The sequence below is a fragment of the Streptomyces sp. NPDC041068 genome (genome assembly GCF_040647455.1).
Taxonomy (GTDB): Bacteria; Actinomycetota; Actinomycetes; order Streptomycetales; family Streptomycetaceae; genus Streptomyces.
Genome location: NZ_JBEZCG010000006.1, coordinates 283,372 through 395,931, shown reverse-complemented (window position 1 = coordinate 395,931; position 112,560 = coordinate 283,372). Strand labels below are relative to the sequence as shown.

At 71.0% G+C, this 112,560-nt stretch carries 102 protein-coding genes (2 of these 102 cut by a window edge); 68 read left to right on the top strand and 34 right to left on the bottom strand.

Features of this window, described 5'->3' with window-relative positions:
• Positions 1-108 carry the 3' portion of an HAD family hydrolase gene (locus tag AB0B50_RS16585; RefSeq protein WP_362331326.1) on the top strand. 1,023 nt of this gene lie to the left of the window's left edge, so 108 of the gene's 1,131 nt are visible here — the last part of the coding sequence; its start codon lies beyond the left edge, outside the window; it ends in the stop codon at positions 106-108.
• Between the two features lie 25 nt (positions 109-133).
• On the opposite strand, the gene AB0B50_RS16580 is transcribed toward AB0B50_RS16585, so the two are convergent.
• From AB0B50_RS16580 to AB0B50_RS16570, 3 genes are all read right to left on the bottom strand, one after another.
• Entirely contained in the window at positions 134-1,495 is a 1,362-nt protein-coding gene (locus AB0B50_RS16580) for a DUF2252 domain-containing protein (protein WP_362331323.1), read from the bottom strand.
• Positions 1,496-1,621: 126 nt separating this feature from the next.
• The gene (locus AB0B50_RS16575; RefSeq protein ID WP_362331320.1) at positions 1,622-2,614 is read right to left on the bottom strand and encodes an alpha/beta fold hydrolase; all 993 of its coding nucleotides are present in this window, start codon (positions 2,612-2,614) and stop codon (positions 1,622-1,624) included.
• A 128-nt stretch (positions 2,615-2,742) separates the two neighbouring features.
• The gene (locus tag AB0B50_RS16570; RefSeq protein WP_362331317.1) at positions 2,743-3,051 is read right to left on the bottom strand and encodes a hypothetical protein; all 309 of its coding nucleotides are present in this window, start codon (positions 3,049-3,051) and stop codon (positions 2,743-2,745) included.
• A 166-nt stretch (positions 3,052-3,217) separates the two neighbouring features.
• Between AB0B50_RS16570 and AB0B50_RS16565 the strand changes: the two genes are divergently transcribed.
• The 5 genes from AB0B50_RS16565 (at position 3,218) to AB0B50_RS16545 (ending at position 7,437) form a co-directional block, all read left to right on the top strand.
• On the top strand, positions 3,218-3,586 hold the full coding sequence (locus tag AB0B50_RS16565; protein ID WP_362331314.1) for an ArsC/Spx/MgsR family protein: 369 nt from the start codon (positions 3,218-3,220) through the stop codon (positions 3,584-3,586).
• A gap of 155 nt (positions 3,587-3,741) precedes the next feature.
• Positions 3,742-4,212, top strand: coding sequence for a hypothetical protein (locus AB0B50_RS16560; RefSeq protein WP_362331311.1), 471 nt, complete (start codon positions 3,742-3,744; stop codon positions 4,210-4,212).
• Between the two features lie 170 nt (positions 4,213-4,382).
• Complete coding sequence (gene glnII, locus AB0B50_RS16555) at positions 4,383-5,411, top strand: glutamine synthetase (RefSeq protein WP_362331308.1); 1,029 nt, start codon at positions 4,383-4,385, stop codon at positions 5,409-5,411.
• Positions 5,412-5,780: 369 nt separating this feature from the next.
• Entirely contained in the window at positions 5,781-6,362 is a 582-nt protein-coding gene (locus AB0B50_RS16550; protein ID WP_362331305.1) for a winged helix-turn-helix domain-containing protein, read from the top strand.
• 85 nt (positions 6,363-6,447) lie between these two features.
• The gene (locus AB0B50_RS16545; RefSeq protein WP_362331302.1) at positions 6,448-7,437 is read left to right on the top strand and encodes an NAD-dependent epimerase/dehydratase family protein; all 990 of its coding nucleotides are present in this window, start codon (positions 6,448-6,450) and stop codon (positions 7,435-7,437) included.
• Between the two features lie 276 nt (positions 7,438-7,713).
• Here the strand turns inward: AB0B50_RS16545 and AB0B50_RS16540 are convergent, their stop codons facing one another.
• Complete coding sequence (locus AB0B50_RS16540; protein WP_362331299.1) at positions 7,714-9,909, bottom strand: MMPL family transporter; 2,196 nt, start codon at positions 9,907-9,909, stop codon at positions 7,714-7,716.
• 255 nt (positions 9,910-10,164) lie between these two features.
• On the opposite strand from AB0B50_RS16540, the gene AB0B50_RS16535 reads away from it, so the two are divergent.
• Genes AB0B50_RS16535 through AB0B50_RS16525 form a run of 3 tightly spaced genes read left to right on the top strand, consistent with a single transcriptional unit; the run spans position 10,165 to position 13,580 of the window.
• A complete protein-coding gene (locus AB0B50_RS16535; protein ID WP_362331296.1) occupies positions 10,165-11,442 on the top strand; it encodes a sensor domain-containing protein in 1,278 nt (425 codons plus the stop codon).
• Entirely contained in the window at positions 11,427-12,086 is a 660-nt protein-coding gene (locus AB0B50_RS16530; RefSeq protein ID WP_362331293.1) for a response regulator transcription factor, read from the top strand. Before AB0B50_RS16535 ends, AB0B50_RS16530 begins: the two co-directional genes overlap by 16 nt.
• Positions 12,087-12,134: 48 nt before the next feature.
• Positions 12,135-13,580, top strand: coding sequence for a DUF1996 domain-containing protein (locus AB0B50_RS16525; protein ID WP_362331290.1), 1,446 nt, complete (start codon positions 12,135-12,137; stop codon positions 13,578-13,580).
• 75 nt (positions 13,581-13,655) lie between these two features.
• Here AB0B50_RS16525 and AB0B50_RS16520 read toward each other — a convergent pair whose 3' ends face one another.
• Positions 13,656-14,039 carry a hypothetical protein gene (locus tag AB0B50_RS16520; RefSeq protein ID WP_362331287.1) on the bottom strand — a complete coding sequence of 128 codons (384 nt, stop codon included), beginning with the start codon at positions 14,037-14,039 and terminating at the stop codon, positions 13,656-13,658.
• Between the two features lie 152 nt (positions 14,040-14,191).
• On the opposite strand from AB0B50_RS16520, the gene AB0B50_RS16515 reads away from it, so the two are divergent.
• The 5 genes from AB0B50_RS16515 to AB0B50_RS16495 all read left to right on the top strand — a co-directional run bounded on the left by AB0B50_RS16515 (position 14,192) and on the right by AB0B50_RS16495 (position 22,565).
• Entirely contained in the window at positions 14,192-17,323 is a 3,132-nt protein-coding gene (locus AB0B50_RS16515; RefSeq protein WP_362331284.1) for an alpha-N-acetylglucosaminidase, read from the top strand.
• A gap of 457 nt (positions 17,324-17,780) precedes the next feature.
• Complete coding sequence (locus AB0B50_RS16510; protein WP_362331281.1) at positions 17,781-19,685, top strand: hypothetical protein; 1,905 nt, start codon at positions 17,781-17,783, stop codon at positions 19,683-19,685.
• A 115-nt stretch (positions 19,686-19,800) separates the two neighbouring features.
• Positions 19,801-20,715 carry a metal-dependent hydrolase gene (locus AB0B50_RS16505; RefSeq protein ID WP_362331278.1) on the top strand — a complete coding sequence of 305 codons (915 nt, stop codon included), beginning with the start codon at positions 19,801-19,803 and terminating at the stop codon, positions 20,713-20,715.
• Between the two features lies 1 nt (position 20,716).
• Positions 20,717-21,787, top strand: coding sequence for a PDR/VanB family oxidoreductase (locus AB0B50_RS16500; RefSeq protein WP_362331275.1), 1,071 nt, complete (start codon positions 20,717-20,719; stop codon positions 21,785-21,787).
• A gap of 49 nt (positions 21,788-21,836) precedes the next feature.
• Positions 21,837-22,565 carry a TetR/AcrR family transcriptional regulator gene (locus AB0B50_RS16495; RefSeq protein WP_362331272.1) on the top strand — a complete coding sequence of 243 codons (729 nt, stop codon included), beginning with the start codon at positions 21,837-21,839 and terminating at the stop codon, positions 22,563-22,565.
• On the opposite strand, the gene AB0B50_RS16490 is transcribed toward AB0B50_RS16495, so the two are convergent.
• On the bottom strand, positions 22,556-22,915 hold the full coding sequence (locus AB0B50_RS16490) for an isomerase (RefSeq protein WP_362331269.1): 360 nt from the start codon (positions 22,913-22,915) through the stop codon (positions 22,556-22,558). The two genes, AB0B50_RS16495 and AB0B50_RS16490, sit on opposite strands and share 10 nt — an antisense overlap.
• A 51-nt stretch (positions 22,916-22,966) precedes the next feature.
• Between AB0B50_RS16490 and AB0B50_RS16485 the strand changes: the two genes are divergently transcribed.
• A complete protein-coding gene (locus tag AB0B50_RS16485; protein WP_362331266.1) occupies positions 22,967-23,482 on the top strand; it encodes a GNAT family N-acetyltransferase in 516 nt (171 codons plus the stop codon).
• Positions 23,483-23,525: 43 nt separating this feature from the next.
• Here AB0B50_RS16485 and AB0B50_RS16480 read toward each other — a convergent pair whose 3' ends face one another.
• Together AB0B50_RS16480 and pulA are read right to left on the bottom strand one after the other, a co-directional pair.
• The gene (locus AB0B50_RS16480) at positions 23,526-25,157 is read right to left on the bottom strand and encodes a fused response regulator/phosphatase (protein WP_362331263.1); all 1,632 of its coding nucleotides are present in this window, start codon (positions 25,155-25,157) and stop codon (positions 23,526-23,528) included.
• A 63-nt stretch (positions 25,158-25,220) separates the two neighbouring features.
• Positions 25,221-27,923, bottom strand: a complete 2,703-nt coding sequence (gene pulA, locus AB0B50_RS16475; RefSeq protein ID WP_362331260.1) for a pullulanase-type alpha-1,6-glucosidase — start codon at positions 27,921-27,923, stop codon at positions 25,221-25,223.
• Positions 27,924-28,121: 198 nt separating this feature from the next.
• On the opposite strand from pulA, the gene AB0B50_RS16470 reads away from it, so the two are divergent.
• The 7 genes from AB0B50_RS16470 to AB0B50_RS16440 all read left to right on the top strand — a co-directional run bounded on the left by AB0B50_RS16470 (position 28,122) and on the right by AB0B50_RS16440 (position 36,591).
• Complete coding sequence (locus AB0B50_RS16470) at positions 28,122-29,561, top strand: alpha-amylase family protein (protein ID WP_362331257.1); 1,440 nt, start codon at positions 28,122-28,124, stop codon at positions 29,559-29,561.
• Between the two features lie 152 nt (positions 29,562-29,713).
• Positions 29,714-31,006, top strand: coding sequence for an extracellular solute-binding protein (locus AB0B50_RS16465; RefSeq protein ID WP_362331254.1), 1,293 nt, complete (start codon positions 29,714-29,716; stop codon positions 31,004-31,006).
• A 62-nt stretch (positions 31,007-31,068) separates the two neighbouring features.
• Positions 31,069-31,947 carry a sugar ABC transporter permease gene (locus AB0B50_RS16460; RefSeq protein WP_362331673.1) on the top strand — a complete coding sequence of 293 codons (879 nt, stop codon included), beginning with the start codon at positions 31,069-31,071 and terminating at the stop codon, positions 31,945-31,947.
• A gap of 14 nt (positions 31,948-31,961) precedes the next feature.
• Positions 31,962-32,870 (top strand): carbohydrate ABC transporter permease, encoded by a 909-nt coding sequence (locus AB0B50_RS16455; RefSeq protein WP_362331251.1) that lies wholly within the window; start codon positions 31,962-31,964, stop codon positions 32,868-32,870.
• A 44-nt stretch (positions 32,871-32,914) separates the two neighbouring features.
• Positions 32,915-34,555, top strand: a complete 1,641-nt coding sequence (locus tag AB0B50_RS16450; RefSeq protein ID WP_362331249.1) for a glycoside hydrolase family 13 protein — start codon at positions 32,915-32,917, stop codon at positions 34,553-34,555.
• Positions 34,556-34,580: 25 nt separating this feature from the next.
• Positions 34,581-35,606 carry a LacI family DNA-binding transcriptional regulator gene (locus tag AB0B50_RS16445; RefSeq protein WP_362331246.1) on the top strand — a complete coding sequence of 342 codons (1,026 nt, stop codon included), beginning with the start codon at positions 34,581-34,583 and terminating at the stop codon, positions 35,604-35,606.
• A gap of 106 nt (positions 35,607-35,712) precedes the next feature.
• Positions 35,713-36,591 carry a phosphatase PAP2 family protein gene (locus tag AB0B50_RS16440; RefSeq protein WP_362331243.1) on the top strand — a complete coding sequence of 293 codons (879 nt, stop codon included), beginning with the start codon at positions 35,713-35,715 and terminating at the stop codon, positions 36,589-36,591.
• 80 nt (positions 36,592-36,671) lie between these two features.
• Here AB0B50_RS16440 and AB0B50_RS16435 read toward each other — a convergent pair whose 3' ends face one another.
• Positions 36,672-39,668: a bifunctional [glutamine synthetase] adenylyltransferase/[glutamine synthetase]-adenylyl-L-tyrosine phosphorylase gene (locus tag AB0B50_RS16435; RefSeq protein WP_362331670.1), complete on the bottom strand. Its 2,997-nt coding sequence runs from the start codon at positions 39,666-39,668 to the stop codon at positions 36,672-36,674.
• A 121-nt stretch (positions 39,669-39,789) separates the two neighbouring features.
• Between AB0B50_RS16435 and AB0B50_RS16430 the strand changes: the two genes are divergently transcribed.
• Together AB0B50_RS16430 and AB0B50_RS16425 are read left to right on the top strand one after the other, a co-directional pair.
• Positions 39,790-40,305 carry a pyridoxamine 5'-phosphate oxidase family protein gene (locus AB0B50_RS16430; protein WP_362331240.1) on the top strand — a complete coding sequence of 172 codons (516 nt, stop codon included), beginning with the start codon at positions 39,790-39,792 and terminating at the stop codon, positions 40,303-40,305.
• 32 nt (positions 40,306-40,337) lie between these two features.
• Positions 40,338-40,772, top strand: a complete 435-nt coding sequence (locus AB0B50_RS16425) for a VOC family protein (protein ID WP_362331237.1) — start codon at positions 40,338-40,340, stop codon at positions 40,770-40,772.
• Between the two features lie 139 nt (positions 40,773-40,911).
• Here AB0B50_RS16425 and AB0B50_RS16420 read toward each other — a convergent pair whose 3' ends face one another.
• Positions 40,912-42,273, bottom strand: coding sequence for a glutamine synthetase family protein (locus AB0B50_RS16420; protein WP_362331234.1), 1,362 nt, complete (start codon positions 42,271-42,273; stop codon positions 40,912-40,914).
• Positions 42,274-42,579: 306 nt separating this feature from the next.
• On the opposite strand from AB0B50_RS16420, the gene AB0B50_RS16415 reads away from it, so the two are divergent.
• A complete protein-coding gene (locus AB0B50_RS16415; RefSeq protein ID WP_362331231.1) occupies positions 42,580-43,836 on the top strand; it encodes a globin domain-containing protein in 1,257 nt (418 codons plus the stop codon).
• A 34-nt stretch (positions 43,837-43,870) separates the two neighbouring features.
• On the opposite strand, the gene AB0B50_RS16410 is transcribed toward AB0B50_RS16415, so the two are convergent.
• Positions 43,871-44,314 (bottom strand): Rrf2 family transcriptional regulator, encoded by a 444-nt coding sequence (locus AB0B50_RS16410; protein WP_362331228.1) that lies wholly within the window; start codon positions 44,312-44,314, stop codon positions 43,871-43,873.
• A gap of 173 nt (positions 44,315-44,487) precedes the next feature.
• Here AB0B50_RS16410 and AB0B50_RS16405 point away from each other — a divergent pair, with 173 nt between their 5' ends.
• Complete coding sequence (locus AB0B50_RS16405; protein WP_362331225.1) at positions 44,488-45,147, top strand: DUF3105 domain-containing protein; 660 nt, start codon at positions 44,488-44,490, stop codon at positions 45,145-45,147.
• 13 nt (positions 45,148-45,160) lie between these two features.
• Positions 45,161-45,793 (top strand): DUF305 domain-containing protein, encoded by a 633-nt coding sequence (locus AB0B50_RS16400; RefSeq protein ID WP_362331222.1) that lies wholly within the window; start codon positions 45,161-45,163, stop codon positions 45,791-45,793.
• Positions 45,794-46,211: 418 nt separating this feature from the next.
• On the opposite strand, the gene AB0B50_RS16395 is transcribed toward AB0B50_RS16400, so the two are convergent.
• Positions 46,212-47,183: a hydroxyacid dehydrogenase gene (locus tag AB0B50_RS16395; RefSeq protein WP_362331667.1), complete on the bottom strand. Its 972-nt coding sequence runs from the start codon at positions 47,181-47,183 to the stop codon at positions 46,212-46,214.
• 371 nt (positions 47,184-47,554) lie between these two features.
• On the opposite strand from AB0B50_RS16395, the gene AB0B50_RS16390 reads away from it, so the two are divergent.
• The 4 genes from AB0B50_RS16390 (at position 47,555) to AB0B50_RS16375 (ending at position 52,184) form a co-directional block, all read left to right on the top strand.
• Positions 47,555-48,409 carry an ABC transporter permease subunit gene (locus tag AB0B50_RS16390; RefSeq protein WP_362331664.1) on the top strand — a complete coding sequence of 285 codons (855 nt, stop codon included), beginning with the start codon at positions 47,555-47,557 and terminating at the stop codon, positions 48,407-48,409.
• A 29-nt stretch (positions 48,410-48,438) separates the two neighbouring features.
• Positions 48,439-49,302, top strand: a complete 864-nt coding sequence (locus AB0B50_RS16385; protein WP_362331661.1) for a carbohydrate ABC transporter permease — start codon at positions 48,439-48,441, stop codon at positions 49,300-49,302.
• 62 nt (positions 49,303-49,364) lie between these two features.
• Entirely contained in the window at positions 49,365-51,002 is a 1,638-nt protein-coding gene (locus AB0B50_RS16380; RefSeq protein ID WP_362331219.1) for an extracellular solute-binding protein, read from the top strand.
• Between the two features lie 114 nt (positions 51,003-51,116).
• On the top strand, positions 51,117-52,184 hold the full coding sequence (locus AB0B50_RS16375; RefSeq protein ID WP_362331216.1) for a LacI family DNA-binding transcriptional regulator: 1,068 nt from the start codon (positions 51,117-51,119) through the stop codon (positions 52,182-52,184).
• 306 nt (positions 52,185-52,490) lie between these two features.
• On the opposite strand, the gene AB0B50_RS16370 is transcribed toward AB0B50_RS16375, so the two are convergent.
• From AB0B50_RS16370 to AB0B50_RS16360, 3 genes are read right to left on the bottom strand one after another with little or no spacing between them, the layout of a single operon-like run.
• Positions 52,491-53,330, bottom strand: a complete 840-nt coding sequence (locus AB0B50_RS16370; RefSeq protein ID WP_362331213.1) for an alpha/beta hydrolase — start codon at positions 53,328-53,330, stop codon at positions 52,491-52,493.
• Positions 53,331-53,337: 7 nt separating this feature from the next.
• Positions 53,338-54,108: a DUF998 domain-containing protein gene (locus AB0B50_RS16365; RefSeq protein WP_362331210.1), complete on the bottom strand. Its 771-nt coding sequence runs from the start codon at positions 54,106-54,108 to the stop codon at positions 53,338-53,340.
• 13 nt (positions 54,109-54,121) lie between these two features.
• Positions 54,122-55,588, bottom strand: a complete 1,467-nt coding sequence (locus AB0B50_RS16360; RefSeq protein ID WP_362331208.1) for an APC family permease — start codon at positions 55,586-55,588, stop codon at positions 54,122-54,124.
• A gap of 70 nt (positions 55,589-55,658) precedes the next feature.
• On the opposite strand from AB0B50_RS16360, the gene AB0B50_RS16355 reads away from it, so the two are divergent.
• The 3 genes from AB0B50_RS16355 to AB0B50_RS16345 all read left to right on the top strand — a co-directional run bounded on the left by AB0B50_RS16355 (position 55,659) and on the right by AB0B50_RS16345 (position 59,768).
• Positions 55,659-56,093, top strand: a complete 435-nt coding sequence (locus AB0B50_RS16355; RefSeq protein ID WP_362331205.1) for a hypothetical protein — start codon at positions 55,659-55,661, stop codon at positions 56,091-56,093.
• A 141-nt stretch (positions 56,094-56,234) separates the two neighbouring features.
• Positions 56,235-57,914: a multicopper oxidase family protein gene (locus tag AB0B50_RS16350; RefSeq protein WP_362331202.1), complete on the top strand. Its 1,680-nt coding sequence runs from the start codon at positions 56,235-56,237 to the stop codon at positions 57,912-57,914.
• Between the two features lie 93 nt (positions 57,915-58,007).
• Positions 58,008-59,768: an NAD+ synthase gene (locus AB0B50_RS16345; protein ID WP_362331199.1), complete on the top strand. Its 1,761-nt coding sequence runs from the start codon at positions 58,008-58,010 to the stop codon at positions 59,766-59,768.
• A 62-nt stretch (positions 59,769-59,830) separates the two neighbouring features.
• Here the strand turns inward: AB0B50_RS16345 and AB0B50_RS16340 are convergent, their stop codons facing one another.
• Complete coding sequence (locus tag AB0B50_RS16340) at positions 59,831-61,063, bottom strand: MFS transporter (RefSeq protein WP_362331196.1); 1,233 nt, start codon at positions 61,061-61,063, stop codon at positions 59,831-59,833.
• Between AB0B50_RS16340 and AB0B50_RS16335 the strand changes: the two genes are divergently transcribed.
• The 7 genes from AB0B50_RS16335 to AB0B50_RS16305 all read left to right on the top strand — a co-directional run bounded on the left by AB0B50_RS16335 (position 61,062) and on the right by AB0B50_RS16305 (position 68,474).
• Positions 61,062-62,621 (top strand): recombinase family protein, encoded by a 1,560-nt coding sequence (locus AB0B50_RS16335; RefSeq protein WP_362331193.1) that lies wholly within the window; start codon positions 61,062-61,064, stop codon positions 62,619-62,621. The two genes, AB0B50_RS16340 and AB0B50_RS16335, sit on opposite strands and share 2 nt — an antisense overlap.
• A gap of 394 nt (positions 62,622-63,015) precedes the next feature.
• Positions 63,016-63,336 (top strand): hypothetical protein, encoded by a 321-nt coding sequence (locus AB0B50_RS16330; RefSeq protein ID WP_362331190.1) that lies wholly within the window; start codon positions 63,016-63,018, stop codon positions 63,334-63,336.
• 69 nt (positions 63,337-63,405) lie between these two features.
• The gene (locus AB0B50_RS16325) at positions 63,406-63,600 is read left to right on the top strand and encodes a hypothetical protein (protein WP_362331187.1); all 195 of its coding nucleotides are present in this window, start codon (positions 63,406-63,408) and stop codon (positions 63,598-63,600) included.
• Positions 63,597-64,514: a hypothetical protein gene (locus AB0B50_RS16320; RefSeq protein WP_362331184.1), complete on the top strand. Its 918-nt coding sequence runs from the start codon at positions 63,597-63,599 to the stop codon at positions 64,512-64,514. Before AB0B50_RS16325 ends, AB0B50_RS16320 begins: the two co-directional genes overlap by 4 nt.
• On the top strand, positions 64,511-64,684 hold the full coding sequence (locus AB0B50_RS16315) for a hydrophobic protein (protein WP_362331181.1): 174 nt from the start codon (positions 64,511-64,513) through the stop codon (positions 64,682-64,684). Before AB0B50_RS16320 ends, AB0B50_RS16315 begins: the two co-directional genes overlap by 4 nt.
• A complete protein-coding gene (locus AB0B50_RS16310) occupies positions 64,681-66,351 on the top strand; it encodes a hypothetical protein (protein WP_362331179.1) in 1,671 nt (556 codons plus the stop codon). The genes AB0B50_RS16315 and AB0B50_RS16310 overlap by 4 nt, the downstream gene beginning before the upstream one ends.
• Positions 66,348-68,474, top strand: a complete 2,127-nt coding sequence (locus AB0B50_RS16305; protein ID WP_362331176.1) for a hypothetical protein — start codon at positions 66,348-66,350, stop codon at positions 68,472-68,474. The genes AB0B50_RS16310 and AB0B50_RS16305 overlap by 4 nt, the downstream gene beginning before the upstream one ends.
• A gap of 146 nt (positions 68,475-68,620) precedes the next feature.
• Here AB0B50_RS16305 and AB0B50_RS16300 read toward each other — a convergent pair whose 3' ends face one another.
• The 3 genes from AB0B50_RS16300 to AB0B50_RS16290 all read right to left on the bottom strand — a co-directional run bounded on the left by AB0B50_RS16300 (position 68,621) and on the right by AB0B50_RS16290 (position 71,265).
• On the bottom strand, positions 68,621-69,202 hold the full coding sequence (locus AB0B50_RS16300) for an XRE family transcriptional regulator (protein ID WP_362331174.1): 582 nt from the start codon (positions 69,200-69,202) through the stop codon (positions 68,621-68,623).
• Between the two features lie 876 nt (positions 69,203-70,078).
• A complete protein-coding gene (locus tag AB0B50_RS16295; protein WP_362331171.1) occupies positions 70,079-70,420 on the bottom strand; it encodes a hypothetical protein in 342 nt (113 codons plus the stop codon).
• Entirely contained in the window at positions 70,417-71,265 is an 849-nt protein-coding gene (locus tag AB0B50_RS16290) for a helix-turn-helix domain-containing protein (protein ID WP_362331168.1), read from the bottom strand. The genes AB0B50_RS16295 and AB0B50_RS16290 overlap by 4 nt, the downstream gene beginning before the upstream one ends.
• A 266-nt stretch (positions 71,266-71,531) precedes the next feature.
• On the opposite strand from AB0B50_RS16290, the gene AB0B50_RS16285 reads away from it, so the two are divergent.
• From AB0B50_RS16285 to AB0B50_RS16260, 6 genes are all read left to right on the top strand, one after another.
• Positions 71,532-71,714, top strand: coding sequence for a hypothetical protein (locus AB0B50_RS16285; RefSeq protein ID WP_362331165.1), 183 nt, complete (start codon positions 71,532-71,534; stop codon positions 71,712-71,714).
• 117 nt (positions 71,715-71,831) lie between these two features.
• The gene (locus AB0B50_RS16280; protein ID WP_362331163.1) at positions 71,832-71,981 is read left to right on the top strand and encodes a hypothetical protein; all 150 of its coding nucleotides are present in this window, start codon (positions 71,832-71,834) and stop codon (positions 71,979-71,981) included.
• A complete protein-coding gene (locus AB0B50_RS16275) occupies positions 71,974-74,100 on the top strand; it encodes a bifunctional DNA primase/polymerase (protein ID WP_362331160.1) in 2,127 nt (708 codons plus the stop codon). The genes AB0B50_RS16280 and AB0B50_RS16275 overlap by 8 nt, the downstream gene beginning before the upstream one ends.
• Positions 74,101-74,299: 199 nt before the next feature.
• Positions 74,300-74,464: a hypothetical protein gene (locus AB0B50_RS16270; RefSeq protein ID WP_362331157.1), complete on the top strand. Its 165-nt coding sequence runs from the start codon at positions 74,300-74,302 to the stop codon at positions 74,462-74,464.
• A 26-nt stretch (positions 74,465-74,490) separates the two neighbouring features.
• On the top strand, positions 74,491-75,270 hold the full coding sequence (locus AB0B50_RS16265; protein WP_362331154.1) for a hypothetical protein: 780 nt from the start codon (positions 74,491-74,493) through the stop codon (positions 75,268-75,270).
• On the top strand, positions 75,224-75,481 hold the full coding sequence (locus AB0B50_RS16260; RefSeq protein WP_362331151.1) for a hypothetical protein: 258 nt from the start codon (positions 75,224-75,226) through the stop codon (positions 75,479-75,481). The genes AB0B50_RS16265 and AB0B50_RS16260 overlap by 47 nt, the downstream gene beginning before the upstream one ends.
• 373 nt (positions 75,482-75,854) lie before the next feature.
• Here the strand turns inward: AB0B50_RS16260 and AB0B50_RS16255 are convergent, their stop codons facing one another.
• From AB0B50_RS16255 to AB0B50_RS16245, 3 genes are all read right to left on the bottom strand, one after another.
• Entirely contained in the window at positions 75,855-76,883 is a 1,029-nt protein-coding gene (locus AB0B50_RS16255) for an endonuclease/exonuclease/phosphatase family protein (protein WP_362331148.1), read from the bottom strand.
• A gap of 240 nt (positions 76,884-77,123) precedes the next feature.
• Positions 77,124-77,744, bottom strand: a complete 621-nt coding sequence (locus tag AB0B50_RS16250; RefSeq protein WP_362331658.1) for a TetR/AcrR family transcriptional regulator — start codon at positions 77,742-77,744, stop codon at positions 77,124-77,126.
• A gap of 87 nt (positions 77,745-77,831) precedes the next feature.
• Positions 77,832-79,430: an MFS transporter gene (locus tag AB0B50_RS16245; RefSeq protein ID WP_362331145.1), complete on the bottom strand. Its 1,599-nt coding sequence runs from the start codon at positions 79,428-79,430 to the stop codon at positions 77,832-77,834.
• 212 nt (positions 79,431-79,642) lie between these two features.
• On the opposite strand from AB0B50_RS16245, the gene panB reads away from it, so the two are divergent.
• The 3 genes from panB to AB0B50_RS16230 all read left to right on the top strand — a co-directional run bounded on the left by panB (position 79,643) and on the right by AB0B50_RS16230 (position 82,607).
• Entirely contained in the window at positions 79,643-80,524 is an 882-nt protein-coding gene (gene panB, locus AB0B50_RS16240; RefSeq protein ID WP_362331142.1) for a 3-methyl-2-oxobutanoate hydroxymethyltransferase, read from the top strand.
• Positions 80,525-80,754: 230 nt separating this feature from the next.
• Positions 80,755-81,783, top strand: a complete 1,029-nt coding sequence (locus AB0B50_RS16235; protein ID WP_362331139.1) for an ATP-binding cassette domain-containing protein — start codon at positions 80,755-80,757, stop codon at positions 81,781-81,783.
• A complete protein-coding gene (locus AB0B50_RS16230) occupies positions 81,780-82,607 on the top strand; it encodes an ABC transporter permease (RefSeq protein WP_362331136.1) in 828 nt (275 codons plus the stop codon). The genes AB0B50_RS16235 and AB0B50_RS16230 overlap by 4 nt, the downstream gene beginning before the upstream one ends.
• A gap of 44 nt (positions 82,608-82,651) precedes the next feature.
• Here the strand turns inward: AB0B50_RS16230 and AB0B50_RS16225 are convergent, their stop codons facing one another.
• Both AB0B50_RS16225 and AB0B50_RS16220 read right to left on the bottom strand, forming a co-directional pair.
• A complete protein-coding gene (locus tag AB0B50_RS16225) occupies positions 82,652-85,963 on the bottom strand; it encodes a BTAD domain-containing putative transcriptional regulator (protein ID WP_362331134.1) in 3,312 nt (1,103 codons plus the stop codon).
• 165 nt (positions 85,964-86,128) lie between these two features.
• Positions 86,129-86,611, bottom strand: a complete 483-nt coding sequence (locus tag AB0B50_RS16220) for a DUF6578 domain-containing protein (RefSeq protein WP_362331131.1) — start codon at positions 86,609-86,611, stop codon at positions 86,129-86,131.
• A 101-nt stretch (positions 86,612-86,712) separates the two neighbouring features.
• Here AB0B50_RS16220 and AB0B50_RS16215 point away from each other — a divergent pair, with 101 nt between their 5' ends.
• Positions 86,713-87,516, top strand: a complete 804-nt coding sequence (locus AB0B50_RS16215) for a site-2 protease family protein (protein ID WP_362331129.1) — start codon at positions 86,713-86,715, stop codon at positions 87,514-87,516.
• Positions 87,517-87,529: 13 nt separating this feature from the next.
• On the opposite strand, the gene AB0B50_RS16210 is transcribed toward AB0B50_RS16215, so the two are convergent.
• From AB0B50_RS16210 to AB0B50_RS16200, 3 genes are all read right to left on the bottom strand, one after another.
• The gene (locus tag AB0B50_RS16210) at positions 87,530-87,724 is read right to left on the bottom strand and encodes a hypothetical protein (protein ID WP_362331126.1); all 195 of its coding nucleotides are present in this window, start codon (positions 87,722-87,724) and stop codon (positions 87,530-87,532) included.
• A gap of 78 nt (positions 87,725-87,802) precedes the next feature.
• Positions 87,803-88,531 (bottom strand): NADPH-dependent F420 reductase, encoded by a 729-nt coding sequence (gene npdG / locus AB0B50_RS16205; RefSeq protein WP_362331123.1) that lies wholly within the window; start codon positions 88,529-88,531, stop codon positions 87,803-87,805.
• Positions 88,532-88,540: 9 nt separating this feature from the next.
• Complete coding sequence (locus tag AB0B50_RS16200; protein WP_362331121.1) at positions 88,541-89,641, bottom strand: sialidase family protein; 1,101 nt, start codon at positions 89,639-89,641, stop codon at positions 88,541-88,543.
• Positions 89,642-89,720: 79 nt separating this feature from the next.
• Here AB0B50_RS16200 and AB0B50_RS16195 point away from each other — a divergent pair, with 79 nt between their 5' ends.
• Together AB0B50_RS16195 and AB0B50_RS16190 are read left to right on the top strand one after the other, a co-directional pair.
• Complete coding sequence (locus tag AB0B50_RS16195; RefSeq protein ID WP_362331118.1) at positions 89,721-90,323, top strand: hypothetical protein; 603 nt, start codon at positions 89,721-89,723, stop codon at positions 90,321-90,323.
• Between the two features lie 90 nt (positions 90,324-90,413).
• Entirely contained in the window at positions 90,414-91,718 is a 1,305-nt protein-coding gene (locus AB0B50_RS16190; RefSeq protein ID WP_362331115.1) for an MFS transporter, read from the top strand.
• A gap of 129 nt (positions 91,719-91,847) precedes the next feature.
• Here AB0B50_RS16190 and AB0B50_RS16185 read toward each other — a convergent pair whose 3' ends face one another.
• Positions 91,848-92,081 carry a hypothetical protein gene (locus AB0B50_RS16185; RefSeq protein WP_362331112.1) on the bottom strand — a complete coding sequence of 78 codons (234 nt, stop codon included), beginning with the start codon at positions 92,079-92,081 and terminating at the stop codon, positions 91,848-91,850.
• A 67-nt stretch (positions 92,082-92,148) separates the two neighbouring features.
• Here AB0B50_RS16185 and map point away from each other — a divergent pair, with 67 nt between their 5' ends.
• Both map and AB0B50_RS16175 read left to right on the top strand, forming a co-directional pair.
• On the top strand, positions 92,149-93,006 hold the full coding sequence (map, locus tag AB0B50_RS16180; protein WP_362331109.1) for a type I methionyl aminopeptidase: 858 nt from the start codon (positions 92,149-92,151) through the stop codon (positions 93,004-93,006).
• 171 nt (positions 93,007-93,177) lie between these two features.
• On the top strand, positions 93,178-93,846 hold the full coding sequence (locus AB0B50_RS16175) for a biliverdin-producing heme oxygenase (protein WP_362331106.1): 669 nt from the start codon (positions 93,178-93,180) through the stop codon (positions 93,844-93,846).
• A 42-nt stretch (positions 93,847-93,888) separates the two neighbouring features.
• Here AB0B50_RS16175 and AB0B50_RS16170 read toward each other — a convergent pair whose 3' ends face one another.
• From AB0B50_RS16170 to AB0B50_RS16160, 3 genes are all read right to left on the bottom strand, one after another.
• Positions 93,889-94,563 carry a PhzF family phenazine biosynthesis protein gene (locus AB0B50_RS16170; RefSeq protein ID WP_362331655.1) on the bottom strand — a complete coding sequence of 225 codons (675 nt, stop codon included), beginning with the start codon at positions 94,561-94,563 and terminating at the stop codon, positions 93,889-93,891.
• Positions 94,564-94,617: 54 nt separating this feature from the next.
• Positions 94,618-96,156: an HtaA domain-containing protein gene (locus AB0B50_RS16165; protein WP_362331103.1), complete on the bottom strand. Its 1,539-nt coding sequence runs from the start codon at positions 96,154-96,156 to the stop codon at positions 94,618-94,620.
• A 106-nt stretch (positions 96,157-96,262) separates the two neighbouring features.
• Positions 96,263-97,738 carry an HtaA domain-containing protein gene (locus AB0B50_RS16160; protein WP_362331100.1) on the bottom strand — a complete coding sequence of 492 codons (1,476 nt, stop codon included), beginning with the start codon at positions 97,736-97,738 and terminating at the stop codon, positions 96,263-96,265.
• 158 nt (positions 97,739-97,896) lie between these two features.
• Between AB0B50_RS16160 and AB0B50_RS16155 the strand changes: the two genes are divergently transcribed.
• The 9 genes from AB0B50_RS16155 (at position 97,897) to AB0B50_RS16115 (ending at position 106,229) form a co-directional block, all read left to right on the top strand.
• The gene (locus tag AB0B50_RS16155) at positions 97,897-98,913 is read left to right on the top strand and encodes an ABC transporter substrate-binding protein (RefSeq protein ID WP_362331098.1); all 1,017 of its coding nucleotides are present in this window, start codon (positions 97,897-97,899) and stop codon (positions 98,911-98,913) included.
• Between the two features lie 83 nt (positions 98,914-98,996).
• Complete coding sequence (locus AB0B50_RS16150; RefSeq protein WP_362331652.1) at positions 98,997-100,010, top strand: iron ABC transporter permease; 1,014 nt, start codon at positions 98,997-98,999, stop codon at positions 100,008-100,010.
• Positions 100,007-100,873 carry a heme ABC transporter ATP-binding protein gene (locus AB0B50_RS16145; protein WP_362331095.1) on the top strand — a complete coding sequence of 289 codons (867 nt, stop codon included), beginning with the start codon at positions 100,007-100,009 and terminating at the stop codon, positions 100,871-100,873. The genes AB0B50_RS16150 and AB0B50_RS16145 overlap by 4 nt, the downstream gene beginning before the upstream one ends.
• 189 nt (positions 100,874-101,062) lie before the next feature.
• Positions 101,063-102,247: an iron uptake system protein EfeO gene (efeO, locus tag AB0B50_RS16140; RefSeq protein ID WP_362331092.1), complete on the top strand. Its 1,185-nt coding sequence runs from the start codon at positions 101,063-101,065 to the stop codon at positions 102,245-102,247.
• 9 nt (positions 102,248-102,256) lie between these two features.
• The gene (gene efeB, locus AB0B50_RS16135; RefSeq protein ID WP_362331089.1) at positions 102,257-103,504 is read left to right on the top strand and encodes an iron uptake transporter deferrochelatase/peroxidase subunit; all 1,248 of its coding nucleotides are present in this window, start codon (positions 102,257-102,259) and stop codon (positions 103,502-103,504) included.
• A 4-nt stretch (positions 103,505-103,508) separates the two neighbouring features.
• On the top strand, positions 103,509-104,363 hold the full coding sequence (gene efeU, locus AB0B50_RS16130; RefSeq protein WP_362331086.1) for an iron uptake transporter permease EfeU: 855 nt from the start codon (positions 103,509-103,511) through the stop codon (positions 104,361-104,363).
• A 74-nt stretch (positions 104,364-104,437) separates the two neighbouring features.
• Positions 104,438-104,773: a hypothetical protein gene (locus tag AB0B50_RS16125; protein ID WP_362331083.1), complete on the top strand. Its 336-nt coding sequence runs from the start codon at positions 104,438-104,440 to the stop codon at positions 104,771-104,773.
• 59 nt (positions 104,774-104,832) lie between these two features.
• Entirely contained in the window at positions 104,833-105,171 is a 339-nt protein-coding gene (locus tag AB0B50_RS16120) for a hypothetical protein (protein ID WP_362331081.1), read from the top strand.
• A 71-nt stretch (positions 105,172-105,242) separates the two neighbouring features.
• Positions 105,243-106,229 (top strand): hypothetical protein, encoded by a 987-nt coding sequence (locus AB0B50_RS16115; protein ID WP_362331078.1) that lies wholly within the window; start codon positions 105,243-105,245, stop codon positions 106,227-106,229.
• A gap of 24 nt (positions 106,230-106,253) precedes the next feature.
• Here the strand turns inward: AB0B50_RS16115 and AB0B50_RS16110 are convergent, their stop codons facing one another.
• The gene (locus AB0B50_RS16110; protein ID WP_362331075.1) at positions 106,254-106,979 is read right to left on the bottom strand and encodes a bifunctional DNA primase/polymerase; all 726 of its coding nucleotides are present in this window, start codon (positions 106,977-106,979) and stop codon (positions 106,254-106,256) included.
• A gap of 169 nt (positions 106,980-107,148) precedes the next feature.
• Here AB0B50_RS16110 and AB0B50_RS16105 point away from each other — a divergent pair, with 169 nt between their 5' ends.
• The gene (locus AB0B50_RS16105) at positions 107,149-108,117 is read left to right on the top strand and encodes a glycerophosphodiester phosphodiesterase family protein (RefSeq protein WP_362331072.1); all 969 of its coding nucleotides are present in this window, start codon (positions 107,149-107,151) and stop codon (positions 108,115-108,117) included.
• Here the strand turns inward: AB0B50_RS16105 and AB0B50_RS16100 are convergent.
• Positions 108,092-108,736 (bottom strand): TetR/AcrR family transcriptional regulator, encoded by a 645-nt coding sequence (locus tag AB0B50_RS16100; RefSeq protein ID WP_362331069.1) that lies wholly within the window; start codon positions 108,734-108,736, stop codon positions 108,092-108,094. The two genes, AB0B50_RS16105 and AB0B50_RS16100, sit on opposite strands and share 26 nt — an antisense overlap.
• A 40-nt stretch (positions 108,737-108,776) precedes the next feature.
• On the opposite strand from AB0B50_RS16100, the gene AB0B50_RS16095 reads away from it, so the two are divergent.
• Both AB0B50_RS16095 and ddaH read left to right on the top strand, forming a co-directional pair.
• Positions 108,777-109,049, top strand: coding sequence for a DUF6243 family protein (locus tag AB0B50_RS16095; protein ID WP_362331067.1), 273 nt, complete (start codon positions 108,777-108,779; stop codon positions 109,047-109,049).
• A 147-nt stretch (positions 109,050-109,196) separates the two neighbouring features.
• A complete protein-coding gene (gene ddaH, locus AB0B50_RS16090; RefSeq protein WP_362331649.1) occupies positions 109,197-110,021 on the top strand; it encodes a dimethylargininase in 825 nt (274 codons plus the stop codon).
• A gap of 10 nt (positions 110,022-110,031) precedes the next feature.
• On the opposite strand, the gene AB0B50_RS16085 is transcribed toward ddaH, so the two are convergent.
• Positions 110,032-112,032, bottom strand: a complete 2,001-nt coding sequence (locus tag AB0B50_RS16085) for a glycoside hydrolase (protein ID WP_362331064.1) — start codon at positions 112,030-112,032, stop codon at positions 110,032-110,034.
• Positions 112,033-112,235: 203 nt separating this feature from the next.
• On the opposite strand from AB0B50_RS16085, the gene AB0B50_RS16080 reads away from it, so the two are divergent.
• Positions 112,236-112,560: the 5' portion of a hypothetical protein gene (locus AB0B50_RS16080; RefSeq protein WP_362331061.1), read on the top strand. The gene runs 176 nt beyond the window's last position; the window shows 325 of its 501 coding nt (coding positions 1-325); the start codon lies at positions 112,236-112,238; the stop codon falls past the right edge of the window.

Genomic DNA, 112,560 nt, shown 5'->3' with positions numbered 1-112,560 from the left:
CAGCTCGACGGGATGAAGAAGAAGAACGCGCAGCGGCAGCGCGAGCTCGGCCAGAAGGTGACCGCCGACAAGCGCTGGCTGACGGTCACCCCGGACCAGATCGGCTAGCGGTTCGCCGAAGGCCCGGGGTCCCTCAGACCCCGGGCGCCGCCCCGATCACCCCGGAGCCGATCGCCGCGGTGAGCGCCGCGTGGTCGCGGGTGTTCTGGGCGGCGTAGCGCAGTGCGAAGTCGGCGACGGCGCGGTCGAAGGTGTCCGAGCCGCCGAGGTAGGCGGCGATCGCGATGCGGTCGCCGGAGCGTGCGTGGGCGCGGGCCAGGGCGGTGCCGCACAGGCCCGCGTAGGCGCGCAGGTCGGCGGCCGACATGGCGGCGAGGTCCGCGGAGCCCTTCATGTCGCGCAGCTGGCGCCAGTAGAAGGCGCGGCCCTGGGGCCCGGTCATCCAGCCGAGGAAGATGTCGCTCGCCGCCTGGAGCAGCCGCTGCCCCGCCACCACGCGGTGCCCCGGGTGGACGTACGGACCCGTCGGCAGATGGTCCTCGACGACGGACCGCACCGCCTCCTTGATCTGCAGGAAGAGCGGGTCGCCCGCGTCGCGCCCGGCGAGCAGCACGATGAAGCAGCGGGTGCCGACGCTGCCGACGCCGACGACCTTGCGGGCCGCGTCGACGAAGCGGTAGCGGTCCAGGAGGAGGCGCCGCTCCTCGGCGAGCGTGGAGCGGTAGTCCCCGAAGATCTTGCGCAGGGCGGCCATGTCGGGGGCGCCGACCGGTTCGAGGAGCGGCGGGTCGTGGACGATACGGCGCTCGCCGTCCACGACCTCGGTGAGCTTGCCGAGCGCCTGGAGGCTGGTGCGCTTGCGTGCGCGGTCGAGTCGGGCCGCCACGCGGTCGCGGGAGGCGCCGGGGCGTACGAGCGGGAGCAGGTCGTGGGCGTCGATGCGCTCGTACCAGACGGCGAGCTCACCGAGGCCCGCCAGACGCCGGATGCCCGTGCGGTACGCGGCCACGGCGTCCCGCGCCGCGTCGTGGGCGCCGCTCTCGGCCGTGCCGTTCTCGCGGGCGGCGACGGCGACGCTGGCGGCGAGGCGTTTGACGTCCCACTCGAAGGGGCCCGGGTAGGTCTCGTCGAAGTCGTTGAGGTCGAAGAGCAGGGCGCGTTCGGGCGAGGCGAACAGGCCGAAGTTCATGAGGTGGGCGTCGCCGCAGAGCTGCACGGTGAGGCCGCTGTGGCGCTGGGCGGCGAGGTCGCCCGCCATGACGGCGGCCGCGCCGCGCAGGAAGGCGAAGGGGGACGCGGCCATGCGGCCGTAGCGGATGGGGAGCAGTTCCTGGACGCGGTCGGCGCCCTGGCGCTCCAGGACGGCCACCGGGTCGGGGCGGTCGGCGGAGGGTATCCAGGCACCGTGGGAGGAGCGCGAAGCGCGTTTGCGGGCCGCCTTTCCCACCCGCGCGCGTGCTTCGGGGGTCGTCGCGCGTGCCTCCGGGGTCGTCATGCTCGCTCCCCTCTCACGCTCGCGGCGGACGACCGGTCGCCCCGCGGTCGCCGCTCCTGCCCTCAGCAGCAGCCAATGCGGCCGGGGGCCCGTACGCATGCCGGGTACGGCGAACGGGTGACCGGATCAGTGCCCGGGCCGGGCACCGTCCGCTCTCCCTCCGGGCTGCTCCTGGTCGGCCGCCCATGCCGCCACCTGCTTGGCGAGCGCGGCGCCCGCGCGGGTCCACGCGAAGTGGTCGAGCCGGGCGCCCGCCTCCTGCGCGGTGTAGCGACGGCGGGTGAGGCGCGCCCGGGGAACCTTGGAGAGCAGGTGGTCGAGGGCGGACGCGGGGGCGTAGGTGTCGCCCTCGACGCAGACCGCGAGCACGGGCAGGTCCAGGGCGGCGAGCGCGGCTTCGTAGTCGAGCGCGGAGCCCTTCGCCGCGTACCGGCCGGTGCGGCCCTGGTGCGCCCAGTCGCGCATGACGCCCTTGGGCTGGTTGCCGCCGAAGCCGAGGCGGGTGCCGGGCCAGCGGCCGAGCACGGTCGCCGTCGCCGCGACGAGGAGCTCTCCGGCGAGCAGGAAGGGGGCGCGCAGTCGGCCGTACGCGCGGTACCAGACCGAGCCCGAGGCGACGAGCGCCACGCCGTCGACGCCGGGGCCTACCCCCAAGGAGGCGTGCACCAGGCCGAGTTGGCCGCCCATGCTGTGGCCGAGGAGGTACAGGGGCATCTCGGTGCCGAGCGCGGCGCGGATCGCCGCGACGACCGCGGGCAGGTCCTCCTCGACGATGGCGCGGTAGCCGTGGTCGACCGCTGTGGGGTCGGTGACGTGCGGGGTCGCCTCGCCCTGGCCGCGCAGGTCGGCGGTGAGCACCGTCAGGCCCTCGTCGTGCAGGGCGTGCGCAAAGCGGCGGTAGAAGCGGGCGGGCGCGCCCATCGCGGGCAGGATCAGGACCGCGGGGGCCGGTGGCGGGCCCGGCGCGGGACCCGAGCCGGACGGAAGGAAGCGTTCCGGCTCGGGGGCGCGCAGGGCCCGCACCGGGAGCCGGGCGCCGTCAGGGAGTTCGGCGGTCGTCAGGAGCGGCAGTTCGCCCACGGGGGCCGGCCGGGCGCCGACGGGTTCCTGCTGGGTCATGGCCACAGCATGTCTCATCGCACAAGTGCGCGCACAGGCCCGGGGCCCAAATCCCCCGGCCCCCCACGGACTTCGCGCCGGAACACGGAACCCCTGGGGCCAACCCGCCCCAGGGGCCCCGCACTTGCTCACCGGCTGTAGCGCATCAGGGCACGCACCATGTGGCAGGTGATGTCGGACGGGGGATGGATCCCCACCTCCTCCGCCATGCGCCGTATCGTGCTGTTCTTCGCCTGGCCCGGCAGATAGACGCCCGAGTCGAGCAGGGCGATGGCCAGGCGCATGGCCTTGAGGCGGCGGTTGTGGTTGACGTACCACTCGCGCGGGCGTCCGGCGGGGAGCGCCTTCTTCTCCAGCGGGGCGTACGGCAGATCGATCAGAACGGGCTTCGGCACGGTCTTGGACACACGCTTCGATGTGAGTGCGGCAGCGGGCAAGGCATCCTCCTGTCGCGGTCAGGACCCCCCGTCGGGCGCCCTCGAACACTACTGTGATTCTACTGCGGAGCACTGACAATCGCCGCTGGCCAGAAGGGCTTTGAGGCATTCGAACAGAGCGGCACCGAGCGGCCTGGGGCGGGTGTTTCGCGGGTAGCGTGTGCGCATGGAGATCTGGATCAACCCCGCCTGCTCGAAGTGCCGCGGCGCCCTCACCCTGCTCGACGCGGAGGGCGCCGACTACACCGTGCGCCGCTACCTGGAGGACGTGCCCACCGAGGACGAGATCGGCGCCGTCCTCGACCGCCTCGGCCTCGAACCCTGGGACATCACGAGGACCTCGGAGCAGGCCGCCAAGGACCTGAACCTCAAGGACCGCGAGGCCTGGCCGCGCGACGCCTCGGGCCGCGCCCGCTGGATCAAGGCGCTCGCCGACCACCCGAAGCTGATCCAGCGCCCCATCATCACGGCGGACGACGGCACGGCGGTGGTGGCCCGCACGGAGGAGGCGGTGCGGGACGCGCTGTCGCGCTGAGCCGCGCCGCGCCTGGCCGGGCCGCGTCCGCATCCGCGAATGACCGCCGACCGATGCACGACATCCGGCAAACCGTTACACATGCCCCCATAGCGTTGATGGCTCCACAGGCCGCCGACCGGACGAAGGATCCGGCACACGGAAGGGAGCGCGCCGTGCGGAGCTGGATGTTCGGGGGCGTATACGGAACGGTCCTCGCGAGCGCGATGCTCGCGGCACTGCAGTCGGAGGGCACCCCCTACACGCCCTACTACGACGCGGCCTGGGTCATGGTGACCGCGGGCACGGCCGCGCTCGCGCACGGATACGCGCACCACATGTCCACGCACCGGCCCGGCTCGGGCGCCCACCGCTGGCGGCAACTGGCCTGGGCGCTCGTCGACGAGTGGCCGGTGATCATCGCCTGCTGGCCCACCGTGATCCTGCTGATCCTGGCCGGCGCCCTCGGCTGGCCCGAGACTCCGGTCACCTACGCGGGGCTGATGCTGAACGCCGCGCTCCTCTTCGGCTGGGGCACCTTCGCCGCGCTGCGGGTCGGCTACCGGCACCGGTCCGCCGTCCTGATCGGCGGCGCGGACGCGACGATCGGCCTCGCCATCGCGGCCGCCAACGCGGTCATCAAATGACGCCCACCGGGGCCCGCCGGGTGATGTGAGCCACACTCGCCCCAGGTAACACGGGGTTCACATAAGAGCAACGGTCGGGAAATCGCCGGTTGCCAGGCTGCCGCACATCACCACGGCACCGCAGCACCCGCACGTTCTGCGCCGTACCGAGCTTTAAGGATGAGGCCCCCGTGACCTTCAAGGCTGAGTACATCTGGATCGACGGCACCGAGCCGACCGCCAAGCTCCGTTCGAAGACGAAGATACTGGCGGACACCGCGAAGGGCGCCGAGCTCCCGCTCTGGGGCTTCGACGGATCCAGCACGAACCAGGCCAAGGGCCACGCCTCGGACCGCGTGCTCAAGCCGGTCTTCTCCTGCCCCGACCCGATCCGCGGCGGCGACGACATCCTCGTCCTGTGCGAGGTCCTGAACACGGACATGACGCCGCACGAGTCCAACACCCGCGCCGAACTGGCCGAGGTCGAGGCCCGCTTCGGCGCGCAGGAGCCGATCTTCGGCATCGAGCAGGAGTACACCTTCTTCGAGGGCGACCGCCCGCTCGGCTTCCCCGTCGGCGGCTTCCCCGCCGCGCAGGGCGGCTACTACTGCGGCGTCGGCTCGGACGAGATCTTCGGCCGTGACGTCGTCGAGGCCCACCTGGAGAACTGCCTCAAGGCCGGTCTCGGCATCTCCGGCATCAACGCCGAGGTCATGCCGGGCCAGTGGGAGTTCCAGGTCGGCCCGCTCGCCCCGCTGGAGGTCTCCGACCAGCTGTGGGTGGCCCGCTGGCTGCTCTACCGCACCGCCGAGGACTTCAACATCTCCGCGACCCTCGACCCGAAGCCGGTCAAGGGCGACTGGAACGGCGCCGGTGCGCACACCAACTTCTCCACCAAGGCGATGCGCGAGGGCTACGACGCGATCATCACCGCGTGCGAGTCGCTCGGCGAGGGCTCCAAGCCGATGGACCACGTCAAGAACTACGGCGCGGGCATCGACGACCGCCTCACCGGCCTGCACGAGACCGCCCCGTGGAACGAGTACAGCTACGGCGTCTCCGACCGCGGCGCCTCGGTCCGCATCCCGTGGCAGGTCGAGGTGGACCGCAAGGGCTACATCGAGGACCGCCGCCCGAACGCGAACGTCGACCCGTACGTCGTGACGCGGCTGCTCGTCGACACCTGCTGCGCCGCGCTGGAGAAGGCCGGTCAGGTCTGATCCCGCTGTCCGCACGCCTGTTGAGGGGGCGCCCGCCGGTTCCGGCGGGCGCCCCCTCAGGCCTTGGTGCAGGGAACATTTCACGCCAAGATCCGTCAGGGGGCCGTATCGGTGGGCGAGAGGGAACTGCCAGTAACCCACCCATCTGATTCAATGGGGGGCATGGGAAGCCACCGGAACGCAGCGACAGGTCGTCATGACCTCGAGCCCTTCTGGCCTTCCCGTCAGCACCACGACTTCGACCGGGTGTGTTGCCGCGCGATGAACGCGCGGGCCCTCTAAAGCCGTTCACCCGGCCTTCGCCTGACGCGCACGACGTACGTCTCGTTCTCGACGACTCCTTCTTCGCGCGAAAGAGCTGACCTCACCATGGCGAACTCCCGTACCTTCACTGCCGCCGCTTCCGCCACCGCCGCCGCGTCCGGCGCCTCCGTCCCCGCCGCCCGGGGACGCCTTCGGGCCGTCGCGCCCGACGAGGTGGTGCAGATCTCCGACTTCCTGCCGCCGGGCGCCACCTGGCTGCCCGCGCCGCAGCACACCCTGCCGACCCTGCCGGGGCAGCCGCCGATGGTCGGCTACCTCGTCCTCGTGCCGGCCGGGCAGGAACCCGTCGCAGCGGAGCCCGTCCTGCCGCCGGAGCGGCCTGCGCCCGACACGGGGCCCGTCCGCATCGACACCGTGCAGCGGGCCGCCGAGGTCGACGGGCGGACCCTCGACCTCACGTACCTGGAGTTCGAGCTGCTCGCGCACCTCGTCGCGCACCCCCACCGGGTGCACACCCGCGACCAGTTGGTGACCACGGTGTGGGGGTACGGACACGTGGGCGACGGCCGCACCGTCGACGTCCACATCGCGCGGCTGCGGCGCAAGCTCGGCGCGGAGCACCGCAGGACGATCCAGACGGTGCGCCGGGTCGGCTACAAGTACGCGCCGCCGACGCCCGCGCGCTGAGCCCGCTCCGCCGCTCCGCCCCGTTCTCTCTGCCTCCGGCAGAACACGGTTCCCTTCGCACCCGTCCGGCGTGCAGAGTCCTTCCATGAGACTTCTGATGCTGGGTGGTACGGAGTTCGTGGGGCGCGCCGTCACCGAGGCGGCGCTCGCCCGGGGCTGGGAGGTGACCGTCTTCCACCGCGGCCGCCACGAGCCGCCCGCCGGGGTGCGGTCCCTGCACGGCGACCGCACCGCCGAGGGCGGCCTCGCGGCGCTCGCCGAGGGTGAATGGGACGTGGTGGTCGACACCTGGTCGGCGGCGCCCCGGGTGGTGCGGGACGCCGCCCGGCTGCTCGCGGGGCGGGCCGGGCGGTACGTCTACGTCTCCAGCGGCTCCGTGTACCGCTATCCCGGCGTGGCCGGGTCCGACGAGAACTTCCCCGTGGTGGACGGCGATCCGGACGCCGACGCGGTCGCGTACGCGGAGGACAAGCGGGGCGGTGAGCTCGCCGCGGTCGCCGAGTTCGGGGCCGAGCGGACGCTGCTTGCGCGGGCGGGGCTGATCCTGGGTCCTTACGAGAACATCGGGCGGCTGCCGTGGTGGCTGAATCGGGTGGCGCGGGGCGGGGCCGTGCTGGCACCCGGGCCCCGGGAGGCGGGCATCCAGTACATCGACGTACGGGATCTCGCGGAGTGGATCGTCGACGCGGCCGCCGCGGGGCTGCACGGGGCGTACAACCTGGTTTCGCCGGTCGCGCACGCGACGATGGGTGAGCTCCTCGATGCGTGCGTCGCGGTGGCGGGCGCATCCGACGTCGAGCTGCGGTGGACCTCGCCGGAGGCGATCGCCGAGGCGGGGATCGAGCCGTGGATGGAGCTGCCGGTGTGGCTGCCGCCGGGTGAGCTGTACGACACGATGCATGTCACGTCCGTGGACAAGGCGGTGGCTTTCGGGCTCCGGGCCCGGCCCGTCGCCGAGACGGTGCGCGATACGTGGGAGTGGCTGCGGGGGCTCGGCGGGGTCGCTCCGCAGCGGGCGGATCGACCTGCGGTCGGGCTTGATCCGGAGAAGGAAGCGAAGGTTCTGGGGCTGTAGCTGTGCGTATCCCCCGGTGCGTGTGCTCCGCACCGGGGGATACGACGTTTCAGCGGGCGCCTTGTCAACGGTTGCCCGGCAGTGAGGCGTTGTGCCCGCCCTTCCCCAAGCTCTCGGCTCCGCTCGAGCAGGGGAGACCCCACTCGCCGTGCGGAACGCCTGCCCACAACGGGGCGCGGCGAACAGGTGGAGGCGGGGGCGGGGGTGCCGCCGTGTGGGACGGCTGCCCACAACGCGGGCGGCGAAAGGGCGAGGGGCGCCGTGCGGAGCGGCTGCCTACAACCGGGACGGCGTGGCGGCGGAGGCGGGCGACACCGGCGGGGTGTCCGTGACACCCGTCTCGCCGTGCGAGACCTGCGGGAGCCACGAGAGCCACCCCGGCGTGTGCCAGTTCCTGTCGCCCAGGAGTGTCATCACCGACGGGAGCAGGATCATGCGGACCACCGTCGCGTCCAGGAGGACCGCCACTCCCAGGCCCACGCCCATCTGCTGCATGTCCTGCATGGACAGTGTGCCGAAGACCGCGAAGACCGCCACCATGATCACCGCCGCGCCCGTGACCGCGCCCGCCGTGCTCGTCACGCCCTCGCGGATCGCCGCGCGGTTGTCCGCACCGCGGTCGCGGGCCTCGCGGATGCGGGAGACCACAAACACGTGGTAGTCCATCGACAGGCCGAAGAGGACGACGAGGACGAACAGCGGCATCCAGTTCTCGATCGCGCCGACCTTCTCCGAGCCGATCAGCTCCGCACCCCAGCCGTGCTGGAAGACCGCGGTCATGACGCCGTAGGCCGCGCCCACCGACAGCAGGTTCAGCGCGATCGACGTCACCGCGATCACCACCGAGCGGAAGCTGAACAGCATCAGGAGGAAGGTCACCGCCGCGATGAAGGCGAAGACCGGCACGATGCCCCTGCCGAGCTGGTCGCTGAAGTCCTCGGAGGAGGCCAGGTCACCGCCCACGTACGCCTCGGCGTCGACGCCGTCGAAGGCCGCGGGGACGGTCACGTCGCGCAGGTCGTGCAGCGCCTTCTTCGCCTCGGCGTCGGTGCCGGTGCCCGGCAGCGGAACCGCGATCTCGGCGACGCCCGCCGCCTTGTGGACGGTGAGGTCGGCGCCCTCGCCCGCCTTGTCCGTCACCGAGGCGAGAGCCTTCCGCACCGGCTGCGCCCCGATGTCGTCGGCCTTGACGACCACCCGGGCCGGGGCGGGCCCGCCGGGGAACTCCTCGGTGATCTTCTTGTACGAGATGGAGAGCGCCGCGTCGGAGCCGAACTGCTTCTCCAGACCGAGCTGTTCGGTCTTCATGCCGAGCGCGGGCGCGGCGAGGGCGAGCAGCAGGGCGGCCGCGCCGACGGCGAAGAACTTCGGGTGGTTCAGGACGGGCCGCAGGACGCGTCCCGCGATGCCTCCACTGGCGTGCGCGCCCTTCTTGGCACGGCGGTTGAGGAAGAGGAAGGGGATGCGGCCCGCGTCGATCCGGTCGCCGAGCCAGGCGAGCAGCGCGGGCAGGACCGTGACCGAGCCGAGCATCGCCACGCACACCACCAGGATCGTGGCGACGGCGAAGCCCTTGAAGAGGAGCAGGCCGGAGAGGAACATGCCGGCCATCGCGACCATCACCGTCAGGCCGGAGACCAGGACCGCGCGTCCACTGGTGGCCGCGGCGATCCGCAGGGCCGTCTCCGCGTCCCGCCCGGCAGCCCGCTCGTCCCGCTCGCGGCGCAGATAGAACAGGCAGTAATCGACGCCGACCGCGAGGCCCATCAGGAACATCACGGAGTACGTCGTCTCGAAGAGGTGCAGCTGGTGGCTGGCGAGGGAGAGCAGCCCGAACGCCGCCACGCACGCGGTGAGCGCGAGCCCCACGGGAAGCAGCGCCGCGACCACGGCCCCGAAGGCGATCAGAAGGATGCCGAGCGCCAGCGGCACCGCGGTGAACTCGGCCTTCTTCAGGTCGTCGGCGAGCAGGTCGGACAGGTGTTTCTCGGAGCTCGCGTCGCCGAACTGGTGGACGGAGATGCCGTGCGCGGCCCCGTCCTCCTTCGCCTTCGCCACGGCGTCGAGGACCGGCCCGACGCGGTCGGCGGCGTCGTCCGACGGGCCCTTGATCTCGAAGCGGAGCAGCGCGTCCCTGCCGTCCTTCGAGGGCAGCGGCGCCTGGACGTCGCGTACGTCGCCCGTCGCGGTCAGCGCCTTCGACAGGTCGGCCGCCGCGTCCCGCCAGCCGTCGGCGGTGCGCGCGGTGACCATGACGAGCTCGCCCGCGGGCTCGTCGATGTCCGCGTCCTTCAGGATCTTCGCGGCCCGGCCCGAGTCGCCGACCCCCATCTCGTCGTCGGACGCGGTGACCGTGCCGGTGGCCCCGCCGATGACCGTGGCGAGGACCACGAAGACCAGCCAGCCGAGGACGGCCGCCTTCCGGTGGTGTGCGCTCCACACACCGAGTCGTGCCGCGAGGTTCCGCCTCATGGCGATTCGCCCCCATCAGTCTGCGCGAGTAAGCGTCGGATAAGACGTGACTCACGCTAGAAACCGGGGACTTCGCGCCCCAGCCGCCGAAGCCCCCTCTCGGTGAAGCACAGGGCGAGGCCGGGGGGTGTCGTCAGGTACACCCCCCGCTCGGGTGGGGGGCCCAATGACCCGGGCCGCCCCACCGGAGAGACTGGTCACCGTGCCGGACGCACAGCACGCGAACGGTCGGCTCGGGCTTGACGAGAGGGATTGATGACCATGACGAGGCTACGGACCGCGGCGGTCGCCGGAGGGCGGGGGCTCTACCTGTCGATCGTCTCTCTCGCGGGCTCGATCACCCTCTTCGTCCTCTCCGTCCTGTCGATCGCCTTCATCCTGCTCGGGGTCGGTCTCTTCACCACTCCGGTCATCCTGACGGGCGTACGCAAGTGGGCCACCCTGCGCCGCTATCAGGCCGGTCAGTGGGCGGACGTACGGATCCCGGTCCCGTACCGGACCTTCCCCTCGGGACTGCGTACGGGCGTCACCGGCCAGGTCGAGCGCTGCATGCTGATGCTCAAGGACCCGGCGACCTGGCGCGATCTGCAGTGGCTGCTCGTCGACATGACCGGGGGCTTCATCTCCGCGATCTTCGCTCCCGCGCTGCTGCTCTACTGGCTGTACGGCTGGGTCCTCGCCCTCGGCGTCTGGAAGCCGATCCACGACGCGGGCGGCGGCGAGTGGTACGGCTTCATCCACGTCACCTCGCAGTCCACCGCGAACCAGGCCGCCGTGCTCGGCACCGCACTGCTGGTGGTCGGCCTGTTCGCCAACCCGCACATCGTCCGCGGCCACTTCCTCCTGGCCCGTACGCTCCTCGCGCCCACCACGAGCATGCGGGAGCGCGAACTGGCGCTGCGCGTCGACCGGCTGACCGAGACCCGGCACGACGCCGTGGACAGCTACGCCGCCGAACTGCGCCGCATCGAGCGCGATCTGCACGACGGGGCGCAGGCCCGTCTGGTCGCCATGGGCATGGACCTCGGCACCATCGAGGCGATGATCGACGCCGACCCCGCCAAGGCCAAGGAACTGCTCGCCAAGGCGCGGCAGAACTCCGGCGAGGCGCTGACCGAGCTGCGCGACCTGGTCCGCGGCATCCACCCGCCGGTCCTCGCCGAACGCGGCCTCGGCGACGCGGTGAAGGCCCTCGCGCTGCGCCTGCCGATCGCCACCGAGGTCGACGTGGAGCTGGCGGGCAGGGCCGAGGCGCCGGTCGAGTCCGCCGCGTACTTCGCGGTGAGCGAGGCCCTGACCAACGCGATCAAGCACTCGGGCGCCGACCGCATCTGGGTCGACGTGCACCACACCGACGGCATGCTCCGCATCGCCGTCACCGACGACGGCAAGGGCGGCGCCTCGGTCGGATCGGGATCCGGGCTGAGCGGCATCGAACGCCGACTCGGTACATTCGACGGCGTACTGGCCGTCAGCAGCCCCGCGGGCGGTCCGACCATGGTGACCATGGAGATCCCTTGCGAGTTGTCCTAGCCGAAGACCTCTTCCTGCTGCGCGACGGCCTGGTGCGGATGCTGGAGGCATTCGACTTCGAGATCGCGGCGGCCGTGGAGAGCGGGCCCGAACTGACCAAGGCCCTGGAGGAGTTGCAGCCGGACGAAGACGCCGTCGCCATTGTCGATGTACGGCTTCCGCCGTCCCACACGGACGAGGGTCTCCAGTGCGCGCTCGCCGCGCGCCGGGCGCGGCCGGGCCTGCCGGTCCTCGTCCTCTCGCAGCACGTGGAGCAGCTGTACGCGCGCGAACTCCTCGCCGACGGCAACGGCGGCGTCGGCTATCTCCTCAAGGACCGGGTCTTCGACGCCGCGCAGTTCATCGACGCCGTCCGCAGGGTCGCGGCCGGCGGCACCGCGATGGACCCGCAGGTCATCCAGCAGCTCCTGTCCCGCCGCGCCACCGACCAGCCGCTCGGCGCGCTGACCCCGCGCGAGCGCGAGGTGCTCGAACTCATGGCGCAGGGCAGGTCGAACGCGGCCATCGCGGCGCAGCTCGTCGTGACGGAACGGGCCATCGCCAAGCACACGTCCAATATCTTCGGAAAACTGGATCTGCCGGTCTCGGACGACGACAATCGGCGGGTGCTCGCGGTTCTTGCCTATCTCGATCAAGGGCGCTGATTCTCGGGGCGGTTGAACGGGGCGGGCCACTGATACGTACGTAGTCCCATGGGACGCACTTCACGACGTACATCACGAAAACGATCAAAACTCGCGGGCCGGGCGGTCGCTGCTTCCGTGGCGTTGCTCATGGGCGGCGGCGGCCTGATCGCCGTGAACGTCTACGCGAATGCCGAAGAAGGCACGGATCAGCCGCCCCCGCGGAGCGCCGGGCAACAGGCGTCGACCATCGACTGTCCGGACGTGGCGAATCAGTTGCCGGAGGTGCCGGACGCCGCGCGCGGCCAAGTGGATCGGCAACTCGCCGAGCTGGACGGTCAGATCACGGAAGCGTACGGGCAATTCACGCAGGCCCAGGACAAGGAGTCCCTGCTCGCTCCCCTGGAGGAGAAGCGCAGGGAAACCCTCTCCGGAATCACCAACACCCTGGACCAGGCCGGGGCCCGGCCCGAAGGGCTCGACAGCATGGCGCCCTGTACCCTGCGCGCCGCCGACCAGGAGCAGGCACCTGAACAGGGCGAAGACCAAGGCCAGGACCAGGAGCAGGGCCAGGAGCAGGAGCGGGGCCAGGAGCAGGAGCAGGGCCAGGAGCAAGGGCAAAGCACCAACGGGCCCGATGCGAGCGATTTCGTCGAGATCACATCCGTCCGGCCCAACGTCAACCGCCCCCGAAACGGCCGCAACGCATCACGCGGGACCTTCACCACGAAATGCGGGCGGAACGAGAACGGCAAGTTCAATCCCGACAACGTCATCGTCGCGCCCGGCGTGAGCAATGGCGCCCACCACATGCACGATTACGTCGGAAATCAGGCGACGGACGCCTTCTCCAGTGACGACGATCTCGCGAACGGGAAGACCAGCTGCCGGAATCAGGGCGACAAGTCGACGTACTACTGGCCCGTCCTGAGGCTGCAGAACGGAAAGGACGAGGACGACGCCCAGGCCGACGGCGGCGGCAAGGACCAGAATGTCGGGGAGATCCAGACACCCGCCGCGGTCACGCTGACGTTCGCCGGAAATCCGCGGAGCAAGGTCGTCGCGATGCCGCGATTCCTGCGCATCATCACCGGTGACGCCAAGGCGTTCACGAACGGCGACGCCAATGCCAACGCCTCGTGGAGCTGCACCGGATTCGAGAACCGGCAGCTGAAGGACAAGTATCCGATCTGCCCCGAGGGCAGCAAGGTCGTGCGGACGTTCAACTTCCAGAGCTGTTGGGACGGGCAGAACACCGACAGCGCCAACCACCGCACCCACGTCGCCTTCGCCGACCCCCGCACCGGCGCCTGCCCGCAGGGCTTCCGCGCCATTCCGCAGCTGGTGCAGCGCATCGTGTACGACGTGCCGCCCGGCCCCGGCTTCGCCGTCGACTCCTTCCCCGAGCAGCTGCACAAACCCGTCACCGACCACGGTGACTTCATCAACGTCTTCGACGAGCGGCTGATGCGACGCGTGGCGAAGTGCGTCAACTCCGGCCAACGTTGCGCCTGACGCCGCGCCCGGCCGGCGATCCCGACGGAGACCCCGACGGGAGATCCCGACAGGAGACCCCGACAGGAGAGCCGCTCACCCCATGCGGTGACCGTGGTGGCCCCCGCCGTGCCTCCCCGCGGCATCCACCACGGTCCCACCGAGACGGTCGCGCAGCGCCGCGATGTCATCGGCACCGCCGACCGCGATCCAGCTTCCGCCGACGAGGTACGTACCCCCGTAATCGTTCGCCTCGTCGAGCCATTCGGCCTGGCCACGGGCGTTTGTAAAGGTTACGAGGATGTAGTTGCGGGCACCACCCACACAGGTGGCCTGCCGCAGCTCGGCCGCGTCCGTCTGGATGTCGGGCCTGCATCGCGCCTTGGCCGCCAGCTGCTCCAGGCTGCCGCTCGCCGTGCGCGGTGTGTCGTCACCCCTCGAGCCGCACCCCACCACCATCAGCAGGACTCCCGCACCCATGCACGAAAGCGCGCTTCGCGCTGCCCGCCGCACGTCCCTCATCGTCCCACCCGTTCCTTTCGGCTGACTCAACTCGCCTGTCGCACATGCACCGTTGAGCCCCGGGGGCGACACGGATACCGTGCGCGCAGCCTTCAACCCAGGGGGTACACATGTCCGAACCGTCCCGACGCACCGTGCTCGGCACGGCGGGAGCCCTCGGCCTCGGCGCCGCCGCCGGCGGACTGCCGGTCCTGACCGGCACCGCGGCCGCGCGCCCCGCAAAGGCCCCGGCCTTGGATACGGATGCCGCGCGGTCCGTGCTCAACAGACTCCTCCCGCATCACGCGGAGCAGATCCGCCTCAGACTTCTCCCGCCACGGGGCCGCGAGGACCGCTTCCGGGTCACCGGGACCGCCGGGCGGATCGAGGTGTCCGGCACGACACCCGCCGTGCTGCTCACCGGCGTCCACTGGTACCTGAAGTACGTGTGCGGGGCCCATGTCACCTGGAACGGCAGCCAGTTGGACCTGCCGCGCAGACTGCCCGCGCCGGCCCGTCCCCTTGAGCGGTCCACCTCGCTCGCCCACCGGTTCGCCCTGAACGACACCAACGACGGGTACACCGCGCCGTACGCCGACTGGACGTACTGGGAGCGGATGATCGACGTACTCGCCCTGCACGGCTGCAACGAAGTCCTGGTGATCGCGGGCGCCGAGGCCGTGTACCACCGGGTCCTCAAGGAGTTCGGCTACTCCGACGCCGAGGCCAGGGCGTGGCTGCCCGCGCCCTCGCACCAGCCGTGGTGGCTCCTGCAGAACCTGTCCGGGTACGGCGGGCCGCTCTCCCGGCAACTCATCGACGACCGCGTCGCGTTGGGGCAGCGCATCGTGCGGCGGCTGCGGGAGCTCGGCATCGCGCCCGTCCTCCCGGGCTACTACGGCCACGTCCCCGACGGCTTCGTCGGGCGCAACGGCGGCGACGCGCGCGTCGTGCCGCAGGGCGTCTGGCACGGGTTCAGGAGACCCGACTGGCTCGACCCGCGGACCTCGGCCTTCGCGAAGGTCGCCGCCTCCTTCTACCGGCACCAGGAACAGCTCTTCGGCCCCGCCGACCTCTTCAAGATGGACCTGCTGCACGAGGGCGGCACCGCGGGCGACGTGCCCGTGCCCGACGCCGCCCGCGGTGTGGAGGCCGCCCTGCGCACGGCCAGGCCCGGCGCCACCTGGGTCATCCTCGGCTGGGAGGCCAACCCGCTGCCCGCGCTGCTCGACGCCGTCGACAAGAAGCGGATGCTGATCGTCGACGGGGTCTCCGACCGGTTCGCGAGCGTGACGGACCGGGAGAAGGACTGGGGCGGGACCCCTTACGCCTTCGGGACCATCCCCAACTTCGGCGGGCGCACGACCATCGGGGCCCGCACGCACCTGTGGAACGAGAAGTTCTTCGCCTGGCGCGACAAGGAGAACAGCGCGCTGGTGGGCACCGCGTTCATGCCGGAGGCCACGGACCGGGACCCCGCCGCCTTCGAGCTCTTCTCCGAACTGGCCTGGACGAAGGGGCCCGTCGACCGCGCCGCGTGGTTCTCCTCGTACGCCGACTTCCGGTACGGCGGGCGCGACCGCGACGCGCGGGCCGCCTGGCGGGCGCTTCACGACACCGCCTACCAGCACACCGCCGTCGAGCGCAGCGACCCGCACGACTCCCTCTTCGCCGCGCGGCCCGACCTCGCCGCCGCCCGCGCCGCGGAGTACGCGCCGCGCGCCCTCACCTACGACCCCGGACGCTTCGACGCCGCGCTCTCCGGGCTCCTCGGGGTCGCGGGCGCGCTGCGGGGCAGCGCCGCCTACCGGCACGACCTGGTGGACGTCGCCCGGCAGGCCCTCGCGCACCGCAGCCGGCAGCTCCTTCCGCAGCTGCGGGCCGCGTACACGAAGAAGGACCAGGCCACCTTCCGTGAACTGGCCACGCTGTGGCTGCGGTTGATGCGGCTCTCGGACGACGTGACGGGCACCCATGCGGCCTTCCTGCTCGGCCCCTGGGTCGATGCCGCGCGGCGGATGGGGACGAACGAGGCCGAGCGCGCCGAGTTCGAGCGGACCGCGAAAGTGCTGATCACGGTGTGGGGGGACCGGGCGACGTCCGACCCGGGGCGGCTGCACGACTACGGCAACCGCGAATGGCACGGCCTCATGGGCGACTTCTACGTGCCCCGGTGGCAGAAGTGGCTCGACGAACTCGCCGACGCGCTGGCGGCGGGGCGGGCGCCGAAGCCGGTGGACTGGTTCGCCTTCGAGGAGCCGTGGACGCACGAGCGCAAGGACTACGCGCTGCGGCCCGTCGGCGCCCCGTACCGCACCGCGGCCCGGGTGCGGGACGTTCTGGCGCGGGCGCCGTACCAGGGGAGCCTGGAGGTCACCGCGGATCCGTCGGCGATGCCGCCGGGTGGGCACGCGCGCGTGGAGGCCGTTTTCCGCAACGTCAACGGGCTGCGCGCCACCGGCCGCGTCGACTTCACGCTGACCGGCGTGGACGCGGAGCCCTCTGGGCCCGTCTCCCTGCCGAGGGTCGAGGCGGCGGGGACGGGCAAGGTCGCATGGCGGGTCAGCGCCCCGGACACGCCCCTGGACCGGCCGTTGCGGCCGCTTCCGTACGAGATCGCCGTGCGGTACGGCCCTTCGGGCGAGCGGAGGGTGCGGTCCGTGCACGACGGGACGCTGTTCGTGGCGGGGCCGGTGAGTGACGCCTGGAAGAAGTACAGCAACAACGGTGCCGTCTTCGGCGAGTTGGACGGTCGGTACGCGATCCACGGCGGCGGGGCGGATCTGTGGAAAGGGACGACCGAGTTCGGGGCGCTGTACCGGGAGGGGGTGCTGCGGGACGGGGTCTCGGTGGTCGTGCGGGTCGACTCCCAGGCCTCGACGGGTCCTTGGGCCCGTGCGGGCATCATCAGCCGGGTGGCGCTGGAGCGGCCGGGGTCCGCGGGGATCGTGAACCTCGCGGTCACTCCCGGCAATGGGGTGGTCCTCTCGTACGACACCAACGGTGACGGCACGCTGGACACGTACAAGCGGATCACGGGGATCACGGCGCCGGTACTGCTGCGTCTGACGCGGGGCGGGGGCGGCGCGGTCACGGGGTCCTGCTCCGTGGACGACGGAGCCACGTGGCGGGACGTGGCGACGGTGACTGTGGCGGGGACGGGGTCGACGCAGGACGCCGGCATGTTCATGAGCGCGACGAACGGGGGCGACGGGGCGCGCGGGACGGTGGAGTTCAGCGGGTGGCGGCTCGCGGGCGGGTAGCGGGTAGCGGCTCTCGGGCGGGGAGCGGGTAACGGCTCTCGGGCGGGGAGCGCCTGGGGGTCGGATGTGGGGCGGGGCCGCGGGGGTGTCTCCGTACTCGCCATCTTTGTTGCGGGGCCTTGTTGCTGCGGCTCGCGTGAGCTTTGTGCTCGGTGCTCCGTTCGGACACACCCCCACGTCCCCTCGCGTCGGCCTGGCGTCTGCGGGTGAGTGGGGGTGCGACCTTCACCGGCTCGGGTGGGTGGAAGGGCGCGCCACCGCCTCCCCTCCCGCCCAGCCTGTGCTCCTGCTCGCACAAGTCCGCTGCGGGGCAATCGGGCGGGCGGGTGGGGGACACCCGCCGCGGAGCGGCGGTGAAGGAGATACCGCCGAGCAACGAAGATCCACGCCAAGCGCGCCGCAGGCGGCAAGGTGACCATCCGACGATTCGCTCGTTTTGTTGAACGTGTCCTCGCATGTGCAGTCCCCTCCCCCGTCCCCGTCCGACCCCGCCCCCGTCGTCGACGTGGAGCAGGCCGAGGCCGCCCTCGTCGAGCACTACCCACGGCTCGTCCGGCTCGCCTACCTCGTGCTGCCGCCCAGCCTCGGCCGCAACCGGCGGGTCCTGACCGCGCACTCACTCGCCCAGCGCGCCCTGCCCCGCGGCCGCACCTCCGTCGACGCCGTCGCCGTCCCCGCACCGCGCGGCGGCGCCGCTCGCCACGGCGACGCCGGATACGCGTACGTACGCCTTCACGTCCTGCGCAGCGCCCTCGACGCCGGGCTCCCCCTGAAGCGGAAGGCCTGGCCCAAGCGGGCCCAACTGCCGCCGCTGCTCCCCCAGGTGTGGGGTCTGCGGCTCTTCCCCCGCTCCGGCGGCGCCGACGAACTCGCCCTGGACCAGCGGCTCTCCGCCCTGTCGGGACCCGCCCGCGCCGCCTACGTCCTGCGCGGTCTTGATGGCCTCGACGACGCCGGGGCCTGCGCCGTACTGACCGCCGCGGGCTGCGACGCCCCCGAGGCCGCCCTCGCCGAGGCCGGTGGCATCGAGGCGCGGTACGACCTGCTCGCATCCCCCGAGTTCGACCCCTGCTCCCTGCAGGCGAGGCCCACCGACCTGATGCGGCGCAGGCAGCACATGCGGGCCGCGGGCGTCGCGGCTGCCGCCGCGCTGGTGTGCGGAGCGCTGCTCGGCCTGCCGGGCGACGGCTGGGGGCCCGACGGAGCCGCCGCTCCCCCGTACGCGAAGAACCCGGCCGGTCAAGCGGCCCTGGATCCGGGGAAGTTGACGAAGGTCGCCGCCGCGACGTGGAAGCGTTCCGCCCGCACCGACTTCTCCGTGTGGCCCGCGCGCGGCAACCTCACCGGCGACAAGGCCCTGCTGCGCCGCGCCCTCGCCGTCTGGGCACGGCCCGGCGAATCCGTGCAGGTCTCCGCGACCCCCGGCACGGCCGCGGGCGCACCCCCCGGCCCCGCGCAGCTGCTCTTCGCCGGCGAGGTCGACGCCGCCCGCGTCGTCCTCCTCTACGACGGCCTGCGCATCGTCCGGTACGCCGAGCCCCGGGAGGGCACGAGCGGCGCCGCCCTCGACTTCGCCCGCGTCGACGGCGCCACCGGCGCCGAGGCGGGCGCCGTCGTCGTCAACCGTGCCGACGGGAACATCCGGTACCTCACCGCTCCTTGGGTCACGTCCTCCTCGGTCCAGGATCTTCTGAAGCCCGGGGCGAAGGGTGCCTCACTGCCCCGGTCCGAGGACGGCGTCACCGGCCCCTTCGCCGGGCCCGCGCAGAACGGCCGGTGCACGTCCTGGAACGCGCTGCGGCTGCGCGACAACTCCGGCGCCGTCCGTATGTCGACCGACCTCGGCGAGCTCGTCCCCGCCCATCTGACCTCGGGACGTCCGCAGGCTCCGCGCGAGGCCACGGCCGCCGACTGGACGAAGTCCGCGTGCTCCCTGGCCTCCGTCCGCTCGCACGGCGTGCGGTCCGTGAACTCCTGGGCGTACGCCCGTCAGACCCTGCCCGAGGGCGACGGCGCCGCCGCGTGGGTCTGCACCCGGGCCGAGACCTGGCGGGGCGGCGGCAGCCGGGTCCTCGCCCAGTTCCAGACGCCCGAGGGGCCCGCGGGCGCCGTCGCCGCGAAGGCCGAGGACTCCCCCGCCTGCGGCACCCGCGACCCGCAGGTCCTCGCGGGCGTCCTGTGGAAGTCCCGCGCGGGCCACTGGTATCTCCTGGGCGCGGGCAGCAAGGACGTCACATCCATCACCGCGTCCGGCGGCGAGCGGGCACGGGGGAACGTGCTGGCGGTGAGGACGGAACGGAGCACGCGGGCCCGGCTGAGCGGCGAGCTGGCAGACGGCAGGAAGGTGGCAACACTGCGGTAGCGGAAAGCCCGTCCGGCGATTGAGGACGCACTCGGCGAAGCCGGTGTTCGACGGCCACCGAAGTTCCCTCCGCACACCCCTGTACCCCCGGGCTACCCCTCAGTACATTGACGCCATGTCTAATACGCAGAGCCGGGCGCCCGAGCCCGTCGCGTCCGAGCGCATACCGCTCAAGGCACGCAACGTCTCCTTCTCCTGGGAGAACACCCCGCTCCACTGGCTCCCGAACGACCCGTTCACCACGCACACCATCAACGTGCTGCACCTGCTGCTGCCCGCCGGTGAGCGCTGGTTCGTGCACGTCTACAAGCAGGTCCTGCCGCTCATCCGCGACGAGAGACTGCGCGAGGACGTCATCGGGTTCATCGGCCAGGAGGCCATGCACTCGCAGGCCCACGACGAGGTCCTGCCGCACCTCAAGGAGCAGGGGCTCGACCCGACGCCGTACACCGCGCAGGTCGACTGGCTCTTCGAGAAGCTGCTCGGCGACCGGACGCTGCCGCCGGGCAAGCCGCGCCAGTGGTGGCTGATGGAGCGCGTGGCGATCATCGCGGCCATCGAGCACTACACCGCCTTTCTCGGCAACTGGGTGCTCAACGCCGAGGAGCTGGACCGCAGGGGCGCCGACCCGACCATGCTGGACCTCCTGCGCTGGCACGGCGCCGAGGAGGTCGAGCACCGCTCCGTCGCCTTCGAGCTGTTCATGCACGTCGACGGGGGCTACCGGCGCCGGGCCAGGACCTGGGCCACCGCCTTCAGCGCCCTGGTCTTCCTGTGGCAGCGCGGGGCGCGGTTCTTCATGGAGAACGACCCGACCCTCGTCGACGGCAAGGCGAGCTTCAAGGACTTCTACCGCAGCGGGCGCGCGGGCACGCTGCCCGCGACCGGCGACATGATCAAGTCCATCCCCCGCTATCTGAGCCGGAGTTACCACCCCTCCCAGGAGGGCAGCACGGAGCAGGCCGTCGCCTATCTCGCCTCCTCGCCCGCCGCACTCGCCGCACTCGCCACCGAGAAGGGAGCCGCCTGACATGCCGCGCATCCGCACCGTCGTCCTCGCCGCGGGCGTCGCGCTGCTCGCCAGGCGGGCCATGCGGCGCCGCATCGCGGCCTCGCCGCTGTGGCCGCTGCCCTCCCTGGAGGAGCCGATCTCCGGGCAGCCGCGCAGCCGGGCGCTGCGTCTGGTGGTCGCCCGGCACGAGAGCGTGGCCGAGGGCGTCGTCCAACTGAGGCTGGAGGGCGACCGGTTGCCCGCCTGGGAACCCGGCGCCCACCTCGATCTCGTCCTGCCTTCGGGGCTCGTGCGGCAGTACTCGCTGTGCGGCGACCCCGAGGACACCTCCTCGTACACCGTCGCCACCCGTCTGATCGCCGCGGAGCAGGGCGGAAGGGGCGGTTCGCGCGAGGTGCACGAGCAGCTGAGGGCGGGCGTCGAGGTCGAGGTGCGCGGGCCGCGCAACCGCTTCCCGCTCGCCGACGCACCCTCGTACGTCTTCGTGGCCGGCGGCATCGGGATCACGCCGATCCTGCCGATGCTGCGGGCCGTCGAGGCCTCCGGGGCCGACTGGCGGCTGCTGTACGGGGGGCGTTCGCGGGCCTCGATGCCCTTCCTCGAAGAGGTCGTCAAGCTCGGCGGGCCCGAGGGGACGCGGGTCACCGTCGTCGCCGAGGACGAGGACGGGCTGCCGGACCCGGCCGCCTTCCTCGACGGGACACCGCGGGGCACCGCCGTCCACGTATGCGGCCCCGAGGCCCTGATGGAGGCCGTCGGCGCCGTTCTGCCCGAGGGGTGCTCGCTGCACCTGGAGCGGTTCGCGCCACGCGCCGCGGGCGACGACAACGCGGCCTTCGAGGTCGAACTGCGGCGCAGCAAGCGGACGGTGGAGGTTCCCGCGGACACCACGGTGCTCGCCGCCGTCCGTGCCGAGCTGCCCAACACCGCGTACTCCTGCGAGCAGGGCTTCTGCGGGACGTGCCAACAGCGCGTCCTGGAAGGGGAGATCGACCACAGGGACGAGCTGCTCACGGACGACGAGCGGGGCGACTCCATGCTCATCTGTGTCTCGCGGGCGCGCGGCGAGCGGATCGTGCTCGACATGTGAGGTCGGACCGGTTCACCGGTGGGCCGGTTCCGCTCGGTAAGGTGTTCGCATGACAACCGGGGTGCGCCGCAGGATGGGTGTCGAGGAGCGGCGGCAGCAGTTGATCGGGGTCGCGCTCGAACTGTTCAGCCACCGCTCCCCCGACGACGTGTCCATCGACGAGATAGCGGCGGCCGCGGGCATCTCGCGCCCGCTGGTGTACCACTACTTCCCCGGCAAACTCAGCCTGTACGAGGCGGCGTTGCGCCGGGCGGCCGAGGATCTGGCCGAGCGGTTCGTCGAGCCGCGCGAAGGGCCGCTCGGGGTGCGGCTGTTGCGGGTGATGGGGCGCTTCCTCGCCTTCGTCGACGAGCACGGGCCCGGCTTCTCCGCGCTGATGCGGGGCGGCCCCGCGGTCTCCGCCGGCGGAGCCTGCTCCATAGACGCAGCGTCGACGACGAACGCGCTGATCGACTCGGTGCGGCAGGCGGCGTACGACCAGATCCTCATGCATCTGGGGATCACCGACCCGCCCGCGCGGCTCGAACTCGTCGTGCGCTCCTGGATCTCGCTCGCCGAGTCGACGGCGCTGATCTGGCTGGACGGGCGGCGCATCCCGCGCGCGGAGCTGGAGCTCCAACTGGTCCACGACTTCGCCGCGTTGGCCGCGGTGAGCGCCGCCTACGACGGGGAGATGGCGCGGGTCCTCGCCGACATCCTCGCCTCGGAGCCGCCCGACGGACCGTTCGCCGAGCTCATCGAGCGGCTCGTGGCGCTGGTGCCGCAGGCTCAGGTCTGAACCGCCTTGCGGTAGGAGGCGTCCAGGTCCCTGATCTCGGCCGAGGCGTGCAGCGTGAGCCCGTCGGCCGCCTTCACGTACTGCCGCACGAGGTCGAGCGCGGCGGTCGTCACCTGTGCCTTGGTCTCGTCCGAACGGCCGGGCAGCAGCCCGATCATGACGTGCACGACACCGTCGTCGCCCGCCCCTTCGCCCACCACGGTCTCCTCGGTCCGCACGAACCGCGTCTTGCAGGCGGTCGGCGTGGCATCGGCCAGGTCCACGAGCAGCGGGTGCAGGGCCAGCGCGAAGCCCTTGCGGTCGAAGGCGTCCGCGAGGCGCTCGGAGTAGTCGACGGTGATCTGCGGCATGGGCCACCCCTCTTTGATCGATGTGTCGTACCCACCCTTACGGTGATCGTCATGACGGTACAACTCGCTTTCCGCAAGGCGGACGAGAACGACACGGCCGCCCTCGCGGACCTCTACGACGGCGCGGCGCGCTGGATGCTGGAGCGCGGCATCGACCAGTGGAAGCCGGGCGACAAGGGCGAGCCGCACTTCCGGCGGCTGATCACCTCGGGCGACGAAGAGGTGTGGCTCGCCCACGACGGCGACGAGGTCGCGGGGGCGTACGAGGTGTGGTGGGACGACGAGCCCGCGTGGGGCCCGCAGCCGCCGGTCGCGGGCTATGTCCACCGGCTGATGGTGCGGCGCGGGGTGCGGCCCGGGACGGGCCGGGCGATGCTGGCGCGGGCCGAGCGGCGGATCGCCGAGGCCGGGCGCGCTGTGTGCCGCCTGGACTGCGTGTCGACCAACCCGCGGCTGCGCACGTACTACGAGGAGGCCGGGTACACGCTGGTGGGCGAGCTGGCGGGGAAGGTCGCCGCCGACGGGAGCACGTACGGCGTACTGCTCCTGGAGAAGCCGCTCGGCTGACGGATGGGCCCGACGGGCGGGTACGACGGCCGGGTACGACGTCCTACAGGTCGCCGCTCAGCCGCAGCGCGAGCATCGCGATGTCGTCGCCCCTGTCGTGCCCGAAGCAGGCGAGCAGGGTGTCGCACAGGGCGGCGGCGCCGGGCGGCGCGTCGGCGGCGACCGTGCGCAGATGCTCCATGGACTCCGCGAGGTCCGTGCCGCGGGTCTCGATGAGCCCGTCGGTGACCATGACGAGCCGGTCGTCGGGTCCGAGGACCGTCTCGGTGGGCGGCGGCCGGTCCAGACCGAGGCCGAGCAGCGGGCCGCTCGCCCGGACGTAGGCGGCGCCGTCGGCGCCGACGACCAGCGGCGGGATGTGTCCGGCGTTGGCGACGCGGGTGTGCCCGGTGGCCGGGTCGACGAGGGCGAGGCAGAGCGTGGCCGTCACCTCGGGGTGGTAGCGCTGCAGCATCTTGTCGAGGCGCCCGGCGAGCACTCGGGGGTCGTACTCCTCGACACAGTAGGCGCGCAGCGCGTGGCGGATCTCGACCATGACGGTGGCGGCCTCCAGGGAGTGGCCGACGACGTCGCCGATGCCGGTGAGCACGCCCCGCGGTGTGGTGAGCGCGGTGTAGAAGTCGCCGCCGATCTCCGTGTCGCGGGAGGCGGGTTCGTAGCGCACGGCGATCTCGGCGCCGGGCACCGGCGGCACCTGCGTCGGCAGGAAGCTGCGCTGGAGGGTGAGGGCGATGTGGCGTTCCATCTCGTACATCAGCAGTCGTTCGGCGGCGTACGCGGTGGCGTGGGCGAGCCGGGCCACCAGGCGTCCGGTGTCCTCGGTGATGCCGTGGGCGTACGCGGGTGTGGCCAGGCAGACGGGCACGCCGCCGTCGCGGGAGCGGGCCAGGGTGAGCCGGGCGCCGTCGGGCAGGCCGCTGCCGCCGGGCGGCTCGGGCTGGAAGAAGCCGGGCGGCCACAGCGGAGCGGGCACGACGGTGCTGCGCACGCCGACGCGGCCCGACAGGGTGCGCTGGATCAGGCGGGCCACCGCCTCGTGCGCGCCGTCGTCGGGCAGCGAGGCCGCGGATCTGCGCCGGGACAGGCCCCGATGCAGTTCGCCGTCCCCGCCGAGGACGAACGCGGCGGCGGGGCCGTAGGTGAGGCGGGCCGTGCCGGCCGCGGCGGCCTCGACGAGCTCGCGCGAGGAACGGGCCGACTGCACGTCGAGGACCGTCTCGGCGAGCTGGGCCAGATGCCCGGCCTGCGCCTCGGCGTCGCTGCGGTGGCGGGCGCCGCGGGCCACGGCCCGGACGACGGCCTGGATCTCCTCCGGTTCGGCGGGCACCGTCAGATAGGCTTCGCCGCCCGCGTCGAGACCGAGGCACCGGTCGGCGGGAGCGATCCGGGCGGCCGAGAAGTGCACGACGGGCAGCGCGGCGGTCGGGGGTGACTCCTTCATGCGGCGGCAGAGTTCGAAGCCGCTCATGTCGGGCAGGCCGACGTCGACGAGCGCCACGTCGGGCAGCTCGCCGGCGCGCTGGCGGACGTCGAGTTCGACGAGTGCCTCGCCTGCGCTGGCCACGAGGACGACGCGGTGGCCGTCCCTGCGCAGGACGGCGCCCAGCGCGTATCGGCTGGCGGCGACGTCGTCGACCACCAGGATCGTGGTGTCTGCCTTGCCGTTGGCACTCACGCGGGGCCCCTTTGGGGCTGGTGGGGCAGACCTCCCTCGGGCCTGCCCGACCAAGTTAGCGCTCTAGCGGGCGCTCCGGGAGAACACGGCGACGGTCCGACCGGGAACAGTGAAGATCCCGGAACTCTCTTCGTACGTCGCGGCCTTGACGATAGGATCTGCGCCCTTTCTCTGGACGGGGTGCAATTGGTACGCGCTCCCCGCGACGTCCTGTACCTGCTGTTCCCGGGTGTCCGGGGTGGCGTTGAAGACCACGACCAGATCCCCGAGCCGCATGGTGATGACCCCGGGCGTCTCCTCGCGGCCCGACAGAGGGAAGCTCAGCGTCCGCCGCACCTCGTCCGCCGTGCGCTGTCCGAAGACGGGTTCGGTCGTACGGATCTTCAGCAGATCCCGGTAGGCGGCCGAGGCGGTCCTGATGTCCGCACAACCGACCCGGATCGACGTCAACAGCGGCTTGGCGTAGGGCCACTTGGCCTTGTTGTCGGCGGCGGGCGGCAGGCCCCGCCCGAAGCCGTTGCCGTCGCGGCAGTCCCAGTGCAGGGCGTTGAACCAGTCGCCGCTGTCGTAGGAGTTGCGGTCCAGGGACTTGGAGCGCAGCCGGTCGGTGCCCGCCTGGGAGAGCGCGGGGCCCTGGGAGAGCGTGGCCGTGGCCATCGCGAGGACCTGCATGCGGGAGCGGTCGGCCGCGGAGGTCGACGCGGGCAGCTTGAAGGCGAGGGCGTCGAAGAGGGTTTCGTTGTCGTGGGCGTCGACGTAGGCGAGGGCGTCGCCGGGGGCGGCCGCGTAGCCCGCGGGCGCGCCGTTGTAGTCGACCTCGGAACCCTTGACCGTACGCCCCTCGGTGTCGGTGAAGGTGTAGTCGGCGAGGTTCCCGGTGAGGCCGAGCTTGATGAGGTCCTGGTAGTGCAGGAGGCGTGCCTTCTGCTGGGCCGGGGTGCCGTTGGCCTTCGAGGAGTTGGGGTCGGTGTACAGGCCGCTGGCGAAGCCCTGGACACCCGGGTCCTCGTCGAAGGGGCCGCCGCCGCGCACCGCGTCGCGGGCCCGGTCGGAGAAGGTGGCGATGCCGGTGCCCGCCATGTTCTTCTGGGTGGCCTGGACGAAGCGGGCGTCGTCGGCGACCTCGCCGAAGTTCCAGCCCTCTCCGTAGAGGATGATCCGCTTGCCGTCGACGCCGTCCTTCTTCGGCGTGAGCGCGTCCAGGGCCTTGCGGACGGCGAGGATGTTGGCCTTGGGGTGGTGGCCCATCAGGTCGAAGCGGAAGCCGTCGACCTTGTACTGCTTCGCCCAGGTGACCAGGGAGTCGACGACGAGCTTGCCCATCATGGCGTTCTCGGGCGCGGTGTTCGCGCAGCAGGTGGAGTTCGCGACGGTGCCGTCGGCGAGCAGGCGGTGGTAGTAGCCGGGCACGATCCTGTCGAGGACGGACTTGGGGTCCTGCCCGCTCGCGGCCGTGTGGTTGTAGACGACGTCCATGACGACGCGCAGCCCCTCGCCGTTGAGGGCCTTGACCATCTCGCGGAACTCGACGGTGCGGCGGGTCCCTTCGGGGTCTGTGGCGTACGACCCTTCGGGCACCGTGTAGTGGAAGGGGTCGTACCCCCAGTTGTAGGCGTCGTCGGCGGCGACGGCGGCCACGCACTCCTGCTGCTTCTCGGAGTCGGCGGCGTGGGAGGCGAGGTCGCAGTCCGGGGTGTTCTGGTCCGCCCTGCGCTCGGGGATGGTGGCGATGTCGAAGGCGGGCAGCAGGTGGACGTACGAAGTCCCGGCCTTCGCGAGCTTCTTGAGGTGCCGTGAGCCCTTGCTGCGGGCGTCGGTGAAGGCGAGGTACGTGCCGCGGTGGCGGGCCTTCGCCGTGCGGTCGGACGCGGAGAAGTCGCGGATGTGGAGTTCCTGGATCTGCGCGTCGTTCAGCGGCACGGCCCGCGGCTTCCTCAGCGTCGACCAGCCCTTGGGGGCGAGGGACTTGGCGTCGAGGTCGACGACCAGGCTGTGGGTGGAGTCGGCGGTCAGGGCGAGCGAGTAGGGGTCGGTGACCTTGTTGGTGACGACCGCGCGGGCGCTCGGGGACCAGACCTTCACGACGTAGCGGTAGGGCTTGCCGGTCCAGCGCGCGGGGCCGGTGGCGGACCAGACGCCGCTGGTGTCGTCGCGCCTCATCGGCACGCGCTCGCCGCCGAGTTCGAGGGCGACGGACTGGGCGGTGGGCGCCCAGACGGAGAGGGTGGGGCGCCCCTTGCGGAAGACCGGGCCGAGCGAGGCCTTGGTGGCGCGCGCGGCGTAGAGGTCGTCGAGGACGCCCTGGGTCTGGACGCCGGTGGCGGTGACGAGGGTGCCGTCGGCCGCGCGCCGCGTGAGGACCACCTGGCCGGTGAGGGCCTCGGCGACGTGGCGGCGGTCGCGGGCGTCGACCTCGTAGGCCGCGTACGCCGCCAGGTGCGGGAACTTCTTCCGCTGGGCCCCGGAGAGCCCGCCGGGGGTCCGGACGATCCTCAACTCGCGGCCTTCGCCCACGAGTTCACCGTCCCGGACGGCGAGCTCGCCGTCCGGGTCGGCGACGAGGCGGGCGGTGGCAGCGACCTCGCCGCCCCGCGGGACGGCGACGGTGGCGCGGTCGATCCACCGGGCGGTCGACTTCGTCAGGTCGAGGGGGGCGTCGCCGTCGGGGGACGCCGCCCCCGCCGGTATCGCGGCGAAGAGGGCCGCGACGAGCGCGAGAACGATGCCGGTGACCGCGACGGTGCGGTGCCTGAACTCCTGGGCCATGACGGGGGAACGTACCGCCAAGTCCGTCTTGCAGCAAGAGATTGCAAGAATTTCCAGTCGACGCATTGACTGAGTCACATCAGCCCCTTCACGCTCACCCCGACACGCAACTTGGTCCGGACGGGACGAAGTTGCCCCCCCACCGTGAACCCCGACCACCGTGAACCCGACCACCGTGAACCTCCAAGGAGCCGCAGCATGCCCATCCCCCCACGACCACGGCGGCGCGCCGCGCGACTGCTCGCGGCGGGCGCCCTGACCCTCGGCGGCCTGGCCGCCCTGCCCGCCCCCGCCACCGCGCAGGCCGCCCTCACCACCGACACCGGCGTCCCCAACGGCGACACCATCGCCAACCTCTGGGAGTGGAACTGGAAGTCGGTCGCCGCCGAGTGCACCGACGTCCTCGACCCGGCCGGCTACGGCGCCGTCCAGGTCGCGCCGCCCGCCGAGTCCCTCAAGGCCGCGGGCCTGAACTGGTGGGACGTGTACCAGCCCTACGCGTACGCCCTGAACAGCCGGTTCGGCACGGAGAAGCAGTTCGAGGAGATGGTCGCCACCTGCCACGGCGCGGGCATCAAGGTGTACGTCGACGCGGTGATCAACCACACCTCCGCACAGCCGGGCACCGGCTACGGCGGCACGAAGATCACCGATAAGTACGACACCCCGGACTGGGACCCCGGCGACTTCCACCAGGGCGACGACTGCAAGGACGAGGACCTCACGATCGACGACTGGTCGAACCCGGCCGAGGTCCAGAACTGCGAACTGCTCGGCCTGCCCGACCTGGAGACGGAGGAGGACGGCGTCCGCAAGAAGATCGCCGGCTACCTGAACAAACTCACCGGCATCGGCGTGGACGGCTACCGCGTCGACGCCGCCAAGCACATCCCCGCGGCCGATCTCGCCGCGATCGAGGGGTACTTGGAGCCCACGGCGTCGGGCACGAAGCCGTACATGTTCCAGGAGGTCTACCCGGGCGCGACGCCCGCTCCCGGTGACTACTTCGGCACGGGTGACGTCCTGGACTTCACATACGCGAGCAAGCTGAAGGACCAGTTCAAGGGCGACATCTCCAACTTGGAGACGTTCGGGGAGAGCTGGGGCCTGCTCCCCGAGGACAAGTCCGCGACGTTCGTGACCAACCACGACACCGACCGCAACGGCTACACCCTCGGCATGAAGGACGGCGCGACCACCACCCTCGCCACCGTCTTCCAGTTGGGCCGCGGCTACGGCACCCCGTCCGTGTACGCAAGCTTCACCTGGTCCGACGCCGACGGCGCGCCGCCGAACACGGACGGCTTCGTCACCGACACCGACTGCTCGGCCGGCTGGTCCTGCCTGGACCGCGACACGGCGGTCAAGGGCGCGGTGGCCTTCCACAACGCCACCGACGGCGCGGCATACACGAACTTCCAGGCGAAATCGCCCGATGTCATCGGCTTCAGCCGGGGCGACAAGGGCTTCATGGCGCTCAACAACACGTCCGCGGAGGCGACGTACACGTTCGCGACGAACCTCGCGGACGGGACGTACGAGAACGTGCTCGACGGCGGCGCGAGCAGCGTCACCGTCTCCGGCGGCTCGGCCGAGATCACGGTGCCCGCGATGGGCGCGGTGGCCTTCCACAGCTGAGACAGCAGCCCGAGACAGCAGTCTGAGGCAGCAGATGAAAAAGAGCCCTGCAAGGTCTTTCGCAAGACCTTGCAGGGCTGTTAACTTCCTGCCAGCCCGGCGGCCGTCGAAGGGACGGACGGCACAGCGGGTCCATCCCTCAGGAGTTCACTATGCGACGTGGCATATCGATCGCCGCCGCGGTCACCGCTCTCGCGCTCGGCGCCACCGCCTGCGGCAGCGATGACGAAGGCTCGACCGGCAACGCGAAGTCCGCCAAGGACATCTCCGGTTCCATCACGTACTGGGACACCTCGGACGCCACGACCGAGGCGCCGGTCTACAAGAAGCTGATCGCCGACTTCGAGAAGAAGTACCCGAAGGTCGACGTGAACTACGAGAACATCGAGTTCGCCTCGATCGAGCAGAAGTTCAAGTCCGCGGCGAAGACCGGCAAGGGCGCCCCCGACGTGATGCGCGCCGACGTCGGCCTCATCCCCGAGTACGCCTCGCTGCACTACATCGCCCCGCTGGACGGCACCCTCGCCCTCAAGGGCGGCACGGACGACTTCACCGACGGCCCGCTGGACACCACGAAGTACCAGGGCAAGACGTACGGCGTCCCGTCGGTCACCGACACCCTCGGAATCCTCTACAACAAGAAGCTCTTCAAGAAGGCCGGCATCGAGAAGGCGCCCACCACCTGGGACGAGTTCATCGAGACGTCGAAGACCATCAAGAAGAAGACCGGCGTCGAGGGCACCTACGTCAACCCCGACTCCTACTTCCTGCTCCCCTTCCTCTACGGCGAGGGCACCGACCTCGCCGACCCGAAGGCGAAGAAGATCACGATCAACTCGCCGGAGGCCGTCAAGGCCGTCACCACGGCGAAGAAGGTCTACGACCAGGCCTCCGCGAAGGTCGACTTCGCCAACGCCTACGACAACATGCAGACCTCGTTCAAGAACGGCGAGGTCGCCATGTTGATCCAGGGCCCCTGGTCCGTCACCGACGACCTCTCGGGCAAGGCCTTCAAGGGCGACGAGGACAACCTCGGCTTCGCCCCGGTCCCCGCGGGCTCCACCGGCAAGCCGCAGTCCCCCACCGGCGGCCACGACCTCACCGTCTACCAGGGCTCCAAGAACCTGGACGCCGCCTACCTCTTCACCCAGTTCATGACCACCTCGCAGAGCCAGCAGAAGATCGCCGCCGGGACCGCGACGCTGCCGACCCGCGAGTCCGCGTACACCCCCGAGGTCCTGAAGGACCCGCGCGTCAAGGGCTTCCACCCGATCATGAAGAGCGCCCGGCCGCGCGTCGCGCTCCCCCAGGTCGGCAGCCTCTTCACGCCGCTGGTGCAGCAGTACACGAAGATCCTCCAGGGTGATGTCCCGGTGAAGTCCGGCCTCGACGCGGCCGCCGACGACTTCAAGAAGCTCCTCCCCGGCTACACCATCGGCAGCTGAGGCAGGCAGAGTTGATCACCGCACTTCGCCACTCCTGGCAGAAGTACTGGTACGCCTGGGCGATGGTGGCGCCGGTCACCATCGTCCTCGCGGTACTGGTCCTGTATCCGCTGGGCTACGGCTTCTACCTCTCGCTGACCAACGCCAACGAGGCGAACGTGGCGCGCGACATCGGCGCCTTCCACGCCCCCGCGACGTACGAGATGGTCGGGCTCGACAACTACTGGTCGGTCCTGTCCGGCGCGGACGGCGACTTCTACCCGCGCCTGATCTGGACGGTGATCTGGACCGTTTCCTGCGTCGTCCTGCACATCGCCATCGGCATGGGCCTGGCCCTCCTGCTCAACCGCAGGATGCGCGCCAAGCTGCTCTACCGCGCCCTGCTGATCCTGCCCTGGGCGGTCCCGGCGTTCGTCGGCGTCTTCGCCTGGCGTCTGATGCTCAACTCGCAGTACGGCGTCTTCAACGAGATGATCACGGCGGTCGGCCTGCCGGCCCAGAACTGGCTCGCCACTCCGCTCGCCCAGAAGGTCGCCGTGATCATGGTGAACGTCTGGATCGGCGTCCCCTTCAACATGGTGGCGCTCCTCGGCGGACTCCAGTCCATTCCCAAGGAGCTGTACGAGGCCGCCGAGATGGACGGCGCCTCCCCCTGGCAGCGGTTCGTGAACGTCACGCTCCCCGGTCTGCGCCCGGTCACCAACACCGTGGTCCTGCTCGGCTGCATCTGGACGTTCAACATGTTCGCGGTGATCTATCTGCTGCTCGGCCAGAACACCACCGGTGAGGCGGACATCCTCGTGACCTTCGCGTTCCGCAAGGCGTTCACCGGAGTGTCCGACTACTCCGGCGCAGCCACCTACGGAATCGTCATCCTCGCCCTCCTCCTCGCCTTCTCGACCTTCTACCGCCGCCGCCAGCTCAAGACCGAGCAGGCGTGAGGGGGCCCGCCACCATGACCTCAGCAACCACCCACTCCCCCACCTCCGTCACGGCTCCGGCGAAGGCCGCCGCGCCCCGCACCAAGCGGGTCCGCGGCCGCGAGGAGCGCTCGACGCTCGCCTCGGTCGCGCTGCACGGCACGCTGATCCTGGCGAGCCTGGTCGCCGCGTTCCCCGTCGTGTGGATCGTCTTCATCTCGCTCGGCCCCAAGACGGCCTGGCAGAGCCCCGGCGAGGTGCTCGGCAACCTCAGCCTCGACAACTACGCCAAGGTGCTCACCGACACCGACTTCCCGCAGTGGTTCGGCGCCTCGGTGATCGTCGCGGGCGGCACCACGGTGCTCGGCGTGTTCCTCGCGGCGAGCGCGGGCTACGCGGTCTCGCGGATGCGCTTCCCCGGCCACAAACAGCTGATGTGGTCGTTCCTGGTCACCCAGATGTTCCCGATGGCCGTCCTGATCGTGCCGCTGTACGAACTCCTGGCCCGCTTCGACCTGATCGACAACTACCTGGGGCTCATCCTCACGTACGCGACGACCGCGGTCCCCTTCTGCGCCTGGATGATGAAGGGGTACTTCGACACGATCCCGCACGAGATCGACGAGGCGGGACGGGTCGACGGCCTCACCCCCTTCGGCACGTTCTGGCGGCTCATCGTGCCGCTCGCCAAGCCGGGCCTCGCGGTGACCGCCTTCTACAGCTTCCTCACCGCCTGGGGCGAGGTCGCCTACGCCTCCCAGTTCATGGGGGCGGACCATTACACCCTTGCGGTCGGAATCCGCACCTTCGCCACCGAATCCCGCGCAGACTGGGCCATGATGACCGCCGCCTCGGTGATCATCCTGATCCCGGCGACCCTCGTCTTCCTTCTGGTCCAGCGCAACCTGGTGTCGGGCCTGACGGCCGGCGGCACCAAGTCCTGACGCCCCTCCAGCCCCTGTAACTCCCCGCACTCCTAAGGGACTTCATGACCCAGCACGCCACCGCCGCGCCCGCCGCCACCGACTCCGCGCCCACCCGGGAGTGGTGGCGCGACGCGGTCATCTACCAGGTCTACCCGCGCAGCTTCGCCGACGGGAACGGCGACGGCATGGGCGACCTGCCCGGCATCACGGCCCGCCTGCCGCACCTGCGCGACCTGGGCGTCGACGCCGTCTGGCTCTCCCCCTTCTACTCCTCGCCGCAGGCCGACGCCGGCTACGACGTGGCGGACTACCGCGCCGTCGACCCGATGTTCGGCACCCTCACCGACGCCGACGACCTGGTGCGCGAGGCCCACTCGCTGGGCCTGCGCGTCATCGTCGACGTCGTGCCCAACCACTGCTCCGACCAGCACGAGTGGTTCAAGCAGGCGCTGCGCGAGGGCCCGGGATCCCCGCTGCGCGACCGCTTCCACTTCCGCGCGGGCAAGGGAGCGGACGGCGAACTGCCGCCCAACGACTGGGAGTCCATCTTCGGCGGCCCCGCCTGGACCCGCGTCGAGGACGGCGAGTGGTACCTCCACCTCTTCGCCCCCGAGCAGCCCGACTTCAACTGGGAGCACCCCGCCGTCCACGACGAGTTCCGCTCCGTCCTGCGCTTCTGGCTCGACCTCGGCATCGACGGCTTCCGCATCGACGTCGCGCACGGCCTGGTCAAGGCCGCGGGACTGCCCGACATCGGTCACGACGAGCAGGTCAAGCTGCTCGGCAACCAGGCCGTGCCGTACTTCGACCAGGACGGCGTCCACGAGATCTACCGCGACTGGCGCAAGATCCTCGGGGAGTACGGCGCCGACCGCATCGCCGTCGCCGAGGCGTGGACCCCCACCGTCGAGCGCAGCGCCCTGTACCTGCGCCCCGACGAGCTGCACCAGGCCTTCAACTTCGAGTACCTCACCACCGACTGGGACGCCGCGGCGCTGCGCGCCGTCATCGACCACTCCCTGGCCGCGATGAACGCCGTCGAGGCGCCCGCCACCTGGGTGCTCTCCAACCACGACGTCGTACGCCACTCCACCCGCTTCGCCGACGGCGACGAGGCCCGCGGCCTTCGCCGGGCGCGGGCGGCCTCGCTCCTGATGCTGGCGCTTCCCGGCTCCGCCTACCTCTACCAGGGCGAGGAGCTCGGCCTGCCCGAGGTCACCGAGCTGCCGGACGAGGTGCGCCAGGACCCGGCGTTCTTCCGCTCCGCCGGGCAGGACGGCACGCGCGACGGCTGCCGGGTGCCGCTGCCCTGGTCCGGCGAGCGCGCGCCGTTCGGCTTCGGGCCCGCCGAGGGCGGCCCGAGCTGGCTGCCGCAGCCGGCGAACTGGAAGGACCTGTCGGTGGCCGCGCAGACGGGCGACCCGACCTCGACGCTGGAGTTCTACCGCAGCGCCCTCGCCGTGCGCCGCGAGCACCCGGCGCTCGGCGGGGGCCGTGACATCGCCTGGCTGGCATCCCCCGAGGGCGTGCTCGCCTTCCGCCGCACCACCCCCGAGGGCTCCTTCGTCTGCACGGTGAACCTCACCGCGTCCCCCGTCGCGCTGCCCACCCCCGGCACCCTGCTCCTCGCGAGCGCCGACGTCGCGCCCGCCGCCGACGAGACCGTCCTCCCGGCCGATTCAACGGTCTGGTGGGCAGCCTGAGATGCGACCGGTACAGTCCAATCCTGTGACCGCACGGCTAGCCGACATCGCAGCCCAGGCGGGGGTCAGCGAAGCGACAGTAAGCCGCGTGCTCAACGGCAAGCCGGGCGTCGCCGCGGCCACCCGTCAGTCCGTGCTCGCCGCGCTCGACGTGCTCGGCTACGAACGCCCGGTGCGTCTGCGTCGGCGCAGCGCGGGCCTGGTCGGCCTGATCACGCCGGAGCTGGAGAACCCGATATTTCCCGCGCTCGCCCAGGTCATCGGGCAGGCCCTGACCCGGCAGGGGTACACGCCGGTCCTGGCCACGCAGACCCCGGGCGGCTCCACCGAGGACGAGCTGACCGAGATGCTGGTGGACCGGGGGGTCGCCGGGATCATCTTCGTCTCGGGCCTGCACGCGGACACCTCGGCCGACATGCAGCGCTACGAACAGCTGCGGGCCCAGGGCGTGCCCTTCGTGCTCGTGGACGGCTTCTCGCCGAAGGTGCAGGCGCCGTTCATCTCCCCCGACGACCGCGCGGCGATGCGCCTCGCGGTCACCCACCTCGTCTCCCTCGGTCATACGCGCATCGGACTCGCCCTCGGTCCGAAGCGATTCGTACCCGTACAGCGAAAGATCGAGGGCTTCGTACGCACGATGCAGGACCAGCTGGACCTCTCCCCCGAGGAGATCGAGGCGGATCTGGTGCAGCACTCCCTGTACACCCTGGAGGGCGGCCAGGCCGCGGCCGCGGCCCTGATGGACCGCGGCTGCACCGCCCTGGCGTGTGCCAGCGACATGATGGCCCTCGGTGCGATACGGGCGGCGCGGCAGCGGGGCCTGGAGGTGCCGGACGACGTCTCGGTGGTCGGCTTCGACGACTCCCCGCTGATCGCGTTCACCGATCCGCCGCTGACCACGGTGCGTAAGCCGGTGCCCGCGATGGGCCAGGCCGCGGTGCGCACCCTCCTGGAGGAGATCGGCGGCACCCCCGCGCCGCACAGCGAATTCGTCTTCATGCCCGAGCTGGTCGTTCGCGGTTCAACCGCTTCCGCGCCCAGGAATCCCTAGGGCTTTCTCAGGGTCGCGGGGTCGTTCCTGCGGCGTAGGGAGTGCGGCCCGAACCCGACCAGGGGATGATCGGGCGGGGGGCGGATATCTGGCAGACTCTGTGCCTATGGGTGAGACGACCGTGACGACAATCGAGGGCCGCGAAGGGCCTGCCGCATCACCCGTCGCGGGCGAGGAAGAAGACCGCAATGGGCGGAGTCTCCTGCGACGTGTGCAGCGCCTGCGCACGCCCCGTCGGCCCCGGCTGTGGTTCGAGATCCTGCTGATCGCGGTGAGCTACTGGACGTACTCACTGATCCGCAACGCGGTGCCGGAACAGAAGGCCCAGGCGCTGAAGAACGCCGACTGGATCTGGCAGATCGAGCAGGATCTGGGCATCGCCGTCGAGAAGAGCGTCAATCACGCCGTGGACTCGGTGACATGGCTCATCGTCGGCATGAACTACTACTACGCGACGCTGCACTTCGTGGTGACGCTGGGCGTCCTGGTCTGGCTGTTCCGCAAGCACCCCGGGCGGTACGCGGCCACGCGTCTGGTGCTCTTCGCGACGACGGCGGTGGCCCTGGTCGGCTACTACCTGTATCCGCTGGCGCCGCCCCGCCTGATGAACAACACCCAGTTCATCGACACCGTCGTCGTCCACAACACCTGGGGCTCGATGGCCTCGGGCGACCTGAAGAACATGTCGAACCAGTACGCGGCGATGCCGTCGATGCACATCGGCTGGTCCCTGTGGTGCGGCCTGACGATCTTCGCGCTCGCGTCCGTGCCGTGGGTGAAGGTCCTCGGCCTCCTCTACCCCACGGCGACGCTCGTCGTGATCGTGGCCACCGCCAACCACTTCTGGCTGGACGCGGTGGGCGGCATGATCTGCCTGGCCTTCGGCTTCGCGGTGGCACGTCTGTGGTACGGCTCGATGCCGTATGCGCTGCCGCGCGAGGTGGCGGTCGAGGGTGCGGCGCCCTTGGTTCCCTTGAAAGTCTGAGCGTCGTCCGTCGGCTGCGGCTCGTTCGTGGTTGCTCGCGCAGTTCCCCGCGCCCCTTACGGGGGCACGATCCCGGCGGGCTACGACGCCCCGTAGAACCTCTCCTCCACCACCGCCCGCGCCCTGCGCGTGATGCGCCGGTAGTCGTCCAGCATGTCGCCCACGTGGCCGGCGTCGTAGCCCAGGTAGCGGCCCACCGCGGCGAGCTCGCGGCCGTCGGAGGGGAACGTGTCGCCCGCGCGGCCGCGTACCAGCATCACCGCGTTGCGCACGCGCGTCGCGAGGACCCAGGCCTCGTCGAGGATCGCCGCGTCCTGTGCCGGGATCAGCTCCGCCGCGCAGGCCGCCGCGAGGGCCTCGCGGGTGCGGGTCGTGCGCAGGCCCGGCTCGGCCCAGGCGTGCTCCAGCTGCAGGAGCTGAACGGTCCATTCGACGTCGGACAGACCGCCGCGGCCCAGCTTGGTGTGGAGCGTCGGGTCGGCGCCGCGCGGCATCCGCTCCGCCTCCATGCGGGCCTTGAGGCGGCGGATCTCGCGGATCGCGTCCTCGCCGAGGCCCTCCGCCGGATAGCGCAGGGGGTCGACGAGCTCGATGAAGGCACGACTCAACTCCTCGTCGCCCGCGACCGGTTCGGCCCGCAGCAGCGCCTGTGACTCCCAGACCAGGGACCAGCGGCGGTAGTAGGCCTCGTACGACTTGAGGGTGCGCACCAGCGGGCCGCTCCTGCCCTCCGGGCGCAGATCGGCGTCGATGAGCAACGGCGGGTCGGCGGACGGGATCTGGAGGAGCCTGCGCATCTCCGAGATCACCTTCGCCGCGGCCTTGGTCGCCTCCTGCTCGTCGGCGCCCTCCCGCGGCTGGTGCACGAACAGGACGTCCGCGTCCGAGCCGTAGCCCAGCTCGTGACCGCCGAAGCGGCCCATGCCGATGACCGCGAAGCGGGTCGGGAGCGTGTCGCCCCAGCCCTCGCGGACCACGGCGCGCAGGGTGCCCGCGAGCGTGGCGGCGGTGAGGTCGGAGACCGCCGTGCCCACCCGGTCCACCAGCGCCCCCGGGTCTGCTTCGGCAGGGCTGTCCTCCGTGCCGTACGAGCCGATGAGGTCCCCCGCGGCGGTGCGGAACAGCTCCCTGCGGCGGACTCCGCGCGCCGCCGTCACCGCCTGCTCGGCGCCGTCCGCGCGGCGCACCGCCGCGAGGATCTCCTGCTCCAGGTGGGCGCGTCCGCGCGGCTCCAGGCCCCGCTGGTCGCCGAGGAGGGCGACCGCCTCGGGGGCGCGAAGGAGCAGGTCGGGGGCGAGGCGTCCGGCGGACAGGACGCGGGCGAGGTTCTCGGCCGCCGCGCCCTCGTCCCGCAGCAGGCGCAGGTACCAAGGGGTCTTGCCGAGCGCGTCGGAGACCTTGCGGAAGCCGAGGAGGCCCGCGTCCGGGTCCGCCGAGTCCGCGAACCAGCCGAGCAGGACCGGCAGGAGGGTGCGCTGGATGGCCGCCTTGCGGGACACCCCGGACGCCAGCGCCTCCAGGTGCCTGAGGGCCGCGCTGGGGTCCGCGTACCCGAGGGCGACCAGGCGCTCGCGGGCCGCCTCGGTACTCAACCGCGCCTCGCCGGGCGCGAGTTGGGCGACCGCGTCGAGCAGCGGGCGGTAGAAGAGCTTCTCGTGCAGGCGGCGCACCACGGAGGTGTGCCGCTTCCAGGCGCGGTTCAGGTCCGTGATCGGCTCGGTGCGCATCCCCAGGGAGCGGCCGATGCGCCGCAGGTCGGCGTCGCCCTCCGGCACGAGGTGGGTGCGGCGCAGCTTGTACAGCTGGATGCGGTGTTCCAGGGAGCGCAGGAAGCGGTACGCGTCGTCGAGCTGGACGGCGTCCACCCGCCCCACGTACCCGCCCTCGCCGAGCGCGTGCAGCGCCTCCAGCGTCGAACCGCTGCGGATCGAGGGGTCGCTGCGGCCGTGCACCAACTGCAGCATCTGGACGGCGAATTCGACGTCCCGCAGCCCTCCGGGACCGAGCTTCAGCTCCCGCTCGACCTCGCCCGCCGGGATGTTCTCGACGACTCTGCGGCGCATCTTCTGCACGTCGGTCACGAAGTTCTCTCGCTCGGCGGCGTGCCAGACGAGCGGTGCGAGCGTGGCCACGTACTCCTCGCCGAGTTCGAGGTCGCCCGCGACGGGGCGGGCCTTGAGCAGCGCCTGGAACTCCCAGGTCTTCGCCCACCGCTGGTAGTACGCGAGATGGCTGGAGAGGGTGCGCACCAGCGGGCCGTTCCTGCCCTCGGGGCGGAGGTTGGCGTCGACGGGCCAGATGGTGCCCTCGACGTTGGTCTCGGAGCAGATCCGCATCATGTGCGAGGCGAGCCGGGTCGCGGCCCGCAGCGCCTTGTCCTCGTCGGCGCCGTCGGCGGGTTCGGCGACGAAGATGACGTCGACGTCGGAGACGTAGTTCAGCTCGTGGCCGCCGCACTTGCCCATCGCGATGACCGAGAGCCTGCACTGCGCGGCGTCACCGGGCGCCGCCGCGCGGGCCATGGCGAGCGCCGCCCGCAGCGTCGCCGTCGCGAGGTCCGCGAGCTCGGCCGCCGTCTCGGCGACGTCCGTCGTGCCGCACACGTCACGGGCCGCTATGGCCAGCAGACAGCGGCGGTAGGAGACGCGCAGCGAGACCGGGTCCGTGGCGTCGGCGAGGCCGCGCTCGAACTCCTCCACTCCGGGGTGCAGATCGGCCGACTCGTACGTGACCAGGGCCCGCCAGTCGCGGGGGTGCCTGGCCAGGTGGTCGGCGAGGGCCTCGGAGGCGCCGAGCACCCCGAGCAGACGGTCGCGCAGGGGCTTGGCGGTGACGAGGGTGTCGAGCAGCTCCCGCCGGCTGAGGTCGTCCTCCTGCCCCTCGACCAGCCTGACCAGGCCGAGCAGCGCCAAATCCGGGTCGGCGGTGGCGCCGAGCGCGTCCAGGAGCAGCGGGTCGGAGCGGACGGCACTCAGCGCGGGGTCGTCCAGGAGCCGCTCCGCCGCGGACGGATCGGTGAAGCCGTGCCGCAGCAGCCGCGTGAACGTACTGCTTCTGCGCCCTTGCGGCAGCGTCATGGTCCCGCGCCTCCGTTCGATCACTTCTTCGCCCGAGCCTACGGCCTCACCGATGAGTTCCGCCCGCGCGCGCAGTCCGTCCTTGGACGGGAGCATCGAAGAAGCGGCGGAGGGACGAACCATGCCGAGTACGGAACCGCGTACGGACCTGGACGCCAGGTACAGCAGCCCCGGCGCCGAGGCGACGCCGTGGCCCGAGGCAGTGGCCAAGCTGAAGTCCGCCGAGCTGTTCTGGGTCTCGACGGTACGACCCGACGGCCGCCCCCACGTCACCCCGCTGCCCGCGGTGTGGCTGGACGGCGCCCTGCACTTCGCGACGGGCCCCGAGGAGCGCAAGGCCAAGAACCTCGCGGCCAACCCCGAGACCGTCCTGACCACCGGCGTCAACCTCTGGGACAAGGGCTACGACCTGGTCGTGGAGGGCGCGGCGGTGCGCGTCACGGACGAGGCCCGGCTACGGCGTCTGGCGGCAGCCTGGGAGGAGAAATACGGCAGCTTCTGGCACTACGAGGTACGGGACTCCTGCTTCCACCACGGCCCCGGCCACGCGTACGTCTTCGCGGTGACCCCGCGCACGGCCTTCGGCTTCGGCAAGGGCGAACCGTTCAGCCAGACGCGGTGGCGTTTCGAGCGCTGACACAGACCCAACTCCCTGGTGTACTGCGGCCCATGGAATACACACTCGAAGTGATCCTGCTGCCGGTCAGCGACGTCGACAGGTCGCTGGAGTTCTACCGCGACAAGCTCGGCTTCCACGTCGACATCGACACGGAGGTCATGCCGGGCATGCGCATCGTCCAGCTGACCCCGCCGGGCTCGGGCTGTTCCATCGCCCTGGGCGACGCGGTCTGGGAGACGATGGAGGGCCCGCGCCCGGCCCCGGGCTCCTACCAGGGCATGCAACTGTGCGTCTCCGACGCCAAGGCCGCCCACGCCGAGCTGGTCGCCCGCGGCCTGGACGTCACCGAGCCGGTCCAGCACGCGCCGCAGGACGGCGGCACGTTCATGTACTTCAAGGACCCGGACGGCAACGGCTGGGCGATCCAGGAGTACCGGGTCCGCGCGGCTACGCCGCTGCGGGATGCGATTGTGGCCGCCCCGTAGGAAGCGCCCGCAAGGGGCGCGGGGAACTGCGCGCTCAGCCCACGAAAAGCCGCAGACGCGTCTGCCCGGTGACTCGGCAGACGCGCCTGCGGCTGCTCTCCGGTTGCTCGCGCAGTTCCCCGCGCCCCTTTCAGGGGCGCTACAGAACCGGGAGGTTCTTGCGGAGCTCGAAAGCGGTCACTTCGGAGCGGTACTCCTCCCACTCCTGCTTCTTGTTCCGCAAGAAGAAGTCGTACACGTGCTCGCCGAGCGTCTCGGCGACCAACTCACTCCGCTCCATCAGCGAAATCGCCTCGCCGAGATTCTGCGGCAACGGCTCGATCCCCATCGCACGCCGCTCCGCGTCGGACAGCGCCCACACGTCGTCATCGGCCCCCGGAGGGAGTTCGTACCCCTCCTCGATGCCCTTGAGCCCGGCGGCCAGCAGCACCGCGTACGTCAGGTAGGGGTTGGCGCCGGAGTCGATGGAGCGGACCTCCACACGCGCCGAGCCCGTCTTGCCGGGCTTGTACATCGGTACGCGGATCAGCGCCGAACGGTTGTTGTGGCCCCAGCAGATGTACGAGGGCGCCTCGCCGCCCGCGCCGGCCGTGCGCTCGGAGCCGCCCCAGATCCGCTTGTAGGAGTTCACCCACTGGTTGGTGACCGCGGAGATCTCGGCGGCGTGCTTCAGCAGGCCCGCGATGAAGGAGCGGCCGACCTTGGAGAGCTGGTACTCGGCACCGGACTCGTAGAAGGCGTTCCTGTCGCCCTCGAACAACGACAAGTGCGTGTGCATGCCGCTGCCCGGGTGCTCGGAGAACGGCTTCGGCATGAAGGTGGCCTGCACGCCCTGTTCGAGCGCGACCTGCTTCATGACCAGGCGGAACGTCATGATGTTGTCGGCGGTGGAGAGCGCGTCCGCGTACCGCAGGTCGATCTCCTGCTGGCCCGGCGCGCCCTCGTGGTGGCTGAACTCGACCGAGATGCCCATGGATTCCAGCATCGTGATGGCCTGGCGGCGGAAGTCCATGCCCACGTTCTGCGGGGTGTGGTCGAAGTAGCCGGAGTTGTCGGCGGGGGTGGGCCGCGAGCCGTCCAGCGGCTTGTCCTTCAGGAGGAAGAACTCGATCTCGGGGTGGGTGTAGAAGGTGAAGCCCAGGTCGGAGGTCTTGGCCAGGGCCCTCTTCAGTACGTAGCGCGGGTCCGCGAAGGACGGCGATCCGTCCGGCATCAGGATGTCGCAGAACATGCGCGCGGTGCCGGGGGCCTCCGCGCGCCAGGGCAGCACCTGGAACGTCGACGGGTCCGGCTTGGCGATCATGTCCGACTCGTACACACGGGCGAAGCCCTCGATCGCCGAGCCGTCGAACCCGATGCCCTCGTCGAAGGCCTGCTCGAGCTCGGCCGGGGCCACGGCCACCGACTTCAGGAAGCCGAGGACATCCGTGAACCACAGGCGTACGAACCGGATGTCGCGCTCCTCCAACGTACGGAGCACGAATTCCTGCTGCTTGTCCATCTTCCGCTTCCACCCATCCTTGCTGGTCAGGCCGCCTGCACCCACGCAACGGGACACATCGGGCACACGAGCATCCCATTCCGCGGTTTCGAGCGCGTTGCAGACCTCGCTCTGTGCCCATAGTGCCTGCTGATCGGCGGCTCCGTAACGGCGGGCTTGCCGCGCCTCCCTTTAACTTGCATCTGAGATGCAAGTTTTCTACCGTCTGAACACAGACAAGGGAGACGTAAAGCCCCCTTGTCGGCTCATCCGGCCTTGACCGGTGCACCCGGCCCGGACCGGTCCATCCGGCTTTGAGGAGTCCCGTTGCTGTCAGAACCGTCCGCCGCGACCGTCCGTGCCACCCTCCCCGTCGTCAAAGCCGCCATCGGCGACATCACCGAGCGGTTCTACGGGCGGCTCTTCGAGGCCCACCCCGAACTCCTGCGGGACCTCTTCAACCGCGGCAACCAGGCCGCCGGCACCCAGCGCCAGGCCCTGGCGGGATCGATCGCCGCCTTCGCGACGCACCTGGTGGAGCACCCCGACGAGCGGCCCGACGTGATGCTGAACCGCATCGCGCACAAGCACGCCTCGCTCGGCGTGGCCGCCGACCAGTACGGGATCGTCCACGAGCACCTCTTCGCCGCCATCGTCGAAGTGCTCGGCGACGCGGTCACGCCCGAGGTCGCCGCCGCCTGGGACGAGGTCTACTGGCTGATGGCCAACGCCCTCATCGCCATCGAGGCGCGTCTGTACGCCGAACAGGGCGCCACCTCGGGCGACACCTGGCGGGAGTGGCAGGTGGTCGGCCGCGTCGAGGAGACGGCCGACGTCGCCACGTTCCAGCTGCGCCCCGTCGGCGAGGCCCCCGTGCCGGGCTTCCGCGCGGGGCAGTACGTGTCCGTGCAGGTCCAACTGGCCGACGGGGCACGGCAGATACGGCAGTACAGCCTGACCGGGGCGGGCGGCCCGGCCGACTCCCCGGTGCGGCAGATCGCCGTGAAGCGGATCCGGGCGGCCGCCGGTGCGCCCGAGGGCGAGGTCTCCAACCACCTGCACGCGCACGTACGCGAGGGGGACGTGCTGCGGGTCTCCGCTCCGTACGGCGACCTCGTCCTGGACGCGGCGGATCGGTCGGACCAGGCGGGCCGGGAAGGCCAGGCGGGCCGAGAGGCCCCGCTGCTGCTCGCCTCCGCCGGCATCGGCGTCACCCCGATGATCGCCATGCTGGAGCAGCTCGCCGCCGCCGGGCACCGCGCCCCGGTCACCGTCGTGCACGCCGACCGCTCCCCCGCCGAGCACGCGCTGCGGGCCGACCACGCGGCGTACACCGGCAAACTCCCGGACTCCGCCGCGTACTTCTTCTACGAGCGGCCCCAGGAGGGGCACCCCGCGGAGCTCACCGGGCTCGTCGACCTGGGGGCGCTGCCGCCGCTGCCGGCCGGCACGCGCGCGTATCTGTGCGGGCCGCTGCCGTTCATGCGGGCGGTGCGGGGGCAGCTCATCGAGCGCGGAGTTGCCGCCGCCGACGTTCATTACGAGGTGTTCGGGCCCGACCTCTGGCTGGGGCAGAGCGCCTGAGTCCGAGGGGCTCAGGTGGCGGTGCGAGCGAGATTCAGGTGGCGTCCCGTGCCGTGATGTCCAGGAGCAGCGGGCCCGTCGGCGCCGCCACCATGTCCGCCACCGTCAGCGGGTCCAGCGAGGCGTAGAACGCCTCCTGGGCCCTGCGCAGTGCGCTGCGCAATCTGCACGCCGAGTTGAGCGGGCACGGGGCCGCTCCCTCGCACTCCACCACGTCGCCGTCGCCCTCGAAGGACCTCACCAGCGCGCCGACCGACGCCGTGCGGCCTGCCTCGGTCAGCGCGAGCCCGCCGCCCCTGCCCCTGCGGGCCTCCAGCAGGCCCATCTTCTGGAGCTCGGCGACGACCTTCGCCTCGTGCGTGTAGGGCACCGCCATGTCGGCGGCCACCTCGCGCGTGGTGGGGGCCGTCCCGCTCTCCGCCACGGCCAGGCGCATGAGGGTGCGCAGCGCCAGGTCGGTGGATCGCATGAGCCGCATGTCTTCGAGCGTAGGTAATGCGCATCCTGGCCTCAAATTCTCTTGGTGCCGTCATGGACCGGATGCGCCGGATCCGCGGACGCTCTGTGGCGGGCCCCCTCCCTCCCACTACGATCGGCGGACCCTCGTTCGTCGTCTCGTCCCGTACGTCTCTTTCTGCCGAAGGACACATCATGGGTTCCGCCAAGAACACGAGCAACGCCTCCCGCAAGGCCCGAATAGAGGAGATGCGCCGGGCCGAGCGCGCACGGGATCGCCGGGGCCGCGCCCTGATCATCACGCTCAGCGCGGTCGTCGTCGCGGCGCTCGGCGTGGGCGGCTTCTTCCTCTTCTCCCGGGCGGACGACGACTCCGGCTCGAAGGACGACGCGAAGGACTGGCCGAAGTACAAGGTCACCGAGGGCGGCGAGAAGGTCTGGGGCAAGCTCGGGCGCACGCATGTGACGAAGGACGTGGACTACCCCATGACGCCACCCGTGGGCGGGGACCACCACCAGGCGTGGATGAACTGCAACGGCGACGTCTACGAGAAGGAACTCAGGGAGGTGAACGCCGTGCACTCGCTGGAGCACGGCGCCGTCTGGGTCACGTACAACGACAAGGCGAAGCCGGCGGACGTGAAGAAGCTCGCGGCGAAGGTCAGGGCGACGCCGTACTCGCTGATGAGCCCGGTCGAGGACCAGAAGGACCCCGTCATGCTGACGGCGTGGGCGCACCAGCGGACGGTGTCGGGGGCGGACGACCCGAAGGTCAAGGAGTTCTTCTCCACGTACGTGCAGGGGAAGCAGACTCCGGAGCCGGGGGCCGCGTGCACGAGTGGGCTCGCGCAGTGAGGCGGGGCAGTCCGTGAAGTGGCCCGGGAAGCGGCGTACGAGGTGGATCGCGGGGGGTGTCGCGGTGGCGGCGCTCCTGGCGGGCGGCATCACGGCCGCGGTGGCGGCCACGGGGTCCGACTCGCCTGATGTGCCCGCGAGTTCGTCCGCCGACGCGGGCTTCGCGCGGGACATGGCGGTCCACCATCAGCAGGCGGTGGAGATGTCGTACATCGTGCGGGACCGCACCGACGACGAGGAGGTGCGGCGCCTCGCGTACGACATCGCCCAGACGCAGGCCAACCAGCGCGGGATGCTGCTGGGCTGGCTGGACCTGTGGGAGCTGCCGAAGGTGCCGGAGGGGGCGCCGATGGAGTGGATGGGCATGGAGGACATGCCGCCGGGCGAGGACGGGGCGCTGATGCCGGGCATGGCGACGCGAACGGAGCTGTCCCGGCTGGGAAAGCTGAGCGGTGAGAAGGCGGAGATCCTCTACCTCCAGCTGATGACGCGGCATCACCGGGGCGGGGTGCACATGGCGGAGGGCTGCGTGCGGCGCTGCGAGGTGCCGGTGGAACGGAGGCTGGCGCGGGGCATGGTGGAGTCGCAGGAGTCGGAGATCGCCCTGATGTCCACGATGCTGAAGTCCCGCGACGCGAAGCCGTAGGGCTCGCGCCTGCGGTTCGGTTGCGGGACGGGGCCACGGGCGGGGCCTGCGCCTGCGGTTCGGTTGCGGGACGGGGCCACGGGCGGGGCCTGCGCCTGCGGTTCGTCTGTGGGGCGGGGCCGCGGGGGTATGTCCGTACTCGCCATCTTTGTTGCGGGGGTTGTTGCTGCGGTTCTGCGTGGCGTTGTGCTCGGTGCTCCGTGCGCACATACCCCCACGTCCCCTCGCGTCTCGTACGCGTCTGCACGCCGTCGTCGCTGCTGCCCGTACGGGTTCACCGCCTCCCCCGCCCACCCGTCTCTCCTACTCGCACAAGTCCACCGCCGGGCAAACGGGTGGGCGGGTGGGAGACATCCGCCGCGGAGCGGCGGGGTAGGGGATGCCGCCGCGCAACCGATGAACCGGGCCCCGCCAAGAGCTACGCCAAGCGCCGCAGGTCCTCGCGGTGGAGGGCTCCCCTCAGCTCCGCTCCCGCGACGTAACGCTCCACCTCCGCCACCGCATACTCACCGAGCCTGCGCACCTCACTCCCCTGCGCCCCGGCAATATGCGGGGTGACCAGGACATTCGGGAGGCGCAGCAGCGCGTGGTCCGCCGGCAGCGGCTCCGGATCCGTGACGTCCAGGAACGCGTCCAACCGCCCCGCCCCGCACTCCCGAGCCAACGCCTCCGTGTCCACCAGCGCCCCCCTGGCCGTGTTGACCACCACCCCACCGTCCGGGATGAGCCCGAGCATCTCCCCGCTCAACAGCCCCCGCGTCTCCGGCAGTTGCGGCGCGTGCACCGTCACTATGCTGCTCCGCCCGCACAGTTCCGGCAGTGACACCAACTCCGCCCCCAACTCCCCGGCCTCCGCCGACGTCACGTACGGATCCGTCAGCAGAATGCGATAGCCCGCGTCCGACGCCCGAAGCGCCGCCATCACGCCCCGCCCGATCCTCGACGCCCCGATGACACCGACCGTCCGCGCATCCGCCCCGGCCCGCTCGGCGAACGGCGGCCACCCCGCCGCGTACCCCGCCGCCGTCGACAGCGCCCCCTTCGCCGCGAACGTGATCGCCGCCAGTGTGAACGCCACCACCGGATCCGCGTTGGCGTCCGCCGCCGAGGAGACGACGATCCCCCGCTCCCACACCGCGTCCGTCACCATCGGCTTGACCGACCCCGCCGCGTGGATCACCACCCGGAGGCGGGGCGCGCGGGCCAGGACCTCCGGCGTCAGCGGCGGGCACTCCCAGCCCGTGACCAGGATCTCCGTCCCGGCGAGGACCGCCACGGACTCGGGCGTCGTCAGCGACCCGGACAGCGGCGTCGGCGCCAACTCCACACTGTGGGAGAGCCGTTCGCGCAGATCCGGCGTGAACACGCGGTCCGCGACCTCGACGCCCATCGCCAGTGCCGTGAACGGCGGGCCGTCACCACTCCGCTGCCGCTGATCCGCCCGCAATGCCTGCTCCGCCACGCGTGACCATCCCTCGTAGTAACCGGTTACCCACCAGCGCTTGGAGGCTAGGACCAAGCCGCGACGGCGGTCAAGGGCGATGCAGGCCAAGGGGGTTGACCAAGGACAGTAACCGCTTTAGATTCCGGGCACCTTGTTCCGACGACGGAGGGGTTGCCGTGCCGACGGTGACGAAGGACCGGGCGGAAACCGAGGCGGTGAAGCCGCCCAGCAGGAGCGACAGCGGGTCAATTGGTAGGAAAACAGGGCGTGGTGAGCTGTGGAAACGGTTTCAGCGCACACGCTTCCTGGTGCTGCTCATGGTGCCGGGCCTCGTGTACTTCCTGGTCTTCCATTACGGCGCCTTCATCGCCAACGCGGTGGCCCTCAAGGAGTACGTGCCCTTCGACGGCCTGTGGGCCAGCCCCTGGGTGGGCACGGAGAACTTCTCGCGGATGTTCGGGGATCCGGACTTCTGGCACGCGACGTGGAACACCCTGTTCATCGCCGTGCTGCAGTTGGTCTTCTTCTTTCCCGCGCCGCTCGCCCTCGCGCTGCTCCTGCACAGCCTGACCTCGGACCTCCTGCGCCGCTTCACGCAGTCCGTGATCTATCTGCCGCACTTCCTGTCGTGGGTCGTCGTGGTGGCCCTCTTCCAGCAAGTGCTCAGTGACACGGGCCTGTTGAACACCTTCCTCGGCGACTCCGGGCTGCACACCGTCGACATCATCGGCAATCCGGACGCGTACAAGCCCCTCGTCGTCATCGAGGTGATCTGGAAGGACGCCGGCTGGGGGACGATCATCTTCCTCGCCGCCCTCATGCAGGTCGACGAGCAGCTGTACGAGGCCTCCGCCATCGACGGAGCCGGGCCCTGGCGCCGCTTCTGGCACGTCACGCTGCCCAGCATCCGGCCCATCATCATCCTGCTGCTGATCATGCGGCTCGGCGACATCCTCTCCGTCGGCTTCGAACAGATGCTGCTGCAGCGGCAGTCGGTCGGCCCGGAGGTCGGCGAGGTCCTCGACACCTTCGTCTTCTGGCAGGGCATCGTCGGCGGCGACACCGGATACGCGGCGGCCGCGGGCCTGTTCAAGGGTGTCGTCGGCGCGGCACTCGTCTTCACCGCCAACCGGGTCGCCCACCGGCTCGGCGAACAGGGGGTCTACAAGTGAGTACCGGTCACGTCACCAGGCCCGCCTGGATGGAGAAGCCCCGGTTCGCGACCAAGGCCGCGAAGGCCGTTGCGGTGGTGGTCGTTCTCGGGCTCGTGCTGATCCCGTTCCTCGTCATCGTCTCCACCTCGCTCGCCTCCAACCGCGAGGTCGTGGACAACGGCGGCTGGGTCCTTTGGCCGAGCGATCCGACGCTGCGCGCCTACCGCACCATCCTCAGCGGCGGCATCGTCACCGAGGCGCTCGGCGTGAGCGTCGGCCTGACCGTCGTGGGCACGCTCTTCTCACTCGCGTGCACCACCTTCCTCGCGTACGCCCTGGCCCGCCCCGGCGTCTTCGGCGGCAAGCCCGTGCTGCTGCTCATCCTGTTCACCTTCCTCTTCCCGCCCGGCATGATCCCCGCGTTCCTGCTGGTCAAGGGCATGGGGATGATGGATACGTATGCCGCGCTCATCGCTCCCGTACTCATCAACGTCTTCAATCTGATCGTGCTGCGCGGCTTCTTCCAGGGCATACCCGAGGAGCTGTACGAGGCGGCGAGGCTGGACGGCGCCGGTGACTGGCACATCCTGTGGCGGATCGTCCTGCCGCTGTCGAAGGCGGCCCTCGCGGTGGTCTCCCTCTTCTACGCGGTGAGCTACTGGAACGCCTGGTTCCATGCCTCGATCTACATGGAGTCCGGCCACTGGCCGCTGTCCCAGGTGCTGCGCACGTACGTCATCGGCGGGTCCCAGATCGCCGACACCGGCCTGAGCGAGGCCGGCATGGTCTCCGCGCCGCAGACGACGCAGATGGCCGTCCTGGTGATCGCCACCGTGCCGATCCTGCTCGTCTACCCCTTCCTGCAGAAGTACTTCACCAAGGGCGTGCTCACCGGCGCCATCAAGAGCTGAGCCGGCCGAGCTCCTCACCAACTCGTCGTCCTGAAGGGTTCATTCACGTGTCCGGTTCCTCGATGTCGCGGCGCACCCTGCTCCGCTCCATAGCCGTCGGCGGCGCCGCCCTGGCCGCCCCCGCCGTCCTGACCGCCTGTTCGACCGACTCCAGCGGCGGCGGCAACGTCTCCAACGCGGGCAAGAAGGCGGTGCCCTGGCCGAAGTACACCCCGGCGAAGGGCCCCACCCCCGACCTCGCGCCGACCGCCGAGGGCGTGCAGCCCGGGTACACGAAGTACCCGGAGAAGCTGGTGCGGGCGATGTCCGAGAAGCCCGGCACCGGCAAGGAGAAGATCAAGGTCATGACGATCACCTACGGCACCCCGCCGAAGGAGGTCGGCCGGAACAAGTACTGGCAGGCGGTGAACGAAGCCCTGGGCGTGGAGGTCGAGTTCACCGTCGTGCCCGACGCGGACTTCCGCGCCAAGATGTCCACGCTGATGTCCGGCGACGACCTGCCCGACATGATCAACTTCGGTGGCGGATACGTGCTCCCGAGGGAGTCGCAGTTCGTGAAGTCGCGCTGCGCCGATCTGAGCGAGCATCTGTCGGGCGACGCCGTCAAGGACTACCCCAACCTCGCCAACATCCCCACGTACGCCTGGGAGGGCATGGGCCGCATCGCCGGACGCATCTACGGCCTGCCGATCGAGCGCGCCAAGGTGCAGGGCGCGATGTTCATCAACCGCGAGGCCTTCGACAAGGCCGGGTACCGGCCGGGGATGTCCGCGCCCGACTTCCGGTCCATGGCCCAAGAGGCCTCGCAGGGAAAGAAGTTCGCCCTCGGCGCCTCCACGGTGGGCTTCTTCGGGTACCTGTACCACGCGATGTGGCACGGCGCGCCCAACCAGTGGCAGATCAAGGGCGGCAAGGTCACCGACATGTACGGGACCGACGAGTTCAAGGCCGCGCTGGAGTTCATGGCGAAGATTCGGGCGGCCGGCTCGTACAACCCGGACGCCACCTCGATCTCCCAGGTGGACCTGAAGACCCAGTTCTACAACGGCACCGTCCGCTCGATGACGGACGGCTGGGGCGCCGCCCTCTCCAACGCCCAGGGAATCAAGGACGAGTTCACCCTGGACGTCGCCGAGCCGTACGCCGTCGACGGCGCCACGCCCGTCTACCAGCAGAACCGCGGCTGCTTCGGCTACACCGTCATCAAGAAGGCCTCCAAGGACCGCGTGAAGCTGATGCTGCGCGTGCTCGACTGGCTCGCCTCGCCGTTCGGCTCGAAGGAGTACGAGCTGATGCACTACGGCGTCGAGGGCACCCACTTCACGTACAACAAGGACGGCGACCCGGTCGCCACCGAGCTCGGCCTGATCGACTCCAAGACCAACCTGCCCTTCCCCTATCTGATGGACGCGCCGCAGCCGCTGTACTTCCCCGGCTTCCCCGACCTCACCGAGCGGCTGCACGCCTGGGAGAAGAGGGTCGTCCCGCTCCTCGTCCCCGACGACCACTGGGGCCTGATGTCGGACACGTACAACCGGCAGGGCGCCACGATGCAGCAGATCATCGAGGACGGCGTCACGGCGATCGTCTCCGGCCGCAAGAAGCTCTCCGACTGGGACGGCATCCACCAGAAGTGGCAGTCGCAGGGCGGCAAGCGGTCCGCCGAGGAGTTCCTGAAGGAGTACGAGGCCGCGCGCTGAGACGAGGGACCGGCGCGGGATGATGGGTCCGGGGCGAGGGTCGTCGTGGGGGCAACTCCGCCCCGGATCCGGTCGGTTGGACGGCCGAAAGGCCATGGGGTGAGGGAGACACAGGTGGGTGAGCGGGTCACGATCCGCGACGTGGCCGCGCGCGCGGGGGTCTCGGTGGCGACCGTCTCGCGGGTCCTCGCGGGGAACTATCCGACGTCCACGGCGTCGCGCGCGAAGGTGCTGAGGGCGGTCAAGGACCTCGACTACGTCGCCAACGCGCACGCGCGCGCGTTGGCGGGCGCGGGCCGCAAGACGATCGCGGTGCTCACCTACGACGTGGTCGGGGCGTTCTACGCACAGGTCGCGCAGGGCGTGGAGATGGAGGCCGCGCAGCACGGCCGCCTCACGCTGGTCGCGTCCACCGGCAGCGATCCGTCGCGCGAGCTGGCGCTGGTGCAGATGATGCGGGAGCAGGCCGCCGAGGCCGTGGTGCTCGTCGGCGGCGCGGTCCAGGACGACGAGTACCGGCAGCGGATGGCGCGGTACGCGGAGGTGCTTGCGGCCGCGGGCTCGCGTCTGGTGCTCTGCGGCCGCCCGGCTCCGGCGCCCGACGTGCCGGCGCTGGTCGTCGAGTACGACAACGAAGCGGGCGCCCATGCCGTCACCAGCCACCTCCTGGGCGCCGGACACCGCCGGATCGCGCTGCTCGGCTACCAGCCGGGGAACACGACGGGCGAGGACCGGCTCACCGGCTATCTGCGGGCCCTCGACGACCACGGCGTGCCGCGCGGCGAAGCCGTCCTCCACGGGCTCGGCTTCGGGCAGAACCACGGCTACCGGGCGATGCGGGACCTGCTGGACAAGGCGGAGGGGAAGCCGGACTTCACGGCGGTCTTCGGGGGTGACGACCGGGCCGCGGCGGCGGCGATCACCGCGCTGCGGGAGTACGGGTTGCGGGTGCCGGAGGACATCTCGGTGGTCGGCTACAACGACGACCCCGTGGCCGCGGACATCACGCCGGGCCTGACGACGGTCCACATCCCCGCGGAGGAAATGGGCCGCACGGCAGTCCGCCGAGCCCTGACGGGCTCGCCGCGGGCGGGGCAGGAACGTCATCTGCTGGGCACCCACATCGTCATCCGCGACAGCGTCCGCCCTCTCCGGGGCGGCCCTGGCCCTGCGGGCGGCTGAGGGTTCTGGGCGAGGGGGCGGCTGTAGGGGTTCGTGTGTCTGCGGGCGCGTAGTGGCTGATCGCGCAGTTCCCCGCGCCCCTTTCAGGGGCACATCGCCGCCCCGTGCTGAACGAGCAAGTGCCATGCCACCATCACGGCCACTCGCACCCACGCGGCGAAGCCGCACGTGTCACAGCCCCGCGCCCCCTTCAGCGGCACGCCCCGGCCTTCCAGTTCGTGCGCGAGTCAGGGTGCACGGGCCTCACCGCCCCCTCCACTCCCCCCCGCCCAAGCCGAGGTGCGCGAGCCCGCCACGCCGCCGCTCCTACGGTGCTCGGTCGCTGCCGGGCGAGCGGGTGGGTGGGTGGGAGAGGGGCTGCGTGAGGTGGAGGGACGATGCCACGTCCGCGGGGCGGTCCCGCATCACCAGGTGGCCCGACGGCTCCGCCACCCGGAACGTCCCGCCGAGGCCCGCGGCAAGCGCCCGCTGACGATCGAGCCACCGCCGCGAGCCACCCCCGTACGCCGCAAGGACCGTGACCTGGACGTCCGGCAGCGGCAGCACTGCCCGCAGCTCCGCCAGTTCCAGCGCGACATCGCCGTACGTCGCGTACTCCATCGACGCCGCCCGCCACACCCTGCTGGTCCCGTACAGCCCCGCCCACCGGGTCGGCGCCGCCAGCCTCCGCGCCATGGGGCCCACGGCCCGCGGCAACCCCACCCCGCACACCACCGCCCCGCACGCACGCGTGCCCGCCACCCGCAGCCCTCGCGGCAACCACACCCGCGGCCGCTCCTCCACACTGGAGTCGACCAGGACGAGCCCCGACGTCCGCTCGGGATACAGCCGCGCGAACGCCTCCGCATGGAATCCGGCGAGCGAGTGCCCGACCACCGTCGCCCGTTCCCCGCCGAGCCCCACCGCGTCCAGCACCCGCAGAATCCGCTCCGCCTCGCCCCGCAACGTGGGCGCCACGCGCGCGTGGCCGCTCAGCCCGAGGCCGGGACGGTCGAAGCGGACGACGGTCCGGTGCGGAGCCAGCAGCGGCACCACGGGGTCCCAGTCGAACCAGCCGAGCCCGAGCCCCGCGCTCAGCACGCACACCGGCCCGCGCCCCGTCACCTCGACGTGGTGCGGCACTCCCCCGATGCGTACGAAGCCCATCCTCCGTTCATCCCCGCCGCGCCGCCGAAGAGGCCATCGACCACGCGAGCACCGCGATCCACACCGCGATGAACAACACCTGAAGCCGCTGCCCCACCCCGAGCCCCCACGTCCCCCGCCCCGCCTCGAACGCGGCGACGGACGCCAACGTCCACCCGGTGGCGACCAGTTCGAGGACCACGAGAACCGGCCCGCCGCGCGCGAGCGCAGGCCACGCCCACGCCCCGCCGAGCGAACGCCGCGCGGCGACCGTGAGCAGCACCATGGCGACCAGCGCCCCCGCCACCGCGAGGCTGCTGCTGAAGGCGTGCCCGGAGTGTGTCCAGGGCACGTCCCCCGCCCCCTCCCGCGCCGCGCACCCCGCGTCCGCGGTCGGCGCGCAGCTCAGCGGCAGCACCCGCGCGTCGACGGCCGTGGCCGCCCCGAACAGCGCGAGCCCGGCCCAGCCCGCCGTGCCCCACCACTCCCGCCGCTCCCGCCGCACCAGCGCCCCCACCGCGCCCGCGAGGACGAGCAGCCCGGCGAGGAAGTCCACCGTGCGGAAGAACGTCCCGTACGGCTGGTCCTGGGCGGCGAGTTCACTGACGTACGACGAAAGGGGCGAGAGTCCGGTCGGCAGGAACGCCTCGACCGTCCAGCCGGCGTACCCGAGGGCACCGAGCAGCAGAAGGGCCGCGAGGACGCGGTGGACGACGGACCGGGAGGCCCCGGGCCGGGTGCCGCGGGAGAGCGGCTGCTGCTCAGAGACCATGGACGCTGCCGTCGTAGATGCGGACATCGGTCGACAAATGCTATTCGGACGCATGGGACGGGCGGTGGTCGGGGTGGATCCAGCTCGGCTTGCGGAACTTGAGGAAGGCCGCGGGCGCAAGGACGCCGAGCGCGAGGAGCCCGCCGCCGACGATCAGCAGATAGCGCCAGAGCGGGCCCTTGCCGAACTGGTCGGGCGGCACGAAGCCGATGGCGAGCGCGGCCAGCGACGCGACGAAGCCGACGGCCGCCACGAAGGTGACGGCGGGGACCACGAAGCCGCGCGGCACCTGCGGCTGCGACTTCCGCAGGCGCACGACGGCCACGAACATCAGCAGGTACGCGATCAGATAGATCTGCACGGTGATCACGGAGAACATCCAGTACGCGCTGGAGACGTCGTCACTGAAGGCGTAGAGGACGCCGATCAGGGTGGTGACGACGCCCTGCGCGATCATGATGTTCTGCGGGACGCCCGCCTTGTTGAACTTCTGCAGGACGGGCGGCAGATAGCCCTCCTGACGGGCGAGCGTGACCAGCCCCTTGGCGGGGCCCGCGAGCCAGGTGAGCATGCCGCCGAGCGCGGCCATGACGAGCATGATGCCGACGATCTTCGTCATCCAGCCGATGTGGAAGTGGTCGAAGAACGCCTGGAAGGCCTGCATCAGACCGGCGGTGAGGCTGAGCTCCTCCGACGGCATGACCCAGCTGATGGCCAGGGCCGGAAGGATGAAGATCAGCAGCACGAGGCCGGTGGCGAGGAAGATCGAGCGCGGGTACTCGGAGCGCGGGTGGCGCAGCGACGAGACGTGGACGCCGTTCATCTCCATGCCCGCGTAGGAGAGGAAGTTGTTGACGATGAGGACCAGGCTGGCGAGCCCGGTCCACGGGGGCAGCCAGTGGTCGGCGCTCATGGGCGCGGCGGACGGGTTGCCCTGCCCCAGGAAGACGATGCCGAGGACGACGAGCACGACACCGGGGATGAGGGTGCCGATGATCAGCCCGAGGGAGGAGAGCCCGGCGACGGTCTTGGTGCCCCGGGAGGTGATCCACACGCCCGTCCAGTAGATGACGACGATGACGATCGCCACGTAGAGGCCGTTCTCGGCGAGGCTCGGATGGACGACGTAGGCGAACGTGGAGGCGACGTAGGCGAGCAGGCTCGGATAGTACGCGATGGTCATGGCGAACTGGCACCACACGGCGACGAATCCGAGCGGCTTGCCGAGCGCCTCGCTCACCCACCGGTAGATGCCGCCGGACCAGCCGGAGGCGAGCTCGGCGCCGACGAGGGCGGTGGGGAGCAGGAAGACCAGGGCGGGCAGGAGGTAGAGGAAGACCGCGGCGAGCCCGTAGATGGCCATCGAGGGCGAGGGGCGCAGGCTGGCCACGGACGCGGTGGTCATGAGCGCGAGCGTCACCCAGGAGATGAACTGCCGCGGGATGGCGGGGTCCGGTTCCGGCAGGGTGCCCGCCCCGGTCTGCTCCGGTTCGTCCTTAGTCGTCATGCGCTCATGATCGTCGCAGCGTCGGGGGCCCGCATGTCGCCGAATACCCGGCGGGGGTAGGGTTCGCCCCATGGCGAGAACGAGGAGCCGCACGGGATACGGGCAGTTGACGCTGCTCGCCGCGCTGCTCTTCGGGATCGTGACCATGCATACGTTGGGGCATCCCTCGGGCGGTCACGAGAGCGGGCACGAGACCGGGCCGTCCGCCGCGCACAGTCGGATGCAGAGCGACCGCGGCGAAGTCGGCCCCTCGCACGGCGACCGCGTCATGAGCGTGGCCGCACCCGCCCCCGAGCCGCACGGCGGGATGGCGATGGATCCGCTGTCCGTGTGCCTGGCCGTCCTCGGGGCCTTCACTCTCGTCCTGCTGCTGCGGGCCGGTCCGCTGCGGCCGGGCGGAACGCTCGCCCGCACGCCCGGACTCGGGCGGCTCCTGCACTCCGTGGGACCGGAACCTCCGCCGCCCCGCGCCCTGCTCACCCGTCTGTCGGTGCTGCGCCAATAGGTCGGCGCACCGGCTGCTTCGCGCTGCCCGCGCACAATCTCGTGCCGTTCCGGTGGGAACCCACGGGCGTCGAGCGGTGTACCAGAAGCAGCAGATGCGCCCACCTGCACACGCACCACCATGACGAGGTGTCACTCAGCCATGCGCAATGAAGCAGTCATGCGTACGAAAACTCCGTCCACCCCCTCGCGCCGCGCCCTGCTCGGCGCGGCGGCCGCCGTCGCCGGGACCGGGATCCTGGCGGCCTGTTCCGGCTCGGAATCCGGCGGCTCGGGCGGCCACGGCGGTCACGGCGGGGGCGGCGCGTCCGGCCCCGAGGGCTATGTGGACCCGGCGGGCAAGGAGGTCGCGGCCGCCGAGAAGAAGCGCGGCCGGGGCGGCCGGGTCCGCGAGGTGAAGCTGATGGCCATGGAGACCAGGCTCGACCTGGGCGGCCCCACGGTGAAGACGTGGGCGTACGGCGACCGCCTCCCCGGCAAGGAGGTCCGCGTCACCGCCGGCGACACCCTCGCCCTCACGCTCGCCAACCACCTCCCCCAGGCCACCTCCCTGCACTGGCACGGCATCGCCCTGCGCAACGACATGGACGGCGTCCCCGGCCTCACTCAGAAGAACATCGAGCCCGGGGCGGACTTCACCTACCGCTTCGCGGCCCCGGACCCGGGGACGTACTGGTTCCACCCGCACTCCGGCACCCAGCAGGACCGCGGTCTGTACGCCCCCTTGATCGTCGAGGACCCCAAGGAGCCGCTGAAGTACGACAAGGAGTGGGTGATCGTCCTCGACGACTGGGTCGACGGCGTGGACGGCTCGACCCCGGACGGCGTGCTCGCCGAGCTGAGCAAGGGCATGGCCGGACACGACATGGGCGGCGACGGCGGCAGCGAAGGGGGCGAAGGGTCGGGCGGCATGGACCACGGCGGCCACGACATGTCGAACATGTCCCACGCCGCGGCGCGGACCGCACCGTCACCGAAGCCGTCGGGCCCCTCCCGGATGATGATGGGCGCCAGGAGCGACCTGCTCGGCGGTGACGCGGGCGACGTCGCCTACCCGCACTACCTCATCAACGGGCGTACGGCGAAGGCCCCTTCGCAGTTCCGCGCCCGCCCCGGGGACCGCATCCGCCTGCGCATCATCAACGCCGGCGGCGACACGGCCTTCCGCGTGGCCCTCGGCGGCCACGAGATGACGGTGACGCACTCCGACGGCTTCCCCGTGGCGCACAGGAAGACGGACGCCCTGCTCCTCGGCATGGGCGAGCGGTACGACGTGCTGGTCACCGCCGAGGACGGCGTCTTCCCGCTGACCGCGCTGGCCGAGGGCAAGAAGGCGGCGGCGCTCGCGGTGCTCCGCACGGGCGGCGGCGCGGCGCCGACCGCGGCCACCCGCCCCGAGGAGCTGAAGGGCTCCGTCCTGACGGCGGACAAGCTGAAGGCGCACGAGTCGGTCGCCCTGCCTGCGGGCAAGCCGGACCGCACGATCAGGATCCAGCTGACGGGCGGCATGGCCAAGTACGACTGGGCGTTCGACAAGAAGCCCTACTCCCCCGGTCAGCGCCACCCCGTCCGCGCGGGCGAGCGGGTCCGGCTGACCTTCGCCAACTCGACCTCGATGTGGCACCCCGTCCACCTCCACGGCCACACCTTCGCCCTGGCGAACGTGGTGGGCGGCCCCCGCAAGGACACCGCGATCATCCTGCCGAACGGCACGCTGACGGTGGACTTCGAGGCGGACAACCCGGGCCTGTGGATGATCCACTGCCACAACGTGTACCACGCGGAGGCGGGCATGATGACGGTCCTCGGCTATCGCAGGTAGCCGCGGGAGCAATCCGTTCGGGGCGCCCCACGTGGGGCGCCCCACACCCCTCCCGGAGGGCATCGCGTCGCTCTGACGATTACACTGGGCCGCGTGCCTCAACTACGCCTCGCCCTGAATCAGATCGACTCGACCGTCGGCGATCTCGCCCAGAACGCCGAGGCGGTCGTCCGCTGGACCCGGCACTCGGCTGAGCAGGGGGCGCATCTCGTCGCGTTCCCCGAGATGGCGCTGACCGGGTATCCCGTCGAGGACCTCGCCCTGCGGTCGTCCTTCGTCCAGGCCTCGCGGGACGCGCTGCGCGCGCTCGCCGCCCGGCTGAAGGACGAAGGGTTCGGCGAGCTGCCGGTCGTCGTCGGCTATCTCGACCGCACCGAGGAGGCCAAGCCGAAGTTCGGCCAGCCCGCGGGTGCGCCGCGCAACGCGGGCGCCGTGCTGCACCGCGGCGAGGTCGCACTGACCTTCTCCAAGCACCACCTCCCCAACTACGGCGTCTTCGACGAGTTCCGCTACTTCGTGCCGGGCGAGACCCTGCCGATCGTGCGGGTGCACGGCGTCGACGTGGCGCTCGCCATCTGCGAGGACCTCTGGCAGGACGGCGGCCGCGTCCCCGCGACCCGCAGCGCCGGGGCGGGCCTGCTGCTCTCCATCAACGCCTCGCCGTACGAGCAGAACAAGGACGACCAGCGCCTGGAGCTCGTGCGCAAGCGCGCCCAGGAGGCCGGCTGCACCACCGCCTACCTCGCGATGATCGGCGGCCAGGACGAGCTGGTCTTCGACGGCGACTCGATCGTCGTCGACAAGGACGGCGAAGTCATCGCGCGCGCCCCGCAGTTCGCGGAGGGCTGCGTGGTCCTGGACCTGGAGCTGCCGGCCGCCGCGCCCGAGCCGCCGTCCGGCGTCGTGGACGACGGCCTGCGCATCGAGCACGTCACGGTCTCCGAGGAGCCCCTGCCCGCGTACGAGCCGGAGCTCGCCGGTGGGTACGCGGAGCGCCTCGACGACGACGAGGAGGTGTACTCGGCGCTGGTCGTGGGCCTGCGCGCGTACGCCGCGAAGAACGGCTTCAGCAGCGTCCTGATCGGGCTCTCCGGCGGCATCGACTCGGCGATCACCGCCGCCATCGCCTGCGACGCGCTCGGCGCGCAGAACGTGTACGGCGTCGCCATGCCCTCCCGCTACTCCTCCGACCACTCCATCGGTGACGCGGAGGAGCTGGCTCGGCGCACGGGGCTCAACTTCCGTACCGTGCCGATCGCCCCGATGTTCGACGCGTACATGGGCTCGCTCGGGCTCACCGGGCTCGCCGAGGAGAACCTCCAGTCGCGCCTGCGCGGCACGATGCTGATGGCGATCTCCAACCAGGAGGGGCACATCGTCCTCGCGCCGGGCAACAAGTCCGAGCTGGCGGTGGGCTATTCGACGCTGTACGGCGACTCCGTGGGCGCCTACGGCCCGATCAAGGACGTCTACAAGACCTCGATCTTCCGGCTCGCGAAGTGGCGCAACCGCGCGGCGCAGGAGCGGGGGCAGACGCCGCCGATCCCGGAGAACTCCATCAGCAAGCCGCCGAGCGCGGAGCTGCGGCCCGACCAGGTCGACACGGACTCCCTGCCGGACTATCCCGTCCTCGACGGAATCCTGGAGCTCTACGTCGACCGTGACCAGGGCGCGGACGCGATCGTGGCCGCGGGCTACGACAGGGAGCTGGTCACGAAGACGCTGCGGATGGTGGACACCGCGGAGTACAAGCGGCGGCAGTACCCGCCGGGCACGAAGATCTCGGCGAAGGGGTTCGGCAAGGACCGGCGCCTTCCGATCACGAATCGGTGGCGGGAGTCGGCGTCTTCCTGACGTGCGTGTGCGGTGATGAACTGCGGGCCGGTGAGGGCTGGTCGCGCAGTTCCCCGCGCCCCTTACGTGGCGCGGTACCCCGCCGGTTCACGTTCCGGTGAGCCCTTGGCGACCACCCGCTCCGCGCCCGCCACCGGAGCACGCCGCAGATCGACCAGATACGCCACCCCCGCCACCGCGAGGCCGAGGACCGCGAGGCCCGCGCCCGCCACCGCAGGGGACGTCACGCCGAAGCCCGCCGCCAGGGCGAGGCCACCGATCCACGCGCCGCCCGCGTTGGCGAGGTTGAACGCCGCCTGGTTGGCGGAGGAGGCCAGGGACGGCGCCGCCGACGCCTTCTCCATGACCATCAGCTGCAGCGGCGACCCGGTGACGAACGCCGCCGTGCCGAGCAGCACCACCGCGAGCGCGGCGCTCCACGCGGCGCCCATCAGCAGCGGGAACAGCACGAGGACGAGCGCGAGCGCCGCGAGCCCGCCGAACAGCGTCCCCCGCAGGGAGTGGTCCGCGAGGCGGCCGCCCAGCAGGTTGCCCGCCGTCGCGCCGACGCCGAACAGCGCGAGGAGCAGCGTGACGCTGGATTCCGTGTAACCCGCCGCGTCCGTCAGCATCGGCGTGATGTAGCTGTACGCCGAGAACAGCGCCCCGAAGCCCGCGACGGTCGTGCCGAGCGCGAGCCACACCGGGACGCTGCGCAGCGCGCGCAGTTCGCGGCGCAGCCCGACCGTGTCGCCGTCGCCGTGGTCGGCCGGGACCAGGAGGGCGAGGGCGGCGACGGCGGCGATGCCGATCGCGCTCACCGCGAGGAACGTGGCGCGCCAGCCGAGCTGCTGCCCCATCGCCGTACCCACGGGAACGCCCACGATGTTGGCGACGGTCAGGCCGAGGAACATCAGGGAGACCGAGCGGGCCTTGCGCTCGGGTCCGACGAGCCCGGTGGCGACGACCGCGCCGACGCCGAAGAAGGCGCCGTGCGGCAGCCCGCTGAGGAAGCGCGCGGCCATCAGGAGGTGGTAGTCGGGGGCCGCGGCCGAGAGCGCGTTGCCGGCCACGAACAGCAGCATGAGCCCGATCAGGACGCGGCGGCGCGGCAGGCGCGCGGTGACGGCGGCGAGCAGCGGGGCGCCGACCACGACGCCGAGGGCGTAGGCCGAGACGAGGTGTCCGGCGGTGGGGATGGATATGTGCAGGTCGTCCGCGACGTTGGGCAGCAGGCCCATCATCACGAACTCGGTCGTACTTCGCGATTGGGTGCATGCTTGAAGGCGTAGGGACGACACCTCGGGAGGGGCCATGATCACGGACACCGCGACGTTCACCGGCCGCGAGTACTTACGCGTCAGCTTCGACCGCTCGGACTTCGAGCGGAGCAACGAGGACCAGCACGAGGACAACACGGACGTTGCCGGGGAGTTCGGCATCGCGCTCGGGACCGCGTACCGGGACGTCGGCTCCGCCTCCCGCTTCAACCCGAAGGAGCGCGACGACTTCGTGCGGCTGATGGCCGACCTGCGGGACGGGACGTTCAGTGCGGACGTCCTCCAGATGTGGGAGAACAGCCGTGGATCACGCAAGCCGCGCGAGTGGCTGGACTTGATCGACGCGTGCCAGGCCGCAGGTGTCAAGATCCTGATTACCACCAGCCGCCGCCTCTACGACCTGAACCAGTGGCGTGACCGGCATGCCCTCCAGGAGGACAGCCTCAAGGCCGCCGCAGCCAGCGAGGAGACGAGTGAGCGCGTGACCCGGACGCTGAACCGCAATGCCGAGAAGGGCAAGCCGCACGGCCTGATCCCGTATGGCTTCCGGCGCACATACAGCAAGGTCCGGAACACCAAAGGCCGCCTGGTCACGCGTCCCGAGGCACAGCTCCCCGACCCCGCCGAAGCGCTGCACGTGATCGACCTGTTCGTGAAGCTCCACGACGGCCGGTCGTTCGTGTCGATCGAGGCGGATTGGGCAGCGCGCGGCATCGTGAGCCGGGACAGCGTGCCGTTCAGCGCGCAGTCACTGAGCCAGATGGCCCGCAAGGTCAGCTACATCGGCAAGCGCGTCCGCACCCGCACTGTGGAGGACCCGGAGACCGGCAAGCGACGGAAGACCGTGATCGGCGAGATCGATGCGGCGTGGCCCGTGATCGCCGACTTCGACGGCTCCCCCATGACGCCCGAGGACTTCGTGACCCTGTTCCACGAGGTGCAGATCATCCTCAGCGACCCGCAGCGGCGCACCAACCCCGGCGGTGGGGCCAAGCACGAGTACACGATGACGATCCGCTGCGACGTCTGCGGTGGTCCCATCACCGTGACCAAGCACCTGTCCGCCGAGGGAGAGCAGGTCTACGCCTGCCGCGACAAGGGCTGCGTCCGCCTGAGCGAGAAGGCGGAGCTGGACAGCCTCCTGACCCGGATCGTCCTTGCCTACCTCGCCCGCCCGGACAGCTATGACCGCAGGTTCGGCACGGGCGCCGACGACAGCGCCGAACTCGGAGTCGTCCGCGCGCAGCTGGCCCGCAAGCGGGCCGCGCTCACCGCGTTCGAGGCCGAGGACCCCGAGACCCCCGCCGAGGCACGGGTGATCGGCCGCAAGATCGAGAAGCTGGAGACCGAGATCAGGGAACTGGCAGACCGGGAGTCCGGACTCACCGCGCCCAACCCGCTGGAGACCCTGTTCCCGCAGGGTGCGGCCGAGACCGTGGCCGCCCGCTGGAAGGCCACCGAGCTGCCCGCCCGCCGGGCCGTGGCCGCGCTCCTGCTCACGCCCGAACTGCTCGGACAGGTCCGTGTGCGGCGGGTGGCGGACTCTCCCTCCGAGGCCGTACAGGACCGCCTGAACTGGGTGACCGCCGCCTGACCCATGACGCAGACACACAAGATCTTCGGTGTACACCATGGTGTACAAGAGCGATCATTCGACTCTTGCTATCAGGAAGTCCAGAAGCGCGGCAAGAGCCATCAGTACGTCAACTACATGACGCAGACTCACAAGATCTTTGCTGATACCCATGGTACTCAAGAACGATCTTTCACACGTCGGCCGCATGGTGCAGGTGCACAAGATCTTTGGTGATGACCATAGTCATCAAGGGCGATCTTTCGACTCCGTCTTCCCTACGTGTTCGTGCGGGAGCACGATGGGTAGGAGTACAGCGACCACAGACGCACGACCAGAGACCAGGATCGCAGCCACCGGCTGCGTCTCCTGGTCTCTGGTCGTTCGGGGGCGTCTGTGCCGGAGAGGAGAGCCTGTGCCCGTCGTCCGTGAGTCCGCCGACATGCGCCGCGTCCGCGCACTGGTCGCCACCGCCGCACGTACCGGGAATGCCGAGGGCGAACGCCGCCTGCGCGCCGAGTACTTGCGGATGGAGGCCGCCGCGCTGCGAGCCCGCGCCCGCGCGGCGGACGACCGGGCCGCCGCGCTGGAGCCGGACGGCTCGCTGAGCCCCGCCCGGCTGGAGGAGATCAACGCCCTGCTGGACGGCGGGTTCCGCGACCGCGCCCGGTCGGCCGAAGCGGTCACCGAGCTGATCAACGAACTCGACCGGCTGCACGTGAGCCGCACCGACTGATCCCACAAGCGGCGACCGCCCGGGATGCCCCCCGGACGGCCGCCTGTGATCAACGACTGACTGGAGTCGATGACCGTGATCCAAGACCTATCCGCCGACCGGTCCCGTCATGCACTGCTCGGACGCGATGACGTATTCGCGGCCCTCGACCGCCAGGCGATCCAGCGCCGGATCGATGAAATCCGCACCGCCGCCGCTCACGCGCGCTCCGTACGCGGTGAGTACGCCTCCCTGTCCTCCCTGACCGAGGAGGGCGGTGCATGATGTTCCGCCGCACACCCAAGGCTCCCGAACCCGTCAGGGAAACCGTCTGGGTCGACCGCCCCGACGGGACGCAGTTTCCGACCACGCGCACGACCGAGTTCGACCCCGTACCGGTCCCGCCGCTCGACTGGGACCTGATCAGCACCCGTATCGCCGTCGGCATGGTGCTCGCTCTGACCCTGGTGGCCGTGGCGTGGAGCACCTGGTCCATCGGCTCCCTCCTCCACGGCGGCATCGGATACCTGGCCGCAGCTGTCTTCGACCTGTCCTGGGGCACCGCTCTCATCCTCGAATGGAAGAGCCGTTACGACCCGGACAAGCGGACGTTCCCGCTGGTTCTCGGCTGGGGCCTGCTCGCCGTCACAATGGGCGCGATCTTCTGGCACGCCTGGCCGGATCTCCGGTACGCGGTGGTCGGTGCGGTCGTGTCCGGGGTCGCGAAGATCTTGTGGCTCGCAATCATGAAGCACATCCAGGTCACGCTGAACGACATCGACCGGGACGACCTGATGGACCGCCGCTCGAAAGCATCCGTGAGCCTGGCCTTCGCCTCCGTCGACCGGCAGGTGATGCGCACCGACGCCGCCACCGACGCGGTCCGCCGTTCCCTGGAGGCCGCCCGCCCGGTCCGCCTTGAGGTAGCGGCGAGCACGGCGGACACCGACCGCGAAGAACTGGAACGGGTCGGGCAGGAGCAGGCGGACAGGGCCCGCGAGCAGATCGCGAAGGCGGCTGACGCCCGGGAGGCCGGACAGCCCCGGACCGCTCCGGGATCCACCAAGCAGCGCGTCCGGATTCTATACGAGAACGGCACCACGGACCCGGCAGAGATCATCCGTGCCCTGCCCGACGCGAACCCGGAGACCGTCCGGCGGCACGTCCGGACCGTCCGCGCTGAAGGGGGCTACGCGTGATCCCGATCCTGTTCGTCGTGATCGCTGTCGCCGTCGCGCTCCTGTCGGCCCGTTCGGTGCCGTGGTGGATGGCTGCGCTGTTCTTCATCCTCGGTTTCCTCACCGCCGGGACCACGGCCGCAGGGCCGATCAGCCAGATCATCCACACCGTCACCGGAGTGTTCTCGTGACGGACACTCAGCTCAACCACCGGGACGGCGGCATCCCCGCCGTCCCCCTGATGGTCAATTCCGCGAACGTGGCCGTTGGTGCGCTGGCCGCCATCGCCCTGACGATAGGTGCGCCGGTCGCCCTGGCTGTGGTCGGCCTGCTCGCGGCGGGGATGGCCGCGAAGGCGGCGCAGAAGGACGCTCCCCCGCAGGCGAAGCCGAAGCCCGCTCCCCGCAGGCCCGCGCAGCCCCCGGCCAAGCCGGTTCCGAAGCCGGTTCCGAAGCCTGCACCGCCTGCACCCAAACCGGCCCCGAAGGCAGCGCCCAAGCCGACGCCCAAGTCCGTTCAAAGGCCTGCGCCGCCTGCTCCCAAGGCAGCGCCCAAGCCTGTTCAGAAGCAGACCCCCAAGGCGGCACCGAAATCGGCGCCTAAGCCCTCCCCGACAGGTGGGGGGAGGCCGACCCCCAAGGCCGCCCCCAAGGCGCCGCAGAAGCCCGCACAGAAGCCGCAGGGGGGTAGTACGGGCAAGCCATCCACCCCGAAAGGGGCCGAGCGCAAGGGCTCCCTGCCCGGAGCCGGAAAAATCGCGGCCGTCCGCGCACTGCGCAAGCAGAAGGCCGCCGAGGCGCCCACCCGCAGCGCCCGCCGGGACGGTCTCACGGCTGCCCGCCGCAACGCCCGGGACGCCGACCGCAACCAGAAGCGGCAGGCACCCCGGCAGGCACCCGGCAGGGGACAGGCGGGAGGCAAGCCCCGGACCGGGCAGGACAGGCCCAAGGCGGGGCAGGACAAGCCCGGGGCAGGGATCTACCGGCCCGGCGGGGGCGCCTGGAAAGGCCCCGGAGGGCAGGGACGCAGGCCCGCTGGGCAGCGCCCCGGAGGTCAGGGGCGCAGGCCCGCGTCCGGAGCGGGCCGGACCCGTCCGGACGCCACCCGCCGGGACCGGATACGGGACCGGGCCAGGGCCGCACAGGACGCCCGCCGGGGCGCCCGGCGCGAGCGCGCCACCGAGCAGCGCCGCACCCGCCCCGCCCGGCGCGAGATGCGCCGGGAGCTGCGGCGCGCCAATCGCCGCTGCCGGGGCGGGCGTGTGGTCACCAGAGCACTGCGCCGCGTACGGCTGCACCGGCTCGCCGACCGGCTCGCCGACCGTTTGCGCGACCGGAGGGCGAAGCGACGGGCCGCCGCCCGCGCCCGGTACGACGACGCCACCCGGCCCGAACGGCAGGTCAAGGACAAGGTGCAGCGCGCCCCGCGTACCGCACCGGTCATCATCCCCCGCACGTCCACACCGAAGGGAGGCCCGACCATGGGCCAAGGCAACAGCGGACCAAGTACTTTCAGCTTCAAGGACCATGCCGAAGACATGGAGAATGACGCCCGGGCATACGACCCGAACGGCGCCCTGGATGTTCTCGCCTTCCTCGAAGAACTTCCCGAAGCACTTCAGTCCGTGGCCGAGGTGTTCAGGATCCTCGCCGAGAAGTCCGACAGTGAGATGCCGTTCGACCCGAAGGTCGGCGAATCGCTGAATGAGATTCATGGATCGCTCACTTCGGCCGTCGACAAGGCGGAGGACGCCTTCAAGACCTTCCGCCAGGTGCAAGAGGCGGACATCGATCGTCACGAGAACCCCCGCAACGGTCCGCAATCCGAGGCCAAGTGGGACATCGGGAACAACGAATGACCCTGAACCTGGAGAACACGAAGCCTGCGGCCGAGCAGCCCGCCCCGCGTGCTGCTCGCGCCCCGCGTCCGGCCCGACCGCTCGACTGGGCCGCCCCTCACGGGCCCGTGTCCGGCCCGCTGTCGGCCTGTACGGGCGCGTACGCCACCGCCCTGGTAGGTGCGGCGAGCGGCATGCCGCCTCTGATCCCGCTCGCCGTCGGCGTGGCGGGGGTGGTCGGGGACGGCATCGGCCGCACCGTCGCCCGGCGGCTCACGTTGCGTACGGGGTGGACGCGTGCGGTGTCCTGGCTGTCCGCCGGTAGCTGGTGCTCGTGGGCGCTGGCCACCGGTCCGCTGTCCTGGCTCGCCGCTGGTTCACTGGCCGCTGTCAGCGTGGCCATCGGCACCCTCGCCCGGTCGGCGGCCATACACGAGGAGGCGGCCGAAGACCTGCGCAGGCACAGGCACATGGACCGCGAGCGCGCCCGGATCGCGGCCGAGTGGGAGAGCCGTATCGAGCGGGTCGCCGGGATCACCGTCGAGGTCACCGCCGTTGAGTTCTGGGGGTCCGGCCATGGCCTGTCCCTGGAGGCCGACTTGCCCGCAGGAGCGGTCACCTGGCGGAAGATCGCGGCCGTCTCCCGCGAACTGGCCGCCGACGCGAAACTGCCGCTGGGCTGTCTCGTGCAGGTCGAAGAGGGAGCCCGGCAGGGCAAGGTTGTACTCGACGTGATGCGGCGCAACGTCCTTGCCGAGGACACCCCGTACCCCGAGGACTTCGGGCCGCTGTCGGTCCTGACAGGCATTCCTTGGGGACTGCTCGCCGACGCGCGCACCGCCGATGTGTTCCTCCGGGAAGCGTGTGCGATCGTGCTTGGCCCGCCGGGGTCGGGCAAGAGCACGTTCCTTGACGTCGTGCTCGCCGGGTTCTCCCGCTGTACGGACGTCGTCACTTGGGTCATCGACCTGAAGGCGGGCGCGGTGGGCCGCCCCTGGGTGCGTTCGTGGCTGGAAGCCCAGGGACGCATGAAGCCCATGCACGGCTGCGAGCGCCCCCCGACGGACACCCGCCCCGGCGTCGACTGGCTCGCCGGGGACCCGGACGAAGCCCTGCGGATGCTCCGTGCGGCACTGCGGATCAACGCAGCGCGGCAGGCCGCGTATCAAGATCAGATGACCCGGCAGGACACTACTCTGTTGCCGATCGGACCGGAACTTCCGCAGATCATGATCGTGCTGGACGAGGGCGCGGAGCTGCTGACCGGCACCCGGAAAGACCATCCGGTCATGGGTGAACTCCAGCGTGCGGTGAAGAAGTTCATGCGCACCACGCGTGCCATGGGTGAGCGGCTGGTCCTCACCGCCCTGGACGGAAATACTTCTGCGATCGGCGACACCGAGGTCCGGAAATTCTCGCCCGTCGGCGTGGCCCTCACGGCTGCGGAAGGGTCCGGAAACAACACCATGAAGATCTTCCCCAACGCCAAGGTGGACACGACGCAGCTCACCGCGCGCGGTGCCGGGGTGATCGGTTCGGCCACGCCGGAAGGCTTCGCGCCCACGGGCTTCAAGGGCTGGCGTACGGCACCGAGTCTGGCCGCGAAGGTGACCCTGGCGACCAACGCACGCCGCCCGCATCTGGATGCGGTGTCCGCCCGTGCGGCAGGTCCGGACTACGCGGAGAGGTGGAGCGAGGAGCGGGCCGGATGGCTGTGGCGGACCCCGGACGCGGATCCGGATCCGTCCGGATCCGGAGATCCGGACGGCGGATCCGGGGATCCGGATCCGGCACCCGTCCGGACGGATCCGGCGCCGTCCGGCCTCAATCTGAGGTACGCCAGGACCGAGGCGGATGATGATGATCCGGCGGCGGACTGGGTGACCGATGCACTGAGGGAGATCCTCGGTCCCGACACTGGGGTGGAAACCCGTCCGCCCGCACCAGCGGACTGGGTAGCGGACGCGGTGGAGGCGGTCCGGCAGGCGGGTCCGGCGGGGCTCCGCACAAGCGACCTGGAAGCCCGCACGGGCAAGTCGAGGGCAACCGTCCGGGCAGCACTCAAGGCGTACGTGGAACGGGGAGAACTGGCCTACGTTTCGAACGGCCCGCACTCCGTGTACATCCACAAGAGTCACGCTTAGCTACCGGGCAGACTTACCGGTAGCGGCTTACCGGTAACTTACCGGTAAGGCATAAGACCTGTTCAAGCCCCATGACAGCCCCAAGCGACGGTCACCATCTACCGGTAAACGCTCAATTTACCGGTAGATGGTGACCGTCTGTTACGTCAGGACGGGATCGGTACGCCCCGGCTCCACAGCTCCTCAGCATGATCGCGGAAGCGGTCGAACATGCCGCCCTCGCCCCGGCGGTGCAGGTGCAGAAGGGGGCTGTCGTGGCCGACCAGCCGCGCGAGATGCGGTGTGACCATGGCCTGATCGTCGAAGCGGAAGACGGAGAGGGCGACGTGCGAGGCGGCGTCCTCCGGGGCGCTGTAGCGGGCTTCCACCCCGGCCACAGGCCCCATGCGGTCCAGGGCCTCAAGGGACATCTGCACGCGCGTGGAGACGCTCAGGGCGACGTCCTCGATGACCTCGCGCGACCGCGTCACCTCGCCCGCCGGATCACCGAGCAGGAAGCGGATCCGGCATCCGGCGTCGGCCTTCCGGCGCAGGGTCTCCGGGAAGGCGGCGAGCTGGGTCCAGAAGAAGTAATTGGTGTACCCCGCAAGGAAGATGTCCTCGGTGGCTCCGCCGACCAGGTCGGCCCACACGGTCGACGGGCAGGCGGACCGGTACGGATACGAGTGGACGATCTCCAGGTCCCCACCCGTCTTGATCCGGTTCCGGACGGCCTTGGGCCAGATCATTTCCTCGTCAACTCCCAGCGCCTGGGCGGCGTCTTGCCTGTTGCGTGCGTGCGGTACCAGGTCGGCGTTGGCCAGCCATCTTTCAACGGTCTTGCCAGTGACCCCGACCCTTACGGCCAGCCGCCGGGGCGGAAGTCCGGCCGCATCCATAGCGGACCTCAAGGCAGTGTTCAAGGGTCCTCCCCTCGACATTTGGGCGTTCTTCACACTAGCGCCAAGCCGTTCCAACTGTTCGTAAACGGGGGTCAGCTACGTCCTCACGGGCGCCCGACGATTTGAGGCATGGACACGCGCGATGAGCAGGACAGTGGGACCACGGGGCAAATGACCATGCGGGTTTACAGGGTCGACCGGCACGGCACCATCACTCATGACACGGGAACGAAGAAGATCACGGGCACGGGCGCACTGGAGGCCGAGGGGGTCACGCGGTTCCCGCGCTGCTCGTGTCCGGACTGCCGCCGGAAGCGGGCCGCGCGGTGAGCACGCCGACCGACGCGCTGCCGGACCCGGCGAAGTTGAACGGTGATCAGCTCCGGGGATGGGCCTGCGCGCTCTGCGGGGTCAGGCTGTATGGCGACCGATTGATCGGTTCGGTTCCGCATCCCTACAGCGGCGAAGAAACCGATCTTTGGGCCTGCGCGCCCAAGTGCCCGTCGGTGCCTCCCTGGTGACCGCCGGACCGGACTTACGGACTCGTGCCCCCGGGGTGGATCGCCCTCCGGGGGCACGAGTCACGCTTAGGATCCGTCCTGGCGAATTCCTGGATCTTCGCTGCTACGGCTGGCGGTGCGAGGTAGCGGAGCGGCTGCGGTAGACACACCGGACAGCACGCCACGCGTGATCGCCGTGTTACCCCCGAGCCGGCTGGGGTGATCAGCCTTCTGGGAGGACCCCCGCAGCTCGAAGGTGCGTGGTGATCTCTTCGGCGACGTCCGGCGGGACGACCTTGAGCAGGTCCCCGAGGCGTCGCTGATCACTGGGCAGAAGCCACTGCCGGATGATCCGCAGGGCCTCACGATAGGCACGCGCCTGATCGCCCATGCGGGTGAGATCACCGAAACGGGCATCCATGATCCCCGGATGCCGGGCAACGATCTGTTCGCCTGTCTCCTGCGCCACTTGTTCGGCGACCAACGTGATCGTTTCATCGGCCAGCGCGCGGACTTCGGCGATCATCTCGCGGGCGTACGCGATCAGTTCGCGGTTGTCGTTCATGTGCGCGTCCTGGTGCCGAAAAGTTCCGCGTGCGCGAGGCAGTAACGATCAGCCGTGCACCCGCAGCGCAGTGATCCCGGTCCGGTCGGCCCGCCTGCCGAGGATGCCGCCAGCGCGACGGAAGCGGGGTCGACGACCGCCAGCCGCGCCCGTGTGCTCGCGAGCCGTGAGGCGGCGGTACGGGCCGCCAGACTGGCCACGCTGAACTCGGCACGGAGCCGCTGCCGTTCGGCCTCCCGCCGTGCGGCATGTTCTCCTTCCTTGAGCTTGACCATCGCGAGGCGGCGTTCCGCGTCATCGGCTGCCCACCGCACGAGATCGCGCGGGCACGGCTCCCCGAGCAGGACGCGCAGCGCGGGCGAGTCCTGCGGCTCGGGGAGTTCATGAACGCGGGCGTCGGCGATGGCATAGCACCACGCGCACGCGTCACCCGCGAGCGCGGCAGCGGTAAGGACGTTCTTGCCGAAGATCGCTACCGCGTCCTGGTACCCGTGAAGGACGATCTTCAATGCCTCCCGACCGCGCGGGAGTTGGGCGATGCGCACCGTCTCCCGGAGGTCGCGCGCCTGAACGCGGCCGTCCGCGAGGGTGATCGTTTCCGGCACGGGGGGATGCAGGACATCACGGATTTGCCCCGCATAGCCTTCCTCATTGAGGACCCTGCGCCGCGCTTCGGTCCGCCGCTCCTCCGCGACGCGGTCCACGTCGGCGACGTGGACCCGCGCCTTGGAGGCCATGGGCACACGCGGGAGCCGCCCGTTCGCGATCATTGAATACACAGAAACCGTGCTCATTCCTAGACGATCAGCGGCTTGAGCGACGGAAAGTGTCCGTGCTTCTGGCATGGAGGGCTCCTCGGGGGCTCCGGTTTATAAACACACGGTAGCGTGTAAAGCGGACGCGCCCCGGTGTCTCCCTTCGGCCGGTGATCTCCCGGGGCGCGTTCCCCTTTACATGAATACCCGGGAATTAAACCGATCCAGATAATTCCTTCAAGGTGATACCGAGAAATCTTCCCATTCGGCCCCGTTATCACTAGGAGAATTCGCGGATTGCCCTTACGGTGGGGACCGGTAGCCGGATATCCCGGTACCCGATTTGGGAGGCATACATGGGAGCGCGTGTAGGGCGACCGCCCACCGTGAAGAACGGCCGGACCCTCTGGGTCCTCTTGTCGGGTGAACACGCGAAGAAGATCAAGGACATGGCCGCCAGCGAGGACCGCTCCATAGCCGGGATGGCCCGCCGCCTGCTCGTCGAGGCGCTGGAAGCCCGGGAGCGCGAGACCGCGTAACACCCGAGCACACAACCGAACCGCCCGGCCGCAGGAACCCCGCGCCCCTGAGGCCACACCGCAGGACAGACCAAGGAAGGGAGGCAACGCGCGGGTCAACACCAGAAAGGGCCTGCGATGGCCGCCGAAAACCCGAAGATCCCGGCCGAAGATCTCGCCGCATACGTGAAGCGAATCGTCGAACAGGCGCCGCCGCTTTCCGATGAGCAGCGAGACAAGCTGGCCGCGTTGCTCGCCGCCCCCCGAGGGGGCGTGCGGCATGCATGATCAAAAGGAAACCCTCCCGGCCACTACTCCAGGAGGGCGCCTGACGACCGGACGGCAGACCGAATCTGAGAACAACGGTACCCGCGACCGCCGCGTCATAACAGGTCGTGAGGATGCGGGTAATTCGGACGCGACCGCATACGCCGCAGCGGAATATGCCGGACGCGGCTGGCGCGTGCTGCCGGTGCACTGGATCAATGCACAGAATTCCTGCTCCTGCCGTGAAGCATCCTGGATGCCGCCCTGTCCCAGTGCGGGCAAACATCCAGTCGAGAGCGCGTGGACGAAGCAGGCCACGGCTGACCTTGAGCAGATCGCGCGATGGTGGGCCGAGATGCCGGAGGCCAACATCGGGATCGCGACCGGACGCAGCTCCGGTCTGTGGGTGCTCGACATCGACCCCGACCACGGCGGCGCGGACTCGCTCGCGAGGCTGGAAGCGAAGTACGGCCGCCTGCCGGACACCCGGCGCCACCGCACCGGATCCGGCGGACGGCACTACCTGTTCACGATCCCGGACGGCCTCACGGTCAAGTCGAAGACGGCCGCGCTCGGAGAGGCGTACTCCGGCATCGACATCCGGGGAGAGGGCGGTCAGATCGTGGCGCCCCCGTCGGTCTCGGGGAAGGGGCCGTACGTGATCGAGACGGATTGTGCGCCTCTCCCCCCGCCCGCCTGGCTGGCCGGACTCCTCGTGTCGGAGGGATCGGCCACGCGGACAGTGAACGGGGCAGAGACGGCAAGCGGGAGCGCAGCGTCAGCCCTCGTGCTGGATATCTCCCGCACGGATGACGATCCCTACGACTGGGATACCGCCACCACACCGGGCGCCGTTCCGGTCGGGCATCAAGATCGTTGGCTGGCAGACGCGGCAGCGTCCGCACGCGGTATGGGCCTCTCGGACCGTGCGGGCCGGATGATGGTCCGCAAGGTGGCGGACGCGTTCACGAATGATCCGCGCCGGACGCCCTGGACACGCGCCGACGCTGACGCCAAGTGGGCATGGGCGAAGGCGAACTACCCCCATGGTCATGCGCTCGATGACGCCCAACTGTCGCCCGGCATCAAGGCGTTCATAGAGAACCTGCGGCCGGACGCCGTGGCTTCGGAGCGGAGCCGACTCAGCCTGGGCGGGGGCGCCTTCTTCACGGAGGTCCCCGAGACCCCGCCGTCCATCTGGGGCACGGGCGGTGACGTGCTCTGGCCAGAGGGTGAAGCACTGATGATCACCGCGCCGCAGGGCACGGGCAAAACCACGCTCGCGCACCAGATCATCCGGGCGCGCATCGGCCTTCAGGACAACGTCCTCGGCTACCCGGTACGGACCGGCAAGCGGGTGCTCCTGCTGGCCATGGACCGGCCCGCGCAGACCCGCCGGGCAGGCAACCGGATCTTCGGTAAGGACGACCCCGCATACCTCGATGAGCACCTGGTCATCCACATGGGGCCGCCCCCGGCGGACCTGGCACAGAACCCCGATGTCCTGACCCAGATGTGTCAGGCAGCACAGGCAGACACGGTTGTGGTCGACAGCCTCAAGGATGCGGCTGTCGGCCTGTCGGAGGACAGCGTCGGAGCGGGGTACAACCGCGCCCGCCAGAAGGCGCTGGCCGACGGCATTGAGGTACTGGAACTGCACCACCTGACCAAGCGCGGTCCGGGCGGGGGCTCCCCCGATGATCTGGCCGGTGTGTACGGGTCGGTCTGGCTCACCTCAGGTGCGGGTTCCGTCGTGCTGCTGTGGGGCGAAGCCGGTGATCCGGTGGTCCGGCTCCGTCACCTCAAGCAGCCCATGAACGAGATCGGCCCGTTCGATGTGGTCCACGACCACGACGCCGGAACGTCCTCCCGCCAGGAGAGGGCGGACCTGATCGGCCTTGCGTCCGCGTCGGGGGAGGAAGGGATCACCGCGCACCAGGCTGCGGGCGCGCTGTTCGACACCCAGAAGCCGACCCCCGCGCAGAAGGCCAAGGCCGTCAGGAAGCTCGACGCCCTCGTGCGGGCGGGGAAGCTGCTCAAGACTCCGGGCGGGACCGGTGCCCAGGGACCGGCCACCTACCGCGTGAGCGCCGCAGTCCGGACGATCACCGGAAAGGCGCGCGAGGGGGTGCACGGGTAGGTGCACGGGTGCTTGATCGCCGTGTACCTGCACGGTCGGCACAGGGGGTGCACGCCGATCAAGGGATGTGCAGATCAGAGGGTGCACGGCTGGGTGTACGGGGGTGCACGGCGCCTAGGTGCACGGTTTCCACCCCCCTTATAGGGGGGGAAACGTGCACCCCCTGTCGGAAGAGATCCACAAGAGAGGGACTGAATCGATGTCCGAAGAGATCAGCTTTGAGGAGCTGCTCAACCTGGCAAGGGCCGACGCGATGCGTGCGGAAGCCGTCTGCTCCGACTGCGGCACCCCGTGCGTCGGGTGCCCGGAGGGCTGCGCTGAGCACCTTGATCATTTGGTGATCAGGGAAGCCAGCCGATCATGAGTCCGATCACTGAAAGGCGATAGATCATGGGAGCACCTCCGCAGCACCGGGCGAACGCCGCGCAGCACGCCGAGCGCAATGCGAGGATCTTCGAGCTCAAGCTGGCGGGCTTGACCGAACGGCAGATCGGGAACGCGGTCGGACTCAGCCAGCCGCGCGTGAACGAGATCATCTCGGAGCTGGTGGCCGAACGGGTCACCCCGCCCGCAGAGCAGTACGTGCAGGAGCGTGAGGACGAGCTTCAGGATCTGTACGCGAAGGCGTACCGGTCCGTGCTCACGGCCAAGGACACCGACGCCCGGAGCCGTGCGATCACCACCTGCGCGCGGATCAATGAATCCCGCCGGAAGCTGAGGGGCGCCGACGCGGCACAGTCGATCACAGTGCGAGCGGAGGCGAACCTCGATCTCACCGCCGAGCTGGTCACCGCGACGATCTTGAGCACGCTCGATGACCTGATGGATGCGCTTCCCGGTGATCTTCCCGCGCCGTTCCGGGCGGACCTGAGGGAGTGGACCCTCATGCGGGCGCAGGCGCACATCTCGGCCGAGGGGTATGACGACGGACCCGTGCCCGCGCCGCCGCGTCCGATGCTCGCCCTGCCTCCCGGAAGCGCTGAGGGCGGCGCTGACGCCCCCGCGCCACGCGGTGGGCCGCCGGGACCGGCCGAGCCCCAACAGGACGGCGTGGGCGCGGTGATGGCCGCGCTGTCGGCACTTGAGGATGAATTCCCGGGGGTACTGCGAGAGGACAGCGACGATGGATCCGAAGAAGATCAAGCGCAGGTTGCGGGAGATCGCGGCTGATCCTGGGCAGCCAGGCGCGCGCGCTGAGGTGCAGCGGTTGCGCGGTTCGCTGCGGCGTGCGCGGGACACGACGGCACGGCCGGAGCGCAGAATCGTCCCTGACGAAGTCGATCAAGATGCTGAAGCGATCAAGACGTGGCCGCCCGAACTCCGCGCGCGGCTGGGCAGCTACGCGCTCACGCGGGTGATCTTGCCGTGGGGGCGCGACTGAGCGGTAACGAATCGACAACGCTTCCGGCTACAGGCTGTAGTTGAACCCCATGATCGGAGCAGCTTCCGACTCTGCCCCCGCTTTGCAAAGCGATATCGCTCTGACCTGCACGTCCCTTGATCCCTCCCGGTTACGCTCCGTATACCCAGCCGCGAGTTACTACCTCGGTCGTACCGATGCCGAAGGCGCCCACGGCGAGGGCGAGCAGGGCCAGGGGCATGACGAAGTACCTTCCACGGAACGGGGACGGGCCGGGGCGGGGACGGGCCGGGGCGGGGACGGGCCGGCGAGAAGCGGAACCCACAATTCTACGTGCGGAACGCAGCCTCTCGCCCCGGATATTCCGTGGGGGCAACAGCGGACGACGCGTGCGTTACGAGGAGAGGTCGACCCGTGCCGCGATCGGCAGATGGTCGCTGGCCGTCTCCGGCAGCGTCCAGGAGGAGACCGGCTCGACGCCCTTGACCATGATCTGGTCGATGCGGGCCATCGGGAACGACGCGGGCCAGCTGAAGCCGAAGCCGTTGCCCGCCGCGCCCTGCGTGGACCGCAGCTGGGAGGTGACCGCGTTCAGGGCGCGGTCGTTCATCGTGCCGTTGAGGTCGCCGAGCAGGACGACCTTGCCGATCTTCTCGTCGGCGATCGCCTCGCCGAGCGCGTCTGCGCTCTCGTCGCGCTGGTTGGCGGTGAAGCCCGCGTCGAGCTTCACGCGCACCGACGGCAGGTGCGCGACGTAGACGGCGACCTCGCCCTTGGGGGTGGCGACCGTCGTCCGCATCGCGCGCGTCCAGCCCAGCTTGATGTCGACGGGCTTGGTGCCGCTCAGCGGGTACTTGCTCCACAGGCCGACCGTGCCCTGCACCGAGTGGTACTTGTACTGGCCGGAGAGGGCCTTCTCGTACGTGGGGACGGCCTCCGCGGTGAGCTCCTCGAGGGCGATCACGTCGGCGCCGGAGGCCGCGACGTCCTGGGCGGTGCCGGTCGGGTCGGGGTTGTCCGCGTTGACGTTGTGCGTGGCCACGGTCAGGTCGCCGCCGGTGCCCGACTTGTCGGTGATCAGGCCGCCGAACGAGTTGACCCAGACGATCACGGGCAGCAGCAGGGCGATCAGCGCGCTGGCGGACTTGCGGACCAGGGCGACGACGAGCAGCACCGGGACGAAGAGGCCGAGCCAGGGCAGGAAGGTCTCGGTCAGGCTGCCGAGGTTGCCGACGTTGTTCGGGATCTGCGCGTGGAAGATCATCACCAGCGCGATGAAGACGGCGATGCCCGCGGTGACCAGACCCCGCCGCCAGATGCCGGGGTCGCCCCGCCACCCGTCGAGCAGGCGTCGGAACCGGGACCCCGGCCGCTCGGGCCCCGAGCCGCCGCTGTCCGTCTCCGTCATATACGCCTGCGCCATGCTCTCGTCGCCTCACTGCCTGCCGTGCACACCGTCTGTCCCGCCCCTGGAAACCCTAGGCGATGATCGGGTGTCGTCCCTGCCGTCCGCGACGGCCGTACAGGCACCAGGACGAACGGCACGGCGCGGCAGGTTCCTGATCTGCGGTCGAGAACGTCCTCTGTGACGAAATGCGCATAACCCGGCGCGGCTTTCGTACAACCCTCCCGGCAACCCCGGGCAGGCCCCGGCCGCGCCGGGTCACGTACCGCTTCGGTCGGCGGGCCGCAGCCCCTCCAGGACGGTGTCGACGATGCGCTCCGCGAGGCCGTCGTCGAGCGAGGCGTCGGGCCGCATGACCGTGCGCAGCAGCATGGGCCCGACGAGGAGGTCGTTGGCCGTCTCGATGTCGACGTCCGCGCGCAGCTCGCCGCCCGCCACACCCCGCCGCAGCACGTCGTAGGTGGTGCGGCGGCGGGGTTCGACGACCGTGGAGTGGTACGCCTCCCACAGCTTGGGCAGGGCCTTCATCTGCGCGAAGACGTTGTGCAGCAGGGCCGAGGAGCGCATGTTCAGGCCGCGTCGGCGCAGGCCCTCAAGGAGGCAGACGAGGTCGTCGCGCATGGAGGTGCCGGGCAGCTCGGGGTCGGGTTCCTCGAAGACGCGCAGGACGTCGACGAAGAGGGCCTCCTTGCCGTCCCAGCGCCGGTAGATGGTGGCCTTGCCGACGCCGGCGGTGCGGGCGATGCGCTCGATGGAGAGCTCGGTGAGCGGGACGCCGTCCTCAAGGAGGCGCACCACGCCCTCGATGATGGCCTGCTCCACGGCCTCGCTCCTGGGGCGACCGCGGCCGCCCCTCGCGGTCGACGCGCCGTTCGCGATGCCACCGTCGCCCCGGGTGCGCACGCCCTTGTGGATCACGTCGTCTCGTCTCCCTCTCTCCGCTGCGGCTGCCCGGCCGATTCTCTCTCAGCTCCCGGCGGCACCCACCGGCTCGGCCTCCTTCTCCTCGGGTCCCGGCTGTGCGGGCGTACGTCCCGGCAGGAACAGGAAGACGATCACCGCGCCGATGACGGCGACGCCCGCGCCGCACAGCGCCGTGACGTGCATGGCGTGCAGGAAGGAGTCGTTGGCCGCGGAGACCAGGGGCTCGCCCTTGGGGCCGAGCTTCGCGGCCACGCCCAGGGTCGCCTCGATGGACTCGCCCGCGGTGTGCCGCGCCCCTTCGGGCAGCACGGCGAGCTCGTCCTCGACGCCGCCGCGGTAGGCCGTGGAGAGCACCGAGCCGAGGACCGCGATGCCGAGGGCGCCGCCGACCTGCCGGAAGGTGTTGCTGAGCGCGGAGGCGGAGCCGGCCTTCTCGCGGGGCAGGGCCTGCATGATCACGACGCTGGTGGGCGTCATGATGTGCGCCATGCCGGTGCCCATCAGGAAGAAGACGACCTCCAGGAGCCAGATCGGCGTATCGGCTTCGAAGATCGTGAAGGCCGCCAGGGTCGCCATCACCAGGAGCAGTCCGCCGGTGCACACGGCACGGACGCCGAAGCGGTCGACGACGAGGCGGGCGCGCGGCGCGAAGACCAGCTGGGCCACGGCGAGCGGCAGCATCAGCAGGCCGGTCTGCAGCGGCGTGTAGCCGCGCACGCTCTGGGTGTAGAAGACGGCGAAGAAGGTCACGCCCATCAGCGCGAAGAAGACGAGCGCGATGGCGCAGATCGCCGCGGAGAAGACGCGGTTCTTGAAGTACGTGATGTCGATGGACGGGTGGTCGCTGCGCTTCTCGTACAGCACGAAGCCGGCGAGGACGGCGAGACCGGCGGCGATGGTGCCGAGGACGGCCGCGTCGGTGAAGTCGGCGAGCTGGCCGCCCTTGATGATGCCGTAGACGAGCAGGACGAGGCCGATAACGGAGAGCGCGACGCCGAAGAGGTCGATCCGGCCCGGCTTGGGGTCGCGGGAGTCGGGCACCAGCCAGATCATCAGCGCGACGGCGACGATCACGATCGGCACGTTGATGAGGAAGACCGAGCCCCACCAGAAGTGGTCGAGCAGCACACCGCCGGTGATGGGGCCGATCGCGATGGCGAGGCCGACGCCGCCCGCCCAGATGCCGATGGCCTTGGGCTGCTCCTCGCGCTCGAAGACGTTCATGAGGATGGCGAGGGTGGCGGGCATCACGAAGGCCGCGCCGAGGCCCATCACCGCGCGGAACGCGATGAGTTCGACGGGTGAGCCCGACTCCGCGGCGAGCGCCGAGCCGAGGCCGAAGACGACGAGCCCCGCGAGCAGGACCTTCTTGCGGCCGAGCCGGTCGCCGAGCAGACCCGCGGTGAACAGCAGGCCGGCGAAGACGAGCGTGTAGGAGTTGATCGCCCACTCGAGCTCGCTCTGGGTGGCGCCGAGGCCGGTGGGTTCGGGCGTGGAGATCGTCTTGATCGCGACGTTCAGGATCGAGTTGTCGAGCACCACGATCAGCAGGCTGAGCATGAGCACCCCGAGGATCGCCCAGCGGCGCCGGTGAACGGCTTCCGGGATGCGAGAAGGGGTGGGTATGGCAGGGGATGACATGCCGTTCAGCGTAGACCAATTTCGATACGAGACCGTCTCGTATTGGAAAGGCTTTACCCAAGGGCCGTGCCTGGCCGCTCCGCCTCGTCGGCTTGGCCGCTCCTCCGCATTACCGGGGGACGCACTAGCCCCCGGACGGCACGTGATGCCACCATGGACTCGGTCCGGGGACGCCGTCAGGGCGCCTCGAGATGACAGAAGGAGCCGTTGCGATGACGCAGCTTTCGGCTGCCCGGAAGAGCACCGACGCCCCGAAGAGCCCCGACAGCAGCAAGGCGCTGTACGGCGGCAAGGGCACCCGGCGCATCACTGTGCGCGACATCACCGCCGCCAAGGAGCGCGGCGAGAAGTGGCCCATGCTGACCGCCTACGACGCGATGACCGCGTCCGTCTTCGACGAGGCGGGCATCCCCGTGATGCTCGTCGGCGACTCGGCGGGCAACTGCCACCTCGGGTACGAGACGACCGTGCCCGTCACCCTCGACGAGATGGCCATGCTGTCGGCCGCGGTCGTACGGGGCACCTCGCGTGCCCTGATCGTCGGCGATCTGCCGTTCGGCTCGTACCAGGAGGGCGCCGTCCAGGCGCTGCGCTCCGCGACCCGCCTGGTGAAGGAGGCGGGCGTCGGCGCGGTGAAGCTGGAGGGCGGCGAACGCTCCCTGGCCCAGACCGAGTTGCTGGTGCAGTCCGGCATCCCCGTCATGTCCCACCTCGGCCTGACCCCGCAGTCCGTGAACACCATGGGCTACCGCGTGCAGGGCCGCGGCGAGGAGGACGCCCACCGGCTGCTCCGCGACGCCAAGGCGGCGCAGGACGCGGGCGCGTTCGCGGTCGTCCTGGAACTGGTCCCCGAGGAGCTCGCCGCCGAGGTCACCCGCTCCCTGCACATCCCGACCGTCGGGATCGGGGCGGGCGCCGCGTGCGACGCGCAGGTCCTGGTCTGGACGGACATGCTGGGCCTGACCGGCGGGAAGATGCCGCGCTTCGTGAAGCAGTACGCGGACCTGCGCGGCGTCATGTCCGGCGCGGCCAAGGCGTTCGCCGAGGACGTGGTGGGCGGCGCGTTCCCGGCGCCGGAGCACGCCGTCCACTAGCCGGTCGCAGGCCACCGCCGACCGGTCACGGACCACCGCGGCACCACGGCAGCCCGTCGGCCTCCCCCACCGACGGGCTGCCTTTCCCGCCCGGGGCGAACGCCGCAGACCCGACGACGAACGCCGCAGACCCGGTGACATACGCCGAGGAACCTCGCTCCGCAAGCCCCTGTCAGGCCGTGTCAGCGGGATGTCGGTGGTTTGTCGGTGGCGTCTGACAGCTTGGGGGCATGAACCGAATCGACATGACCCCCGACAGCGCGGGAAGCGCCGTCACCGTGAGGGGACTGGTCAAGCACTACGGCGAGACCAAGGCACTGGACGGCGTGGACCTCGACGTGCGCGAGGGCACGGTCCTCGGCGTGCTCGGCCCGAACGGCGCCGGCAAGACGACCCTCGTGCGCTGCCTGTCCACGCTCATCACCCCGGACGCGGGCTCGGCCCTCGTCGCCGGGTACGACGTGGTCCGCCAGCCCCGCCAGCTCCGCCGCGTCATAGGCCTCACCGGCCAGTACGCATCGGTGGACGAGAAGCTGTCGGGCCGCGAGAACCTCTACATGATCGGCCGGCTGCTCGACCTCTCCCGCAAGGAGTCCAGGTCCCGCGCCGACGGCCTCCTGGAGCGGTTCTCCCTCACCGAGGCGGCCAAGCGCCCGGCGAGCACGTACTCCGGCGGCATGCGCCGCCGCCTCGACCTCGCCGCCTCGATGATCGGCAGCCCGGCCGTCCTCTACCTGGACGAGCCGACCACCGGCCTCGACCCCCGCACCCGCAACGAGGTCTGGGGAGAGGTCAAGCGCATGGTCTCCGACGGCGTGACCGTGCTGCTCACCACCCAGTACATGGAGGAGGCCGAGCAGCTGGCCTCCGAGCTGACGGTCATCGACCGCGGCAAGGTCATCGCCAACGGCGGCATCGACGAGCTGAAGGCGAAGGTCGGCGGCCGCACCCTGCGCATCCGCCCGGCCGACCCGCTGGAGCTGCGCCCCTTGGCGAGCGCCCTGGAGGACCTGGGCCTGACCGGCCTCGCCACCGCGTCGGTGGACATCGAGACCGGTACGGTCCTCGTCCCGATCCTCAGCGACGAGCAGCTGACCGCCGTGGTCGGCGCGGTCACCGCGCGCGGCATCACGATCGGCTCGATCGCCACCGAACTGCCCAGCCTGGACGAGGTGTTCCTCTCCATCACCGGCCAGAAGGCCAGTGCCCCGCAGGACGCCCGCCCCACCGAGAACGAACTCGAGGAGGTCGCCGTATGAGCGCCACCACTCTGACGGCCCCCCTCACCAAGGGCCAGGCCGACAGCCGCATAGGCCTGCGCGCCCATGTGCGCCACACCAGCGCCCTGGTCCGCCGCAACCTGCTGTGGATCCGCCAGGACCCGGAGTCGATGTTCGACGCCGTCCTGATGCCGATCGTCTTCACGCTCCTGTTCGTGTACGTCTTCGGCGGCTCCATCGGCCAGGCCCTCGGCGGCGGTCAGGACCAGTACGTGCAGTACGTGGTCCCCGGCATGATGGCGATGATGAGCATGAACATCGCCATGGCCGTCGGCACCGGCTTCAACCAGGACTTCCAGAACGGCATCATGGACCGTTTCCGCACCCTGCCGATCGGCCAGGGCTCGGTCCTCTTCGCCAAGATCGTGGTGGAAGTGATGCGGCTGCTCATCGCGACGACGATCATGATGATCGTCGGCGTCCTGGTGGGCTTCGACATCACCAACTGGCCCGGCCTGTTCGCCTCCGTGGGCCTCGCCGCCCTCTTCGGCACGTCCATCATGTGGATCTTCCTGGTCCTCGGCGTCGCGATGAAGAGCGCCCAGTCCGTGCAGGCGATGGGCTTCCTGGTCCTGATGCCGCTGCAGTTCGGCTCGTCGATCTTCGCGCCGACGCAGTCGATGCCGGGCTGGCTGCAGGGCTTCACCGACTACAACCCGCTGTCCTCCCTCGCCGACGCCGCGCGCGGCCTGATGGTCGGCGGCCCGGTGGCACACGACCTGTGGGTGACGATCGGCTGGTCGGTGGCGCTCACGCTGGTGATGGCGCCGATCGCGATCCATAAGTTCCGCACGAAGAACTGATCAGAAACCGATCAGACACTGATCGCGAGACGATCGGGCACGGCTCACCCGCCGTGCACCGTGCACAGGGCGGTGGCCTCCTCCAACGAGAGGCCGCCGCCTTCTTCGTACGCGATGTCGTACGCCGCGTCACCGAGCGCGGCACGGGTGAGATCCACAGCGGCCCCGTGGATCTCCTGCTCCATGGCGTTCAGGAAGTGCCCCGGCTGCGCCTCGCGGTCGGCGACGGCGAGGATCCGCGCCGCGTCGGCGGCGCGGCTGCCGCCGTCGATCTCGGCGAGCGCGCGGGCCGCGATGCGCAGATGGACGGCGGTCCCCTGCGGGGCGACCAGCGCCGACAGCACGTCGCGGGCCTTCTCCACGGCGGTGCGCGCTCCGTCGACGGCCTCGGCGTACCGCCCCTCCAGCGTGTTGAGCCAGGCCTCCAGGCCGAGCACGAAGCTGTCGAAGACGGCGTGCCCCACGCCGTTGGACTCCGCGCGCAGCAGCCGCAGATGCTCGCGCCCCTCGGCCACGCGCCCGGTGCGGGCGAGCGCGCCGACGAGGAAGAGGCGGGCGCTGGACACCGCCTCGTCGGCATGGCTGCGGGCATCGCCCTCGATGACCTCCCGCAGCAGCGCCTCGCCGCGCTCGAAGTCGCCCGGCGTGCCCGTCGTCGAGTCGGTCAGGACCGAGCCGAGGCGGGCCCGCAGGACGGCCGCCTGGCTGCGGGCGCCCAGCTGTTCGGCGTACCCGACGGCGGCCTCGAAGTCCTGGGCTGCGAGGCCGAACCGGCCGCGCCGCTCATAGGCCTCCCCGCGCGCGGAGAGCGCCTCCGCCACGCCCCAGACGTCGCCGAGCCCCTCGAAGCCCCGCAGCGCCTCGTCCGCGTCGGCGCTCGCGTCGGCCGCCGAATCGGCGCGGTTGGCGAGGAAGTTGGCGCGCATCTGCAGCGCGGCGGCCAGCTCCCAGGCGTGGCCGAGCTCACGGCAGGCGTCGACGGTCGCGTCGAGGATGACGCGCAGGTACTCCATGTCGCCGCCGAGCATGACGGCGAAGAGCCAGAGATTGCCGGGGGTACGGCAGGTCTGCGGGAGCCCCGGGCGGTACGCGGTCCTGATGCCCCGCAGCCTGGCCTCGCCCTCCGGCAGCTGCCAGGAGGCCATGTCCAGCTCCAGGCAGGAGAGTTGGAGCAGATGCGCGCCCCTGCGCGCCTCCACGAGGACCTCGGGGGCCATCGGCGGGGGCGCGGCCGTGCACGGCTCGTACAGCGGGGGCGCGGGGGTGACGGGCGGGGCGAACGGGTCGGGGCCGAGCGCGACGGCGTCGCGGGACCAGACGCCGGTCTCCGAGCGCAGCCCCCGTATCTGCCAGTACCAGGACAGGGACAGGACGAGGCAGAGCGCCTCCTGCTCGTCCTGTGCCGCGACGGCGTGCCGCAGGGCGGTGCGCAGATTCTCGTACTCGGTCTCCAGGCGCTCCACGGCCGCGAGTTGCCCTCGGCCGCGCAGCTCGGGGTCACTGGTCCTTGCGACCTCGCGGTAGTGCACGAGGTGCGCGCGCTCGGCCCCGGCCCTGTCCCCCGCCTCGTCGAGCCGCTCGCCCGCGTACTCGGCGACGGTCTCCAGGAGCCGGTAGCGCATGCCGGCGGGCGAAGGCACGGCGACGACGAGGGACTTGTCGACGAGAGAGCCGAGCACGTCCATGACGTCGTAAGGACCGGCGCACACCTCTTCCGCCGCGGCCAGGTCGCAGCCGCCCGCGAAGACGGAGAGGCGGCGCAGGACGGCGCGTTCGGGGGCGTCGAGGAGGTCCCAGGACCAGTCGACGACGGCGCGCAGGGTCTGCTGGCGGGGCAGGACTGTGCGGGCGCCGCTGGTGAGCAGCCGGAAGCGGTCGTCGAGCCGGTCGGCGATCTGGCGCGGGGTGAGCATCCGCAGGCGGGCGGCGGCCAGTTCGATGGCGAGCGGCAGGCCGTCGAGGCGGCGGCAGATCTCGGCGGCCGAGACGGGGTCGTCGCCGACGGCGAACCCCGGCTTCGCCGCGGCGCCCCGCTCGGCGAACAGACGCAGCGCGACCGGCTCGGGCAGCGGCTCGACGGGGCGCAGCAACTCGCCCGGTACACCGAGGGGTTCGCGGCTGGTGGCGAGGACCGACAGGCCGGGGCAGCGGGCGAGGAGCTCCTCGGTGAGGCGGGCGGCCGCCTCGACGACGTGCTCGCAGTTGTCCAGGACGATCAGCATGCGGCGCGGGGCGCAGTGCTCGACGAGGCGGGCGACGGCGTCCTCGCCGTGCCGCTCCGAGATGGCCCGCATCTCCTCGGCGCCCGCGCCGCGCAGCACGGTCTCGCGGGCGCCGAGCGCGGTGAGGACGGCGGCGGACACGTCCGCGGGTTCCTCGACCGGCGCGAGCTCGGCCAGCCACACGCCGTCGGGGAAGCCCTGCGCGACGGTCTCGGCGGCCTCCTGCGAGAGCCGCGTCTTTCCGGCGCCGCCGGGCCCGAGCAGGGTGACGAGCCGTTCGCGGCCGAGATCGCTCCTCAGCCCGCCGATGTCGCTCTCCCGCCCGACGAAGGAGGTGAGTCGAGCCCGCAGATTCCCGACGACGCGGTCCCGCACGGGTGCGCTCGCCGCCTCCCCGCCCTCTCCCCTGAGCAACTCGCCGTGCAGTGACCGGAGTTCGGGCCCGGGGTCGACACCGAGCCGGTCGGCGATGTCACGACGTACGCCTTCGTACGCGGCGAGGGCCTCGGCGGGGCGGCCCGTGTCGCGCAGGGCACGCAGCCGCAGGACCTGCAGGGGCTCGTCGAGGGGGTGGCTCCCGCACAGCGCGGCGAGCTCGGGCAGGGCGTGTTCCGCCTCGCCGAGGGCGAGGGCGGCGGCCATCCTGGCGCGGCGGGCATCGAGGTGGCGGGCCTGCCAGCGGGCGGCGTCCGCGGTGCGCTCGGGCAGGTCGGCGAGGGGTTCGCCGGTCCACAGGGCGAGGGCGTCGTCCAGGACCTCGGCGGCCTTCGGGGCGTCGCCGTCCGTGAGGGCGCGGGTGCCTTCGCCGACGAGGCGGTCGAAGCGGAACACGTCCACGTCGTCGGGGTTCGCGCGCAGCCGGTAGCCGCCGTCCGCCGAGACCACGGCGTCCGCGCCGAGGGCCCTGCGGAGCCGGCCGACCAGGGCCTGGAGGGCGCCGGGGGCGTCCGCGGGCGGCTGTGCGGCCCAGACGTCGTCGACGAGGGCGGTGGCGGAGACGGTGCGGCCGGGGTGCAGGGCGAGGGCGGTCAACAGCGCGCGAAGGCGTGCGCCGCCGACGGGAACGGGACTTCCATCGGGCCGCTCACCTCTGGCCGCCCCCAGCACGCAATACTTCACGGCCCCATTGTCCATGGGCCGCGCCCCTGCCCGGGTGGGCGCCTGGTCGACCGGTCGCCCAGCGGCTTCGGGCCGTGCCCCCCCTTCCCCCGGCTCTCGGCTTCACTCAAGCAGGGGAGACCCCGCTCGCCCCAGCGGCACGATTGCCCACAGCAGAAGGGGCCAGCGGCCGCCTCGGCCTCAGTCCACCTCCAAGGACACCAGCACCCCCGTCTCGTCCCTCCGGTAGCCGCGGCCGTCCGGCTCCCCCCACTCGAACCACTTCGGGCACGCCGGTACGCCCCGCAGCCACCTCTCCCCCGCCACCGGCAAGCCGTCCGCGAAGCCCTGCGAGACGACGTGGACGGTGCGTACCCGGCCCACCGTCCGCGGCCACTTCCCACCGTGCCGCTCCACCGACAGCAGCCCCGTCAGGACAGCCCTCGGGGGCCACGACCGCCCGCCCCCGGTCCACGGCACCGTCACGCCGCCCGTCCGCACCACGGGTCCGCCACCGGCCGACTCCACCGCCCCCGAGATCTCGGCCAGTTCACCCGTCCACGCCGCGTCCCCGCACACGGCCTCGTCGACGAGCAGCTGCCACGCCACCTCGTCCCCGACACCGAACGGCTCCCCGCAGCACTCCATCTGCCAGTCCTGGTACATCACGTTCCACAGCGTCATGACTCCAGCCTCCACGGAACTCCACGGCATGTGCGAGACGTTTTCGCCATGAGCCCGGTACGGTCGGCACGCCGACCGCCGTCCCCCAGGAGCCCCACCCCATGACCACCACCCCCATCCGCCGCAGCGACCGGCGGATCAGCCCCGTCTTCCTGGGGATCGCCGCCGTCACGGCGGTCTCCGGCTGGGCCGCCTGGACCGGCTTCGCGAACAACCCCGGACTCGCCGTCTTCCTCTTCGTGACGGCCGCCTGGATCGTCTCCCTCTGCCTGCACGAGTACGCGCACGCCCGCACCGCCCTGCACAGCGGCGACATCTCCATCGGCGCGAAGGGCTATCTGACCCTCAACCCGCTCAAGTACACGCACGCGCTGCTCAGCATCGTGCTGCCGGTGCTTTTCGTGATCATGGGCGGCATCGGCCTCCCCGGCGGCGCGGTCTTCATCGAGCGGGGCCGCATCCGGGGCCGCTGGAAGCACAGCCTGATCTCGGCGGCGGGCCCGCTGACGAACGTGCTGTTCGCGATCGTCTGCACGGCGCCGTTCTGGCTGGACGCCCTGGACGGCGTCCCGGACGCGTTCCGCTACGCCCTCGCGTTCCTCGCCCTGCTCCAGGTGACGGCCGCGATCCTGAACTTCCTGCCCATCCCGGGCCTGGACGGGTACGGCGTGATCGAGCCCTGGCTCTCGTACAAGATCCGCCGCCAGGTGGAGCCGTTCGCGCCGTTCGGGCTCCTCGCGGTCTTCGCGATCCTGTGGATCCCGGAGGTCAACCGCGTGTTCTTCGACGCGATCGACGCGATCCTGCGGGGCCTCGGCGTCAGCGAGTGGGACAGCTACTGGGGCCAGAAGCTGTACAGGTTCTGGGACGGCCCGGCGGAGGTCCCGCCGTCGCTCGGCCAGTGACCGAAAGAAATCCTCAGCCGGAAACCGGGCCGGCGGCCGCAGCGCGCCGCGCCTTCTCCTTGCGCAGGTAGAACCACGCCATGTTCGAGGAGAGCCCCGCGAGCAGCACCCACACGATGCCGAGGAAGCTGCCCCGCGCGAAGGAGAGCACGGCCGCGGCGACAGCGAGCGCGCAGACCACGAGGGCGTACAGAGCGAGGCGGGGCATGGGGTCGGCTCCTGTCGGATTCCGGCGTTGTCGTACGCCGTCCAGTGTCCCCCATGCCCCGCCCCGTCCCGTACGCGGCTAGACGTCGGTGACCCGCAGCCCCGCGTGCGCCTTGTAGCGGCGGTTGACGGAGATCAGGTTGGCCACCAGGGACTCGACCTGGTGGGCGTTGCGCAAGCGGCCCGCGAAGACGCCCCGCATCCCGGGGATGCGGGCGGCGAGCGCCTGCACCGCATCCGTGTCGGCGCGGCTCTCGCCGAGCACCATCACATCGGTGTCGATCTCCTCGACCGACGCGTCCTGGAGCAGCACGGCGGAGAGGTGGTGGAAGGCGGCGGTGACGCGGGAGTCGGGCAGCAGGGCGGCGGCCTGCTCGGCGGCGCTGCCCTCCTCGGGCTTGAGGGCGTAGGCACCCTTCTTGTCGAAGCCGAGCGGGTTCACGCAGTCGACGACGAGCTTGCCCGCGAGCTCCTCGCGCAGGGACTCCAGCGTCTTCCCGTGCCCTTCCCACGGCACGGCGACGATCACGATGTCACTGCGCCGCGCGCACTCCGCGTTGTCGGCGCCCTCGACGCCGAGGCCCAGCTCGTCGGCGGCGGCCTGCGCCCGCTCGGCCGCGCGGGAGCCGATGATCACCTTCTGGCCCGCGCGGGCCAGCCGGTAGGCGAGCCCGCGTCCCTGGTCGCCGGTGCCGCCGAGCACGCCGACGACGAGCCCGGACACGTCGGGCAGCTCCCAGGGGTCCTTGGCCGGGGCCTTCGCGGGGGCGTTCCCAGTGGGGTTCTGCGCACTGTCTGTAGAGGTCATGGGGCGACCTTACTCACCCGTATCGGCGCCCGCCCCGGCCAGCTCCGCCACCGGTATCCGCCGGAACGAGATCGTCTCGTACGCGCTGAAGTCCCCCGTCTCGTACAGCAGCCCGACCCTCTCCTCGTCGAGGCGTACGAGGTCGGAGTACGCGGCGGGCAGCCCGTCGACCGTGTGCGCGACCTGCCAGGTGGTGCCCCCGTCGGCGGAGCGGCGCACGGTCATCAGGGCGCGGAAGCCGGGGTCGGCGGGGCCCGAGAAGAGCAGGACGTCGGGGTCGCGCAGCTGGAGCACGCTGCCCTCCACGACGGGACCGGTGAGACCGGCCTGCGGACGGAAGGGTTTGACGAGGCTCTGCCCGCCGTCGCGCGAGTGGGCGTCGGCGCGGTTGCCGGGGGCCGGGGAGTCGTTGCGGGTGTTGAAGTAGAGCCGCCCGTCGGGGAGTTCGGCGGCGGTGGTCTCGTTCACGTTGATGTAGCCGTTGACGTTGTCGTCGATGTAGCCGATGCGCCAGGTCGCGCCCGCGTCGTCGCTGAGCAGGCAGTGGCCGCCGTTGTACTTCCCCTCGGTGCCGTTGTCGCCGCCGCTGGGCGGCAGGGAGTGGTTGGCGGGAATCACCACACGCCCCGTGGTCAGCTGCAGGGCGTGCCCGGGAGTGGTCGCGTACCACCGCCAACTCGCCTTCTTCACCTGCGCGGTGATCTCGCGCGGCACCGACCAGGTGAGGCCGTCGTCGTCGCTGTGCTGCACCCACACGCGGCGTCCGTTGGCGGCGGACACGATGCCGCGGCGGATGGCGTCCTCGGTGGCCGCGGCGGCGTTCCTGACCTGGACGAGGAGAACGCGTCCTGTGTCGAGGACGACGGGAGCGGGGTTGCCCGCGAGGTCGGCACCGTTCTTGCCGACGATCTGGAGCGGGCCCCAGGTGCGGCCGCCGTCGAAGGAGCGCTTGAGGACGACATCGATGCTTCCGAAGTCCTCCTGGGAACCGACGCGCCCCTCGCAGAAGGCGAGGACGGTGCCGGCGGACGTCGTCACGACGGCGGGGATACGGAAGCTCGCGTACCCCTCACGACCCGCGCGGAAGGGAACAGATGTCTCAGCAGTCATCCCCCGCCCTTCCCCAGCGCGAGGGAATTCCCCGTGAACTCCCGGTGACGAGTGGCATGTTGGGGAAGGATGCGGCGCCATGGACGCCGTACGGGTCGCGCTGCTGCGCGAAGTGCTCGCCGGGACCGAGTGGCTCGGTGCCACGCGCCGCTTCGCGGGGGCGCTGCGCTCCTCCGTCGTGCCGCACGGCGGCGGGCTGCTGCTCGTGGGCACGCGGGCGTACGAACCGTGGCACCTGGCCGCGCACCTGGTGGACGAGGCGGCCTGGTCGGGCACGCCGGAGCTGACCCCCACACTCGTACGCCACCAGGTCCTCGCCGGGGATCCCGCGCACCTGTCGACGGGGCTCGGCAGGATCGAGGCGGCGCGGCGCGGCGAGACCCTGCTCGTGGTGGCGCCGGATTCGCCGGACGCGGAGCTGCTCACGCGCGTGCACGACGCGCGGCAGGCCGGGGCGACGGTGCTCGCGCTCGGCTCCGGGGACCGGGACCTGGACGCCCTGTCGCACGACGCGCTCGCGGTGCCGCAGACCCCCGACCTCGATCTCGACACGGTCCAGCACCTGGTGAGCGCGGCGGCCGGGGAGAACGCCCTGCCCGAGGCGCGCGGCCGCAGGCGCCTGCGCGACCGGATGTCCCGCCTCGCCGACCAGTTGACGTCGCCGCCGCCGACGCGGTGGTGATGAGCGTCCCGACGACGCGGTGGCGAGAGTCCCCCGTCCGGCGGAAATTCATTTGCCCGGTGCACCGGTCGCCGCTGAGCATGGCTTCTCGTGCCTCTCTCCGCGATACTGCCCGATCTCTCCCCCTGGCGTTCCACCCGTGACTTCCGTCTGCTGTGGATCCAGGGCCTCGTCACGTACTTCGGCAGTTTCATGGCGATGGTCGCCCTGCCGCTGCAGATCAAGGAGCTGACGGACTCACCGGTCGCGGTCGGCGCGATGGGCGCGGTCGAGCTCGTGCCGCTGATCGTCTTCGGTCTCTACGGCGGCGCGCTCGCCGACGCGGTGGACCGGCGCAAGGTGATCCTCCTGACCGAGGCGGCGCTCGGCCTGCTGGCCGTCGTGCTCCTCGTCAACGCGCTCCTGCCCGACCCGCTGCTCTGGCCGCTGTACGTGGTCGCGGCGGGCGTCTCCGCGCTCGCGGGTCTGCAGCGCCCCGCGCTCGACTCGCTGATGGCGCGGATCGTGCCGCACGACCAGCTGACGGCGGCCGCCGCGCTGAACTCGCTGCGCTGGAACGTGGGCGCCATCGCGGGCCCCTCGCTGGCGGGCCTCGTCGTCGCCTACGCCGGGCACGCGTCCGCGTACGCGATCACGATCGTCGGCTTCACGGTGTCCGTGCTCATGTGCACCCGCCTCTCGCCCGCGCCCGCCGCGCACGACGCGGAGAAGCCGTCCCTGAAGGGCCTCGCCGAAGGTGCGCGGTACGCGTGGTCGCGGCCGGTGCTTCTCGGTACGTACGCGATCGACATGGCGGCGATGTTCTTCGCCTTCCCGAACACGATCTTCCCGTTCCTCGCGGACGACCTGGACGCCAAGTGGTCGCTCGGCCTGATGTACGCGGCGGGGGCGGTCGGTTCGCTGCTGCTCAGCCTCACCAGCGGGTGGACGTCGCGGGTGCGGCGGCACGGGCTGCTCGTGGTGTTCGGGGCGGCGGGCTGGGGCCTGGCGATCACGGCGGCGGGCTGGTTCTCGAACGTCTGGGTGGTGCTCGTCTGCCTCGCGTTCGCGGGCGCGGGCGACATGCTCAGCGGCCTCGGCCGCTCCACCATCTGGAACCAGACCATCCCCGACGAGCTGCGCGGCCGCCTGGCCGGCATCGAGGTCCTCTCCTACAGCGTGGGCCCGCAGCTGGGCCAGGTCCGCGCGGGCGCGGCGGCCGGCTGGACCGGCACCCGCCCCGCCATCTGGTCGGGCGGCCTGGCCTGCGTGGCCTCGGTCGGCGTCCTCGCCGCGGTGCTGCCCCGCCTCATCTCGTACAACGCGGACACGGACCCGGACGCGAAGCTGCGCAGGGAACGGGGCGAGGCGACGCGGGACGAGGCGGAGCGGGGCGAGCCGGAGCTGACCGCCTAGCTGCCCCGCGCCCCGAGGGGACGCGGGGCCGTGACATGTGCGGCTGCGCCGCGCGGGCGCGACCGGCCACGAAGCGCCCGCAGCGACGGCCGGGATGACCGGGATGACACGGCACGCCCGGCGGAGCACTCAGGCGTCGTCGTCCTCGCCCCGCGCCGCGGAGTCGTGCCAGCGGGGGTCGTTCTCCCATTCGAGGTTCCGCTCCCTGGCCGTCTCCATCGCGTGTTCCGCCTCCTGGCGCGTGGCGTAGGGGCCCATGCGGTCCTTGCCCGGACAGTCCGGGCCTTCCTCGACCCGCTTGTGTTCCAGGCAGTAGTACCACTCGCCCGGCTTACCGACCGTCCTCTTCTTGAACAGCGCCATGCCCCGCTCCTTTCGTCCCGCTCTCTGAGGCCATGCTGCCCCACTGCGGCTGGCTAGACTCGCTGGCATGTCTGGCCAGTCACTGCTCGTCCCAGGGGAGCTCTCTCCCATCCGTTCCGTACCCGGCAACATCAGGCGCCCGGAGTACGTCGGGAAACCCGCCCCGACCCCGTACAAGGGTCCCGAGGTGCAGACCCCCGAGACCATCGAGCTGATGCGCACCGCGGGCCGCATCGCCGCCCGCGCCATGGAAGAGGCCGCGAAGCACATCGCGCCCGGTGTCACCACCGACGAGCTGGACCGCGTCGCGCACGAGTACATGTGCGACCACGGCGCCTACCCCTCGACGCTCGGCTACCGCGGCTTTCCGAAGTCGCTGTGCAGTTCGATCAACGAGGTCATCTGCCACGGCATCCCGGACTCCACCGTCCTGAACGACGGCGACATCATCAACCTCGACGTCACGGCGTACATCGGCGGCGTGCACGGCGACAACAACGCCACCTACCTCGTCGGCGACGTCGACGAGGAGTCGAAGCTGCTCGTCGAGCGGACCCGCGAGTCCCTCAACCGCGCCATCAAGGCCGTCAAGCCCGGCCGCCAGATCAACATCATCGGCCGTGTCATCGAGTCGTACGCCAAGCGCTTCGGCTACGGCGTCGTCCGTGACTTCACCGGTCACGGCATCAACACGTCCTTCCACTCCGGCCTGATCGTCCCGCACTACGACAGCCCGCACGCCACGACCGTGATCCAGCCCGGCATGACCTTCACGATCGAGCCGATGCTGACGCTCGGCACGCACGAGTACGACATGTGGGAGGACGGCTGGACCGTCGTCACCAAGGACAGGAAGCGGACCGCGCAGTTCGAGCACACACTGGTGGTGACGGACACCGGGGCGGAGATCCTCACGCTGCCCTGAGCAAGATCGGGATCCTTACGGTTCCCTGAACCGGCAGCGGGTAGCTTTTTTACCGACAGGACGTCGGGAACCGGTTGACTTAGGTAAGCCTAACTTGCCATGATCTGCGGCAGGGGTCGCGCTGGTTCCCGGCCATCCCGTCATTCCTCGGCTCCCCGTTGGAGGTCCCGCATGGACACGCCGCTCACGCCCTTCTCGACGGTCATCCGCACCGCGTCGCACGAGCAGCACACCGAGGCCGAGACCTCGACGTTCATGAGCGACCTGCTCGGCGGCAGGCTCGGCGTCGACGCCTACACGCGCTACACGGAACAGCTGTGGTTCGTGTACCGCGCCCTGGAGGACGGCGCGCAGGCCCTGCGCGAGGACCCCGTCGCGGGGCCGTTCATACAGCCCGAGCTGGAGCGCGTGAGCGAGCTGGAGCGCGACCTCGCGCATCTGCGGGGCGCGGACTGGCGCGAGGGGCTGACCCCGCTGCCCGCCACCGCCGCGTACGCCGCGCGGGTCGAGGAGTGCGCGCGCACCTGGCCCGGCGGCTATGTCGCCCACCACTACACGCGCTACCTCGGCGACCTCTCCGGCGGCCAGATCATCCGCGGCAAGGCCGAGCAGACCTGGGGCTTCGCGCGCAAGGGCGACGGCGTGCGGTTCTACGTCTTCGAGGGGATCTCCAACCCGGCCGCGTTCAAGCGGAGTTATCGCGAGCTGCTCGACGGGATCGACGCGGTCGTCACGGACGAGCTGGAGAAGAAGCGGATCGTGGACGAATGCAAGCGCGCTTTCGCTTTGAATACCGCGGTCTTCCGTGAGCTGGGGGAAGAGTTTCCGCTGACGGCGTGAGGCGCTGACGCCGCGGGGGCGCTGCCCCCGGGCCCCCGCTCCTCAATCGCCGGAGAGGCTGGACTGTTCGCCGGAGGGGCTGAATTTCACCCGTCCCCCCACCTCGATCAGTCCCCCCGGCCCCGGTGCCGTAAGAATCTGCGAGCCGCGCCCCTGCGTGATGTTGAGGGCGCGGCTCAACTCGTGGGTGAGCAGGAGCGCCGCCGCGCCCGTCGCCTCGTCCTCGTCGATGCCGTCGTCCCGGCCGGGGAAGGCCCTCGCGCGCACGCGCCCCGCGGCCTCCTCCTCCCAGGCCCAGGCGTAGATCCACTCCCCCGGCGGCGGCACGTCGAGCGCGTCGACCTCCGCCGCGCTCCCGTGCTGCCGCAGCGTCCGGGGCGGTGCCCACTCCGCGCGCGCCGTGATCCAGCTGAACTCGCCGTCCTGGCGGGCCTCCACCACCCCCGCGGGCGTGACCAGTTCCGGCAGGTCGAGCAGCCAGGCCGTGCCGACACAGGGGTGGCCCGCGAAGGGCAGCCGCAGGGTCGGGGTGTAGATGTCGATGACGCCGCGCTCGGGGTCGTCGACGAACACCGTCTCGCTGAAGCCGAGTTTGCCCGCGAGCGCCTGGCGGTCCTCGCGGGCACGCATGCGGGCCCCGTCGCGCACGACACCGAGTTCGTTGCCGTGCCGACCGTCGGGCCCGCAGAAGACACGCACTACGTCGAGTGCGGCCAGAGCTTCGCTTGCGTCGAGTGGATCAGTCACCCGCGCATTGAAGCATCACGCGCTTCACGCCACTTCGGTGCCCCGGCGCCGCCGCGCGACGACCACCGCGGCCGCGCCCGCGGCCATCGCCGCACCCGCCGTACCGAGCAGCGCGGTCGAGGGGACGGAGGCGCCGGTGGACGCCAGCGAGCCGGAGCCGCCGACCGTGGCACCGCCGCCGCCCACGGAGCCGGAGCCCGTGGTGCCGCCGGTCACCTCGGTGCCGACCTCGCCGCCGCCGGCCGGCAGGTCCGCGCCCGCCGACGAGGACAGGGCGACCGTCACCGGGTCGATCTTCTGGCCCGCCTTGTACATGGACCCGACGGCGCCGTTGGCGAACTGCTTGGCGCCGTCCGCCGTGAAGGCCGCGGGCACCTTGTCGAGCAGGACGACGCCGCCCTTGGCCTTGTACGAGGTCTTGGAGAGGTCGAGCGTCGCGAACTTCACGTCATTGTTGGTGCCCTTGGGCGTGGTGACGTCGACCAGCAGGGTGCCCTTGGCGCCGTTCGCCCGCACCTTGATGTCGCTGAACTTCATGTCGATGCCGTGCGCCTTGTACGTGAAGCGGACGCTGCCGCCGAAGGACGCGTCGATCTTCTTGGCGCCGGAGTTCACGTCGGCCTTGCCGTGCGGGAACCTGTAGCCGCTGGAGATCTTCTTCGCGCCGCCCGCGACGGTCACCTCGCCGCCGGTGGAGATGTAGGTGCGGAAGGACTTCTTCAGTCCCCAGGAGAGGCTGCCCTCGACGATCCTGTCGGCGGACTGCCCGCCGCCGGGCGTGCCGGTGGGCCGGCCGGTGGGCCTGCCGGTCGGCTTCGTGGACTCGGTGGGGCCCTGTGTCGGCTTCGCGGACTCGGTGGGCTCGGCGGACTCGGTCGGCTTCCCGGACTCGGTGGGCTCCGTCGGCTTCGGCGACTCGGTGGGCTTCTCGGTCACCGGGGCGCCCGGCGTCACCGCGAGCGTGGCAGGGTCGAGCTTCTCGCCCTCCTTGTACATGCCGTTGAACGCCTTGGCGCCGTCCGCGGTGAGCGTCGCGGGGATGTCCTTGTAGACGATCGCGCCGCCTTCGCCCTGGCCGCCCCCGACCGCGCTCAGGTCCAGCTCGGCGAGGTCGATGTCGTTCTGGACGGCGCCGTTGAGGGTGACGTCGGCCTGGATCGCGCCGGTCTTGCCCTTGGTGTGGACCTTGACGTCGGCGATCTTGATGTCGAACCGGTGGGCCGTGGAGGAGAAACGGACGTTGCCCTTGAAGGCGACGTCGGTGGCGTGCACTCCGGTGTCGTACGTCCCCTTGCCGCCGGTGAACGTGAACACCCCGTTGTCCGCGGCCTGCCGGGCCCCGTCCCTGGCCTCGATCCTGCCGTGGGCCATGCCCACCACGTACTTGCGGAAGGACTCCTTCACACCCCACTGCAGCGCGCCGTCCTTGAGCTCCAGCTTCGGCGGGGCGGCGGGCTTCCCGCCGTCGGCGGCGAGCGCCGGCAGGGCCAGGGCGCTCGCGCCGAGCGCGACGGCGGTGGCGACGGCTGCCGCGAGGGTTATGGGGCGACGGGTGGGGGCCATGATCAGGCTTCTCCTTGAGACGTGAGGGGGGTGCGGGGGTGGCCGGTGACCGGTGACCGACGAAGGGCTCGGTGACCGACGAAGGGCTCGGTGACCGGAGCGGCTGTCAGGAGTCGGAGTCGTCCGCGCCGCTCGTCGACGAGTCGGCCGCCGCGCGCTTCTTGCGTACGACTCCGAAGGCGACCGCCGCGGCGAGCAGCACCGCGACGCCCGCGCCGACGCCGATCGGCACGGCGTTGGACGAGGAACCTTCGGACGAGTCCACGGCGTTCTCGGTCCTCGGCTCCTGCGCCTGCGCTTTCTCCTTCTCCGGCTGAGGAGTGGGCTTGGCGGACGAGCCGAGGTCCGGCAGCGCGGGCAGCTTCGCGTCGGCGTCGAGGGCGACGGCGAGCGAGAGCGGGTCCATGGCGGAGCCCGCCTTGTACATCCCGCCGAACGCCTCGGCACCGTCGGCGGTGAGCTTCGAGGGCACCTCGGTGAGGGAGACGAGGCCGTCCTTCGGCTTCAACTCCTGTGCGGAGAAGGTGATCAGCGGGGCGTTCTTCAGGGCGACACCGCTCTCGCCCGAGCCGGCGACGTCCGCCGAGAGCGTGCCCTTGCCGTCCTTCACCTCGACGGCGACCTCGGAGAGCGTCAGGTCGAGTCCGTGCTCGCCGGTGAAGCGGACGGCTCCGGCGAAGTCCGCGTCGAGGGTCTGCTTCTTCTCGTCGTACGCCCCCTCGCCCCGGGGGAAGCGGAAGAACGCGCCCCCGTCCTGGGCGCCGGCGGACAGTTTCCACTCGCCCTTGGCGATGGATCCGGTGACGTACTCGCGGAAGGTGCGGCGCACGCCCCAGTCGACGGCGGCGTCCTCGATGCGGCCCGCCTTCGCCTTCCTGTGCTTGCCGTCGGACTTCCCGCCCTTCTTCTTGTCGGCGGGCTCGTCCGAGGGCTTCTTCGCGCCGGACGTGGCGGCGAGGTCCGTCGACAGGCTCACGGGGTCGAGCGCGGTGCCCGCCGTGTAGTACCCGGCGAAGGCCTTGGCGCCTTGCGAAGTGAGCGTCGCGGGAAGGTTGTTGAGGGCGATCGGTCCGGTGCCGCCCTTCATGTTGATGCCCGAGATGTCGAGCGAGGCGAGCGGCACCTGCGCGGTCGAGGTGACCTTGCCGGTGCCCTTCTCCTTGCTGACCATGTCGGCGTAGAGGGTGCCGGAACCGCCGGAGATCTTGACGGTGGGTCGGCCGATCGTGAGATCGAGCTCGTACGAGCCGCCCTTCTTGTGCCCGGTGAAGCGCACCCCGCCGGAGAAGGCGGCGTCGAAGGCCCCGCTGCCGGGGTCGTACGAGCCCTTCGCCGAGTGGAAGCGGAACTGGCTGCCGCCGACCGTGGCGGCCCCGCCCCGCAGTGTCGAACTCCCTTGGGCGATGGGCCCGGTGACGTAGCTCTGGAAGGAGGACTTGATGCCCCAGTCGAGCCGTCCGCCCCGGACCGTGCGGTCCTCGGCGTGGGCGGCGGCCGTCGGGAGCAGCGCCCCGACGACTGCGGTCAGCACGGCCACGGCTCCGGCGCGTGCGGTGACGCGCACCTGTCTCGACGACGGCATGGGGGGACCCCTCCAGGGCTAGCCAATAAGGTAAGGCTAACCTAAACTACGATCGCTCCGGACTGGAACCCCACCAGCCGGATCCCGGACACCTCGGGCCCCACACGTCGGAGGCGTCAGACCTCAACAGCACGACAGGACGGTGGACTTCGGTGCGTATGCCGCGCTCACTCCGTATCGCCGGCGCGTGGGCCGCCGTACTCGCCCTCGGCCTCACCGGATGCGGAACGTCGGACGACGGCGGCACGCGGTCACCGGAGGCCGGGACCAAGGCGGCGGCCCACGCGCCCGACCGGGTCGAGCCCCTGAAGACCGCGCCGAAGCCCGTGCTCCCCGCCACCGTCACCTCCGCCGACGGCCACGAGGTGACGGTGAAGGACACCGGCCGCATCGTGCCGCTCACCGGCAGCCTGAACGAGATCGTCTTCACCCTGGGGCTCGGCGAGAACGTCGTGGCCCGCGACATCACCGCCACCTTCGAGCAGGCGAAGAAGCTGCCGGTGGTGACGCGCGCCCACGACGTCTCGGCGGAGAGCGTGCTCTCGCTCAAGCCGACCGTCGTCCTCGCGGACACCACGACCGGGCCCGGCGAGGCCATCGACCAGATCCGCGACGCGGGCGTCCCCCTCGTCGTGTTCGACCCGGCGAAGAGCCTCGACGACGTGAGCCCGCGGATCGAGGCGGTCGCCAAGGCCCTCGGCGTCGAGAAGGCGGGCGCCGAGCTGACCAGGCGCACACAGTCTCGGATCGACGCCGTCCGCGACACCATCCCGGCATCGGCCCGTAAGAAGAAGCCGCGGGTCGCCTTCCTGTATCTGCGCGGCTCGGCCTCCGTCTATCTGCTCGGCGGCCGCGAGTCCGGGGCGAGTTCGCTCCTGGAGGCGGCGGGCGCGGTGGACGCGGGCAAGGAGTCGGGGCTGAGGAAGGACTTCACGGCGATCACGAGCGAGGCGCTCGCCGAGGCCGCGCCCGACGCGATCCTCGTGATGACGAAGGGCCTGGAGTCGGTGAACGGCGTCGACGGCCTGCTGAAGGTCCCGGGCGTCGCCGAGACCCCCGCGGGCCTGGACCGCCGCATCGTCTCGGTCGACGACGGCGTCCTCCTCAACTACGGCCCGCGCACCGACCAGGTGCTGAAGTCGCTGGTGGCGCAGTTGTACGGGGACGCCAAGTGACCCTGCTCACCAAGGAATCCGTGGCCGACGACGCGCCCCCGGCGCCCACGCAGGACCCTGCCCGGCGCCGCCGCGGCGCGGCACTGCCGCTGACCGCGGGGCTCCTCGCCGCGCTCGTCCTGCTCTGTCTCCTCTCCGCCGGCATCGGCGCGTACGACATCCCCCTCGGTGACGTCCTCTCCTCCGTGCGGCACCGGACGGGGCTCGGCGGGGCCGCGCTCGACCGGGTCGGGGAGAGCGTGCTGTGGAACGTGCGGCTGCCGCGCGTCGTGCTCGCGCTGCTCGTCGGCGCCTCGCTGGGCTGCGCGGGGGCGCTCATGCAGGGCGTGTTCGGCAATCCGCTGGCCGAGCCCGGCGTCATCGGGATCTCCTCGGGCGCGGCGGTCGGTGCCGTCGCCTCCATCGCGCTCGGTCTGAGCTTCTTCGGGAACTGGACGGTGACCGTCTGCGCGTTCGCCGCCGGGCTCGCGACCGTCCTGCTCGTGTACGCGATGTCGCGCGAGGGCGGCCGCACGGAAGTCGTCACGCTGATCCTCACCGGCATCGCCGTGAACGCCTTCGCGGGCGCGCTCATCGGCCTGTGCGTCTTCTTCGCGGACAACGCGCAGATCAGCCAGATCACCTTCTGGCAGCTCGGCTCGCTCGCCCAGGCGACCTGGCCGAAGGTGCTCGCGGTGCTGCCGTGCGCGCTGCTCGGCCTGGCCGTCGCGCCGTTCTGTTCAAGGAAGTTGGACCTGCTCGCGCTCGGCGAGCGGCCCGCCCGGCATCTGGGCGTGGACGTCGAGCGGCTGCGGCTCGTCCTCGTGCTCGTGGTGGCCCTGCTGACCGCGGCCGCCGTGGCCGTCGCGGGGATCATCACCTTCGTCGGCCTCCTCGTACCGCACCTGCTGCGGATGGCAGCGGGCCCCGGGCACCGCTTCCTCGTGCCCGGCAGCGCGCTCGGCGGGGCGCTCGTCCTGGTCGCGGCCGATCTGGCCGCGCGCACGGTGGCCGCCCCCGCCGAGCTGCCGCTGGGCGTGCTCACCGCGCTGTTCGGCAGTCCGTTCTTCTTCTGGCTGTTGCGCAGGACCCGTCGCAGGCAAGGTGGTTGGGCATGATCGGGCAGTTGAGCAGGAGGCTCTTCGCGGGGCGCGAGCGCGCGCTGCCAGGACCCCATGCCGCCGGCGACGTGCTCGCGAAGGCCGAGGGTCTGCGGGTGCGGCTCGGCGGGCGCGAGGTCCTGTGCGGGGTCTCGATCGCCGCCCGTGCGGGCGAGGTGCTCGCCCTGGTCGGCCCCAACGGCGCGGGGAAGTCGACCCTGTTGGCCGCCCTCGCCGCCGACCTCCCGGCCGACGAGGGAGTCGTACGCGTCTGCGGCCGCCCCGCGGCCGACTGGCCCGCGCCCGAACTGGCCCTGCGCCGCGCCGTGTTGCCGCAGTCCGCCGCGCTCTCCTTCCCCTTCGCGGTCGAGGACGTCGTCCGGATGGGCCGCGCCCCCTGGGCGGGGACGCGCCCGGCGGACGACGACGACCGGATCGTGCGCGAGGCGATGGCGGCCACCGAGGTCCGCGATTTCGCCCTACGTCCCTTCTCCGCGCTCAGTGGCGGCGAACGGGCCAGGGTCGCGCTGGCCCGCGTCCTCGCCCAGCGCGCCCCGCTGCTGCTGCTCGACGAGCCGACCGCCGCGCTCGACCTGCGCCACCAGGAGCTGGTCCTGCGGATCTGCCGGGAGCGCGCCGCCGCCGGTGACGCGGTCGTGGTGGTGCTGCACGACCTGGGCCTCGCGGCGGCGTACGCGGACCGGGTCGCGGTGCTGCGCGGCGGGGCCGTCGCGGCGGAGGGCGCCCCCGGCGACGTATTCGAGGAAGGGCTGCTCTCCGAGGTGTACCGGCAGCCCGTCGAGGTCTTCCCGCACCCCCGCACGGGCGCCCCCGTGGTCGCGCCGCTCAGGGGCCCGAACCCCGCCGACGACTCCGCTTGACCGACGCTTTGCCCGGTCATGGGCCGCCCATCAGCCGCCCGTGATCGGCCTGTGAGCGGGCGTGGAGGTTGAGAGCTGAATCACGGAACGGGCGGGTATTACCGAGGTAAGGCTCGGTTAAGTTAGGTCCGCCTCACCGGCCTGCGGTGAAGTCGGCGCCCGTCCGTGAACCTGTCTTGGAGCCCTCGTATGCGATCCGTGCGCCCCGTGCGACCTGCCCGCCTGCCCGTCGTCACCGCGGTCGCCGCCGTGACCGCCCTGACCGCCCTGACGGGCTGCACGGAGAAGAGCGACGCCAAGAGCGGCGGCGCGCACAGCGTGAGCGTCACCGCCACCGACGACAAGTGCGAGGTCTCCAAGACGAAGCTCCCCGCCGGGCACGTCGAGCTGTCCATCGAGAACAAGGGCTCGAAGGTCACCGAGGTCTACATCCTCTTTCCCGACGACCGCATCGTCAGCGAGCGCGAGAACATCGGCCCCGGCACCAAGCAGAAGCTGACCGCCGAGGTGAAGGCCGGTTCCTACGACATCGCCTGCAAGCCCGGCATGAAGGGCAACGGCTTCCGGCAGAAGGTCACCGTCACCGGCGGCGCCAAGACCGCCGACCGCGACCCGCGCCTGGACAAGGCCGTCGCCGAGTACCGCGCCTACGCGCAGGCGCAGGCCGACGAGACGCTGCCGAGGACGAAGACCTTCACCGACGCCGTGCGCAAGGGTGACCTGGAGGCGGCGAAGAAGGCGTACGCCACCTCCCGCATCGGCTGGGAGCGCACCGAGCCCGTCGCCGAGTCGTTCGGCGACATCGACCCGAAGGTCGACGTCCGCGAGGACGGCCTGGAGGAGGGCCAGGACCTGGAGAAGGACTGGACGGGCTGGCACCGTCTGGAGCGCGCGCTGTGGAAGGACAAGAAGATCGGCGCGCGTGAGAAGGAGCTCGCCACGCGGCTCGACAAGGACCTCCTGGACTGGCAGAAGCGGGTCGGCAAGGCGGAGATCACCCCGACCTCCATGGCCAACGGCGCCAAGGAACTGCTCGACGAGGTCGCCACCGGCAAGGTCACCGGCGAGGAGGAGCGCTACTCGCACACCGACCTGGTCGACTTCAAGGCCAACGTCGAGGGCGCGCAGAAGTCGTACGAGCTGCTCGAGCCCGTCGCCGCCGAGAACGACCCGGAGCTCGCCAAGGAGCTCGACAAGCAGTTCGCGGCGCTGGACAAGCTCCTGGAGAAGTACCGCAAGGGCGGCGCCGACTCCTACGAGTTCACCTCGTACGACAAGGTCGGCAAGGCGGACCGCAAGGAGCTGCACGACGGCGTCAACGCACTGGCCGAGCCGCTGTCGAAGCTGGCCGCCGCCGTCGTCAAGACCAAGTGAGCGGACGCCATGGCTGAGAACAACTCCCCTACACCGTCGCGGCGTTCACTCCTCGGTTGGGGCGGCGCCGGACTCGCGATCGGCGCGGCCGCGGCGGGCGGCGCGGTGGCGATGGGCCGCTCCGGCGACGAGGCGGCGCCCGCGGCGGAGGCGGGCGCGGCCGTCGCCTTCCACGGCGCGCACCAGGCCGGCATCGCGACCGCCGTCCAGGACCGGCTGCACTTCGCGGCGTTCGACGTGAAGACGGACGACCGCGCGGAGTTCGTGGCGCTCCTGAAGGAGTGGACGGCGGCCGCGGCGCGGATGACGTCGGGCCACGCGGTCGGCGAGGGCGCGTACGGCGGGCTCGCCGAGGCGCCGCCGGACGACACCGGCGAGGCGCTCGGCCTCAAGCCGTCCCGGCTGACGCTGACGATCGGCTTCGGCCCCTCCCTGTTCGAGAAGTTCGGCCTTGCGGACAAGCGGCCCGAGGCGCTGGTCGACCTGCCCAAGTTCCCCGGCGACAACCTCGACAAGGCCCGCAGCGGCGGCGATCTGTGCGTGCAGGCCTGCGCGGACGACCCGCAGGTCGCCGTGCACGCCATCCGCAATCTGGCCCGCATCGGCTTCGGCAAGGTCGCGGTGCGCTGGTCCCAGCTGGGCTTCGGCAAGACGTCGTCGACGACGCCGGGCGCGCAGACCCCGCGCAACCTCTTCGGCTTCAAGGACGGCACACGCAACGTCTCCGGCGACGACTCCGCCGCACTCGCGAAGCACGTGTGGGTCGGCGAGCAGGACGGGCCCGGCTGGATGACGGGCGGCTCCTACCTGGTGGCGCGCCGCATCCGCATGAACATCGAGACGTGGGACCGCACCCCGCTCGGCGAGCAGGAGGACATCTTCGGCCGCGACAAGGGCGAGGGTGCCCCGGTCGGCAAGGCCAAGGAGCACGACGAGCCGTTCCTGAAGGCGATGAAGCCGGACGCGCACGTACGCATCGCGCATCCCGACGCCAACGACGGAGCGACGATCCTGCGCCGCGGCTACTCCTTCACGGACGGCACCGACGGTCTCGGCCGCCTGGACGCGGGGCTGTTCTTCCTCGCCTACCAGCGGGACGTGCGCAAGGGCTTCATTCCGGTCCAGCGCAACCTGGCGCGCTCCGACGCGCTCAACGAGTACATCCAGCACGTGGGTTCCGCGGTCTTCGCGGTCCCGCCGGGCGTTCGGGGCAAGGACGACTGGTGGGGCAGGGGCCTGTTCTCCGAGGGGGCGTGAGCCGGTGTTCGGCAACTATCTGATCGGTCTTCGCGAGGGTCTGGAGGCCAGTCTGGTCGTCTGCATCCTCATCGCCTATCTGGTGAAGACCGGGCGGCGTGACGCGCTGCTTCCCATCTGGATCGGCATCGGTGTCGCGGTGGCGCTCGCGCTCGGCTTCGGCTGCGTGCTCACCTTCGGCTCGCAGGAGCTGACGTTCGAGGCCCAGGAGGCGCTCGGCGGTTCCCTGTCGATCGTCGCGGTGGGTCTGGTGACGTGGATGGTCTTCTGGATGCGGCGCACGGCACGGCACTTGAAGGCCGAGCTGCACGGCAAGCTGGACGTGGCGCTGCAGATGGGCACGGCCGCGCTGGTGGCGACCGCGTTCCTCGCCGTGGGGCGGGAGGGCCTGGAGACGGCGCTGTTCGTGTGGGCGTCGGTGCGGGCCTCCAGCGACGGTTCGCACGGGCCGCTGCTCGGCGTGATCCTGGGTCTGCTCACGGCGATCGCGCTGGGCTGGCTGTTCTACAAGGGCACCGTCCGCATCAACCTCGCGAAGTTCTTCACCTGGACCGGAGCGATGCTGGTCGTCGTGGCGGCGGGCGTGCTCGCGTACGGCGTGCACGACCTGCAGGAGGCGGAGTTCATCGGCGGCCTGCGGAACAAGGCGTTCGACATCAGCGCGACGATCCCGCCGGACAGCTGGTACGGCACGCTCCTGAAGGGCGTCTTCAACTTCCAGCCCGACCCGACGGTGGTCCAGGTCGTGGTCTGGCTGTTGTATCTCGTGCCGACGCTGGTGTTCTTCTTCGCGCCGACGAGGTCGGCACCCCGCAAGGCCCCCGTGCCCGAGAAGGCAACAGTTCCGGAACAGGGTTGATCGGGGCGCGTCAAACTCCAACTCCTGTACCTATGATCGGCGTTCATCAGTCGATCAACCAACGGGGAATCACCATGCGAACCTCCCGCATCGGGAAGACACTGGCCACGCTGACCGCGGCGACCGCCGTCGCGCTCGGCGGCACACTCGTCACGGCACCGACCGCGTCCGCCGTGGACGGCTCCGGCTGCGAGGTGAACGTCAGGAATTACCGCGCCTTCGCCGAATCCGGCGGCGCCACCGTCCGCAACGGACCGGGCACCAACTACCGCAGGAAGGGCTTCCTTCCCGCGGGCAACAGCTTCCTCGTCCGTTGCTACGCCGTGAACAGCCACGGCAACGTCTGGTTCTACGGCGACCCGAGCCCCACCACCTACCGGGGCTGGGTCTACGCGGGCAACATCGGCTGAACTCCCCGCGCGTTCCGGGCCCCCCACTTGATCAGTTGACCCTCCCACAGGAAAGCACCATGCGAACCTCACGTATCGGCAAGAGCCTTGCCACCCTCACCGCCGCGACGGCCGTCGCGCTCGGCGCCTCGCTCATGACCGCCCCCACGGCCTCCGCGGTCGGCGGCAGCGCCTGTACCAAGAACGTCAAGAACCACAACATGATGGTCATCAACGTGGGCGCCACCGCGCGCACGGGCCCGGGCCAGGGCTACCGCAAGGTGAAGAGCCTGCAGTGGTTCGACCAGGTCTACGTCCGCTGCTACACCGTCAAGCGCGGCGACCAGTGGTACTACGGCGACCTGCCGGGCACCAGCAAGCGCGGCTGGGTCAACGGGGCCCTCCTCCAGGAGATCTGACCCGCACCGCGCACCCCCTTCCAGGGCCCGATAAGGTTCGGGCCCTGGAAGGGGTAGGTGAGGGAATTCCGATGAGCAAGGTACGCAGGGTTCGCGGTCCGGTCCGGCCCGTCATGGCGTCGGCGGCGGTGACGGCTCTGGCGCTCACGGCGAGCGGCTGCGTGACCGTGCACGGCGAGCGGGAGATCGTTCCCGCGGCCACCAAGTCAGAGGCGCAGCGCGCGCTCAAGGAGTTCCTCACCGCGTACAACAAGGCCGACGAGGCCTACGATCCCGCCCTGGACGCCGCCCGCATCACCGGGCCGCTGGGCGCCATCAACCAGGGCGGCCTGAAGTCGCGCCGGGTGCAGAACCCGGACGGCAACCCCAAGCACGTACCGCTGGAGCTCTCGGACGTCTCGTACGCGATCCCGAAGAAGGCCGGCTGGCCGCGCTGGTTCGTGGCCGACTCCAAGGCCAACCGCCGCTCGGACCTGCGCTGGCTGTGGGTCTTCACCAAGGGCGGCCCCGACCAGCTGTGGCGGGCCACCTATCTGAACCTGGTGTCGCCGGACAAGCTGCCGAAGCTGAAGAAGGACGAGGACGGCTTCGCCGAGCCGGTGGACGTGGCCGCGAAGGATCTCGCGCTCGCCCCCTCCGCGCTCGGCAAGGAGTACACGTCGTACCTGAAGTCGGGCGGCGACGCGTTCGAGCCGGGCGGCCACACGTCGGGCTGGAAGGCCTACCGCGACCGGAACTCCGAGCGGGCCGGTCTCGCCGTGCAGTACATCGACGAGCCGGAGAACGGCGGTACGTTCGCACCGGTGGGTCTGCGCACCGAGGACGGCGGCGCGCTGGTGTTCTTCTCCACGCGCCACTACGAGAAGCAGACCGCGTTCAAGGGGCTGAGCCCGAAGGTCGAGGCGGACGCGAAGGCGCTGCTCAAGGGCGAGGTGAAGCAGTCCTTGATGCTGGACCGGGTCTCGAACCAGGTGGTGGTCGACCCGAAGAAGTCGGGCGGCGAGAAGGTGGCGTTCCTCGGCCGCATCCAGGGCCTGACGGGCGCCAAGGGCGAGTAGGTCCGCTCTCGCGCCCCGGCGGGCTCAGCCCCTCAACGGCCAGGCGGCGACGTCCTGTTGGGGCTCCCCCGCGACGCGCGCACACTCGTCGGTGAGCGTCTCCAGGAGGGTCAGCGGGTCCGGCAGCGGGTGCTCGGGGCCGCGCACCCAGCGCACCTCGAGGTCACCGGGGAGCCGGGCGGGCGGCACGAGGACGTAGCTGCCGCGGCAGTGCCAGCGCAGGCCCGGGTGCTCGTCCATCGTCTCGGGGTGGCAGTCCAGCTCGCAGGGCCACCACTCGTCCTCGTCCTCGGGAGTGCCGCGGGTGGCGGTGTAGAAGAGCATGCGGCCGTCGTCCGACTCGGCGACGGGGCCGACCTCGATACCGGCGGCCAGGAGCCGCTCCAGGGCCTCGCGGCCGGCGTCCAGGGGGACGTCGAGTACGTCATGGACCATGCCGGTCGCGGTGATGAAGTTGGCCTGCGGCTGATGGCGGGCCCACCGCTCGATCTGGCCGCGGTCGGTCGTGGACTGCGTCTGCCAGGCGAAGGAGACGGGGTGCCTGGCGGGGGTGGGGCAGCCGATGCGGTCGCACGAACATCGGTACCCCGACGGATACGCGGCCGGGGCGAGCGGCAGACCGGCCGCCGCGGCGGCGAGCAGCAGGTCCTCGCGGACCCTGTCATCCCCTGCCGTGTCCTTGGGACGGCGGCGAAGCCACTGGGAAATCCTGCCCTGCCCGCCGGACCGGCTGCCGAACTCCGCGCCCATCTAGCCCCTCACCTCGCCGTTGTGCCGAAAGCATGACCCATGGTCCCACCATCCTGCGCCTCGGGGGGCCGGAGCCCACATCCGGGGTACCTGGGGTGATGCCAGCCGCTGGACGACATAGCGCGTCATTGCGTACTAAGAAGGGATTTGCACCCCTACCGTGGTCGCCATGGTCATTAGGACTGTGCTGACAGGCCTCACGGCGCTGACCCTCACGGCGCCGAACGGCTTCCTCGCCCCGATCGAGTGGGGCGGTGGCCCCCTGACCGTGGACGCGCTCCCCCGCGTCGTCTACACCGCGCACCGCGGCGGTGCCCTTGAAGTGCCGGAGAACAGCATGTCGGGCCTGGTGGCCGCGTACGAGCGCGGCACGGCCCAGGTCATCGACTTCGATACGCGGATACTGCGCGACGGAACCATGGTGGTGATGCACGACGACACCCTGGACCGGACCACGTACGCGACGGGTCCGGTGCACGGCCTGAACCGGCAGGAGTGGCAGGACGTGCTGGTGCGCCCCGGCGCGACCCTGCCCGGCACCTGGCGCCCCGAGCGGCCACCGACGGTCGCGGAGGTCCTGGACCGCTTCGGCGGGCGGATCATGCTGATGCTGGAGGCCAAGGACCCGCGCAGCCTGAAGAAGCTCGCCCAGCTGATCCGGGTGCGCGGCCTGACCCGCTCGGTCTTCGTGAACTCCAACAAGCCCGCGGTCGCCCGGCGCGCCCACGAGCTGGGGCTGCTCGCGCAGCTGTGGCGCTCCAAGACGCAGATGCGCACGGACAGGCCCGAGCGCTGGGCGTCGTTCGTGGACGTCCTGGACGTGGACTACAAGGCGCGCGACAACGATCTGCTGCGGGCGGTCAACTCGGGCATCCCCCGGGTGTGGGCGCACACGGTGACCACGCCGAAGCAGCGCGACCGGGTGCTGCGCCTCGGCTGCAACGGCATCATCACGGACGCGCCGGGACTGCTCTCGCGTACGCCGATCAAGCCCGTCGAACCGGTCAAGCCCGTCGAGCCGATCAAGCCCGTCGAACCGGCCAAGCCCGTCGAACCGGCCAAGCCCGTCGAGCCGCTCGAACAGGCCATGGGGATCGAGCGGCCCTCGCAGGTCAGGACGTTGCCGGACGCGGCGTGATGCCGTAGAGGGCGTACTCGACGAGCTTGTCGGCGTACGCGTGGTCGAGAGGGCCCGATCGCATCAGCCAGCGCTGGGCGAGCGGGCTCGCCCACAGTTCGAGGGCGATGCGGGGGTCGACGTCGGGCGCGACCTGGCCCGCGTCCTGGGCCCGGCGCACGCGCTTCACGTAGAGCTGGAGCTGCGGTTCGAGGAGCTTCTCCACGAATTCGGCGCCCAGCTCGGGGTTGAGCAGACCCTCGGCGGCGAGCGCGCGGTAGGGGGCGTCGTACTTGGGGTCGTTGAACTCGTCGACGGTGGCGCGCATCACGTACTTGAGGTCGGCCTCCAGGTCTCCGGAGTCCGGGATCTCGGTCGCGATCTCCTCCGCGCCCGCGTTCTCGCTGGCCGCCCGGGACGCCTGTTCGGCGAGGTCGAGGAAGGCGTCGAGCAGGACGGCGCCCTTGGACGACCACCAGCGGTAGATCGTCTGCTTGCCGACGCCGGCGCGGGCCGCGATGGCCTCGATCGTCAGCTTGGCGTAGCCGACCTCTTCGACGAGGGCGAGGGCGGCGTCATAGATCGCGCGGCGCGAGCGTTCGCTGCGGCGCGTGGAGTCGGGAGCTGTCTTCTGGACCATGCGATCGAATGTAGCAGCGGACGAGCCGAGACGTACCGTCTTGACAAGACGAAGCGTCTCGTCGATAGTCGAGGTCGAAGCGAGACGGATCGTCTCGCTCGACAGTTGGCACTCGACCGACCTGGAGGCGGACATGACCCGAGGATCAGGAAACATGCTGGGCGTCGGCGGCACCCGCAGCAATCTCTCCCGCAAGGCCCTGCGCGGCGGGGGCAGGGGCGGCCGCGTCGGCGGCGGGCTCAGCGCCCAGGAGCAGAAGCGCGAGCTGCTGCGCAAACTGCAGGAGGGCCGCGAGACGCACGGCCGTTCGTGAACCGGGCACGCGGGTGGCCATGTGACGTCGACCACCACCCGTTCGGTTCACAGCGCGAAGGCTCCTCACACCGCACTATGGGCTTCAACTGCCCCACCATGGGCAGCACCTGACCCTGCGGTACGTGAGGAGCCTTCTTTGTCCCGTATTCCTCGCTCTCCTCGGTGCGCCACACCCCGGCGCTACCTGATGTGCTCGCCCGAACACTTCAAGGTCACCTACTCCATCAACCCCTGGATGGACCCCGCCAAGCCGGTCGACGTGCCGCTCGCCGTCGCTCAGTGGGAGGACCTGCGCGACCGGTACCGCGCGCTCGGCCACACCGTCGAGGAGCTCGCCCCCAGGCCCGGCCTGCCGGACATGGTCTTCGCGGCGAACGGCGCGACCGTCGTCGAGGGACGCGTGCTCGGCGCGCGCTTCGCCTACCGCGAGCGCGAGCGGGAGGCCGCGGCCCACCTGGAGTGGTTCCGTGCGCACGGCTTCACCGAGATCCACGAGCCCACCCACATCAACGAGGGCGAGGGCGACTTCGCCGTCACCTCCTCCTACGTCCTTGCCGGGCGCGGCTTCCGGGCCAGCCCGCTCTCGCACGGCGAGGCACAGGAGTTCTTCGGCCGCCCGGTGATCGGGCTCGACCTGGTCGACCCCCGCTACTACCACCTGGACACCGCGCTCGCGGTCCTGGACGACGCGGCGGACGACGTCATGTACTACCCGCCCGCCTTCTCGCCCGGCAGCCGCGCCGTCCTGAGGCGGCTCTTCCCCGACGCGCTGGTCGTCGAGGAGCCCGACGCCGTGGCGTTCGGGCTCAACGCCGTCTCCGACGGGCTCCATGTGCTGCTCCCGCAGGCCGCGTTGGGGCTGTTCGAGCCGCTCAGGAAGCGCGGCTACGAACCCATCGGCCTCGACCTGAGCGAACTGCTCAAGGGCGGCGGCAGCGTGAAGTGCTGCACGCAGGAGCTGCGGGCCTGACTCGGCGGGGCTAGCCCAGCTTCGCCGGGCAGAGCCTGCGCGGTGCGTCGTCGCCCTTGAGGCGGGCTTCGACGCAGCCGCCCGGCAGTCCCTTGTACGCCGTGGTGCCGAAGTTGGCCGTGACGGTCAGCGTGCCCCTGCCGAAGACCGTGCGCTGGACGGCGCGGTCCCCGGTCAGACGCCGATAGGAGGTCAGGGGCTCGGTGCCCGCCGCCTTGTGCAGGGGCGAGAAGTACTTCTGGAGCGCGGCCAGTTCGGCGCCGTGCTTGTTCAGCGACGGGCCGTCCAGGACGTAGTTGAGGGGTGTGTTGCCGAGCATCGCGAGCAGGGCGCGGGTGCTCTTCTGCCGTGGGAGCTTGTCGTAACTGAGCTCCCAGCGCTCGGTGTTGACCAGCGAGCCGTGCAGCGCCGTCTCGTAGAGCGGGACGCGGTAGCGCGGGTCGTACATCGACTTGGCGAGGTCGGCGGGCAGGTCGACCGGCTTGAAGAAGACCCCGGGGGCGTTCTCCGGGTAGTAGCCGCCCCACTTCTCGCGGTCCTTCTGGAGCGCCCACAGGCCGTCGGTGGCCGGGGTGGCGCCGCCGTGGTCGAAGGCGAGCACCTCGTTCGCCCAGGCCTGGGCGGTCTCCGAACCGAGGACGAGGCCCTTGCCCGTGTCCGCGATGCGCCGCATCCGCGCGAGACGGTTCTCGCGGTCCTTCGCCTTGGTCATCGGGTGGCCCTTGTCGTGGTCGCGGAAGAGCTCGCCGGTGGCGTCGACGTCGAGGAAGTAGCTGTCGGCTCCATTGGCGACCATCGAGCGGACGCGGTCCCGGAGGTAGTGGTGGCGGGGCTCGGCCTGCTCGAAGGCCTGGGAGCTGAGGTAGCAGCCGCGGCCGCCGAAGCCGGTCTCGGGCTTGCCCCCGGCGTCGCGTACGCAGTCGTCGGGGTAGACGCGGCCGGGCCATACGGCGTTCGGGGCGTCGGCGGTCCTCGGGTCCTGGCCGTTGGCGAAGGAGTCGTACGGGCCCACGAGGTACCCGGCCTTCTTCGCGGCGCGCACCGCCTCCTTGTCCGGATAGGGCGTGCCGTCGTAGCCGAGCCACATCCGATCGACGCCGAGCTCGCGCAGCTTCCGGACCGCGGGGGCCTTGCGGGCGTCGCCCCAGGTGTAGGCGTGGAAGGCGCCGAGGAGCTTGCCGGTGGCGGGGTTCTTCGCGATCTTCCGCTTCAGGCTGCCCAGTTGGCCGCGCTCGGCGAGGTAGGAGCGGTAGTCGGCGGCGGGCGCGACCGGGTTGCCGTCGGTCAGCGCGAAGGTGACGGCGTAGTCGCGGGTGCCCTCGCCGCGGTCGAAGGTGTGCTCGGCGGTGGCGCGCAGCCGGCCGCCCGGCGCGGTGAAGCCGAGGCTCGTGCCGATGTCGGTGGGGGTGAGGTAGCTGACGCCCGCCTTCTCGCCGAGGGAGAAGCCCCACAGCGGCAGCGTCAGGCCCTCGCCCACGTCGACGGTGCTGCCGCCGAGGCCGCCCTTGCCGGTGGTCCAGAAGGCGTCGTCGACGGGGACGTCCAGGCCCTCGCCGCGCGGGAGTTGGAGGGAGCTCGTGGCGGCGTCGGTCCCGGTGACGGGCCAGCTCACCGAGGTGTCGCGGTGCGCCTTCAGCCGGAGCGAGAGGCGGCCGTGGTCGGTGCGGGCGGCGACGTCGATGCCGCGCGCGGGGTAGCTCCAGCGGGCCCCGCCACCGTCGGTGCGGGTCACCGGGCCGGGGGCGCCGAGGTCGGTTCCCGAGGCGTCGGAGAGGGTGAGTTCGCGGCCGTCGCGGGTACGGGCGCGCACGGCGAGGGAGGCGGTGTCGACGACCGCGGTGCCGCCGTCGACGGACAGTTCGACCTGCTTGCCGCGCGGCTGTTCGGCCCCCGCGGTGAAGGCGTAGGTGGTGGCGCCCACCGCGGTGAGCGCCAGGGCGATGGACAGGGCGAGGAAACGGGTCTCCGACCGCTTGCGGGCGTGGCCGGGTGACGTGATCTTGGTTGGCATGGGGACGTGGATAGTCACCGCGTCTAAGAACCTCTTAAGAGGCGGCCCAATTCAGCCACCTGACCTGCGACGTGCTAACAATACGGACGCACAGGTACGACGCACTGGTGCACAGAGCGTCCTGTGTGAACGCATCACAACAACCAAAAAGTTGGGCCCACAGGGGCCCAGGGGGAAGAAGAGGTATCAGCGCAGTGAACCGTATGCGCACGTCCGCCGCAGTCCTGGCCACCGCGGGGGCACTCACGGCCGCTCAGCTCGGCCTCGCCGGGTCCGCCTCCGCGGCGACCGGCTCGACCGCTCCGAAGGCCTCCGCGGCCGCCGCTCCGCGCGCCGTCTCCGGCTGCCCGATCGACATCGTCTACCCGAAGCGCTTCTCGTACGACGCGCAGGGCAACGTACTCAACGGCGGTCTGTACTTCGGCATCAAGAGCAAGACCACGAAGAGCATCAAGAACGTCACCCTCACGGTGACCAACACCAAGAACGTCCGCTTCAAGAAGGCGACGCCGACCGGCGGCAAGGTCA

Bases quoted from the DNA above. Each gene is read 5' to 3' on its own strand.
- AB0B50_RS16580 (WP_362331323.1), bottom strand. From the start codon at position 1,495: ATGACGACCCCGGAGGCACGCGCGACGACCCCCGAAGCACGCGCGCGG.
- AB0B50_RS16575 (WP_362331320.1), bottom strand. From the start codon at position 2,614: ATGACCCAGCAGGAACCCGTCGGCGCCCGGCCGGCCCCCGTGGGCGAA.
- AB0B50_RS16565 (WP_362331314.1), top strand. From the start codon at position 3,218: ATGGAGATCTGGATCAACCCCGCCTGCTCGAAGTGCCGCGGCGCCCTC.
- AB0B50_RS16550 (WP_362331305.1), top strand. From the start codon at position 5,781: ATGGCGAACTCCCGTACCTTCACTGCCGCCGCTTCCGCCACCGCCGCC.
- AB0B50_RS16545 (WP_362331302.1), top strand. From the start codon at position 6,448: ATGAGACTTCTGATGCTGGGTGGTACGGAGTTCGTGGGGCGCGCCGTC.
- AB0B50_RS16540 (WP_362331299.1), bottom strand. From the start codon at position 9,909: ATGAGGCGGAACCTCGCGGCACGACTCGGTGTGTGGAGCGCACACCAC.
- AB0B50_RS16535 (WP_362331296.1), top strand. From the start codon at position 10,165: ATGACCATGACGAGGCTACGGACCGCGGCGGTCGCCGGAGGGCGGGGG.
- AB0B50_RS16525 (WP_362331290.1), top strand. From the start codon at position 12,135: ATGGGACGCACTTCACGACGTACATCACGAAAACGATCAAAACTCGCG.
- AB0B50_RS16520 (WP_362331287.1), bottom strand. From the start codon at position 14,039: ATGGGTGCGGGAGTCCTGCTGATGGTGGTGGGGTGCGGCTCGAGGGGT.
- AB0B50_RS16515 (WP_362331284.1), top strand. From the start codon at position 14,192: ATGTCCGAACCGTCCCGACGCACCGTGCTCGGCACGGCGGGAGCCCTC.
- AB0B50_RS16505 (WP_362331278.1), top strand. From the start codon at position 19,801: ATGTCTAATACGCAGAGCCGGGCGCCCGAGCCCGTCGCGTCCGAGCGC.
- AB0B50_RS16500 (WP_362331275.1), top strand. From the start codon at position 20,717: ATGCCGCGCATCCGCACCGTCGTCCTCGCCGCGGGCGTCGCGCTGCTC.
- AB0B50_RS16495 (WP_362331272.1), top strand. From the start codon at position 21,837: ATGACAACCGGGGTGCGCCGCAGGATGGGTGTCGAGGAGCGGCGGCAG.
- AB0B50_RS16490 (WP_362331269.1), bottom strand. From the start codon at position 22,915: ATGCCGCAGATCACCGTCGACTACTCCGAGCGCCTCGCGGACGCCTTC.
- AB0B50_RS16485 (WP_362331266.1), top strand. From the start codon at position 22,967: ATGACGGTACAACTCGCTTTCCGCAAGGCGGACGAGAACGACACGGCC.
- pulA (WP_362331260.1), bottom strand. From the start codon at position 27,923: ATGGCCCAGGAGTTCAGGCACCGCACCGTCGCGGTCACCGGCATCGTT.
- AB0B50_RS16470 (WP_362331257.1), top strand. From the start codon at position 28,122: ATGCCCATCCCCCCACGACCACGGCGGCGCGCCGCGCGACTGCTCGCG.
- AB0B50_RS16465 (WP_362331254.1), top strand. From the start codon at position 29,714: ATGCGACGTGGCATATCGATCGCCGCCGCGGTCACCGCTCTCGCGCTC.
- AB0B50_RS16460 (WP_362331673.1), top strand. From the start codon at position 31,069: ATGGTGGCGCCGGTCACCATCGTCCTCGCGGTACTGGTCCTGTATCCG.
- AB0B50_RS16455 (WP_362331251.1), top strand. From the start codon at position 31,962: ATGACCTCAGCAACCACCCACTCCCCCACCTCCGTCACGGCTCCGGCG.
- AB0B50_RS16450 (WP_362331249.1), top strand. From the start codon at position 32,915: ATGACCCAGCACGCCACCGCCGCGCCCGCCGCCACCGACTCCGCGCCC.
- AB0B50_RS16440 (WP_362331243.1), top strand. From the start codon at position 35,713: ATGGGTGAGACGACCGTGACGACAATCGAGGGCCGCGAAGGGCCTGCC.
- AB0B50_RS16435 (WP_362331670.1), bottom strand. From the start codon at position 39,668: ATGACGCTGCCGCAAGGGCGCAGAAGCAGTACGTTCACGCGGCTGCTG.
- AB0B50_RS16430 (WP_362331240.1), top strand. From the start codon at position 39,790: ATGCCGAGTACGGAACCGCGTACGGACCTGGACGCCAGGTACAGCAGC.
- AB0B50_RS16425 (WP_362331237.1), top strand. From the start codon at position 40,338: ATGGAATACACACTCGAAGTGATCCTGCTGCCGGTCAGCGACGTCGAC.
- AB0B50_RS16420 (WP_362331234.1), bottom strand. From the start codon at position 42,273: ATGGACAAGCAGCAGGAATTCGTGCTCCGTACGTTGGAGGAGCGCGAC.
- AB0B50_RS16410 (WP_362331228.1), bottom strand. From the start codon at position 44,314: ATGCGGCTCATGCGATCCACCGACCTGGCGCTGCGCACCCTCATGCGC.
- AB0B50_RS16405 (WP_362331225.1), top strand. From the start codon at position 44,488: ATGGGTTCCGCCAAGAACACGAGCAACGCCTCCCGCAAGGCCCGAATA.
- AB0B50_RS16395 (WP_362331667.1), bottom strand. From the start codon at position 47,183: ATGGGCGTCGAGGTCGCGGACCGCGTGTTCACGCCGGATCTGCGCGAA.
- AB0B50_RS16390 (WP_362331664.1), top strand. From the start codon at position 47,555: ATGGTGCCGGGCCTCGTGTACTTCCTGGTCTTCCATTACGGCGCCTTC.
- AB0B50_RS16385 (WP_362331661.1), top strand. From the start codon at position 48,439: ATGGAGAAGCCCCGGTTCGCGACCAAGGCCGCGAAGGCCGTTGCGGTG.
- AB0B50_RS16380 (WP_362331219.1), top strand. From the start codon at position 49,365: ATGTCGCGGCGCACCCTGCTCCGCTCCATAGCCGTCGGCGGCGCCGCC.
- AB0B50_RS16370 (WP_362331213.1), bottom strand. From the start codon at position 53,330: ATGGGCTTCGTACGCATCGGGGGAGTGCCGCACCACGTCGAGGTGACG.
- AB0B50_RS16365 (WP_362331210.1), bottom strand. From the start codon at position 54,108: ATGTCCGCATCTACGACGGCAGCGTCCATGGTCTCTGAGCAGCAGCCG.
- AB0B50_RS16360 (WP_362331208.1), bottom strand. From the start codon at position 55,588: ATGACGACTAAGGACGAACCGGAGCAGACCGGGGCGGGCACCCTGCCG.
- AB0B50_RS16355 (WP_362331205.1), top strand. From the start codon at position 55,659: ATGGCGAGAACGAGGAGCCGCACGGGATACGGGCAGTTGACGCTGCTC.
- AB0B50_RS16350 (WP_362331202.1), top strand. From the start codon at position 56,235: ATGCGCAATGAAGCAGTCATGCGTACGAAAACTCCGTCCACCCCCTCG.
- AB0B50_RS16335 (WP_362331193.1), top strand. From the start codon at position 61,062: ATGATCACGGACACCGCGACGTTCACCGGCCGCGAGTACTTACGCGTC.
- AB0B50_RS16340 (WP_362331196.1), bottom strand. From the start codon at position 61,063: ATGGCCCCTCCCGAGGTGTCGTCCCTACGCCTTCAAGCATGCACCCAA.
- AB0B50_RS16325 (WP_362331187.1), top strand. From the start codon at position 63,406: ATGACCGTGATCCAAGACCTATCCGCCGACCGGTCCCGTCATGCACTG.
- AB0B50_RS16320 (WP_362331184.1), top strand. From the start codon at position 63,597: ATGATGTTCCGCCGCACACCCAAGGCTCCCGAACCCGTCAGGGAAACC.
- AB0B50_RS16305 (WP_362331176.1), top strand. From the start codon at position 66,348: ATGACCCTGAACCTGGAGAACACGAAGCCTGCGGCCGAGCAGCCCGCC.
- AB0B50_RS16300 (WP_362331174.1), bottom strand. From the start codon at position 69,202: ATGATCTGGCCCAAGGCCGTCCGGAACCGGATCAAGACGGGTGGGGAC.
- AB0B50_RS16295 (WP_362331171.1), bottom strand. From the start codon at position 70,420: ATGAACGACAACCGCGAACTGATCGCGTACGCCCGCGAGATGATCGCC.
- AB0B50_RS16290 (WP_362331168.1), bottom strand. From the start codon at position 71,265: ATGCCAGAAGCACGGACACTTTCCGTCGCTCAAGCCGCTGATCGTCTA.
- AB0B50_RS16285 (WP_362331165.1), top strand. From the start codon at position 71,532: ATGGGAGCGCGTGTAGGGCGACCGCCCACCGTGAAGAACGGCCGGACC.
- AB0B50_RS16280 (WP_362331163.1), top strand. From the start codon at position 71,832: ATGGCCGCCGAAAACCCGAAGATCCCGGCCGAAGATCTCGCCGCATAC.
- AB0B50_RS16275 (WP_362331160.1), top strand. From the start codon at position 71,974: ATGCATGATCAAAAGGAAACCCTCCCGGCCACTACTCCAGGAGGGCGC.
- AB0B50_RS16270 (WP_362331157.1), top strand. From the start codon at position 74,300: ATGTCCGAAGAGATCAGCTTTGAGGAGCTGCTCAACCTGGCAAGGGCC.
- AB0B50_RS16265 (WP_362331154.1), top strand. From the start codon at position 74,491: ATGGGAGCACCTCCGCAGCACCGGGCGAACGCCGCGCAGCACGCCGAG.
- AB0B50_RS16260 (WP_362331151.1), top strand. From the start codon at position 75,224: ATGGATCCGAAGAAGATCAAGCGCAGGTTGCGGGAGATCGCGGCTGAT.
- AB0B50_RS16255 (WP_362331148.1), bottom strand. From the start codon at position 76,883: ATGGCGCAGGCGTATATGACGGAGACGGACAGCGGCGGCTCGGGGCCC.
- AB0B50_RS16245 (WP_362331145.1), bottom strand. From the start codon at position 79,430: ATGTCATCCCCTGCCATACCCACCCCTTCTCGCATCCCGGAAGCCGTT.
- panB (WP_362331142.1), top strand. From the start codon at position 79,643: ATGACGCAGCTTTCGGCTGCCCGGAAGAGCACCGACGCCCCGAAGAGC.
- AB0B50_RS16235 (WP_362331139.1), top strand. From the start codon at position 80,755: ATGAACCGAATCGACATGACCCCCGACAGCGCGGGAAGCGCCGTCACC.
- AB0B50_RS16230 (WP_362331136.1), top strand. From the start codon at position 81,780: ATGAGCGCCACCACTCTGACGGCCCCCCTCACCAAGGGCCAGGCCGAC.
- AB0B50_RS16225 (WP_362331134.1), bottom strand. From the start codon at position 85,963: ATGGACAATGGGGCCGTGAAGTATTGCGTGCTGGGGGCGGCCAGAGGT.
- AB0B50_RS16220 (WP_362331131.1), bottom strand. From the start codon at position 86,611: ATGACGCTGTGGAACGTGATGTACCAGGACTGGCAGATGGAGTGCTGC.
- AB0B50_RS16215 (WP_362331129.1), top strand. From the start codon at position 86,713: ATGACCACCACCCCCATCCGCCGCAGCGACCGGCGGATCAGCCCCGTC.
- AB0B50_RS16210 (WP_362331126.1), bottom strand. From the start codon at position 87,724: ATGCCCCGCCTCGCTCTGTACGCCCTCGTGGTCTGCGCGCTCGCTGTC.
- npdG (WP_362331123.1), bottom strand. From the start codon at position 88,531: ATGACCTCTACAGACAGTGCGCAGAACCCCACTGGGAACGCCCCCGCG.
- AB0B50_RS16200 (WP_362331121.1), bottom strand. From the start codon at position 89,641: ATGACTGCTGAGACATCTGTTCCCTTCCGCGCGGGTCGTGAGGGGTAC.
- AB0B50_RS16195 (WP_362331118.1), top strand. From the start codon at position 89,721: ATGGACGCCGTACGGGTCGCGCTGCTGCGCGAAGTGCTCGCCGGGACC.
- AB0B50_RS16185 (WP_362331112.1), bottom strand. From the start codon at position 92,081: ATGGCGCTGTTCAAGAAGAGGACGGTCGGTAAGCCGGGCGAGTGGTAC.
- map (WP_362331109.1), top strand. From the start codon at position 92,149: ATGTCTGGCCAGTCACTGCTCGTCCCAGGGGAGCTCTCTCCCATCCGT.
- AB0B50_RS16175 (WP_362331106.1), top strand. From the start codon at position 93,178: ATGGACACGCCGCTCACGCCCTTCTCGACGGTCATCCGCACCGCGTCG.
- AB0B50_RS16165 (WP_362331103.1), bottom strand. From the start codon at position 96,156: ATGGCCCCCACCCGTCGCCCCATAACCCTCGCGGCAGCCGTCGCCACC.
- AB0B50_RS16160 (WP_362331100.1), bottom strand. From the start codon at position 97,738: ATGCCGTCGTCGAGACAGGTGCGCGTCACCGCACGCGCCGGAGCCGTG.
- AB0B50_RS16155 (WP_362331098.1), top strand. From the start codon at position 97,897: ATGCCGCGCTCACTCCGTATCGCCGGCGCGTGGGCCGCCGTACTCGCC.
- AB0B50_RS16145 (WP_362331095.1), top strand. From the start codon at position 100,007: ATGATCGGGCAGTTGAGCAGGAGGCTCTTCGCGGGGCGCGAGCGCGCG.
- efeO (WP_362331092.1), top strand. From the start codon at position 101,063: ATGCGATCCGTGCGCCCCGTGCGACCTGCCCGCCTGCCCGTCGTCACC.
- efeB (WP_362331089.1), top strand. From the start codon at position 102,257: ATGGCTGAGAACAACTCCCCTACACCGTCGCGGCGTTCACTCCTCGGT.
- AB0B50_RS16125 (WP_362331083.1), top strand. From the start codon at position 104,438: ATGCGAACCTCCCGCATCGGGAAGACACTGGCCACGCTGACCGCGGCG.
- AB0B50_RS16120 (WP_362331081.1), top strand. From the start codon at position 104,833: ATGCGAACCTCACGTATCGGCAAGAGCCTTGCCACCCTCACCGCCGCG.
- AB0B50_RS16115 (WP_362331078.1), top strand. From the start codon at position 105,243: ATGAGCAAGGTACGCAGGGTTCGCGGTCCGGTCCGGCCCGTCATGGCG.
- AB0B50_RS16110 (WP_362331075.1), bottom strand. From the start codon at position 106,979: ATGGGCGCGGAGTTCGGCAGCCGGTCCGGCGGGCAGGGCAGGATTTCC.
- AB0B50_RS16105 (WP_362331072.1), top strand. From the start codon at position 107,149: ATGGTCATTAGGACTGTGCTGACAGGCCTCACGGCGCTGACCCTCACG.
- AB0B50_RS16100 (WP_362331069.1), bottom strand. From the start codon at position 108,736: ATGGTCCAGAAGACAGCTCCCGACTCCACGCGCCGCAGCGAACGCTCG.
- AB0B50_RS16085 (WP_362331064.1), bottom strand. From the start codon at position 112,032: ATGCCAACCAAGATCACGTCACCCGGCCACGCCCGCAAGCGGTCGGAG.